The sequence below is a fragment of the Neptunicoccus sediminis genome, assembly GCF_001719615.1.
Lineage (GTDB): Bacteria > Pseudomonadota > Alphaproteobacteria > Rhodobacterales > Rhodobacteraceae > Amylibacter > Amylibacter sediminis.
Genome location: NZ_MDVX01000001.1, coordinates 457601 through 571197 on the forward strand (window position 1 = coordinate 457601; position 113597 = coordinate 571197).

Here is a 113597-nt window from a genome sequence, read left to right on the forward strand (position 1 = left end):
ACGCTGGAGGCGCGGATGAAGGCTGCGCTTGGCGCAACGCCGCGACAGGTTTACCGGCGTCAGCGTATGGTGGTTGCCCGCAATCTGGTGCAGGACACGGAACTGGGCATCGCAGAGATTGCCGTGCGCTGCGGTTATCGTGATGCAACCGCCATGACACGGGCGTTCCGCATCGAGTTTTCCACCTCCCCGCGGGCTTTGCGCGGGGGGGCGGGGCGGGGCGCACCGGACTAGCTTGCGTAGGAAGAGCCTTCTTCGTCGAGGATCAGTTTCAACTCTGCCAGATGGCGGTCTGCCTGTTCGGGATAGTCCTCCAGTTCCCGCGCGGTTTTTTCTGCGATTTCGTCGGAAAGCACCCGCAGTTCCCGTCCGGTTTGCAACGCGCGAATATAGGTTTCCGCAGAGCGTTCGAAATAATACAGCCGGTTGAACGTGTCCGCGACCGTGTCGCCGATAATCATTACGCCGTGATTGCCCATGATCATCACCTTGACCTTTGGATCGCTGAACAGTTGGGCACAGCGTTCGCCTTCCTCTTCAAAGGCCAACCCGCCGTAATTGTCGTCAATCACATAGCGGTTGAAGAATGTGGCGGTGTTCTGGTCGATGGGCAACAGGCGGCTGTCTTTCAGACTGGCGAGCACTGTTGCATGGACCGAATGGACGTGCATGGCGCAGCGGGCGTGGGGGCAGTGGCGGTGCAGCGCACCATGCAGGCCCCAAGCCGTCGGGTCCGGTGCGCCGGGGCGGGACAAGACATCGGGGTCGTTAGCATCGAGCAGCAGAAGGTCGCTCGCCTTGATCCGCGCGAAATGCATCTGGTTGGGGTTCATCAGGAACTGTGTCCCGTCGTCATTCACAGCATAGGAAAAATGGTTGGCCACGGCCTCGTGAAAGTTCAGCCGCTCGGTCCAGCGGAAAGCAGCGGCCAGATCTACGCGGGCGTCCCAGTGGTCCATATTTGCGGGGGCGATCTTCTGTTGGGCGGTCATTTCTGATCCTTTCGTCGGTTTTTCCAGCAGGGTGGCGGGAAAAGCCGCGTCTGACCAGCCCCGAAAACGAAAAAGCCGGACCCGAAGGCCCGGCGTTTCTATTTGCGTTGTGGCGCGGCGTCAGTTCTGTGTGAACTCAGGGTAGGCTTCCATGCCCAGCTCGCTCATGTCGAGTCCGGTCACTTCGGCTTCCTGCGAGACCCGGATGCCCATGACCGCCTTCAGGATGAACCAGACCACAGCGGAGGTGACGATCACGAAGATAGCAACTGTGATGATCCCGTAAAGCTGTGCGCCAAGTGAGGCCTCGTTGTTGGTGAACACCACCGCAATCGTGCCCCAGATACCAGCGACGAGGTGTACCGGAATGGCGCCAACCACATCGTCGATGCGGAATTTGTCGAGCAGGGGAACCACGATGACCACGATCACGCCCCCCATTGCACCGATCAGCGTTGCAGCACCGATAGAGGGGGTCAGCGGCTCGGCTGTGATGGATACCAGACCGGCCAGAGCACCGTTCAGGATCATGGTGAGGTCAGGTTTTTTATATAAAATCTGCGTCAGGATCAAAGCCGTAACCACACCACCGGCTGCGGCTGCGTTCGTGTTTACAAAGATACGGGACACATCGGCCACGTCTCCGACCGTACCCATCGCCAGCTGCGAACCGCCGTTGAAACCGAACCAGCCAAGCCAGAGGATAAATGTGCCAAGTGTGGCCAGCGTCAGGTTGGAGCCCAGCATCGGGGACACACGACCATTACGGTATTTGCCGATGCGCGGGCCAAGGATGATGGCGCCGGTCAAAGCCGCCCAGCCGCCGACCGAATGCACTACGGTTGAGCCGGCGAAATCAAGGAAACCCGCCTGATCCAGAAAGCCTGCGCCCCATTTCCACGATGCCTGAACCGGATAGATTACGGCGGTCAGGATGACAACGAAGATCAGGAACGGCCACAGCTTGACCCGCTCGGCCAATGCGCCCGAAACGATAGAGGCGGTTGCCGCACAGAACATCAATTGAAAGAAAAAGTCCGAACCGACAGAGGCATAGGATAGGTCGGCATCCGCGGCTGCCAGCCCGACGGCGTCTAAGGCTGTGGGGCTGATGGCCCCGATCACATTCGGCACAATCCAGGCGTCGCCCGGATACATCAGGTTAAAGCCGATCAGGTAGTAAAAGATACAGGCCAGACCGAAGAGGCCCATATTCTTGGTTAACTGCATGGTCACGTTCTTGGACCGCACAAGCCCGGCCTCCAGCATGGCAAAACCGGCGGCCATAAAGAACACCAGAAAGCCGCCGATCAGGAACAGAAGCGTAGTCAGGATGAAGCCGACCTCTGCGGGAACGGCGGCGGGGGTGCTGTCCTGCGCCAGAGCGGCCACCGGCAGGGTGGTCGCCGCCAGTGCCAGCAGCGGGGTTTTCAGGGGGTATGTCATGATTTTTCCTCGTTCTTCCTAATCATGCGGCGCTTAAACCGCGTCCTCACCAGTTTCGCCGGTGCGCACGCGAACCGCCTGTTCCACATCCAGTACGAAAATCTTGCCGTCACCGATCTTGCCGGTTCTGGCGCTGTCCTCGATGGCGCTGACCGCCTGTTCGGCCATATCCGCCGTGACGACAATTTCCAGTTTCATTTTAGGCACATAGTTAATGGCGTATTCCGCGCCGCGATAGATTTCTGTGTGGCCGGATTGAACGCCGTAGCCTTTGATCTCGGTGACCATCATCCCTTTCACGCCAATATCCGTCAGCGCGGTGCGGACTTCTTCCAGTTTGAAAGGTTTAATTGTCGCTATGATTAGCTTCATCTGTCCCTCTTAGGTTTTGCCAACCGGATTGCCCGGCCGTTGAAACAAAAAAGGCGGTTGCGGTGGATCGAGACAAGTTTGGCCGGTTTCTGCAGTGCAGAAAAAGCGAAACTTGCCTAAAATTTAACCGTGACACAGGGTCTGACCGAAATTTAGGCGAAAAAGAATCTGGATAAGGGGGGCTCTAAGCCCTCCACAAACCTGCCCATCCGCACTATCTTGCAGGGAACGACCTAAAAACAGGCACGAGCGGTTATGGCTGATAATGGAAAACGGCGGCCCCTTGCGGCGCCCAAACGGAATTACAATTCTGCAAAGGCAAAGCCGCGCAAGGCATCCGGGGCAAGCTCTGGGCTGCTCAAGGGTCTGATGCCGTCCTTCCGCAAGTCAAAACCCAAAGGCAAATCCCCGCGCAAGAAGCCGACCGGAAACATCTTCACACGGGCTGTGAAATGGGTTGTTGGGGGCATTTTGCGGATCATCTGGTGGATTACCTTCCGCGTGGCGGTGGTGCTTGGGATCATCGTTGGCACGACCACGATGTATTACTACGCAAAGCTGCCGGATGCGACGGCGCTGATGGACGACCGGCAAAAAGGGTCGGTGACGCTGGAAGATGACACCGGCACGGTCTTTGCATGGCGCGGTGATCAGTTCGGCGGGCTGGTGCATGCCAAATCCGTTGCGCCGCAACTGCGCAATGCGGTGATCGCCACCGAGGACAAGCGGTTCTACAGCCACTTTGGTCTGTCGCCGCGCGGGATTCTGGGGGCCATCCGCACAAATATGCGCGAAGGGCGTCACCCTTTGAAGGGGCACGGCGGCTCTACCATCACGCAACAGGTGGCCAAACGGGTGTTTTTCTCGGAACTCGGCTCGATCGAGCGCAAGTTGAAAGAAGTCCCCATGTCGCTGGCAATGGAGATCAAATACACCAAAGACGAGATCATGACGATTTATCTGAACCGCGCGTATCTCGGGGCGGGCAGCCACGGTTTCGAGGCCGCCAGCCAGCGCTATTTCAGCAAATCCGCCGCCGAGGTGAGCGTGCCGGAAGCCGCGATGCTGGCAGGGTTGCTTAAGGCGCCTTCGGCCAATGCGCCGACCCGCAATATCGGTCGGGCGCAGGACCGTGCGGATCTGATTATCGACCTGATGAAGGATCAGGGGTATCTGACCGATCAGGAAGCAGCACAGGCCCATGCAAATCCGGCACAACTGTCCGAAGTGGCCAAGGCACGGGCCGGCGGCTATTTCGCAGACTGGATCATGGAGAGCGGGCCGGAATTTATCCTTAAGGACAGCACCGAAGATCTGGTAATCCGCACCACCTTTGACAAAAGGGTGCAAAAGGCAGCAGAGGACGCGCTGACCAATGTGTTTGAAACCAAGGTCCGTGAAGGCTCCAAGGCGCAGGCGGCGATTGTTGTGCTGTCGCCGGACGGGGCGGTGCGGGCCATTGTCGGCGGCAAAAAATCCGGCAACGCAGGAGAATTCAACCGCGCAACACAGGCGATCCGGCAGACCGGCTCTTCGTTCAAGCCGTTTGTCTATGCCACAGCGCTACAGGATGGTTGGCGTTGGGATACCCGCGTTGTGGATGAACGCTTTACGATCAACGTGCCCGGTTCAGGGCCGTATACGCCAAAGAACTACACCAAGAACCACCTTGGAGAAATTTCACTGACAACGGCTCTGTCCAAGTCGATCAACACTGTGGCGGTGAAAGTCGCCGTTGCGGTCGGGCTGGAACGGGTGCGCGAAACCGCCCGCGGTTTTGGTATCCAGAACGAACTGTCCAACGGTCCGGCGATGGCGCTGGGCGCTTCGGAATCGACTTTGCTGGAAATGACGGGGGCCTATGCGGGTATTCTCAATCAGGGCGTCGCGGTGGAACCCTACGGGATTGAGGAACTGACCCTTCAGGGTGATACCAAACCGCTGTTCGTGAAAACAGACGAAGACCCCAAGCAGGTGATTTCGCCCAAGGCCGCGCGCCAGTTGATCTATATGATGAATCAGGTTGTCGAGAACGGAACCGGTGGACGGTCCCGCATAGAAGGGGTTGAGAACGCGGGCAAAACCGGTACCACCCAAGGGGCGCGGGATGCGTGGTATATCGGGTTCAACTCCGATTATGTGATCGGCGTCTGGATGGGCTACGATGACAACTCCAAGCTGACCGGCGTGACAGGGGGGGGGCTGCCCGCAGAGATCTGGCGCGAAACAATGATCCGCGTGCTTGACGGGCACGTGCCAGCGCCGTTGCCAATGGATGTGCCTGCGAAACAGCCAACAGCCCCGCAAGTGGCACAAGACAACAACCAGAACAAGCAGCGCAGAGGAAACGACACCCTGCGGGATCTGGCGGAACAGATCGAAAGAGACGTGAAGCGGCTCGATAAGGAGGCTGAGAACGTGCTTAAGAAAGTGATAACGGGTATCTTCGGCGGCAGGAATTAGGACCGGCGCCCGCGATAAACGGCGGCAGGGCTGCGGTTGTCAGAGTAGGCGGCGCGGCATCACCCCATAAAAAAACGGCACCGGATGTGGATCCGGTGCCGTTTGTCGTTTCAGGCCCGAAAGGGCCAGCGCCCGATTAGGACGCTGTTTTCAGATGGGCGATCAGTTTGTTGATGTCGCCACCGCGCCGGTCCAGCATAGACCCGATTTCTTCCCGCTCCAACCGCAGCATGGAAATGCCTTCGATGATGATGTCGAACATCTTGTCACGACCGGAAGCGTCGGACACCTGCCATTCAACGACGAACGGTTTCTTACCTTTGAAGGTTACATCGCTGCTGACAAGGTAGCCGCGTTTGGTTTGACGCGCGCCTCTGACCTCAATTTTGGCTCCGATAAATTCACGGAAACGCTTGCCGTACTTGCGAGACACATAGCCCTGAAACGCTTTGGTATAAGCGCGCATCTGGGCGGGGGTTGCGCTGCGCCGTGCAACGCCCAGCGAAGAACTGGCGATGGTTGGAACGTCCGCGTATTTTGAGAAAATTTTCTCAAAGTCGCGATACATTGCGCCCTCGGACTTGCCCGAGTTGATCGTGCGGAAAATGTCATTGGTCAGAGCGCCAATCAGCTTTTCGGCTTGCGCTTGGGACAGGGCCGCGGCAGGGCCGGCCAGAAACAGGCCGACGATCAAACCGAGAAGGCTGCGACGGGAGAGTAGGGATTTAATTCGCATAAGGATCCTCCAGATCGTCTAGATTTACGGTGCCGCCGATGTCAAATCTGCGGTTTTGCAGGTAGATGGAACGCGCCGTGGCGTAGCTGTCTTCGGATTCATACAGCACACCGCTGATTGCATCGTCATACTCGTTACGGTCGCCAAGCTTGTCCACAACATAGAGAGGGTAAGTCACTTTCTGCGCGCTTGCAGGCAGGAAGCTGCCGAGCGGATCAAGCAGGTAGTCCACGACAATCCCATAGGCTTCCCGTTCGGTACGCGGCCCGAAAACCGGCACTTCAAGGTAGCGCCCCTCAGGGATACCGTAGACCGCAAGTGTCTTGCCAAAGTCCGTGTCCACGTCTTCTTCCATACCCGCAACGGTTGCAAAATCGAACAGGCCACCGAGACCAAACACGGTGTTGGTGGCAAAACGGATCGTATTGATCACCACGTCCTCAAAGTTCAACTGCAAGGTGCTGTTCACAATTTCACCTGGAATCGCGAGATGGTTCGCAAGGTTGTTAATCGCCTTATCCGCACGCACGGGAACAGCCTTGCCATAACCGCGGGCAACAGGGGCGACCAGATTGCGGTCGAGCGCTTTGTTGAAGGCATGAACCTTGCGGTTTTCGGCTTCATCCGGATCAAAGATCTCCTGATCCGGCGGCCCTGCCGTACAGGCTGTCAGGGCAACAGCGCCAATCAGGGGAAGGAGGCTGTGGGGCATACGGATTTTCATATCTAATTTGTCAACAAGTTAAGGATCATTCAGTCGAGTGGGTCTTGTAAGGGCATCCCTCCGGACTGTCGACCAAAGGCGTGTAAAATCGGCGTGTTTGTGCTTTTTGAGCACTTAGTCTATAAACTTCATGTGTCAATTGGCACATATTTACATCAAACATTTGAGAGCGATCACTGCTTTGATGTTTTTTTTGATTTCAAGTCGTCTATAAGTCTTTCGATAATTGATTGGCTTATAAAGATTGGGAATTAACGATGGCCGGCGAAAAAATGCACTATCCTGTCGGGCTGGCGGAATTGCGCGATGTGCGCAGCCGCAGTCGTGGCCTGTTCCTGTCCGTTGGATTCTTCAGTATTTTCGTAAACCTGCTCATGCTGACGGGTCCGTTGTTCATGTTGCAGGTCTATGACCGTGTGCTTGGCAGCCGGTCCGAGGCAACGCTGGTCGCGCTGTCGGTGCTGGTGGCATTGCTTTATATCCTCTTTGGTGTGCTGGACTGGGCGCGGGGCCGTGTTCTGGCCCGTGCCGGTGCGCAATTCCAGTCCGATCTGGACGAACGTGTGTTCAAGGCGCTGCTCAAGGTGCCGTCCCAGCCGGGACGGGGCGACAAAATCCAAAGCGGCCTGCGTGATCTGGAATCGGTGCAGAAACTGATGACCTCTCCGGCACTGTTCGCCATTTGCGACATGCCTTGGACCCCGATTTTTGCCTGCGCCATTTTCATGTTCCACCCGATGCTCGGCTATCTTGCGCTGGCGGGCGGGGCGTTGCTGATCGTCACGACGATTATCAACCAGAAGGTGTCCAAGAAGGGCGTGATCGACGCCCAGATCCAAAGCACACGGGCCGACAGTTTTGCCGAAAACGTGCGCGATGACCGTGAAGTGGTGCAAGGGCTGGGGATGCGCGGCGCTGTGATGTCCCGCTGGCGCAAGACGCGGAACAAATCCCTGTCCTCGAACATGCAGTCCAGCGATGTGACTGGCGCGTTTTCCTCTTTTACTAAAGCCTTCCGCCTGTTTCTGCAATCTGCGATGCTGGCGCTGGGTGCCTATCTGGTGCTGCAAAACGAACTGACTCCGGGCGCGATGATTGCGGGTTCCATCCTGATGGGCCGTGCACTGGCGCCAATCGAAATGGCGATCGGTCAGTGGCCTTTGGTGCAGCGGGCCAGCAGCGGCTGGTTCAACTTGTCCAAGCTGCTGGAAATCGTGCCGGATGAAACCCCGCGCACCGCGCTGCCACGGCCCAAAGCGCACCTGACTGCGCAAAACCTGACAGCAGTTCCTCCGGGCGAATCCCAGGCGAGCCTGAAGATGGTCAGCTTTGAGGTGCAGCCGGGCACGGCCCTCGGTGTGATCGGGCCCAGCGCGGCGGGTAAATCCTCGCTCGCGCGGGTGATCTGCGGGATCTGGAAACCGGCCTCGGGGCGGATCCGGCTCGATGGTGCGTCTCTTGATAACTATGATCCGGATGTGCTGGGGCAATACGTCGGCTATCTGCCGCAAACAGTAACGCTGTTTGATGCGACCATCGCGGAAAACATCGCCCGTATGTCGGAAACCCCCGATGCGGCGGCTGTGGTGGCGGCGGCCAAGAAAGCCGGCGCCCATGAGATGATCCTTGAACAACCCGAAGGCTATGACACGCCGATTGGCAACTTTGGCGGGCGACTGTCCGGCGGCCAGCGGCAAAGGCTGGGTCTGGCGCGCGCGCTTTACGGTGATCCGCTTATTCTGGTGCTGGACGAACCGAACTCCAATCTTGATTCGGTCGGCTCCAACGCGCTGAACGATGCAATCCGCACGATGAAAGCCGAAGGCAAATCCGTCATCATCATGGCACACCGTCCTGCGGCGATTGCGGAATGTGAAAACCTGCTGGTTCTAGAAAACGGCATGCGCAAGGCCTTTGGTCCGCGCGACGAAGTGCTGAAAGAACAGGTGCGCAACGTGGCGCAGATTACCGATGCGTTACAAAAAGGACGGGCGTCATGAGCGTGCAGCAATTGTCTATGGCCGGAATGCCCGGTGGCGTAGCGCCCGCACCTGTGCAGTCCCGCTGGTCCGCAAAGAAACCCCTGTTTTTAGGGATGCTTGCGGTTGCGGTGCTGATCGGTGTCCTTGGTATCTGGGGCAGTTTCGCCACGATCTCGGGCGCTGTGATTTCCAGCGGCATGATTCAGGTCGAAAGTCTGCGTCAGGTGGTGCAGCATCCCCAAGGCGGCGTTGTCGGCGAAATTCTGGTGAAAGAGGGCGACCGCGTTGAAGCGGGCGATGTTCTAATCCGCTTTGATGACACGTTGTTGCGCTCTGAACTGGCGACCGTGAACGGCCAGTTGAATGAAATCCTGTCCCGTCGCGCCCGCCTGATTGCGGAACGGGACAATGCCGAGAAGCTGAGCTTTGATCCTGAACTGCTGGAGGTGGCAAAAACCTCTGCGGATGTGCGGGCATTGATCGAGGGACAATCCCGTCTGTTTGAAGCGCGGCGCGAGTCGCTGGATCAACAGGTAGAACAGCTGAACGAACGCAAGCAGCAGATCAAACTGCAAATCCGCGGTGTCGAGGCGCAACTGGCGTCCTCCAAAGAACAGGTTGCATTGATCACCAAAGAGCTGATCGACCAGCAGGGGCTGTTGGAGAAAGGACTGGCGCAGGCCAGCCGTGTGCTGTCACTGGAGCGGGAAGCCGCACGGTTGAAAGGCTCCATCGGAGAGCTTGAAAGCGCGGCAGCACGGGGCGGGGCGCAGATTGTCGAGACGGATATTCAGATCCTGCAACTGCGCAACCAGCGCCGTGAAGAGGCTATTTCCACCCTGCGCGACCTCAGCTATTCGGAAATTGAGATGCTCGAACGCAAGCTGAGCCTGCGCGAGACCCTCAGCCGGATGGACGTCCGTGCGCCGATGTCCGGTGTGATTCACGGTCTGACCGTCCACGCCATCCGCTCTGTGGTGCGTCCTGCGGATGCGATTCTTTACGTTGTGCCCACCGACAGCCCGCTGGTGATCACCACGCGGATTTCGGCAATTAACGTGGATCAGGTGCATGTAGGACAGGACGCGAGCCTGCGGTTCTCTACGTTTGACCAGCGCACAACGCCCGAGATTTTCGGCACCGTGGCCAAAGTCTCTGCCGATGTGTTCCAGGATGATACCACCGGCATGTCCTATTATTCGGCGGAGATCGTTCCGAATGAAGGAGAAATGGAGCGTTTGGGCGATGTGGAATTATTGCCGGGCATGCCTGTAGAAGCGTTTATCAAGACCGAGGAACGTTCTCCGATCAGCTATCTGACCAAACCCTTTACCGATTATTTCAACCGCGCCTTCCGTGAATAATCCGGCCGCGCGGCTGAGTATTTTTGGAACATTGAAGCGCAACGGGCATCTTTCCTGTTGCGGGGGCGTTTCTGTCAGGTAGCTTGGCAGCACCCCTTTATTGGAGATTGAGATGGTTGGAAAAATAGACGCGGTTCTGGCACAGCTTGGCGAAACACTGCCCGAGGCGCCGGCCCCTGCGGCCAATTATGTGCCTTATGTGGTTGTCGGTGACATGGTGTATGTGTCCGGCCAGATTGCCAAAGGCCCTGACGGGCTGATCTGCGGCAAACTGGGCGGCGATCTGGATGTCGCGGCCGGTCAGGAGGCGGCGAAAACCTGTGCCTTGAACCTGATTGCGCAGTTGAAGGCCGCCTGCAATGGCGATCTGGATCGTGTGACCCGCGTGGTAAAACTGGGCGGCTTTGTCAATTGCACGCCCGAGTTTGAAGACCATCCGGCGGTAATCAACGGCGCCTCCGATTTTATGGGCGCGGTTTTCGGAGAGGCCGGCGCCCATGCGCGGGCGGCTGTCGGGACATCTTCTCTGCCATTCAACGTGGCGGTTGAGATCGAAGGCATCTTCCAGATTTCCTGATGCTGGACGCCTTTCTGAAAGCTCCGCTGGCCCATCGCACTTTGCATGATGTACGTGCGGGCCGGCCTGAAAACTCGCTCGCCGGTGCCCATGCTGCGATCGCGGCGGGATACGGGATCGAGATTGATTTGCAACTGTCGTCGGACGGGGTGCCGATGGTGTTCCACGACGACCACCTGCAACGTCTGACCCGCCATTTCGGGGCGCTGCGCGAACACACCGCGCGCGAGTTGGGCGCCATGCGCCTGACCCACGGGGACGAACCGATTCCCACGCTGGAACAGTTTCTGGGCGTGGTCGCGGGGCAGGTGCCTTTGCTGGTGGAGATCAAGGATCAGGATGGCGCGCTCGGGCCAGAGACCGGCGATATGGAGCGGCTGGTCTGCGAGGGTCTGAAATCCTATCGGGGGCCTGTGGCGCTTATGTCCTTTAACCCTCATTCGGTTGCCAAATGCGCAGCGTTTGCGCCCGACATCCCCCGTGGACTGGTGACGGACCCGTTTGACCCAGCAGAGTGGCCTGAGGTGCCGGAAGAGCGTTGCGCAGAGCTTGCCAGTATTCCCGATTACGCAAGGGTTGGCGCCAGTTTCGTGTCCCATCAGGTGAAAGACCTTCACAGCGCGGTGGTGCAGGATCTGATCACACAGGGCGCAACCGTGTTCTGCTGGACCGTCAAATCGGCCGCGCAGGAGCATGAGGCGCGTAAAATTGCGCAGAATATTACCTTTGAGGGGTATCTGGCTTGACCTGTCAGCTTTGGCACCCATGTGGATGCTGATATGGAAAATCAGACACCCCCGAAGAACTCCACAGACCCGGCGCCGGTAGAAATAAGCGTCATTTCGGGTCTCGACCAGATCGCAGCGCAGGATTGGGACAGCTGTGCCAATCCTGACGGGTCCGGCCAACGCCCGTTTGATCCTTTCACCAGCCACAGGTTCCTATCGGCGCTAGAGCAAAGCGGATCGGTGGGCGCTGACAGCGGCTGGATGCCCCGCCATCTTGTCGCCCGCCAGAACGGGCGGCTTGTCGGGGTGATGCCAGCCTATGCCAAGACCCACAGTCAGGGTGAGTATATCTTTGATTACAACTGGGCCCATGCCTATGAAAATGCAGGCGGGGCTTATTATCCCAAACTTCAGTCGGCTGTGCCCTTCACGCCGGTAACGGGACGCCGGTTCCTGACGGCCGCCGGTGAGGATGATCTCGCGATGGGGGCTTTGGTTCAGGGGGCGGTGCAACTGGCCGCGCAGAACGAGCTGTCTTCGTGGCACGTGACCTTTTGCACCGAGTCAGAAGCCCTTGCAGGGGCGCAGATGGGCCTTTTGCGCCGCACCGGACAGCAGTTTCACTGGTATAACGACGGCTACGACGGTTTCGATGACTTTCTCGCCGCGCTCTCGTCGCGCAAGCGCAAGAACATCCGTAAGGAGCGTCGGACTGCGCAGGATTTCGGTGGGACGATCCACAGTTTTACCGGCGATCAGATACTGTCCGAGCACTGGGATGCTTTCTGGATGTTTTATCAAGACACCGGCATGCGCAAATGGGGCACGCCCTATCTGACCCGGGCGTTTTTCGATCTGGCCCATGAACAGTTGCGCGACGACATTCTGCTGGTGATGTGCGAGCGGGAGGGGCGCTGGGTGGCCGGTGCGCTGAACTTCATCGGGCGCGACACGCTTTATGGCCGTTATTGGGGCTGCCTTGAGGATCATCCCTGTCTGCATTTTGAGGTGTGCTATTACCGCGCCATCGACTATGCCATCCAACACGGGCTGGCGCGGGTCGAGGCAGGGGCGCAGGGGCCACACAAACTGGCGCGGGGCTATCTTCCGACGCAGGTCCATTCCCTGCACTGGATCGCTGATCCGGGCTTTAAGGACGCCGTGGCCCGCTATCTGGAGGCAGAGCGGGACGCCATTGACGAAGAGATCGAAGTGATGACGGCCTACGGTCCGTTTCGGAAAGAAAAAGGAGAGTATAATGGCTGAAAAACTACAGAACGACGAACCGCTGGCAGAACTGTTTGACACCGGCTGGACCAAGGATGACACCCGAGAGGCCATCCTCAAAACCTTCAAGTTCAAGAATTTCATCGAGGCGTTCGGCTTTATGACCCGCGCTGCGATCTGGGCCGAGAAATGGAACCACCACCCCGAATGGTTCAATGTGTACAACCGCGTAGACGTGACCCTGACCACACATGATGTGGACGGGCTGTCCGATCTGGATATAAAGCTGGCGCGAAAGATGAATGCCCTCGCTGGCGAATAGGATAGAGGTAGAATTATGGAATGGATTGTAGCTTTGCTGCTGAATGTGCTCTACGCGGCACTTATTCTGGCGGCAGCCATCTGGCTGGGCGGTGTGCTGCAGCGGTACATCGCCGGCTACGCCAAGAAACACGAGAAGATCGACGATATGTTGTTCTCGTTTCTGGGCAGCGTGGCCCGTTATGCGCTGCTCGCCTTTGCTGTCATCTTCGTATTGGCGCGGTTCGGTATCCAGACGGCCTCGCTTGTCGCGGTTATCGGTGCCGCCGGTCTGGCCATCGGTCTGGCGCTACAAGGCACGCTCGCCAATCTGGCGGCCGGTGTCATGCTGGTGGTGTTCCGGCCCTTCAAAATCGGTGATTTCGTAGAAATCGGCGGATTTTCGGGCACCGTTATCGACGTGAGCCTGTTTACAACCGAACTGGCCACAACCGACAATGTGCAGATTATCCTGCCCAACGGAGAGGTGTTTGGCACCGCTATCAAGAACTACTCGTTCCACAGCACGCGCCGCGTGGAACTGGTGCTGGGGGTGTCCTATGACACCGATCTGAAAAAGGCGGAAACCGTGCTCAAGGCACTGGTGGAAGAGGATGAACGCATCCACGACCTGCCGGAGCCTTTTGTCAAAGTAACCAATCTGGGTGACAGTTCGGTCGATTTCACAATCCGCGCCTGGACCGACGCGGCGGATTTCTGGAATGTGAAGTTCGATCTGACACGCAAGGCAAAAGACGCCTTTGACGAAGCGGGGATCGACATTCCTTTCCCCACAAGAACCATCGTTCAGGCCGAAGCCAGCGCGGATTAACCAACGGCTCTTTTTGGGGGAAATATCCCCGCCGGAGGCTGGAAGTGTTTGCATCAGACGCTGACACAAATGCTCTGAGGTGCCAATCGTGCTTTGGTTAAGCGCGGTTGCGTCTCAGGGCAGACCGAATTTTCAATCACGGCCAGGGCCGGTGAACCCGGGAATTTCTACCCTTCAAAGACGGGGAACAGCGACAATATCGCGAAAGTCAAAAGCCCAGTCATATGGTCTGCCATGCCTTGAAGCTTGACTCGAATCGAAGTGTTTAACAGTCTTACAGGTAAGTTTTCTTAATTTTCGCTAAGTCCAGCGAATTCGCTATGTCCGGCACGTTGGGATCCCAACGATCCGTATATGACATGTCAGTGAGTGGACTGAAAAGTACGTAAGATACTGCGCCTCCTTACCTGGTATGTGAGCGATCCGTCTGGGATTGTCCTTCAAACAGGGGGCCTTTTATATGAAATATCTTTTCAACAAATCAATTCGTAAAACCGGCTTGAACAGTCTTTTAATTGCAGCCGTGTCAATTGGCCTTGCGGCGACGCCAATGCAGGCAAACGGACTGCTTGAGAGCATCGTAAAACAGGGGATCGGTCAGATTGTGCAGCAGCAGCGCACGAAACCGGCACCGCAACCCACGCGAAAACCAACCCCTTCACCGACAGTTCAGACGACCGCGAAGTACAGTTCGGGCACAATCCGCGAGGTGCAGACGCTTCTGTCGCAACTGGGCTATGCCAGCGGCGGGGCCGATGGTGTGATGGGGCCGAACACCCGCAGAGCAATCAGGAATTTCCAACGGGATCGGGGAATGCCCCGTTCCGGGCAGGTAGACGACTGGCTGCTAACAGAGCTGAGGCATGCCGCAGGAAGAAACGCCGCTCCGACATTTGGGCAACCAAGCTTTAATTGCGCCCGTGCGGGCAACGCGGCGGAGCACGCGATCTGCAGATCGGCCGAGCTTGCCATGCTCGACCGGCAACTCGCCGCAGCTTTCAAACGGGCACGGTCCGGTGGGGGCGGGAGTATGCTTTTGCAGCGCCAGAACCATTGGATTGAAGCGCGCAACCGCTGTCAGAGCGACGAAAACTGCTTGGCCCAGTCCATGCGTAACCGGCTGGTGGCGCTTGGCGGCGGGGTGGCGGGGACAACCGCGACCGCGTTATCCGGCGCCTATGTGACACCGGTACAAACGGGCGACGCTGCACTTTCCGGGGCGGATGCTTATGACTATCTTCTGACGTCTTATATTCGCGCGAATCCCGAACTAGGCAACTCTGACGGGTTTCTGGGGTGGTTTGCCGGCTGGAACTGTAGTTCCAAGAGCTTTTATCGAAAACAACGGCTTAACCCTTTTGAGATAGAGGATGCGATGGCGGCGGCAAGACAGACTTTTGCCGCGGTTGCGGCCTTGCCTCCACCCGTCCCTCCCCCGATGGTCGAGTTAGAGGTGCAACTGTCGGTCGCAGACTACAATATGACAACGGGTACCTTCCCGATCGCACTTAATGCGCAGGGTACCACTGTCGCGGTCCGGTCATCCGATTACTGTAACACCTTGGGCCGCGCGCAGAGCCCCGCCGATACGGCCCGCTTTCCGCGCAGTTTCGACATTACCGCTGCGGACGGAAGACCTTTTGACGCGAAGATGGTACAACAGCTTATCGGTGATCTGAAATTCTCACGCGGGGAGGCCGAAGCATTTTATGAACAGGGGTTCCCGACAATCGTGGTTAAAATACGTGGCACCGTGACGGAAATCTCGCCGCCGGGACAGTACGACATCGGCATCGCCAAAATCCAACCCGAGAACATCATTGTCCGCACGCACGGCAGCGAAAAATATTCGCGGATTCTTGCGGTTTACGGGCCAAAGGACATCAGGATCCCACAGGCGGAAACAGAACAGGTCGAGCAGGTTCTCCTGCCGTTCCTTGATCCCGCAGCAGTCACCATTGCCTATTTTAAAGCGCACCCCGAGCAACTGAATAACCCCGAGATCGCCTCCGGACTGGCCTATTGGGATGGGAAACAGGGCTGCACAGAAGAAGCCCGCTCCGCGCGTAACCAGTTCGATCAAAGGCGCCTTCTTGACGCCGCGCCAGAACGGGCACGCGAAATGCTCGCTAGTCTGCATTCGCCCGAACGGTTCAGGGTCAGCTACGATGTCACATTGCCGAAATATGATATGGACACGCAGAGCTATGACATTAGCCCCAGACAACGTGATCCGAAAAGACCCGAGCAATTCGTCACCACGCTTAGTAATCCCTATGCCCGCCGGATCAACCACTGCGTAACCAATCGCGGTCAGGTGGCCGTCCAGTCAGGGGTTGCTGTTTTCGTCGATAATGGTGTCATGGATAGGCTTCCGCTTGACGCAGCACGGGCCGAGGCGCTGGTTTCCCGCCAGCAACGGCCCACCGTCACCGTCGAACTTGTGGTCACGCCGCGGGGTTTTAATGACCAAGATTCCCGTTGGTCCCAAATAGAAGTTCAAGTGAACCATGTCATCTTCCGCGATAAGGCTACCGGCGAGATCCTCTATGAACGCGAGGTCGAGGTGCTGGAACGCGGGCAGGCGTCGGTCTGGGACACTGCGCTCAGCCCTGATGTCGCGAATCTTCTGCTGCGCCAACTCCGTCTTGCGCCAGACGCGGCGGACAACGCCGGCTTCTCGGACATTTATGGCGCGGCGACACATTGCAGGGAGTTAAGAGCCGCCGCCGGCAACCCGATCCGCACCGCGCGGTTAAAAAAGCAGGTAGCGGAAAAACTGTCAGCTCTACTGACGGAGACCGCGCCGCAAGAACAGCTTTTTGTTATCGACTTTAGCCAGGAAAGTCTCGGGCAATACAATATCGAAACAGAGCGGTTTCCCTTTACCCCGCACGGCGAATATCTAAGTTTTTATAACAAGGTAGCTTTTATCTCACTGCCAAATTCCTGTTCGGCCTTTGATAGCGAGAAACTTCCGGGGGCCTATCGGCTGACCCTGACCGGTGCTGACGATCTGATCGCGGCGGGGCTGCCGATGGAGATCGAGCAGGCGGAAGAATTCATCGAACGCTACGACGGACGTAAGGATGGCCGCGAGAGAGGCGTTCAGATCAGGGTTCTCGCAACGGTGGACGAATTCCGGACAACACCGGTGCTGGTGCAAAGGAATAAGAAAGCGATGCCAGCCGTGGCCAAATTCGTGGCGATGCGGGTCATCGACCCCAAGGACAACAGCGTGATCTACGAAGCCGGCGTTACGAATGTTTCTCTCCCTGCCGGCGCGGCACAGTCTTCTGCACAAGCTGACCCTGCCGCTGAACAAACGGCACCTTCCACCAAAGGTACGTTTGCCCTACTGACAGTTTCGACCGGAATGGGGCGCGAAGAGATCGAACATGCGCTGGAAGAACAATTGCCCGATGCAACCGCGTCTTGGGACGACCCGAATGTGCTTTCGGTTGAGCAAGGTCCGTGTCTTTTTAAGCCTCTCGACGATCCTGAACTGACGCGGGAAGCCGGTTCAACCTGTTTTATCGCCCGCTTCGCACGGGACGGGGGGGCCGCGTCGGTGATGGTGCGCAACGTCGTGGCGGGGCAAATCTCAGAGCATGTCGAGACCGCGCTGATCAAACGCTTTGGTGCGCCCGCAGACCGAAGGGAATTGCCTGCGGGTGGAGTGTTGCTGGGCTGGGGCGCGCCGCTAACCGCCCCTGCAGCTGAATTGCACCGCGATGTGACCGCAGGGCAGCCGTTGCTGCAACTTGAAGGGCGAATTTACGAGCGGCAAGGCGTGACGGTTGCAATTCTCAGTTTGGACGCCGATCCGGCACCCGCAGTCGCAGATGCGAAACCCGCGCCGGCGCCCGCGCCAGCCATAAAATTCTGACCTGATGTCCTTAGCCGTCCTGCCGCGCATTTGCGGACGTGACAGGCAAGTAAAGCTCTGACTCGGCGCGCTGTTTCAAGATGCGACAGCCCCGAGATTGGTGAATTTTATCGGTTTCAACTGGCCAGTGATCCGCCGGTAAGGTTCGCCACTGACATAGCATGCGATGACTCTGTAAAACGAAAAAAGGCCCCCGCGCCTTGCTGGGGGCCTTTCGCTTGCCGGATCGGGCTGTATCAGAGCGTTTCGAGGATCGCCTCTCCGCCGGATACATCGCATACGCCGGGGTTTTCTTCTTCCTGCAAAGTCACGATCTTACCGTCTTCAACCACCATCGCGTAGCGTTTGGAACGGTTCATCAACCCCACGGGAGCTGCCGAGAAACTGCGGCCCATCGCTTCGGTAAATGATCCGTCGCCGTCAGCCAGGATCTTGATCCCCGCCTCGGTCGCGCCGGTTTGTTCACCCCAGGCTTGCAGAACAAACACGTCATTGACGGAAACGCAGACAACATCGTCCACGCCCTTGGCTTTCAGATCGTCGATCGTGCGAATAAAGCTTGGCAGGTGCGCGGTGGAGCAGGTGCCGGTAAAGGCGCCGGGCAGGGCGAAAACCACCATTTTCTTTCCCTTGCCAAGTTCGTTCAGGTCAACCACCTCGGGTCCGTCCGCGCCCATTTTGGCCAGTTTTGCTTCGGGAAGTGTATCTCCGGGTCCGATAGCCATTGCAGTTTCCTTTCCGTTTCGGTTTATCTTGCGCTTGACTATAGAGCGGTGGCGTCAAGGTGCCAGCACGATTTGGAGATTTGTTATGGGGCATGTGGTAGTAGTGGGTGCAGGGCAGGCAGGCAGTTCCTGTGTGGCCAAACTGCGTAATTCGGGGTTTGAGGGACGCATAACCCTTATCGGTTCCGAGACAGCGCCCCCCTATCAGCGTCCCCCCCTGTCCAAAGCCTATCTGCTGGGCGAAATGGAACTGGACCGGCTTTATCTGCGGCCTCTGTCTTTTTACGAAGACCAGAATATCGATGTGAAACTTGGCGCGACCGTGGACTCTGTCGATCCGGCGGCGAGGACGATTACACTGGATGGCAGTGCATTGGCGTACGACGATCTTGTGCTTGCAACCGGCTCCCATCCACGCCGTCTGCCAGCCAGTGTCGGCGGGGAACTGGACGGGGTTTACGTTGTGCGCACCTTGACGGACGTCGACAGCATGGCACCGGAGTTTGTCGCCGGAAAACGGGTTTTGATCATCGGGGGTGGTTATATCGGGCTAGAGGCTGCGGCGGTGGCGGCCAAGAAGGGTTTGCAGGTCACGCTGGTGGAAATGGCCGATCGCATCCTGCAACGGGTCGCTTGTCCTGAAACATCCGATTTCTTCCGAACCCTGCACCAGTCCCACGGCGTCGAGATTATCGAAGGTGTCGGGCTGGACCGTCTGAAAGGTGAAGGGCGTGTCAGTGGCGCGGTTCTGACGGACGGACGCGAGCTCGACGTGGATTTTGCCATTGTCGGGGTCGGAATTACGCCTGCAACGGAACTGGCGGAAATGGCCGGATGCAGCATTAACAACGGCATCAGCACGGATGCGCAGGGCCGCACCAGTGTTGACGGCATCTGGGCGGCAGGGGATTGCGCGTCTTTTCCCTATCGCGGCGAACGCATCCGGCTGGAAAGCGTCCCGAATGCCATTGATCAGGCGGAGCTGGTGGCCGAGAACATTATGGGGGCTGCAAAGGACTACGTGGCAAAGCCGTGGTTCTGGTCCGATCAGTTTGATGTGAAGCTGCAAATCGCGGGGCTAAATCTGGGCTACGACAGTGTGATCACCCGTGCCGGTGACAAGGCTGGCGATGCTTCCTACTGGTACTACAAAGGCGACGAACTGCTGGCCGTGGATGCCGCAAATGAACCCCGCGCTTTTATGGTGGGCAAGCGTTTGATTGAATCCGGCAAGTCTCCGGCCAAGGAACTGGTGGCAGATACCGGCGTAGAGCTGAAAACCCTGCTGCGATGAGGATTGTTTCGGGCCGGTTCAAAGGCACGGCGCTGACCTCGGTGGGAAAGGGGGATGCAGGGGCGCATCTGCGACCGACTACGGACCGCGTGCGCGAAAGCATCTTTAACCTGTTGGTCAATGGCGGGTATGGCGATCCGGTGCGCGGCGCTCGGGTGTTGGACCTGTTTGCAGGCACCGGTGCGCTGGGGCTGGAGGCGCTGTCCCGTGGTGCGGAGTTCGTGCAATTTGTCGATGACGGCACCAAGGCACAGCGGTTGATCCGCGACAATATCAACCTGTTGCGGGTGCAATCCGAAACGAAGCTCTACCGCCGCGATGCCCGCAAGCTGGGTCCGGTTGAAGCTGCACCGTTTGACCTGCTGTTCCTAGACCCGCCCTATGGCAAGGCGATGGGGCAGAAGGCCCTGTCCGCGGCGCGGGACGGGGGCTGGATCGCGCCCGAGGCGTTGATCGTCTGGGAGGAACACGCCCCGCAGCCGACGCCAGAGGGATTTACGCAGTATGACATGCGCAAATACGGCGACACCTGCGTGCATATTCTGGGGTTGGCAGAGGCGGGTTAATAGGCTGCGGCGGCGCGGGCGGCTTGGTCGTAGTGGCCCGACATCAGGCGTAATAATGCAGCCAGACGGCTGATCTGTTCCGGCTCGATCCCCAAATCCTGTAGCGCGGTCAGCAGCAGCTTTTCGCGGGTCTCGGCGTATTGGCGGCAGGCTTCCGCCCCCGTGTCCGTTGCCTCCACGGTTTTTTCCTTGCCCTGCCGACCGGAGCGCACCAGCCCTGCTTTTGCCAGCTTTTTGATAGCATAATTCACCGTATGGGTGTCTTCGATATTCAGCACCAGACAAATATCGGCCAGTGTTTTGGGCCGCTCGCGGTGGTGGACGGAGTGCAGTACCTGCACCTCTAGTGGTGACAGATCGGGTGTTCCCGCAGCTGCCATCCCCCGCACAGTCCAGCGTTGGAAGGCATTGCTGGCGATGGTCAGGCCGAACTCCAGCTCTGACAGTTCGGGAAAGCTGCCTTGGGCCAGATGGGCAGAGGATACGACGGGGCCGAGGTTGGACATGCGAACACTCTCAAATAACGTTGACAAATTATCAACAAAATGTTGATGTTTTGCAAGTTTGAATTTTGCAGAATCGAAAAGGGGTTTTGGGATGACACAAGGCAAATGGGATTTCTGGATTGATCGCGGCGGCACGTTTACCGATCTGGTGGCACGGGACCCCGAGGGTGTGATCTCTACGCATAAGTTGTTGTCGGAAAACCCCGAAGCCTACCGCGATGCGGCGATTCAGGGCATTCGCGATTTTCTGGGGGTGTCCAAAGGCGGGCGGATTCCCAATGAAAAGATCAACACGGTCAAGATGGGTACAACCGTTGCGACCAACGCCCTGCTGGAACGCAAAGGCGATGCTACGGGTCTGCTGACCACCAAGGGCTTTCGCGATGCGCTGGCCATCGGGGATCAGGGCCGCAAGGATATTTTCGCCCAGAACATCATCAAACCCGAACTGCTTTATACCCAAGTGGAAGAGGTGAACGAGCGTATTCGCGCAGACGGTACAGTTGAAACTGCTGCACAAGATGACGATATTCGCGCCGCCCTGCAAAAGATTTATGACAGCGGCATCCGCGCTGTGGCGATCGTGTTCATGCACGCCTATGCCTATCCCCAGCACGAAGAGCAGGCAGCGAAAATCGCGCGGGATGTCGGCTTTACACAGGTCTCGACCAGCCACGAAGTCTCTCCCTTGATGAAATTTGTCGGGCGCGGTGATACCACTGTGGTAGATGCCTATCTGTCACCAATTCTGCGCCGCTATGTGCAGCAGGTGGCGGATGAACTGGGGCTGGATGAAAACAGCGAAACACGCCTGATGTTCATGATGTCCTCGGGCGGGCTGACGGCGGCGGACCGTTTTCAGGGCAAGGATGCCATCCTGTCCGGCCCTGCGGGTGGCGTTGTCGGCGCGGTTGAAACCTCGCGCCTAGCCGGATTTAACGAAATCATCGGCTTTGATATGGGCGGCACTTCTACAGATGTGTCCCATTACGCGGGCGATCTGGAACGGGCCTTTGATACCGAAGTGGCCGGTGTGCGGATGCGCGCACCGATGATGCGGATTCATACGGTTGCAGCGGGCGGCGGGTCTATCCTGCATTACGAAAACAACCGCTATGTGGTTGGTCCGGACAGCGCAGGCGCGAACCCCGGACCGGCCTGTTACCGCCGTGGCGGGCCGCTGACGGTGACAGACGCCAACGTGATGGTGGGCAAACTGCAGGCGCAGAATTTCCCTGCGATCTTTGGCCCTGATCAGGACCAGCCGCTGGATGTCGAGGCGGTGAAGGCAAAGTTCGAAGCCCTGACCGAAGAAATTGGTGACGGGCGCAGCGCCGAAGAGGTCGCCGCGGGATTTCTTGCGATTGCCGTGGAAAACATGGCCAATGCGATCAAGAAGATTTCGGTGCAGCGCGGCTATGACGTGACCCCCTATGCGCTGACCTGTTTTGGCGGCGCGGGCGGGCAGCATGCCTGTTCGGTGGCGGATGCGCTCGGCATGACGACGGTACATGTGCACCCCCATTCCGGCATTCTCAGCGCCTATGGCATGGGGCTGGCGGATATTCGCAGCACGCGCACGGCATCCATCGTAAAGCCGATGCTGGCGGAAAATCTGGATGCAGTGCAGGCCGAAGCCGAGGCACTGGCCACAGCGACAGAGGCGGAATTGCGCGATCAGGGCGTGGATGCGCCCGAGACGGTGAAGCGGGTCCATCTGCGGTATGACGGGACGGACACGCCCTTGCAGGCGCTGCTCGGAGATGTGGAGTCCATGAAGGCGGAATTCGAGGCCGCCCATAAATCCCAGTTCGGGTTTGTCTATCCTGACAAGCAAATCGTCGTTGAGGCGATTGAGGTGGAAAGTGCTGGCGGCGGGGCCGCGATTGACGAGCCTGCACAGAAAGAAACAGAGACGCACGCCGAGGCGAGCGGCCAGACACGGCTGTTCTCTGGTACCAGCTGGCACGATGCAGGCGTCTATAAGGACCGCGCCGCGCTGACACCCGGACAGGTTATTCCCGGCCCGGCGCTGATTGTGGAGCCACACCAGACCATCGTTGTAGAGCCCGGTTGGGAAGGGCGGATCACCCGCCACGACCATATCGTTCTGAAGCGGGTAGAGGCATTGCCCTCTGCCCATGCCATCGGTACCACCGCCGATCCGGTGATGCTGGAGGTGTTCAACAATCTGTTCATGTCCATTGCCGAACAGATGGGGCTGACCCTGCAAAACACTGCCTATTCGGTGAATATCAAGGAACGGCTCGATTTTTCCTGCGCGGTGTTTGCAGCCGACGGGTCTTTGGTGGCCAATGCGCCTCATATGCCGGTGCATCTGGGGTCTATGGATCGCTCGGTTGAAAGCATCATCAAGCAGAACAAGGGTAAGATCCGCCCCGGCGATGTATTCTGTCTGAACGCGCCCTATAACGGCGGCACGCACCTGCCGGATATCACCACGGTGACACCGGTGTTTGATGACGCGGGCAAGGAGATCCTGTTCTACACAGCCTCGCGCGGGCATCACGCGGATGTGGGCGGCACGGCGCCCGGCTCCATGACGCCACTGGCGACCAATGTGGATGAAGAAGGCGTGCTGTTTGACAATTTCCTGATCGTGGATCAGGGGGAATTCCGCGAAGAAGCCCTGTTGCATCTGCTGACGGATCACAAATACCCTTGTCGCAATCCTTATCAGAACGTGGCCGACCTGAAGGCGCAAATCGCGTCCGAGCAGATGGGCGCGCGGGAATTACGCAAGATGGTGCAGCACTTCGGGCTGGACGTGGTGCAGGCCTATATGAAGCACGTGCAGGACAATGCCGAGGAAAGCGTGCGCCGCGTGATCGACGCGCTGCATGACAGCAGCTTTGAGACCCACACCGATCAGGGGGCGGTGATTAAGGTTGCCATTTCCGTGGACAAGGAAAAGCGCGAGGCCACGGTGGATTTCACCGGAACCTCTCCCCAGCAGGGCACCAACTTTAACGCGCCGGAACCTGTGACCCGTGCGGCAGTGCTTTATGCCTTCCGCGTGATGGTGCAGGGCAATATCCCGATGAACGCGGGCTGTCTGCGCCCTATCAACATCATAATCCCCGATGATTGCATGCTGCGCCCGAAATACCCTGCGGCTGTGGTGGCGGGGAATGTGGAAACCTCGCAAGGGGTGACAAACACGCTGATGGCCGCTTTGGGCGTTATGTCCAACAGTCAGGGCACGATGAACAATCTGACCTTTGGCAATGACACCCACCAGTATTACGAGACGATTTGTTCCGGTGCGCCAGCGGGGAACGGATTTAACGGCACGGATGCGGTGCAGGTGCATATGACCAACAGCCGTATGACCGACCCTGAAATTCTGGAGTTCCGCTTTCCGGTGCATCTGGAGGAATTTGTCATTCGCGAAGGCACCGGCGGCAAGGGAAAATGGCACGGCGGCAACGGCACACGGCGCACCGTGCGCTTCCTTGAAGAAATGGAAATGGCGATCCTGTCGGGCAACCGGCAGAACCGTCCCAAAGGGATCAAGGGCGGTGAAGACGGCTTAAGCGGCAAAACCGAAGTGCGGCGTCAAGACGGCAGCATCGAGATGCTGAACGGCTGTGACCAAACCGTTTTGAAACCGGGTGAGGCCGTCATCGTGACCACACCAACACCGGGTGGATACGGCGCGGCCTAGGCTGATTTCGACAGAAAACCAAAGGGAGAGGCGGCGGATGCTGCCTTTCCCTAAGATTAATTTCAGCAGGCGCGGTTTCCTTTTTATCGCCGTGAGACACGCTGTTTTTATGGCTAAGTAACTGGCACAAAGGGTTTTTGTGATCCTTGCAGCCATCGCTTGGGTTAATAATAACCGTCGCAATTGCGTTTGGTTCACAGGCTCACGGTTACGTGATGGAATAATTTGTGATCCAGAATGGCCCAGCCCCCGTAACCCTTCTACGCGGTTGACGTAAGGTTATCTCGTCACCCCGTCGCCTTTCCACTTCCGGAGAGGCGCTTATTGGGAGGGTACTTATGAAAATGAAACGATATTTCTTGGCCAGAGGGCTGGCCGCATCGGCACTGGCCTTGTCCGTGGGAATGGTTGCGCATGGCGCATCACACCGCGAAGCGCCAATGATCACAAAAATGCCCAAGGTGGACGCAACAGATTTTTATATGTTCCGCTCTTATGAAAGAGGCCGGAAGGATTATGTCACCTTCATTGCAAACTACCAACCGCTACAGGCCCCCTATGGTGGTCCCAACTATTTCACTATGGATGAAAATGCGGTTTATGAAATCCACATCGACAATGACGGCGATGCCAAGGAAGACCTGAGCTTTCAGTTCCGCTTTAGCAATACGTTGGTGAAGAATGGCCGTCACATCCGCGTGCCCGTCGGGGATAAAAAGCTGGCGGTGCCCCTGCGCGCTGTGGGTCCGGTCTCTGCGGCCAATACTGCAAATCTGGGCGAGCACGAAACCTATACCCTGACTATGAAGCGGGGGCACCGGTCCCGTGGCAAAAGCAAATCCCTGCGCTCTGCTTCGGGGATGACAGAGTTCACCAAGCCGCTCGACAATGTGGGGAACAAGACGATCCCCGATTACGATGCCTATGCGAACAGCTACATCTATGACTTCAAAATTCCGGGTTGCAAGAAAGACGGTCGCGTTTTTGCCGGACAACGGGCCGAAGCCTTTGCTGTCAATTTGGGTGAGATTTTCGATCTCGTGAACCTTGTGCCACTGGATGGAGAATCCTTCCCCGGTGGTATTATGCAATCGCGTGAAAACGATGATCTGGTTGGAAAGGCAAATGTGACCTCGTTGGCGATTGAAGTTCCGACGCAATGTATCACCAAAGACGACGAGCCGGTGATCGGCGCATGGACCACGGCCAGCGTTTACGGTCCGACAACCAAAGGCACCCCTGCGAAAATGCAGCAGGTGTCCCGTCTGTCCAACCCGCTGGTGAATGAAGTTGTCATCGGTCTGCCGGATAAGGATAAATTCAACGGCTCCAAGCCAAAACATGACAAACAGTTCGCGAAATATGTGACCAACCCGACACTGCCATTCCTGCTGGACGCCCTGTTCCGCGATGCGGTCGGTGCAGAAGGTGACATCGCGCCGTCGAACTTTCCCCGTCAGGATCTGGTGACAGCCTTCCTGACCGGCTTTCCGGGATTTAATCAGCCCGCTGGTGTGGTCGGATCCGAGATGATGCGCCTGAATACAGCCGTAGACCCGACATGGCGGAACCGCCAGCACCCTTACGGTGTGGTTGCCGAAGATCTGGCCGGCTTCCCGAATGGTCGTCGTCCCGGTGATGATGTGGTGGATATTGCGCTGCGTGTGATGATGGGTGCTTTGTGCCATCCGGTGCCGCTGGGTGCGGAATTGGGTGTTGAAGGTGCGGTCGAGGACGAAGAGAGCGATCTGATCAATCTGGGCCTGTGTGATCCCGAAGATGCGCCGGTTGGCAATGCGCCGTTCACCGATGGTGCGCCGATCAGTGCAGCCGAATTGCAGAATGTGTTCCCATACCTGAACACACCACTGGCCGGTTCTCCGAACTGATCCGGTGTTGAGGCGCCCTGTTTAGGGTCTGAAATAACAAAGCGCTCCGTTGTATTCGGGGCGCTTCTTTTGTATGTGGAATCGTTGAGTTTGAGGTTGGGATTACCAAGGTGTTTGATTTTATGGGTAAAAATGTATGACCCTGCAAATATGAAGCGTCATATATGAAGCGTGTAGTAAGACGCGTGTTGTATGAAGCTTCTTATATGAAGCTTCATGATTAAGGTTTTGGAAAGGTTTAAGGGTTTCTCCAGTTAACGGGACGCCGGAAGACTAATCACCCGCCTATCGCTGGTACTTTCGGAAATAGGCTTGGAGCCATTGCGCTAACCCGCCCATCCCTTCGGTGCAGGGGCCGATCCGCGCACGATCAGGGGGCCGGCGATCTTGATATTCGCGACCGGAGCTTCGCCAGTGGCAATCGCATTCATCAAAACTTTAACGGTTTCCTCCACCATCCGGCCGGTGCGCTGGCGTACGGTTGTCAGGCTGTAACCGGCCCAGACCGCTGGCGGCACATCGTCGTAACCGACAAGGATGACATCGCCCGGAACAGTCAGGTGCAGTTCGCTGCGCAGCACGTCCATTACAGTGAAAGCCATGTGATCATTGGCCACAAAAACAGCATCCGGATGGCGCGGCGTTGAAAACATGGCGAGCGCGGCGGCGCGGGTCTCTTGCGTGTTGAAATTCCCAACAGTGCGGCTGGAAACCTCCCGTCCGGCGGCGTTCAAACCGTCAAGGAAACCGGCCTCGCGATCCCGCTGTGTTGATGCGCCTTCAAACCCTGCAATATACCCGATCCGTTCGGGGTGGTGGGCTGCAAGAAACCGCGCGATCTCTTTGCCGCCTGCGTAATTGTCGGCCGTGACGCTGGTCAGGTTCTCGCCAGCCTGCGAGCGGTTGAAAAACACCAGCGGAATGCCCTCGTCCCGACAGCGCCCCGCCAGATCGGATGACAGCGGCACAGAGGCGGCCACAATGGCATCCACTTGATAATCCAGCATTTCGTCCACCACCCGTTCAATGTCTTTCGTGGTGTCCGACGCCATGAAAACCATAACGTGATAGCCTTCTTCCTTCAGCGCATTGGACAACTTTTGCAGGGCGACTGGGTAGAAATAATTGTCAAGATAGGCCACCACTAACCCGACAATACGCGAGCGCCCCGTGATCAGCGAGCGCGCCAGAACATTGGGCCGGTAGCCGAGTTCTTTTGCCGCCTTTCGGACTTTGTCGATGGTTTTCTGGCTTGCCGAAGCGCCTTTTGTAAACACGCGGCTGACGGCAGATTGGGACACGCCTGCGCGTTTTGCAACGTCGAGGGATGTAATCTTGTCGTTTGGCATGCGCTTGCCCTTTTTATGAGTATTTCGGGAACATTGAAGAGAGGGTCAGTCTGCGGTCCACCCCCCGTCGATCAGTAGGGAACTGCCGGTGATCAGGGCGGCGGCGTCCGAGGCGAGGAAGACTGTGGCGCCCATGATGTCCTCTACCTCTCCGATGCGCCCGAGTTTGATCTTGTCTTCGATCCAGGCCACCAGTTCGGGGCGTTTGAAGGTTTGTTCTGTCAGCGGGGTGCGGATGAAGGTGGGGCAGATGGTGTTGACGCGGATTCCATGTGGGCCCCATTCGATCGCTTGGGCCTTGGTGTAGCCTTCGACCGCATGTTTGGAGCCGCAATAAACCGCCCGTTCCTGTCCGCCCACGTGGGCCATTTGCGACGAAATCTGGATAATGGAGCCGGGTTTGCCGGCTGCGATCAATCCTTTTGCGACAGCTTGCGCCAGAAAATAGGCGCCCTTTGCGTTGAGGTCGGTCATCGCGTCGAAATCGGCTTCGGTTGTCTCGAGCGCCGGCGCGTGGCGCGCAAATCCGGCGGAATTAACCAGAATGTCAAAGGGGCCGCTTTGTGCCACATGCGCCTGTGTCGCCGCCACATCCGCCACGTCCAGCGCCAGAGTGTCCACCTGCCAGCCTTCGCTGCGCATCTTATGCGCTGCATCTTCCATCCGCGCGGTTTTTCGCGCCGCAAGGGTGACATGCGCCCCGTGTTCTGCCAAGGCCACCGCGCAGCCCAAGCCGATGCCGGATGTGCCTCCGGTCACAAGGGCGCGTTTTCCGTCCAATCTGAAACTCGGGGTGCGGGGCAGGGTCATGGTCTGGTCCTTATGGTTCGTCTGTGTCTCGCCGCCAGCGCTTGGGCAGCGGGGGGTAGGTGATGCCGCGGAAGGGCGGAAAGTCGGCGTATCTCTTTTGGCGCTGGGCCTTTGGTTCGGCAGGCTCCGCACCGCTGGCCAGCAGCCTGCCTTTCGGCGCGATGTAGCTGAGTATCCGTCCTTGAGGATTTTCCCGCCAGGTCAGGTTCAGCGCGGCGAGTTTCGGGAAGAAGTATTGTTCGTGATAATTCAGGTGATCGTGAATCCAATAGGCCAGATCATGCCAGTCGCGGCCTTGATCGTATTGGTCGGCAAACCACGGAATGACGATGGTTGCGCACGCACCCCTGTTGCCGTGGCGGTCCGTCCGCTCCCAGATCCGCGCGGCACCGTTGGCGTCATTGCGGGCGCAGTTCAGTTTGTGGTCGTTGCCAAATTTGTTCAGAACCGCAGAGCGGTAGCCCGAGCGGATCGCAATCGGCCCGAAGGTTTCGACCAGCGGATCCAGCAGGGTTTGCGCCAGCGCCTTGCCCGCTGCAACCACCGCGTCGGGATTTTCCGGTATGTTGGGGATGCCGTAAAAGGCGCTGATCTCGGAATGCATGAAATCGCGCAAGAAGAAATAGCGCGACAGGCGGGTGCGCCCCAGCGTTTCAAGAGACCACATGGATTTCGGGGTCTGTCGCACGGTTTCTCCTCTCTCGCGCACCAGAGACCCTCCACTGACTGCCGGCGGCGCGACTGTTGTGCCAAGCCTAAAGCGGGGCGGGGCGATAGCGCAAAAGAATAATGCAATCGAATGCAGAATAACGCAGCCGTGGACCGCGAAGCGGCGGCAGTTCCTTTTGCGGTGGACAGATTTGTTCAGTCTTTGCACAGTTGGCCGGAATATCAGGAGGGATAGACAATGGCTGAATTCACCGGACCGGAGCTTTGCGCGAAATCTGCACGCGAGGTGGTGAGACTGTTGAAGCGCAAGGAGGTGTCTTCAAAGGAGCTTCTGGATGCGGCTTATGCGCGGATTGATGCGGTGGGACCGGCAATTAACGCGACTGTCACCCAGTGCCGCGACCGGGCCTATGCGCAGGCAGAAACCGCCGGAAACGCCGATCAGAGCGATCCGGGTTGGCTGGGCGGCTTGCCTGTCGGGATCAAAGACCTGAACGAAGTGGGCGGCGTTGTCACCACGATGGGGTCTCTGGGGATGAAGGATTATGTGTCTCCGGTGAGCAGTCCTTTGGTCGAGATGATGGAAAACCGCGGCGCGGTGATCACCGGAAAGACCAACACACCGGAGTTTGGTGCAGGCGGGAATACCTTTAACGAGGTGTTCGGATACACGCGCAACCCTTGGGACACCCGCAAGAACGCAGGCGGGTCTTCTGGCGGTGCGGCGGCTTCGCTGGCGGCGGGGGAAACATGGCTGAGTTCCGGTTCCGATCTGGCCGGATCTTTGCGCACGCCCGCTGGCTATTGCGGAGTTTGCGGGTTCCGCGCGACACCGGGACGTGCGGGCGGTGGTCCGGGTCCGGCGGGTTTCTTGAACGAGGGGATCAACGGGCCTATGGCGCGGGACGTAGAGGATGTGGCGCTATTTCTTGATGCGATGACGGGGTTTGATCCGCGAATGCCGATCAGCCTGCACGCGCCGGAGGTTCCGTTTCAGCAAGCGGTCCGGCAGGAAAAGAAAAACATCCGCATTGCCTTTAGTCCCGATCAAGGGGGCTTTGCGCCGGTTGAGCGGGAAGTGCGCGATATTCTCTCCGGTGCGATGCAGACTGCCGAAGGCGCGGCGATGCGGGTGGAAGAAGCCTGCCCCGAGATGCCTGCCCTTTATGATACTTATGTTGCCTTGCGCGGCATGCATTACGGCGCGGTCAACAATTTTGTGCCTGATGAGGTGAAACAGCATTTCAAACGCACCCTGCGGGAGAATATCGACGTGGGGGTGAAACAGACCAGCCATGACATTTATCTCGCACAGCGCGGGCGCACCGAAGTCTATCACCAAATGCGCGAGTTTCTGGCGGATCACGATGTGCTGGCGATCCCTGTTGTGGGGCTGGAACCCACTTTGGTGGAGCAGGAATATCCGACAGTTGTAGACGGTCAGGAGCTGAGCGATTACGTAGACTGGCTGCGGTTTTCCTTCCTTGCCACGACGGCCGCGCTGCCTGCGCTGGCGCTGCCTGCGGGCTTTACCAAATCCGGTATGCCGATTGGCATTCAACTGGTTGGGCCGCCCAAAGGGGATGCTTTGGTCTTGCAAGTCGGGCTGGCGCTGGAGCGGGCTTTGAACCTGCCCAAAGGTCCGATTGATCCGAATGTCCGGCATGTCTGAGTATTTTTGGAACATTGAAACTGGGGCGTATCGTGAAGCGGTCTGAGGCGGTGGCGCGGCTTGCGGTTCTGGAGCGGGCGGAGGCGTTGAAGGATGTATTCCGCTCGGGCTTTACGGGGGAGGGGCGGCGCGAGAGCACGGCGGCCCATACCTGGCGCTTGTGTTTGTGGGTTGTGTTGTTTGAGGACCAGTGCGACGGGCTCGACATTGCCCGTCTGTTAAAGCTGGCGGTGCTGCATGATCTGGGAGAGGCCGTGTCGGGGGATATTCCCGCAACAGAGCAGGTAGCGGATAAAAGCGCCGAGGAGCGGGCCGATTTTGCCAGCCTGTTGGAAGGGTTGTTGCCAGCGCAGGCTGATGGCTTGCTTGCGCTTTGGGATGAGTATGAAAATGCGGCCAGTCCGGAGGCACGGTTGATCAAAGGGCTCGACAAATTGGAGACCATTCTGCAGCACACGCAGGGGCAAAATCCGGCGGATTTCGACTACGGGTTCAATCTGGATTACGGGCAGCGCTATATGGACGGCCACCCGTTGTTGCAGGTGTTGCGGCCCTTGCTTGATGAAAAGACCCGTGCACGGATGGAAGGGTAGGCCGGTGGCCTGCCCTATTTGTGATAGGGTCTGCCGATGGCAGCGGGCGGGCGCGGTTTGCCGATGAAACCAGCCAGCAGCAGCACGGTCAGCACATAGGGCATTGCCAGCATCAGTTGCGTTGGCACCTCTCCGATCAAGGGCAGGGCAACGCCTTCGAGACGGGTGGTGGCTGCCTCAAGGAAGCCGAACATCAGGCAGGCCATAAAGGCGCTGAGCGGTTTCCAGTTGCCAAAGATCACAGCCGCCAGCGCGATATAGCCTTTGCCGGCGGACATTTCGCGCACAAAATTGCCGCCCTGTGCGATGGACAGATAGGCACCAGCAATACCGCAGAGGGCGCCGCCCACGATCAATGCGCGGTAGCGCAGCCATGTGACCGAGATACCTGCGGAATCCACAGCCTCCGGGACTTCACCCACGGCCCGCAGCCGCAGGCCAAAGCGGGAGCGGTAGAGGATTAGGGCGGTCAGTGGCACGGCGAGCAGGGCCACATAGACGAGCATGTTATGACCCGAGATTAGCTGGCGATAGATGGTGCCAAGGACCGGCACGCTGTCCATCATATCCACGCCCCACCACTCTATCGGGGTGAACCGGTCTTCGCGCGGCAGCGAGGGTGTTTGACCGCCCCGTTTGAACAATGCAATGCCAAGCACGATTGTCAGCCCGCTGGCCAGAATGTTGATCGCAACGCCGGAAACAACCTGATCGCCTCTGTGGGTGATACAGGCGAAACCGTGGATCAGGGACATGAAAATCCCCGCCAGCATTGCACAGCCAAGGCCGAGCCACGCCGAGCCTGTCAGTGCCGCGATGGTGGCGGCGACAAAGGCACCGGACAGCAGTTTGCCTTCCAGCGATATGTCCACGATGCCGGAACGTTCCGAAAAGATACCCGCCATAGCGCAAAGCATCAGTGGCGTTGCGATCCGCAGGGTTGCATCAAGCGAGAGCAGCAGTTGGTAGAGGAAATCAGCCATTTGCAGGATCCTTCGGTGCAACGAATTTCGCAATCATCCGCGCCAGCGGCGGGTTGAACATATAGGCCAGCGCCCCCGAGAAGAGGATGATCATCCCCTGTATCAGCAACACCATCTCGCGGGTGATGGACTGAAATTCAAAGTCCAGCTCGCCGCCGCCCTGTGTCAGCGCCCCGAACAGCAGGGCTGCGAGGAAAATTCCGATGGGATGGTTGCGTCCCATCAGGGCCACCGCGATGCCGGTAAAGCCGTATCCGGCGGTGAAGTTCAGCACCACCTTGTGATTGAAGCCTAGAATTTCATTGGTGGCGAGCAATCCGGCAAAGCCGCCGGAAATCGCCATCGTGATGATAATGGTCCGCGCCACATTGATCCCGGCATAATGGGCAGCTTCCTGATTTTGCCCGACCGAGCGGATGTTGAAGCCAAGTCGCGTGTGCCAGACCAGCACGTAAAACACCGCCATCGCGCCAAGGGCGATCAGGAAGGATGCGTTCAGCGGCGAACTGGTGATGTCAAAGCCCAGAGGACGCAGCATGTCGGCCATTTTCGGGAGCAGTGTGCTCTCGGCCAGTTTCGCGGTTTGCGGGGATTGCTGACCGGCTTCAAGCATCGGTCCGGCCAGAAGATAGACCATCAGGGATGCTGCGAGGAAGTTGAACATAATCGTGGTGATCACGATATGACTGCCCCGTTTGGCCTGTAGATACCCGGGAATAACACCCCAGATGCCACCGGCAATAAAAGCACCCAGCACAGCCAGCGGAATCGCCAGTGGCGCGGGCAGGTAAACTCCGAGACTGAAAGAGGCGAGCGCGGCGCCAAGACCGCCGATCAGGGCCTGTCCCTCACCGCCGATATTGAACATCTTGCAGTGGAAGGCCAGCGCGACCGCCAGTCCGGTGAAAACATAATTTGTGGTATAAAACAGCGTATAGCCCAGCCCGCCGGAATAGACGAATGCGCCCTTGATCATCACGCCCAGTGCTTCGATCGGGTTTTCCCCGATGGCGAGTACGATCAGGCCGCAGATGAAAAATGCGGCGAAAAGGTTTATGATCGGGAGCAGGATCAGGTCTGCCCAGCGGGGAAGGGGGGGAGTTGGCGTGCTCATGCGGCGGCCTCTTGTCTTTGACCGGCCATCATCAGGCCAAGGGTTTGTCTGTCTGCATCGGCGCTGTCGATAATGCCAACGTTCTGCCCGCCACATAGCACCATGATGCGGTCTGACAGGGACATGATCTCGTCGAGTTCGACCGAGACCAGCAGGATCGCGCAGCCCGCGTCCCGCAGTTCCAGCAGTTGCTTGTGAATGAACTCAATCGCGCCCACATCAACGCCCCGTGTGGGCTGGCCCACCAGCAAAACGCCGGGGTTGGCGGAAAATTCCCGTGCGATGACGATTTTCTGCTGGTTGCCACCGGAAAAATTCTTGGCATTCAGACGCGGGTTGGGCGGGCGCACATCGTAATGGGCCATTTTGTCTTCGCAATTCTGCTGGATCGTCTTGTAATCGAACAGCTTCCCACTGCCAGCCAGTTCGGTATCCTGAAACCCGAGGATCATGTTTTCCCGCGCTTCAAAGTTCAGCACCAGCCCGTGGGTGTGACGGTCTTCGGGGATATGGCCGACGCCAAGGTCGCGGATGATGCGCGGGTCGGTCTGGTCGGCGGCGGTGACTTCGGTGCCCAGAATGTTCAGGCTGCCGCTGGTGAGGTGACGCATACCCGCAAGGGTTTCCATCAATTGCGTCTGGCCGTTGCCGGAAACGCCGGCCACCCCGAGGATTTCGCCGGAGCGCACTTCAAAGTTGATGTCTTCCAGTTCCACCACGCCCTGTGCATTGGTGTAGCCGAGGTTCTTGGCAGAAAACCGCACTTCGGCGGGTTTGGCGGGTTTGCGGTCCACCTCCAGCAGCACTTCGCGTCCGACCATCAGTTCGGCCAGTTCCTGCGGCGAGGTTTCGGATGTCTTGCGGTGGCCGACCATTTCCCCCTGCCGCATGATCGACACAGTGTCAGTGATGTCCATGATCTCGGACAGCTTATGGGTGATCAGCAGGACGGAGACCCCGTCATCGCGCAGAACCTTGAGAATCTCGAAAAGCTGGTCTGCTTCCTGTGGGGTAAGAACGCCGGTGGGTTCGTCAAGGATCAACACTTTTGCGCCGCCCTTCAGCGCCTTGATGATCTCTACCCGTTGGCGCTGGCCCACGTTCAGATCGGACACCAGCGCATGGGGATCCACCTGCAAATTGTAGGTTTCAGACAGATGCAGCAACCGTTCCAGCGCTGCGCCGCGACCGTCACGCAACATTAAACCGCCCTCGGTTCCCAGCATGACATTTTCCAGCACGGTAAAGGTTGGCACCAGCATAAAATGCTGGTGTACCATGCCAATCCCGTGTTCGATGGCATCCGCAGAGGAGCGCACATCCACCTTTTGACCGCCAAAGTGGATTTCACCACTGTCCGCACGGTGCATTCCGTAGATGATATTCATCAGGGTGGATTTGCCCGCACCGTTTTCACCGATGATACCGTGTATGGAACCGGCCTCGACAGCAAGATTGATGTTCTTGTTGGCTTTTACCAAGCCGAATGACTTGCTGACGTTTTTCAGTTCCAGCGCAGTATTCATGTGTGTCCCTCACCCTGAAGAAGGCCTGTTGTTGGTCCGGATCGTTGTCTTGCCCGACTTGCGTTTAGGCTCCGGCGTGAGAGCGTAAACGAAATACCGGGGCGCAGGTGCGCGCGGGGTGGGACGGCCCGAAGGCCGCCCCGTTGAATGTAATGGATTACATCTTGCAGCTGTTGTCGGAACGGTAGTCGTGGACTTCGATTTCACCCGAAGTGATCCGTGCTGCGGCCTGATCAATCGCGGATTTCATTTCCGGTGTGATCAGATCGGCGTTGTATTCGTCCAGTGCCCAGCCAACGCCACCTTCGGCAACGCCCAGCAGACGGACGCCGGTTTCAAATTCGCCGGACATGGCGTCTTTCATGGTTTCATAAGCGGCCACATCCACGCGTTTCAGCATGGAGGTCAGCACGTTGCCGGGGGCCATGTAGTTCTGGTTGGAATCCACGCCGATGGCCAGTTTGCCCGCATCCGCTGCGGCCTGAATTACACCAACGCCGGTGCCGCCAGCAGCCTGAAAGATCACGTCTGCGCCACGGTCGATCTGGGCTTGTGTCAGCTCGGACCCTTTGGTCGGGTCGTTCCATGCCGCCGGAGTGGTGCCGGTCATGTTTTGCAGGACTTTTGCATCCTCTTTGGTGGCCTTAACGCCTTGTTCATAGCCGCAGGCAAATGCGCGGATCAGGGGGATGTCCATGCCGCCGACAAAGCCGACAGTGCCGGTGTCAGAGGCCATCGCCGCGGCCACGCCAACCAGATAGGAGCCTTCCTGTTCCTTGAACGCATACTGGCGCAGGTTCGGGTGATCCAGCCATGACACGTCAATGATAGAGAAGTTCACGTCAGGGTTGGCCGCAGCCACCGCAGAAATCGCGTCAGCCTGTGCAAAACCTACGCCCAGAACGATCGTCGCACCGCGCTGAACCATTTTTTCCATCGCCTGCTGGCGCTGGGCTTCGTTGGTGACTTCGAATTCCATCACCTCAACGCCGGTTTCGTCCTGAAACTTTTTAATGCCGGCATAAACGCCTTCGTTGAAGGATTTGTCGAATTTACCGCCCATATCGTAGATAACGGCCGGTTTAAAATCGCCGTGGCTTTCGGCCACTGCAAAAGAGGATACGGCTGTGAATGCACCAGCCAGTACCGTTGTAAGTACTTTTTTCATTGAAGTCTCCTTGTTGGCGGCACCGCAGCGGCACCTTTGGGTTTGTAACAGCCTTGGGCGCAGGATTAGCTGCGCTGGCCGATCTCTTTAAGTCTCTCTTCCAGAAATTCACCGGCAGTCTGGTGGTCCAGTTGCACATCGGGGCGCGGGTGCATGAACAGCGGCAGGGAATAGCGGGATTTGTTTTCCTGTTTGGGCGGGTTTACCACACGGTGGATGGTGGAGGGATAATAATTGCGCGATGCACGCTCCAGCATGTCACCGGCATTCACATTGATATAGCCGGTGCCACAGGGAATGTCGTGCCAGTTGCCGTTCACATCCTGCGCCTGAAGGCCGGGCTCCGATCCTGTCACCAGCAGGGTAATCAGGTTAATGTCGCCATGGGCCGCCGCGCGCACTTCGCCCGGTTGCACATCATCGGGCAGGGGCGGATAGTGCAGAACCCGCAGCAGGTGGCTGTCGCTGTCCTTGATCATATCCTGAAACGGCATGGAAAGCTGGTCTTTGACGTCATCCGGTGTGACCTGATCCAGCCAGCCGAGCAGCATCTTGCCCATGCCAACCATCTTGTTGTGGAAATTCTTTGTCACCTCGGAGACGCCTTCGGGAAGGTCGTTCTTCTGGTAGACGTGGTAAAATTCCTTAAGGTCTTTTTGGGCGGCGCCTTTGGCGTTCTCGGATTTATAACCGAAATAGCCCGAAGGATCGCCCATATCGGTGGCGTCTTTCAGCTTGTCGTCGCTGGCGAAATAATCCGGCCACACATCATACATGGCTTCGATTTCGGACATGTCGATGTCGTGGTCCTTAATCACCGCAAAACCGGTTTCGCGCAGGGATTTGGCGAATTTTTCCGGTGCGTCCGGATCGGACGGGCTGACGGCGAGTACGGCGAATTCTGTCATGGGAGTTCTCCTGTTTTAAGAACCGGTTTCAAACATTGTCAAAAACCGGCGTTTCACACCATCAATATCCACGCCCATAGGCACTTTGTGTTTTGGTCGGGACGGATCGGTAGAACGGATTGTCTGGCCTATGCGATCACCGTCCACGATAACTTCTAGCGCGTGGTTTTCAATGGTAAAATACTGGGGGTCTGTGATGGCAATGACTGCCGTCGGGTCATGCATTTGCGAGCCTGAAATCCCGTGGTGGGTCTCGTAAAAGTTTACGTAATACTGGACCGCTTCGTTCAGGAAACCGCCGAGTTTCGGGCTGGCCTTGGCGATGGCGGCGAAATCCGGTTTGTCGCACACCACCTGTGTCGTGACATCAAGCCCGACCATCGTCAGCGGCCAATGGGCGGAAAAGACCTCATCTGCGGCGTGGGGGTCGTTCCAGATATTGGCTTCGGCATAGGCGGAAACATTGCCCCGCTCCAACCCGCCGCCCATGATCACGACGGATTTGACCTTCTCCGCGATTGTCGGGTCGTGGCGCAACGCAAGCGCGATGTTGGTCAGGGGTCCGATCGGGCAAAGCGTGATCTCGGACGGATTTTCATTGATCAGGCGGCAGATAAACTCATGGGCTGGCTCATCCACCGGACGGGCGGTGGTGTCTTGGGCAGGCATGTCGCCAAAGCCCTCGGCCCCGTGCACATAATCCGAAACCGGATTCGGCGTCTGCACCAGCGGTTTGCCAGCGCCTTTTGCTACCGGAATTTCCTGTCCGGCCCGTTCTGCCAGCACGATGGCATTGCGGGCGGCGATTTCCGTTGTGACATTGCCAAAAACACTGGTCATGCCGACAATCTCGATTTCGGGGTGCAGGGCGGCGTAAAAGATCGCCATTGCATCGTCGATGCCGGGGTCGGTGTCGATAAGGATCTTATGGGTCATGTGTTGGCTTTCAGGAAGGACAATGTGTCTTCGCGGGTCGGGATCGCAGGGGCGGCCCCGGCGCGTGTCACCTGTACCGCGGCGGCAGCGGCGGCGAATTGCAGCGCTTGGGCCGGATCGTCGCTAGCCGACAGTTCTGCAACGAAGGCCCCAAGGAAGGTATCGCCTGCCCCTGTGGTATCGGTCGCGGTCACGGCAAAGCTGCTCTGGTCGAACTGCTGGCCGTCCGCATAAAGGGTCGCGCCCTTAGCGCCTTTGGTGATCAGCAGGTAAGGCAGGCCGACAGACTGGAGGTCTTTGCCAAGGGCGGTTTGCAGCGCTGCGGCTTCGCCTTCGTTCACCGCCAGAAGGTGGATATGGTCGAGCATCGGGATCGCGTGATCCGCATCAAAAGGTGCTGCCGAATAAACAACCCTTAGACCCTTTGCCTTGGCCATGCGGGCCATTTCCGGCACCGCGTTTGTTTCATTTTGGCACAAGACCCAGTCTTTGGCGGGATCGGCCTGTGCCAGCGCCGCGTCGAACTGGTCTGTGGTAAAGGCTTGGTTGGAGCCGCCAAACAGGACGATCTGGTTCTCCGCATTGTCATCCACAAAGATCACCGCATGGCCTGTGGGGGTGGTGACACGGCGCAGCCCGTCAGTGGACAGGCCGAAACCGGCAATCTGTTCGCGCAGCCAGTCCCCGTCCGGTCCAAGGCACCCGAGGTGCAGGGTTTGCGCGCCAGAGCGGTGCGCCGCGATGGACTGGTTGATGCCTTTGCCGCCGAGATATTTCTCAAACGAACCGGAGGCGAGCGTTTCCCCCGCTGCCGGAAGATGGGGCACGCGGTAGACCAGATCGAGGTTTATAGAGCCGAAATTCAGGATCATTTATTTGGGCATTGTCCCTGTTGGATCGAGGATAAAGAGCAACGCTAGCGGGTTTGATGCAGCTTCTCTAGTATTTTTTTCGTTTTTCCTGACCAAACGGACAAGTTTTCGATGCGAGGCGCGGAAATGCGCTCCGCGCGGGGATATTTGTCGAAAATGGAGCCGGTGCGGATCAGGCTTTGGTAAGGATTTCGGAGACTTTCAAAGCGCGCATGTTAGAGCCGTCCACCTTTAGTTTGCCCGACATAAAGGCCATTGCGGGGTTCTGGCTGCCGTCCAGAATGTTGCGAAAGGTCTGTTCGGTCGCAGTCAGCGTGACGTCGGCGTCTGCGTCAGACAGGGTTGCGCCCTGATCGGTCAGGTGCACACTGCCGTGATCGCGGATCACCAGTTTGGCGCTGCCTTGCAGGGTGCCGGTGACACGGGGGGACAGGTGATCGAGGAACTCTTGCAGGACTGCGGACATGATTAAGCCTCCGGTTGGGTGGCCGGAGGCTTAGCCGCGCTAGGCGCGTTTGGGCAAGCTTGCCGTTGCGGAAGCTATTTGGTGATCATCTCGGGACCCATCACCAGATTTGGCAGGAAGGTTGAAATGATCGGAATGTAGGTGATCATGATCAGGAAGACAAAGAGGATGGCAAGGAAGGGTAGTGCCGCACGCACCACCGCCATCATCGGCATTCCGGCCACGCCGGAGGTCACAAACAGGTTGAGTCCTACAGGCGGTGTGATCATGCCGATTTCCATATTCACCACCATGATGATGCCCAAATGGATCGGGTCGATACCCAGTTCGATGGCGATGGGGAACACCAGCGGTGCCACGATCACCAGCAGGCCGGAGGGTTCCATGAACTGGCCACCGATCAGCAGGATCACGTTAACCACGATCAGGAAGGCCACAGGGCCAAGTCCGGCGGCCAGCATCGCTTTGGTGATCTGCTGGGGAATTTGTTCGTCTGTCAGAACATGCTTCAGGATCAGCGCACAGGCGATGACGAACAGCAGGGTCACAGTCAGCTTGCCCGCTTCAAACAGGGTGTCGATGGTGTCCTTGTGCCAGATCGCCGTAATCAGCGCCTGTGGCTTTTTCAGCAGCGAGGTGTTGTTTTGTCCCTCTGCTGTGGTCAGCGGACCCATGTCGCGGTAGACAAAACTGGCGATAAACCACGCGTAGATTGCTGCAACCGCTGCGGCCTCGGTGGGGGTGAAGATGCCGCCGTAGATGCCGCCGAGGATGATAACGATGAGGAACAGACCCCAACCGGCCTCTCGGGCGGCGGCGAAGCGTTCGGACCAAGCGGCGCGTTCGCCCTTGGGCAGACCTTTGACGCGGGCCATGACATAGATGCCGATCATCAGCATGATACCGGCCAGAAGGCCCGGAAACACACCGGCGAGGAACATGCGACCGACCGAGACCTCTACCGCCGCGGCATAGACCACCATCACGATGGACGGCGGGATCAGAATGCCAAGGGTGCCAGCGTTACAGATCACACCGGCGGCGAATTCTTTGGTGTAGCCCACCTGCCGCATACCTGCGATCACGATAGAGCCGATGGCGACCACTGTGGCGGGGGAGGAACCGGACAGGGCAGCGAACATCATACAGGCGAAAACACCCGCAATCGCCAGACCGCCGTGGAAATGCCCGACACAGGCGATGGAGAACCGGATGATCCGCCGCGCCACGCCACCTGTGGACATGAAAGAGGACGCAAGGATGAAGAAGGGAATGGCCAACAGCGTGTAATGCCCTTCAAAAGCGTTGAACAGGGTTTGTGCGACCGATGCGAGAGAGCTGTCCGAGAACCAGAGCAGAAACAGCACGGAGGAGAAGCCGAGAGACACAGCAATCGGCACGCCGATCAGCAACAGGCCAATCACCATGGCAAAGAGAAGAATGACTTCCATGATTAATTGTCCTTCACGTATTGGGCGGCTTCTTCGATGGAGTCTTCGGCCTCATGGCTGACGATCAGCATGGAGATTTCGCCGCGCCAGAGCTTCACGCCCGCCTGACAAAAGCGAAACAGCAGCAGTGCCATTGAAAGCGGCAGCACCATATAGGGGATCAATCGGGGCAGCTTTTCGTATTCATCGCCGTCGTTGAACAGGTTCTCCATAAACCCGAGGATTGCGGGCATTGGCACATCGTCGGTTTCATACCAGCCTTTGCCGCGGAAGTTTTCTTCAAATCCGGTGGGGAACCAGCGGCCTGTGGTTGCGGGAAGGTTGGCGAAATTGGCCCAGTAGTCCCATGCGCCTTTCAGCAGCAGAAAGGAAAAGATGATGCAGACGGTGACAGCGACCATGCCGAGCGCCTTGCGCGTCCTAGGCGGCACGATGTTCAGGATCGCATCCACCCCCAAATGGGCATTGATCTTTACCGCATAGGACGCGCCAAGCAGCACCATCCAGCCGAACAGAAACACGGTAAATTCCACCGCCCAGAGAATATTGGAATTGAACCCGTAGCGGGCGACAACATTTGCAAATGTCACCACTGTCATAAGGCCGAGGATCGACGCGATCAGCGTTTCCTCCAGACGGTCCGTCCAGCTTTGTGTGCGCTGTGACATGTGCAAATCCTCCCGAGATTTTGGATAAAAAAGGGGCGGGCCGATCCTGGCCCGCCCCGCAACAGGTCTTAGTTGGTCATGGACATGTTGATTTTCTGTGCGGCTTCGATGTTTTCCGCACCCACATCGCCTTCAAATTTCGCCCAAACCGGCTTCATCGCTTCAACCCAAGCTGCGCGTTGCTCGGCTGTCAGTTCGCGCACGGTGCCACCGGCATCAATCACGGACTGTTTGGCGGCCTGATTCACGGCATAAGCTTCGGAATTGCGGGCTTCGGTCACTTCATCAACGATGGTCAGGAACTGGTCGCGCACGTCTGCGTCCAGACCGTCGAGCCAGTCAACCGAGGCTACCAGCAGGTAGTCGATGATGCCGTGGTTGGTTTCGGTGATACCGTCCTGAACCTCGAAGAATTTCTTGCCGTAGATATTGGACCAGGTGTTTTCCTGACCGTCCACAACGCCGGTTTGCAGCGCACCGTAAACTTCGGCAAATTTCATCTTCTGCGGAGAACCACCGATGGCTTCCATCTGCGCCACCAGCACGTCAGAGGACTGTACACGGAACTTCAGACCGTTTGCATCCGTGGGCAGCAGCAGCGGTTTGCTGGCGGACATTTGTTTCATGCCGTTGTGCCAGTAAGCCAGACCTTGCAGGCCGCGCTTTTGCATGGAGTCGAGCATGGCTTGACCCGCTTCGGAGGCTTGGTAGGCGTTCACGGCTTTCATGTCGTTGAACATGAAGGGCAGATCGAAAATGCGGAACTGTTTGGTGAATTTCTCGAACTTGGACAGGGACGGCGCGGCAAGCTGCACATCGCCCTGAAGCATCGCCTCAAGCACCTTGTTGTCATCATAAAGCGTGGAGTTCGGGAAAACCTCCATACACATCTTGCCGTTCATTTCCTCGTTCACACGTTTTTCAAGGAGGGATGCGGCGATCCCTTTGGGGTGTTTGTCACTGTTGGTGACATGTGCGAATTTCACGACCACTTCGCCGTCTTCGCAGGCAGCGGCGGCGATGGATGGCACAAAAGCAACGGCTGCGATGCAGGCCGCTTTCAAGAAAGTCTTCATGGTTTCCTCCCATTGGATATCTGTCGGACCGTAATCCGGCCAACTGTAGGGAAACGATCAGCGGATGTTTGCGCAAAGGGTTTTTTGCTGCGCAGAAAAACAGTTTATTTTTGGGGGGTTAAGAATTTGCACTTTGCCTGCTGCGGGATTTGTGCGAAATTTCGGACAGCTTTGCGCCGCGCCGGTTTTCACGGGCGGCGCTTCGGGGCCGGCGATTCACCAGTCCGAAAACGGCAACCAAGGGGTCCGCGTTGAGACGATTAATTCCGGTTCTGGCGTTTTGCGGCGTCGCGGTCCTTGTGGCGGCTGGCGTGTTTACGCTAGCCTATCGTGCGAACCTGAACCAACTGTCGCGCACGGGGGCGGTGCAGCTTGATCAGGCATCAGACCGCGTGCTGGCGCAACTGGCGCGGTTCCAGCAACTGCCCAACCTTCTGGCGCGACATCCGGTGATTGTGGGCGTGCTGACTGGGGAAACCGATCCGGCGCGGGCCCATGACTTTCTGGAAACCACCGCGTTGACGGTGGGCGCCGAGGAAATCTTTGTGCTCGACCGCAAAGGCCGTGTTTTGGCTGCCTCCGATCTGGAGGAGAACGGCGCGAGGGTCGGGGATGATCTGGGGCAAACCGCCCATGTGCGCCGCGCGTTGACAGGCGGGCTTGGCGTGGATCATGCGTTTGAACCCAAAGACGGCGGGCGGGACTTTTTCTTTTCCCGCGGCATTATCAATGGTGCGGCACCGCCCAGCGGCGTGGTGGTTGTCCGTGCGGATGTAGAACAGCTGGAGTTCGAGTGGGAAGTGGATGAAACCGTTGTGTCGTTTCTGGACGCGTATAATGTGGTGTTTCTGTCCAACCGCGTGGAACTGGTTCTGCGCCGCGACGGGAAGGGCGCGTTTCCGGCATCGGCCACGCGGATTTACCCGCGCTCTGTGGTGCATCCCTTTTATGACTACAAGGAAAGCAACTGGTTCGGGCACAGGTTGCAGCGCTTTGGCAAGACCGGCGTGATGCCGGAACAGGCGATGGTCCTGTCAGAATTCCTGCCCCGACTGGACCTGACCACCCGTGTGTATTTGAATGTGAAGACCGCTGCGCAAAATGCACGCGTGCTCGGCTATCTGGCGCTGGCGATTATGGGGCTTGTCGGTGCGGGACTGGTGGCGCTTGGCCAGCGGCGGCGCCGTCTGGCAGAGCGGCTGGTGGTGGAAGCGGCCGCCAACGCCCGGCTGGAGGCGCGGGTGGAAGAACGCACCGCCCAGTTACGGCAGGCGCAGGATCAGCTGGTGCAGGCGGGCAAGCTGACGGCGCTGGGCCAGATGTCTGCGGGGATCAGCCACGAAGTGAACCAGCCGCTCGCCGCGATCCGCAATTTCGCCGCCAACGGGATCAAGCTGATTGAACGGGACCGCGTGGCAGAGGCGCAGGACAATCTGGACCAGATCACCGTGCAGGTGGACCGGATCAACCGGATCATCAAGAACCTGCGCGGCTTTGCCCGCAATGAATCCGAACGTGTGGAACCTGTAGAACTGGTCGCTGTGGTGCAAGACGCGCTGCGGCTGGCAGAGCGGCGCTTGCGCGAAGAGGGCATCACGGTAGAACTGGATCTGCCAAAACCGCCGGTCATGGTCGCGGGCGGTCCGGTGCGGTTGCAACAGGTCATTGTGAACCTGACGGGCAACGCGATGGATGCGATGCGCGACCAGCCCGAAAAGCGTCTGTCGCTGGCAATAGAGACGCCTTTGGGTGAGGGTCCGGTGCGGTTGCGGGTTCGCGACACCGGCAGCGGGCTTGTGGAACCGGACCGCGTGTTTGAGCCGTTTTACACCACCAAGGATGTGGGTGCGAGCAAGGGGCTCGGGCTGGGGCTGTCGATCTCCTACGGGATCGTCGGCACTTTCGGGGGAAAATTAAGCTGCCGGAACCTGCCCGAAGGCGGCGCAGAGTTTTGTGTGGAATTGAAAAAGGCAGGAGGGGCGAAATGAAACGTCAGGTTTTGCTTATCGAAGACGACGATGCGCTGCGGGCGTCTTTGGCACAGACGCTGGATCTGGAGGGGATCGACGTCATTTCGACCGCCCATTTCGTGCAGGCCCGCCGGACCATAAGGGCCAATTTCGCCGGCGTGGTCCTGACCGACATTCGCATGCCCGATAAAGACGGATTTGAAATACTGGCGCTGGCGCAAAGCATCGACGCGGAATTGCCGGTGGTGATGCTGACCGGCGAGGGCGATGTGCCGATGGCCATTCGCGCGATGAAGGAAGGGGCGTATGATTTTCTGGAAAAACCCTGTGAGACCTCCCATCTTGTCGGAGTGTTGAACCGGGCGCTCGCGCACCGCGAACTGGTGCTGCACACGCGGCGGATGGAACAGAAGATGCGGCGCAGCGATCCGGCCTCGGTGCACTTCCCCGGTGACAGCCCCGCCAGCCGCGATTTCCGCGAGGCCCTGCGCCGCGCCGCCGACAGTGGCCGTCACATCATTCTGGTGGGGCCGGAAGGGGCGGGCAAGAAACTGGCCGCCCACACGATTTTCGCCATGTCCGAGGGGCGCGATTCCTTTGTGCTGGTGCGCACCCCCGAAATTGATCCGGCAGGCTTCGTGATAGAGGATGGTGCTGTGGATCTCTCTGTGAAACGGGTGCATCTGGCGTCCCGCAGTCAGTTGGACTGTGTGATTTCGCAGGTAGAACACCGCCCCGAACTGCGTTTCATCGGGTCTGCGGAACAGGCGGTGCCTTGGGTGGCGGACCGGCTGAACTGTATTACGGTGGCGGTGCCCGATCTGGCGGCGCGGCGCAATGATCTCGGGGTGATCTTTGAGGTGCTCTTGCGCCATGCGGTGCGCTACGCCAATGCAGAAATGCCCGATGTTCCCGCAGCGACGCTGGCCGAGATCAAGGCACGGGACTGGCCCGGCAATCTGGCAGAACTGCGGGATTATGCGAACAGGTTTCTGGCGGACCCGCAGGGCGGTACAGGGGGCAGCCGCACGCTGGCCGAACAAATGGAGGCCCATGAGAGGCTGGTTCTAGAAACCACCCTGCGCAACGTTCAGGGCAAGGCTACGGTGGCGGCCGAACAGCTCGGACTGCCCCGAAAGACGCTTTATGACAGGCTGGCCCGCTACGGTTTGCGTCCGCGGGATTATCAGGGCTGAACTTTCGCAAAAAAGACTGACAACTCAGCAGTGTAGGGCGGCTTGAGGGCGGAAAGCAAAAAGGTCTGGCAAAACTGCCAGACCTTTTGGAATTTTGGTGAGCCCTGATGGGTTCGAACCATCGACCTACTGATTAAAAGTCAGTTGCTCTACCAGCTGAGCTAAGGGCCCTCACCGTGCTGTGGGGGCGTCTTAAGGCTGCTGGCGGGCATGGTCAAGAGAGAAATTTCGAAATAATGACACGGCTGGAATGATTGTGCGCGAAGGTCTATATGGCGGGGATGAAAAACTTGGACACTCTTGATAACGGGTTGCCGTTTCTGAAGATGCACGGGTTGGGGAATGATTTCGTCATTCTGGACGCGCGCAAGACGGAAGTACCCATGACAGCGGCGATGGCTCGCGCCATCGGGCACCGCTATTTCGGTGTGGGCTTTGACCAGCTTGTGGTGCTCAACGACAGCGATGCTGCGGATGTGGATATTACCTTCTGGAACACCGACGGGTCCACAGCGGGGGCTTGTGGCAACGCAACCCGTTGTGTTGCAAGGATCATTTTTGATGAAACCGGAAAGTCCGAACTGACCCTGCACACCGAACGGGGGCTTTTGTCAGCGGTCGAATCCGGCGACGGTCTGATCAGCGTGAACATGGGCCTGCCGCAACTGGACTGGCAGGATGTCCCGCTGGCGCGGGAGGTGGATCTTGTGGAACTGCCGATTGATGGCGCACCGGGTGCGGCGGGAATGGGCAATCCCCACTGTGTTTTTGTGGTTGATGATGTCGAATCGCTCGATCTGGCCAAACTTGGCCCGGTTTACGAACACCACGACCTGTTTCCCGAACGCACCAATGTAGAATTTCTGCAAATCATCGACCGCAACACCATACGGATGCGGGTTTGGGAGCGGGGCGGCATGATCACCTATGCCTGTGGCTCCGGTGCCTGTGCCAGTACGGTCGTGGCCCATCGCAAGGGCCTGACCGAGCGGAATGTGACAATCAAGCTGGACGGCGGCGACCTTCAAATCGACTGGCGCGAGGACGGTGTCTGGATGACAGGCCCGACCCAACTGGTGTTTTCCGGTGTGTTATCCACCGATTTTCTGGACAAGATAGAATGAGCAAACCACCCGTGTTCGCCACGTTCGGCTGCCGCCTGAACACCTATGAAACCGAAGCCATGAAAGAACTGACCGCTGCGGGCGGTCTGGAAAATGCTGTGGTGGTGAATACCTGCGCCGTCACCGCCGAAGCCGTGCGCCAGTCCAAACAGTCCATCCGCAAGCTGCGCCGCGAACATCCCGAAGCCCGCATTATCGTGACGGGCTGTGCGGCCCAGACCGAACCGGACACCTATTCTGCAATGGATGAGGTGGATCTGGTGATGGGCAACACCGAAAAGATGCAGGCGGACACCTGGATGAAGCTGGGCAAGGGCGCGGATTTCATCGGACAGACCGAAGGCGTTCTGGTGGATGACATCATGTCGGTGAAACAGACCGCGGGACATCTGATCGACGGGTTTGGTAGCCGCAGCCGCGCCTATGTGCAGGTGCAAAACGGGTGTGACCACCGCTGCACCTTCTGCATTATCCCTTATGGTCGCGGGAACTCCCGCTCGGTGCCTGCCGGAGTGGTGGTGGAGCAGATCAAACGCCTTGTGGCCAGTGGCTATAACGAGGTGGTGCTGACGGGCGTGGATATTACCAGTTGGGGGGATGACCTGCCGGGGAACCCGCCGCTGGGGGATCTGGTGCAGCGTATCCTGAAACTGGTGCCCGACCTGCCACGCCTGCGGATTTCCAGCATCGATTCGGTTGAGGCGGACAGTGCGTTGGTGGATGCCATTGCCGATGAACACCGTTTGATGCCCCATCTGCATCTGTCCTTGCAGGCCGGGGACAATATGATCCTGAAGCGGATGAAACGCCGCCATTTGCGCGACGACGCCATCGCCTTTTGCAGCGATATGCGCAAGGCGCGGCCTGATATAGTCTATGGCGCCGACATTATCGCTGGTTTTCCAACCGAGACCGAAGAGATGTTTGAGAACTCTTTGAAGCTGGTGGAAGATTGCGGACTGACCTGGCTGCACGTGTTTCCTTTCTCGCCCCGTCAGGGCACGCCAGCAGCGCGGATGCCCCAACTGGAGAAAAGCGTTATCAAGGCGCGGGCCAAACGGCTGCGCGAGGCCGGAACACAGCGGGTGCAGGACCATCTGGCGGCGCAGCTGGGCAAAACCCATTCTATCCTGATGGAAAACCCCCGCATGGGGCGGACCGAAGGCTTTACCGAGGTGACGTTTGCCAATGATCAACCCGAAGGTCAGATCGTGTCCGCCAAAATCACCGGCCATACAGAAAAATCCCTGCTTGTCGGCTAGGAGCGGGGCCGAACGGCCTTGACCCTGCCGCTGGCGGGCGCTTGATTACACCCATGACACGACCGATCCTATATTCCTTCCGCCGTTGCCCCTATGCCATGCGGGCACGGCTTTCGATTGCCGCCAGCGGCTTGCAGGTGGAACTGCGCGAAATCCTTCTGCGCGACAAGGCAGCCGCCTTTCTTGCGGCCTCGCCCAAAGGGACGGTGCCTGTGGTGGTGAACGGTGATCAGGTGATCGAGGAATCCCTAGATGTCATGGAATGGGCGCTGGGCCAAAGCGACCCTGAGAACCTGCTTTACGCAGGGTCGCAAGCGCGGGAGTTGATTCTACGTTGCGAGGCAGAGTTCAAAGGCCATCTCGATCGTTTCAAATACGCGGTGCGATATGAAGATGTGGACCCCGAAACGGAACGCAAACTGGCCTCCACCTATTTGTTGGAACTGAACCAACGGCTGGACGGGCAGGCCTATTTGTTTGGGGACCGGATCGGCATGGCAGACATCGGCATCGCCCCGTTTGTGCGCCAGTTCGCCAATACGGATCGCGCTTGGTTTGACGGGCAGGACTGGCCGGACCTGATCCGCTGGCTGGACGGGTTTATTGACAGTGATCGCTTCCAGTCCATCATGACGAAATACCCCAAATGGGAGGAAGGGGATCCTGTGACGCTATTCCCCGCCCCGCCTCCAGAATAGAAAGACCGCCGATGCACCCGAACCCGGTATTCCGTAAGGCAGACGAAACCGCGAACCTTGCCTTTGCGCGTCAACGGGCCTTTGGTGCTTTGGCCGTGAACGGGTCGGAAGGGCCGCTTCTTGCCCATATTCCGTTTCAACTCTGCGAGGAGGGTACACGGCTGGAGGCCCATCTGGTACGCTCCAACCCGTTGTGGCGGTTACTTCAAGAGGGGCCGCAGCAAGCGGTGATTTCTATCGGCGGGGCGGACAGCTATATCTCGCCCGACTGGTACCGGATCAATGATCAGGTGCCCACATGGAATTATGTGGCGGTCCATTTGCGGGGCAGATTACACGCTTTGGCGCAAGAGGATCTGCACGGTATCCTGCAACGGCTTTCCGCCGCGATGGAGGCACGGTTGGCACCAAAGCCGGAATGGACGATGGAGAAGATGACAGACGGCGTCGCGGAACGAATGATGCGGATGATCGCCCCTGTTGCAATGGATGTGACGCAGGTGGATGGAACGTGGAAACTGGGCCAGAACAAACCGGACGCGGTGCGCGGTGCTGCCGCTGTAAAGGTTTCAAAGCACGGGCTCGGACAAGAGATCGCTACGCTGGCCGATCTTATGAAAAAGCCGCCGTTCTAGAAACAGATCGCGCCCGAGGTTGACGGTAGCGCTAGGCTGCGCAAGGCTGATCCCAAGCAGGCAGCGCCCTGCGTGATCAACCCGTGTCGGGGCTGCGGCCCTGTGCACCTAAGGAAAGAACTCTGACATGAAACTGCATTGGGCTGCCGCCAGTCCTTTCGCCCGCAAATGCCTTGTTTGCGCGAAAGAGACGGGCGTTGAACTGGAACTGGTCACACGGGGTGGCACGCCTCTGATGACCGATAACATGCCGCTTGAACAAAATCCGCTGGGCAAAATTCCCACGCTGGAGCGAAAGGATGGTCCGGCGCTGTATGACAGTCGGGTCATCACCCAGTTTATCAACGCGCAGGGCGGCGGTGCGCTGTATCCGGCGGCGCGGAACTGGGAGGTGCTGACGCTGGAGGCGACCGCTGACGGGATCATGGAAGCCGCCGTCCTAATGGTTTATGAGGGCCGCGTGCGCCCCGAAGAACTGCGGTTCCCCGACTGGGTCGAGGCGCAATGGTCCAAGATCGAACGGTCTCTGGATGCGATTGAGTCCCGCTGGCTTAGCCATCTGTCCGGCCCGCTGGACGCCGCACAAATTGCTGTCGGCTGTGCGCTGGCCTATCTGGATTTCCGACACAGCGGGCGGGACTGGCGCAAGGGTCGCGAAGGGCTGGCCGCATGGGAAGCGAATTTCGCCCAGCGCGAGGCGATGGTCGAGACCATGCCGAAAGACGCCTAACAGTTACCGCATCGCAAACAAAAAAAGGGCGGGGAAATCCCCGCCCTTTTTCTATCTGTGGTCTGACGGATCAGACCGTTTTTTCTTTGCGCTTGATCGGAGCCCAGAGCTTTTTGTTGGTCAGGTACAGCAGTACTGCCAGCAGGCCGAGGAAGAACAGGGACACAAAGCCCAGCCATTTCCGTGCCATCATCTTGGGTTCCGCCGCCCACATCAGGAAGGCTGCAACGTCTTCGGACATGTGCTGGACATCGTTTTGATGGCCGTCTGCATATTCCAGTTGCTCGTCCTCCAGAGGCGGCCCCATGGAAATCCAGCCGCCCGGAAAGGCGGTGTTTTCATAGAGCGTCACGCCAGCTTGGGTTTTCTCTTCGCCGGTGTAGCCTGTCAGGATCGCTACGATGTATTCAGGACCGCCGATCCCGTAGAGCAGCTGGTTGATCCCCAGACCCGAAGGACCGTGGAAACCGGCACGCGCCTTGGCCATCAAAGACAGGTCCGGTGCGCCCACGGCTGTGTTCGCCGGGAATTTGTCGGACGGTTTGGCCGGACGGGTGTCGTCCAGTTCGGGATCGTACACGTCGTAGTTGGCTGCATAGGCTTTGACCTGATCTTCAGAGTAGTGAGGACCACCCTCATCCGCGAGTGTGCGGAAGGCCACCTGACGCAGACCGTGACAGGCTGCGCAGACCTCGGTGTAAACCTGAAGGCCCCGTTGCAGCTGGTTCTGGTCGAATTTGCCGAACGGACCGTCAAACGAGAACGGGATGTTCTCAACGTGGCCCGCACCGCCAGCGGCAATAGCTGCGCCGCTGGACAGACCAAATGCGACAGCGATGGAAAGAAGTATCTTTTTCATTTTGTCTCTCCTTAGCTCTCTTATTCGGCCGCAGACGCTTTGGCGTCTTTTGGCGGATAATGGGCATCGAAATCAGCTTCGATGGTTTCAGGTTGTGGCAGCGGTTTCTCCAGAACACCCAGCAGTGGCAGGATGACGAGGAAATAGGCAAACCAGTAGATCGCACCGATCAGCGAGATGGTCGGGATCAGGCCTTCGGCAGGCTGGGAGCCACACCACATCAGAACCATGAAATCCAGAGCCAGCACCCAGAACCACCACTTGAAGGATGGACGGTAGCGGCCGGAGCGGACCGAAGATGTATCGGTCCACGGGGCCAGCGCCATCACAGCGATAGAGCCGAACATGGCCAGAACGCCAAGGAACTTCGCATCAAGGAACAGCACGTCAAAGGTGATGGCGCGCAGGATCGCATAGAACGGCAGGTAATACCATTCGGGCACGATGTGGGCCGGTGTCACCAGCGGGTTTGCCTCGATGTAGTTGTCAGGATGGCCAAGGTAGTTTGGCATGAAGCCGACAACAGCCATGAAGATTGCAAGGATCACAACCAGTGCGAACAGGTCCTTGATTACAAAGTAAGGCCAGAACGGAACCGTGTCCTTTTGCGCATCCGCTTTGGAGGTGCGGCGTACTTCAACACCTGTCGGGTTGTTGTTGCCTGTGGTGTGGAACGCCCAGATGTGGACGATAACCAGACCGGCAATCACGAACGGCAGCAGGTAGTGCAGCGAGAAGAAACGGTTCAGCGTGGCGTTATCCACCGACGGCCCGCCCAGCAGCCATGTTTGCAGGATCTCACCGATGCCGGGGATCGCGCCAAACAGGCCGGTGATCACGGTTGCACCCCAGAAGGACATCTGACCCCAAGGCAGAACATAGCCCAGGAAGCCTGTTGCCATCATCAGCAGGTAGATCAGCATACCGATGATCCATGTGATTTCACGAGGCGCCTTGTAGGAACCATAGTAAAGACCACGGAAAATGTGGGCATACACCGCGATAAAGAACAGGGACGCGCCGTTAGAGTGCATATAACGCAGCGCCCAGCCTCCGTTCACATCGCGCATGATGTGTTCAACACTATCAAACGCCAGGTCAACGTGCGGGGTATAGTGCATTACCAGAACGATACCGGTAACGATTTGCAGGCCCAGACAGAATGTCAGGATAATGCCCCAGATCCACATCCAGTTCAGGTTTTTCGGGGTCGGGATCATCAGTGTATCATACAGCAGGCCAACTACCGGCAGCCGCTTGTGAACCCATTTTTCGATGCCGGTTTTCGGCTCGTAGTGATCGTGTGGAATTCCAGCCATGATCTTTTCTCCTTAACCGAGCTTCAGCGTGGTGCCGTCAAGAACGGCAGTGGGTACAGGAAGGTTCTCTGGTGCAGGACCTTTGCGGATACGGCCGGCCGTGTCGTAGTGGGAACCGTGGCAGGGGCAGAACCAGCCGCCAAAATCACCTGCATCCCCCAGAGGCACACAGCCAAGGTGCGTACAAACGCCCATCATCACCAGCCATTCGCCGGCTTCGTCCAAAGTGCGGTTTTCATCCGCAGCATCCAGACCGGGGCTATTGGCGTTCCGGTCCTGATTATCGGGAAGTTCCGACAGATCCACGGCACGGGCCGCTTCGATTTCTTCCGGTGTGCGGCGGCGGATAAACACCGGTTTTCCGCGCCATTTGACCGTCAGCTGGGTGCCGGGTTCAATATCGGCTACATCAACTTCGATCGACGCGAGTGCTTGTACATCCGCGCTGGGGTTCATTTGATTGATCAACGGCCAAACCGCGGCACCAACGGTGACCGCGCCTGTTGTTGCCGTCGCAACATACAGAAAATCGCGGCGAGTGCCTGCGGGTTCATCAGCATGAGACACGTGCTTTTCTCCTTGCCAGGCCCGACTGTCCGGCGGGCTTGTTAACTGGGTCTGTCCAAAAGGGATTCCAGACAGTCATGGCGGGTATTACACATAGCTTTAGCGCTCGTCTAGCGGACTTTAGGCCGCAGAGCGCGACTCTTGGGCTCTGTGTCGGATGAGGCAACATTTTTTCAGGATTTTTTCGCACTAAGCGGCTCTGGCCTGCGGAATCGGCTCTGCGCGGGCGGATAATCCACCGAGTCGCGGGTTTTTGTAACGAAATTTCTTGCAAATATGTTGCGCCAGCGCATCGGATTGACGGGCTGGCGCAACTTTATTACGCGGGATTACAGGCAGGTTTTGAAGAGCGCCGTAACGTTTTCTTTGGTCAGTTCGACAGGATTGCCGCCACAGCTCGGGTCGCTCAGCGCAGAGGCCACCAGCGCATCAATGTCCGGATCGGTGACGCCCAGGTCTGTCAGGTTTGCCGGAATGCCCAGCGATTTGTTCAGCGCACCGACAAATTCGTAGAATCCGTCAAACCCGCCTTCTATCCCCAGATATGCCGCAGCTTGGGTCAGGCGGTCTTCGATTTCAGGGCGGTTCAGGTTGAGAACCGCCTGCATTACAACGGCGTTGGTGGTGCCGTGGTGGGTGTGATGCACCGCTCCAATCGGATGGGACATGGCGTGGATCGCCCCCAGTCCTTTTTGAAACGCAGTCGCCCCCATTGCAGCGGCAGACATCATATGGGCGCGGGCCTCCAGATCGGTGCCGTCCTTATAGGCGCGGGGCAGGTATTCCTTGACCAGACGCATCCCTTCCAGCGCCATGCCTTGGGACATGGGGTGGTAATGGGGGGAGCAGAACGCCTCTAGGCAATGGGCAAAGGCATCCATGCCGGTGCCTGCGGTGATCATGGGCGGCATGCCAACGGTCAGTTCGGGATCGCAGATCACGACAGAGGGCAGGAACTTCGGGTGGAAGATGATCTTTTTTTCGTGGGTTTCGCTGTTGGTGATCACAGATGCGCGGCCCACTTCGGAACCGGTGCCTGCTGTGGTCGGAACCGCCACGATCGGAGCGATTCCATCCGGATCGGCGCGGGTCCACCAATCGCCAATATCCTCAAAATCCCAAAGCGGGCGGGTTTGGCCGGACATGAAGGCGACCAGCTTGCCCAGATCAAGACCGGAGCCACCACCAAAAGCGATCACGCCGTCATGGCCACCGTCACGGAACATCTTGATACCGGCTTCGGCGTTGATCTCGGTCGGGTTCGGGTCCACATCCGCAAACATCGCACGGCCCAGTCCGGCCGCTTCCATCAGGTCGAGCGTGTTCTGCGTGATCGGCAGATAGGACAGGCCTTTGTCTGTCACCAGAAGCGGTTTCTTGATGCCTGCCGCGGCGCAGGCATCGGCAAGTTCGGAGATTCGGCCAGCGCCGAAACGGATAGCGGTCGGATAGGACCAGTTTGCAGTCAGAGACATCGGGTCAGCCCTTTTTCAGGTGGTAGGATTTGGGTCGTGTGAGGTTGTGATAGCCGATCACGGACAGGCCACCGCCGCGCCCTGTATCCTTGCAACCGGTCCAGCACAAGCCGGGATCAAGATAGTCAGCGCGGTTCATGAAGACGGTTCCGGTTTCGATCCGGTCCGCAATCGCCTCGGCGCGGGCGGCGTCCTGTGTCCAGAGCGATGCCGTCAGGCCAAAATCGCTGTCGTTCATCAGGGCGATGGCTTCTTCATCGTCCTTGACGGACATGATTCCGACAACCGGACCGAAGCTTTCTTCGCGCATGACGCGCATATCATGGCTCACATCGGTAAGGATTTGCGGCATCAGATAGGCGCCGCCGTCCTCGGGGAAATCCGCAGGGTCGATATGGGCCTTGGCACCGGCGGCAATCGCTTCGGCGGTCTGGGCGCGGACCTCATCCGCGAAACGTACATGGGCCATCGGGCCGATGGTGGTCTCCTGCTCCAGCGGATTGCCGAGCTTGTAGCCCTTCACAATCGCCACTGCTTTTTCGACAAAGGCATCAAACAGGGATTCAAGGACGTAAATCCGCTCGATCCCGCAGCAGCACTGGCCCGAATTGAACATCGCACCGTCAATGAGCGTATCAACGGCAGCGTCCAGATTGGCGTCTTCCATCACATAGCCGGGGTCTTTGCCGCCCAGTTCCAGACCAATCCCCGTAAAGGTGCCAGCCGCAGCCTGTTCCATGGCCTTGCCGCCCCCGACAGAGCCGGTGAAGTTCACAAAGCCAAAAGCGCGGTCCGCAATCAGATCGGATGTAGTCTGATGGTCAAGGAACACATTCTGGAACACATCTTGGGGAATGCCGACAGAATGAAACGCCTTTGCCAAACGCTCGCCCACCAGTGGGGTTTGAGAGGCGTGTTTCAGCATCACCGCATTACCGGCAATCAGGGCAGGGGCCACGGTGTTAATTGCAGTCATGTAGGGATAGTTCCAAGGGGCAACCACCAGAACCAGACCGTGGGGCACCCGTTTGATCACGCGGCGGAAGGCGTCGGAATCCTCCACTTCGATCGGGGCAAGCGCCTCTTGCGCGATGCTGGCCATATAGCTGGCCCGTTCGTTAAAACCGCCGAATTCGCCGCCATAGCGCACGGGACGTCCCATTTGCCATGCGATTTCAGGAACGATTTCGTCGTTCATCGCGCCCACAGCAGCGACACCGGCCTCAACCAGTGCGATCCGGTCGGCAAGTGGCTTTGCGGCCCAATCGGCCTGTGCAGCCGTGGCCCGTTTCACCGCTGCATCCGCTTGCGTGCGGGTCAGGGTAGGACGTTCGGCATAAACCGAACCGTCTATGGGGGAGATACATTTGATCGTCATGGATTAAGCCCTTTCAAAGCCCCGTGCGATTTCCCAATCGGTTACAACACGGTCGAATTCTTCCTGTTCCCATTCCGCCGCGCGGGTGTAGTGGTCAATCACATCGTCGCCCATCACCTCGCGCAGGAATTTGGAGTTGCGCAGCAGTTCGGTTGCCGCCCGCAGGGTCTGGGGAATGTCGCCTGCCTTGGCGTCCTCATAGACATCGCCTTTGGTCGGGGCAGACAGTTCCATTTTCTCTTCGATGCCCTTGATGCCTGCGGCCAGCATCGCGGCCTGTGCAAGATAGGGGTTCAGATCAGACCCGCCGATGCGGCACTCCACGCGGATGCCTTTGGTGCCATCGCCGCAAAGACGGAAACCGGCGGTGCGGTTGTCTACGGACCAGACGGTTTTGGTTGGCGCAAAAGTGCCTTTGGCAAAACGTTTGTAGCTGTTCACATAGGGCGCGAGGAAATAGGTGTAATCCGGCGCATAGGCGATCAGACCGGCCATATAGTGGCCCATCATCTCGGACATGCCCAAGTCGCGGTCCTTGTCATAAAAGGCAGGCTCTCCGTCTTTCCACAGGGACTGATGCACGTGCGAAGACGATCCAACCCGATCCTTATGCCACTTTGGCAGGAAGGTTGCGGCATGGTCGTTTTGCCACGCGATTTCCTTGATCGCGTGTTTGGCGATGGAATGATAATCAGCGCAGTCCAGTGCTGCGGAATAGCGGATGTTCAGCTCTTCCTGACCGGATTCCGCTTCACCCTTGGAGTTCTCGATGGGCAGGCCCGCCGCGAACAGATGGTTGCGGATCGGGCGCATGATGCCCTCTTCCTTGGTGGTCTGGAAGATGTGGTAATCTTCGTTATAACCGCTGATCGGTTGCAGATCGCGGAACCCGTCGCGGCGCAACTCGTCCAGTGTCTTTTCAAACAGGAAAAACTCCAGCTCGGTCGCCATCATCGCATCAAAGCCCAGCTCTTTCAGGCGGGCGATCTGCTTTTTCAGCATGGCACGGGGGGAATGGGGGATTGGTTCGTGAGTGTGATGATCCAGAATATCACACAGCACCATCGCGGTGCCTTCCAGCCACGGCACGGGACGGATGGTGTCCAGATCGGGCTTCATGACATAATCGCCATAGCCGGTTTCCCAACTGGTAGAGGCATAGCCGTCAGGGGTGGCCATCTCCAGATCGGTGGCCAGCAGGTAATTACAACAGTGGGTTTCCTTGTAGGAGGTCTCTACAAAATTCACAGCGTGGAAGCGTTTGCCCATCAGGCGGCCTTGCATATCCACAAAACAGACAAGAACGGTGTCGATCGCCCCCTCGCTGACGCGGGACTTCAGATCATCAAAACTCAGATTCGCAGGCATGGTGCATCCATTTTCTAATCGGAACAGGGGCAGCAGAACGCCGCCCCTGAAAAGTCACTTTAACAATCGGCTTCAGGTGTAGCGGTACGGGCGACCCGCCTTCAGCATGTCGGCGTTGTATTTCTTGATGATGTCCACCACGCGCCGTTTGGTTTCGGATTCTGCGGCGATTTCTTCCCAGAAATCCTGCGCTGCGGCTTCCACTGTGGCCCATTCGTCGTCCGGAATAGAGGTCAGTTCCATTTTCGGGCCATTGACGCGCAGGTCGGCCTCGCCACCCCAGTACCACCACTGACGGTAGTAGTGGGATTGATCACAGCACACACGGAACAGGGTTTGCAGATCTTCGGGCAGTTCGTTCCAGCGCTCCATATTGGCAAAGAAGGAACCGGCCCACGCACCGGAGATGTTGTTGGTCAGGAAGTAGTTGGTCACATCGGCCCAGCCAACGGTATAGTCTTCGGTGATGCCGGACCATGCAATCCCGTCAAGTTCGCCGGTCTGTACCGCGACCTCGATGTCTTCCCAAGGCAGGTTCACGGGCACAACGCCGAACTGGGACAGGAACCGGCCCGCTGTCGGGAAGGTAAAGATGCGCTTGCCCTTGAGGTCTTCAAGGCTACGGATCGGGTCTTTGGTGGCAAAATGGCAGGGGTCCCATGCGCCGGCAGAAATGTGTTTCACGCCGACTTTGGAATATTCCTCCTCCCAGATTTCGTTCAGGCCGTATTTGTTGAACAGCACCGGCACGTCGAGAGAGTAGCGCGAGGCGAAGGGGAAATAGCCGCCAAACACGGTGACTTCGGTCGGAGAGGCCATAGAGTCATCATCTGATTGCACAGCGTCGATGGTGCCGCGCTGCATCGCCTGAAACAGTTCTCCCGTCGGGACAAGCTGATCGGCAAAGAACAGTTCGATCTGCATGCGGTCGCCTGCGATCTTGTTGAACATATCCACGGCAGGTACGATCACATGTTCCGCCAGTGCAGCCCCCGCATAGGTTTGCATGCGCCATTTGATGGTGTTTTGCGCCAGTGCAGGGGTCGCCAGTGCAGCAGCCGGAGCCACAGCAGCGCCCTGAATAAACTTACGTCTGGTAGTCATAATCTTTCTCCTTGTTTTGATTGGGGCCGGTTGGTCCGGCTTCTAGGGTTTGTTGTAAATGTAGTCAGGCAGCCATGTGGCGATGCCGGGGAATACCATGACCAGTATCAACGCCAGCAGCATGACCAGCACAAACGGTGTGATCGAGGCATAGATGTCCCGCAAACCGATCTCCGGCGGCGCCATTGCCCGCATCAGGAACAGGTTATATCCGAACGGCGGTGTCATATAGGCGATCTGGGTCGTGATCGTGTAAAGGATACCATACCAGATCAGATCAAAGCCAAGCGCCCCCACAAGCGGCACATACAAAGGCGCGACAATCACCAGCATGGCGGTATCGTCCAGAAACGTCCCCATCAGGATAAAGCTAAGCTGCATCAGGATCAGGATCATCCACGGGCTGAGGTTCAGTTTCTCGGTAAAGACGCTTTCGATTGCCTTTACTGCGCCCAGACCGTCAAACACCGCGCCAAAAGCAAGAGCGGCGAGAATGATCCACATGAACATGCAGGTAATGCCAAGGGTATTGCGCACGGAATTTTCAAACACTTCGCGGGTCATACGGCCCTTCAGCACCGCCGCGACAAAGGCCGCCAGCGCGCCGATGGCAGAGCTTTCCACCAGCGAAGTCCAGCCGTTCACGAAAGGCACCATCATCACGGCGAAGATCACGATGGGCAGGATACCCGCCCGCAGCAGGCGCATTTTCTCAGCGCGGGGCATATCCCGTTCGGAGGCATCCAGAACCGGACCCAGAACCGGATTTATCCGACAGCGGATCACGATATAGGCGATGAACATCCCCGCCATCATCAGACCCGGCACCACGCCCGCCAGCCATAACTGGCCCACAGGTTGCCGCGCGATCATGGCATAAAGCACCAGCACTACAGAAGGCGGCACAAGGATACCAAGCGAGGACCCCGCCTGTATCACCCCTGTGACCATCCTTTTGTCATACCCCCGCTTTAACAGCTCGGGCAGGGCAATGGTGGAACCGATGGCCATGCCTGCCACCGACAGACCGTTCATGGCAGAAATCAGCACCATCAACCCGATCGTCCCGATGGCCAACCCACCCCGCAGGCCGCCCATCCAGACGTGGAACATCTTATAGAGATCATCGGCAATTTTGGATTCCGACAGCACATAGCCCATGAAGATGAACATCGGCAGCGTCAGCAGCGGATACCATTTCATCAGCTTCATCGCAGCAGAAAACCCGATGTCAAATCCGCCCTTGTCCCCCCAGAGCAGCAGCGCCGCGACAACAGCGATAAACCCGATGGCCCCGAACACCCGCTGGCCGGTCAGCAGCATCAGCATCATGGAAGAGAACATCAGAATGGCGATCAATTCATAGGACATCAGATTTCTTCGCCTTTAAGCCGCAGCACGTCTTTCAACAGCTCCGAGATGCATTGCAGTAACATGAGGGTGAGACCGACAATCATGATGGATTTGATCGGCCACAGATACGGACGCCACGCCGAAGAGGAGCGTTCCGCACGGCCCACTTCCTCTGCTCCGGTGGCGAGTCCGGCAAGGAATGAAAACGGCTCGCTGCCCCAATAACCAAGGGAATAGGCGGTCGAGCTTACCGCGCCGTAGATCATCACGACGAGATAGAAGATCAGAAACAGCACGGTGATCAGATCGGTCCATGCCTTTCGCCGCAGGGACCATTCCCCGTAAAGCAGGTCCATGCGCACGTTTGATCCCAGTTGGATCGAATATGGCCCGCCCAGAATGTAATAGGCCACCATACAGAACTGGGCCAGTTCCAGTGTCCAGAGCGAGGGCAGGAAGAAGGTCTTGCTGATCGAGGACCAGAGCAGGATGCCCATAAGGACAAAGATGCCGTACATCACGATGCGACCGATGTGATAGTTCACAGCATCAATGGCGCGAATATATCCGTAAGCTAACCCGCGCATCATGGCTGACCTTCCTGCTCTATCCGCTTCAGGGCGGTCAGGAGCCAGTCGCAAAGCGTGTCACCCATCTTTCGTTGCTGGATTTCGGTGCCGATCAGATCATTTCTGATTTCCAACATCACATTGGCGTATCCGTTCGACAGGCCGTGTTGCTTTAACGTATGTGTCACCCCGTGTTCAGGGCCGTAGGGTTCGTTGCGCTGCACGTTGAGTTCGCTGGCTTGCGCGGCCTCCAGCATGGCATCCGCCAGTCGGGTATCGCTGTCGTGCAGGATGCCGATTTCCACCGCGCGGGGGCTGCCGTGATAGACCGGCGTAAAACTGTGCACTGTCACCAGCACCGGTGTTGCCCCTTGTGCGGCTGTGACGCTTAGCGTGCGGGCCAGAGTTTCGCGGAAAGGGTGGTAATAGGCCATGGTGCGCGACTGACGGGCTGTTTCGTCCAGTTCCGCATTGCCCGGCACCACCACCAGTTCGCTGCGGGCGGGCATGGCGTCCGGTGCATCGGGCGGGCGGTTGCAGTCATAAACGAGGCGGGAAATCCTGCTCGCCACCAGTTTTGCGTCCAGCCGCTTTGCCATCTGCTGTGCCACTGCCAGCGCGCCGGGGTCCCAAGCTGCATGGCTCAGACGGTCGTTCCGGTTCAGGCCAAGGTCCTGCAACTCGGGCGGAATGAAAGAAGAGGCGTGTTCGCAAACCAGCACAACCGGCGATGCGCCCGCGGGGTTCAGAACCTCTACAACGTCTTCTGTGTTACTGGCCGTCATTGAAACTTTTTTCCCTGTTCAAGTTAAACTTCTTGCGCATCTGCGAATATGTCAACAGAATTGTGTTACAAAAAGAACAGAAGTCGTAACGTTGTAATTTTAGTCGTCAAAACGAGAGCCAATGCCAGAGAACCAGCCCACTATTTCCGATCGTATACAGCGCGAGCTAGACCGGCTGACCCGTGCCGAACGCCAGTTGGCCCAATCGATTCTGGAAAATTATCCGGCCTCGGGACTTGGCCCGCTGGCGACACTGGCCAAAGATGCCAATGTCTCGGCGCCGACCGTGGCGCGGATGGTGCAGAAGCTGGGGTTCAAGGGCTATCCCGAATTCCAGACCGAACTGCGCGAAGAGTTGAAGGCCAAGGCAAAGAACCCGATTGCCAAACATGATACTTGGGCGGAGGGTGCGCCTTCGGGGCATGTGCTCAACCGGTTTACCGATGCGGTGATCGACAATATCCGCCACACGCTTGGCCAGATCGACCCTGATGATTTTGATGCGGCCTGCGGGTTGATCGGTGATCCGGATCGCGCGCTTTATATTGTCGGGGGGCGAATTACCCACACAATGGCGGAGTATCTGTTCCTGCACGCGCAGGTGATCCGCGCGTCAGTGACCCATATCCAGTCCACATCCAACGCATGGCCCCATTACCTGCTGGACGTGAAACAGGGTGATGTTTTTGTGATTTTCGATAACCGCCGTTATGAAAATAACACGCTGAAACTGGCGGAAATGGCCCACGGGATGGGGGCAAAGATCATTCTGTTCACCGACCAGTGGCGCTCTCCTGTGCATCATCTGGCGGACATCTGTTTCAGCAGCCGGATCGTCGTGCCCTCGGCGTGGGATTCCGCCGCGACCACGCTGTTGCTGGTGGAGTCGGTAATTGCGGCCATTCAGGACCAGAACTGGGCGCAAACCAAAGAGCGGACCGAGCGGCTGGAGGATATGTTCGACCAGACCAAACTGTTCCGCAAGTTTACCTGAACTGACGGGGGCGACGCCCCTAAAGAGTCCGCGCCGGTGATCCCGCTATTCCCTTCACGCCGGATTTGCCCTATCGCAGAGCCATGAGACTCGCCGCTTACCAACCCGATATCGCCCCCAATCTGGGCGCCATGATCCGCCTGTCGGCCTGTTTTGGCGTGCCTCTGGATATTATTGAGCCCTGCGGTTTTCCTCTGTCGATAAAGGCGCTGAAACGCTCTGCGATGGATTATGCGGATATAGCCAATCTGACCCGCCATGACAGTTGGAACAGCTTTGCACAGGCCCCGCGGGACGGGCGGATTGTGTTGATGACAACACGGGCGGAACAGTCGCTGTGGGAATTTACCTTTCAACCGAATGATACGATCTTAATGGGGCGGGAAAGTGCCGGCGTGCCACAAGAGGTGCATGATTATGCACAGGCGCGGGTGAAACTGCCGATGACAGGGCAGGCGCGTAGCCTGAATGTGGCGATGAGCGCGGGAATGGCTGTCAGTGAAGCTTTACGACAAATGAATAAAAGGAATATGCCATGACTTGGGTTTATCTGCTGCTGGCAATCGGGGCCGAGGTGATTGGCACCCTGTCGCTCAAAGCCTCGGACGGGCTGAGCAAACTGCCTTATGTGGGGCTGACTGCGGTGGGATATACGGTCTCTTTCTATTTTCTCGCCATCGTTCTGCGCAGTTTTCCCGTTGGGCTGGCCTATGCGGTCTGGTCCGGTGCGGGCGTGGCTGTTGTGACCATTGCTGGCGCTTTGTTGTTCGGGGATCGCATCGACACCGCCGGCTTTGTCGGGATTTCCATGATCGTTTGCGGCGTTCTGGTGATTAACCTGTTTTCCTCATCGGTTCCGCACTGAGGGTGGGCGCAGCGGGGGCATTCTGCCCCCGGACCCCCTGAGGATATTTCCCCCAAAAAGAGCCTTGGCCACGTTCAGGATTTTGTTGCGGCGCGGATCAAGGCGTCAAACAGGTTTTGTTGGCTCTTGTCGGTTTCTGCCGAGAGTTCGGGATGCCATTGCACTGCGAGGAAGAACGGGTGGTCGGGGTCTTCGACTGCCTCAACGATACCGTCGGGCGCATGGGCAACGGCACGCAATCCCGGCGCGATCCGGCTGAGCGCTTGGTGGTGGCCGGAAAACGTATCGACCTCGGTGGTTTCCATGACGCTTGCCAGTTTTGACTCCGCATCCACTGCCACAGGCTGACGGGTCCAGCCGCCTTGGGCATTGCGATGAATGTCGCCGGGATGCAGGTCGGGAATATGCTGGTGCAGATCGCCGCCAAGTCCCACGTTCAGTAACTGCATACCGCGGCAAATAAAGAGCGTCGGGACAGGTGCATTGTCTCGCAGATGGTGAAGAAGGGAGAGTTCGGTTTCGTCCCGTTCCTGCGAAGTCTGTTGTACCTTCGGATTGTCCCTGTCGCCGTTGTAACGGTCGGGATGCACGTCTACGCCACCGCTGAAGATGATCCCGTCCACAACGGGCAGCCAGCTTGCGACATGGGGTTCTCCCGGTGGGAGCAGCACCGCCACACCACCGGCGCGGCGCACGGCGTCGACGTAGAATGCAGGGCAGGTGTAGTGGTCGTCATAGTGGAACCTGTCCACTTTCAGATCGCCGCGCCCTTCGGTCAGGATGCCGATCACCGGCTTTTTATGTGTCATGTCGGAGGGACCTTGAAACAGTGTCAGTCGCGACCCTCAAAGCCTGCGTCTGCCGTGCTGTCAAGGGGGCTACGTGCCGAGATAGTTTCGCAGGACCAACGGCGGGTTGGCCAGCAATGTGCGGGTGTCTTGGGGGGCATGGGCCTTACCTTCTGCGATCAGCAACGTCTGGTCACTGATGTGCAGCGCATCTTCGGGTTGGTGTGTGACCATCAGCAAGGTGGCTTTGGCGGCATCTACGATTGCACCCACCAGATCAAGCATCTCGTGTTTGAGCGCGGGACCAAGGGCGGCGAAAGGTTCGTCCAGCATCAGGATCGGCTTTTCCCGCAGCAGGGCGCGGGCAATGGCCACCCTTTGCTGCTGGCCTCCGGACAGTTGGGCAGGCCGTTTTGCGCCTTGTCCCTTCAGGCCCACCTGTTCTAACGCCTGTTCCACAGTGTCATGCTCGGCCCGGGATAACTTCAGATCCGGGCGCAGCCCAAGGCCGATGTTCTGCGCGGCGCTGAGATGGGGGAACAGGTTGTGATCCTGAAACAGCAGGGTGACAGGGCGCTGGGCCGGATGGGTGCCGGTGATGTCTTCCCCGCGCCACAGAATGCGGCCCGATTGAGGTGTATTAAACCCCGCCAGCGCCGAGAGCAGTGTGGATTTCCCCCCGCCTGACGGTCCGAGCAGGGCGATTTTATGGCCCTCTTCAATCTGCAAGTCCGCCGTCAGGGAGAATTCCCCCTGTCGCAGTTCCAGTTTATCGAATGTTATGGTCAAGGCGTCCTCCGCGATCAAAGACCCAGAACAGGGCGAGAGAGGTGCCCACCAACAGCAGCGCGGCACCGGCGGCGGCCTGCATCTGATAGGCGGCCATCAGGCGGTACATGGTCAGGGGCAGGGTGGCAAAATCCGGTGGCGCAAACAATGCGATCACGCCGAGATCCCCCATAGACAGCGCTGCCGACAGTCCCGCGGCAAAGCCTGCGGCCCGTTTGATCCGTGGCCAGATGGCGATGCGGAACAGGGTGAGTCCGGTCATGCCAAGCGAGGCGCCAAGCCGCCCGTAGTGATCCTCTGCCCGTTGCAAGGCGGGCAACAGGATGCGCAGGGCAAAGGGCAGGGACATGGTGGCGTTGACGGCAATGGTGATCGGCAGGGCAAGTTTGAACGGGTCGATCACAGGATTGAGCAGGATGAACAGCCCCGTACCAATCACAAAGGGCGATGCGGCAAGCGCAAGAAAGCCGACGGCTTCCAGCAGGGCAGCGGCGCCTGTGCGCCGTGACAGTTCGGTGATCAGCGCCGCCAGCGCCAGAGCCAGCGCCGTGGCCAGCAGCGCAGCGGGAACCGCGATCAGCAGGGAATTCAGCAGTGACGGCCAGACTTGCGGGGGCAGTGCGAACAGCGGCGGCAGCCCGCGCAGGATGACCGAGACGAGGGGGGCGAACAGGAACAGCGCCACAGCCAGCAGCAGGATGGTATCCACCAGACGGGTCGAACGCTCTGTGCCGTCCCAGCGTGCGGGCGGGTGGTCCAGCCCGATCGAAAACGCCGTGGGTTTTGCCAGCGCCAGCGTTGCACCGGCGGTCGCCGTGCAAAGCGCGAATTGCAGCAGCGACAGCAGCGCCGCTTTGGAGAGGTCGAAATCGAACCGCAATGCCTGATAGATCGCCAGTTCGATGGTGGTGGCACGGGGGCCTCCGCCAAGGGACAGGGCCACGGCAAAGCTGGTGAGGCAGAGCAGAAACACCAGAAGAAACGCCCCCGGCACGGCAGCGCGGAGCATCGGGCGTTCCAACTGGCGGCTGACATCCTTGCTGGTGAAGCCAAGTTCTGCGGCAAGCCGGAAGTGTTCGGCCGGGATCGCCATCCAGCCTTGCAGGATCAGCCGTGTGGCCAGCGGCAGATTGAAGAACACATGGGCCAGCACCACGCCGCTGAACCCGTAGATGTTGAGCGGCGACAGGCCAACAGCGGTTAATCCCTCCGAGATAAGGCCGGATCGTCCCCAGACGGACACAATGCCGAGCACGGCAACAATGGCGGGCAGGATGAAGGGCGCGCCAAGCAGGGCGACCATCACCTGACGACCGGGAAACCGGCGTCGTGCAAGGGCGCGGGCGGTGGGAACGGCGATAGCAACGCTGAGCGTGGCGGACAGAAGGGCCTGTGTCACAGTGAACCGGATCGCTGCCCAATCCGCCGGTGTAAAACCGCGTCCGACCGTTGCGTGCGAGGCCACAGCCGCCACGGTTCCAAGCGTCAACAGCAGCACCACCAGCAAGGCGGCGCTCCCTGTGAGGGTTTTGAACAGGGACGGTCGGGACAGATGCCCGTTGCGGGCGAGGGTTATTTGCTGAGCGCGGTCAGCCATTCAGCCAATGCGTCCTCTTTGATGGCTTCCACATCCGTGTCGCTGATGATCAGACTGTCTTCGGGGGTGATCAACTGTTCAAACCCGTCAGGCAGACCGGCCTCGGGGAATTTGGCCGGATACATCCAGTTGGTCGTCGGGATGATCGACTGGAAGGCATCTGTTGTCATGAAGCTTAAGAACTGGTCGGCCAGCTCCGGTTGGTCGGTGGAGGCGAGCTTTCCGGCGACCTCGATCTGCATGTAATGACCTTCTGAAAAAGAGGCTGCGGATTTGGTGTGATCGTCTTCTGCAATGATGTGATAGGCGGGGGAGGTGGTGTAGCTCAGCACCATATCCGCCTCTCCCTCAAGAAACATGCCATAGGCTTCGGACCAGCCTTTGGTCACGGTCAGGATACGCGGCGCAAGGGAGTCCCAGATATGGGCAGATTTATTGGGATAGGCCGCTTTGACCCACATCAACAGCCCCAGTCCCGGCGTGGAGGAGCGCGGGTCCTGTATCACGATCTTCAGGTCTTTATCCGCTTCGATCAGCTCTTGAAAACTGCCCGGAACGTCTTTCAGCTTGGTGTTGTCATAGACAAACGCGAAATAGCCCCAGTCATAGGGGGCGAATGTGTCGTCGCTCCAGTCCACAGGTACATCAAGACCGGAGGGGGCGGGGGAGAGTTTGGCGAACAGGCCGGTGGCTTTGGCGCGGGCTGTGATATTGGTGTCGAGCCCCAGAACAATATCCGCATCCGTGCGTGCGCCTTCTAATTGCAGGCGGGACAAAAGGGCAGCGCCATCACCGGCATTGACCAGTTGCAGGTCGCAGTCACAAACCGCTTCAAAGGCTTTTTCCACCTGCGGGCCGGGACCCCAATCGGTGACAAAGCTGTCGTAGGTGTAAACCGTCAGGACCGGCTTGTCCTGTGCGTGCGCTGTGCCCGCAAGCGTGGCAGTCAAGCCGAGACCGGTCAGGCAGCCGACAAATGCTGTGCGGAAGAGGGAGGTCATTCTTAAATCCTTTCAAGCTACAGACGGATGGCAGGATTTGGAAAACGCACCGTACCTTCCCTCCGCCGGTATGATCCGGTTCAGGTTCAACGGGTCACGCTGTTGCGTATCTCAGGCTATAGAAGCAGCCCCCCCGAGGTTGTCTCAGGTGTAACAGCGCCGGGATAAAAAGCAAGCAGATCGGCTGCGCTGCCCTGTTCGGCCCGTGTATGGTCCCTACAAAATCCAATTTGAGACAAAGTTCTGACCAATTGTGAGGGTAGCTTTTACGCAAGTTAAGTAGCGTATTTGAGCATGAGGAACGCAGGCATGGCACTAAATTACGAATTTGATGTATTCACAGTCAGCGCTAAAAAAACGCCATCCGGCCCTGTTATGCTGGAGATGCTGACGGATCTTGATCGCAAGATGGAAAATAAGGTGGCGCGCTTTCGCAGCCCTACCGCTGTTGCCGCGCTACGCTCTGCCGATGCGCGGGTGCGCGGGATTTTCCGCGCCGCAGGATTCGAGTTTGAAGAGGATGAGCTGAAGGTAAAAGGAACCTTGTTCGACGACAAGGAAGCCCACGCCGTGTTTCTGGTGCGTGTGACCGACGGGATTGAGAAAACCTTTAGCAGTGCAGAGCTGGATAGCGATGATGTGCTGGCACGGCCCTCTGTTGATAAGGATTACGACGAAGGAATTGCGCCAGAGGGTGCGTTTGTCGTGCTGGACTGGATGAATGATACCATTGCTGTGCATGAAGGCGATGATGCGGAGGAAGGCTTTGATGCCGGTCTGGACGAGAGTGCGGAGGCGGAGCCGGAATTGGAAGCAGCAGAGGAGAGCGACGACACTTACGCCGAGGCGGTCGATGAGGGTATCCTCAAGCTGCAGCAGTTTGCCATCGAAGAAGAAACAAACCCCGCCCGTGATGCACAAGAAAGCGCCGCATCCGAAACAGAAGACGCGCCCTTTGATCTGGGGATTTTCCGCACGGTTCTGGATGACGAGATCCGTGCCGAAGCAGAAGAGCCAAAGGACGAAACGCCGGATCATTTCAAACTGGAGACGCCAGAAGCCGATGACACGCGCTTTAAGATTATCCCGGCGGCCTTTGATGCAAAAGCGGCGCGTCAAGCGGATGTGGATGTAGAGTCCAAAGAGGCAGATACAGCCATGCCAGAGGTCGAGACCGAATTTGATCTGGAAGAAGTTTCCGTGGCAGAAAACCTCGAAGTTGCGCCGGAGCAGATTGATCTTTCATTGGAAATGGATGCGGAAATGACTGCTCTGGCAGAAGTGGCGGCGAAAGCGGACGGTGATCTGAAAATGCCGGCCCGCCGCCCGCGCAAACCGGCCAAAGACCGGCGGGTTCGGGTGATCGAAGCCCCCAAACAAACCCGCGCCGATGTTGCGGCCCAAACACCTCCACCGCCGGCCACGCCGTCCCGTTTCGGTCTGCTCGGCCAGATGAATACTCCGGCAATGGGTATTCTGGCAGGGCTGCTGTTTTCGGGCGCTGGCATCTTGCTGATCTCGCAGATGCTTGCCTAGGGCGGGCACGACACAGACCACAGAATTGCAAACAGGCCCACGGACCGTGCGGCCTGTTTTGCTGGAACGGCACTGATTTAACCGGACGGCGGCACACAAAGGGGTTTTCTAGGGGGCAGGGTTCTACTATCAGGTTTTCACAAGGAGAAAGCCTATGTCGATCAATTCCTTCGGACGTCTGTTTACTGTAACCACTTGGGGCGAAAGCCATGGACCCGCGCTTGGGGCGACGGTGGACGGCTGCCCTCCGGGTGTACCGCTGGACGCAGAGATGTTGCAGCACTGGCTTGATATGCGCAAACCCGGACAGAATAAATACACCACTCAACGGCGGGAACCGGACGCGGTAGAGATCCTCTCGGGGGTGTTTGAAGGGCAGACAACAGGAACGCCGATCCAGTTAATGATCCGCAACACCGACCAGCGCAGCAAGGATTACTCTGATATTATGGAAAAATTCCGCCCCGGTCATGCGGATATTACCTATTGGCAGAAATACGGCATCCGCGACTATCGCGGTGGCGGGCGGTCCAGCGCACGGGAAACTGCAGCGCGGGTAGCTGCGGGTGGTGTGGCGCGGGAAGCGTTGAAAATGCTGGTGCCAGATTTGGAAATCACCGGCTGTATGGTGCAAATGGGGCCACATAAGATCAACCGGGAAAGCTGGGATTGGGGCCAGATCGCACAAAATCCGTTCTGGACACCGGATGCACAGGCGGCTGAGGACTGGGCTGCCTATCTTGATGAGTTGCGCAAGTCCGGCAATTCGGTTGGTGCGGTGATCGAAGTGATCGCCAAGGGCGCACCCGCTGGGCTGGGGGCGCCGGTTTATGGCAAGATAGACACAGACATCGCCACGGCGATGATGTCGATCAATGCGGTTAAGGGCGTTGAAATCGGCGCGGGCATGGGCGCAGCAGAGCTGACCGGCGAAGACAATGCGGATGAGATTTTCATGGGGAACGACGGTAAACCTGTCTATTCCTCCAACCATGCAGGCGGGGTGCTTGGTGGCATTTCGACCGGACAGGATCTGGTCTGCCGTTTTGCGGTGAAGCCTACGTCTTCGATTCTGAAGCCCCGTCAGACCATCACCAAATCGGGCCAGCCTGCAGAGATCATCACCAAGGGGCGACACGACCCTTGCGTGGGAATCAGGGCGGTTCCGGTGGGCGAAGCGATGATGGCTTGCGTGATTCTGGACCATGTTCTGCTGCATCGCGGGCAGATCGGCGAGAACCGCGGCACCATCGGTTAGTCGCCTTCCGGTTGTGTAGTTGAAAAAATGCAACAAAATACAACTTTAACGTGACGTAATGGTAAAAAACTGGTGAAAATTTACCATTTAGTCGAAATTTACCATTGCTTCGCGGAAAAATTTGCTTATTTACCCCGCAACACACGCCAGCCACTGTCAGCAATTCAGGCACGAGCTAACCCGTAGCCTCAGGGCTTCTTTAATTACATTTTAACCTAAACACCTTTCAAACTGGGGGTTGCTGCCTGCTATGGGGTACACTTCATTTTTTAAATACATGGCCGACCGTCATTTCGAAGGCCATGACATCCTGGTGTCGCGCAATTTCGTGTTTCCCTTGCCGATTTTTGTTCACGACAGGGTTTCTGTCGTCCGCACCGAAGCGGATTTTCGCAGCCTGCTGGCAGAGTATCGCGCTACGCTGGAACTGGCGGGTATTGTGCGCTCGGACTCCAAGCAACTTTGCGCACATCGCCAGCAGGCGGACGGGATCAGTATCAAGGTTGCGAAGCAGTATTTCGACATCCACGATAACGCCTGCGCGTCCTGTACGGTGACATATTTTGCCACGTCAGAAGATGACCGTCTGAAATTCCACATGGTGGAATATACCGACATTGATGCGCCGATGCCGCTGGAGCAGATCTCTATCTTTAAAGCGGCCTGATCAGCCGTTCCGACGGGCTCCAGCGCGGGAGGATTGAACCGCCAGAATACCGGCCATAACGATCACAACCCCGATCACATCCGTGCGGCTAAGCGTTTCGTTCAGGATGACAGCCGCGATCAGCACGCCGAAAAACGGATTTAGAAAATGAAAGGTGCTGGCCCGCGTTGCGCCGATCCGCTCTACCAGCAGGAACCAGATGATTGTAGCGACAATGCCCGGCATAATCACCGTATAGGCAAATGCCCCCGCCAGTGATCCAGTCCACGTGAAGCTCTGCACCTCCAGCAGCAGCGCGGGAACTGCAAGCGCGGCGCTGCCGATCATCATCTGCACCCCGACCACCATCAGGACATTGCCCTTGGAAGAGGTCGCCCGCACCGCCAGTGTTGCGATGGCAAGGGCGGTGACACCGATCAGGCACAGCAGGATACCCACCAGATCGACACCTCCTGACAATCTGGCCCCCATGATCAGCGCGACTCCGGCAAATCCGGTGCACAGCCCCGCCCAACCGAGCCAGCCAACCCGCTCCCCCTGCAAGGCCGAAACCAGACCGACGATCAAAGGCACAGCAGACGCGATGATAGAGGCCAGTGACGCCTCTATCCGTTGCATCGCCATAAAGAACAGTCCTAGATAAAGCGCGTTCTGGCAAATTCCGAAGATCGCCACAGCCCCCCAGTTACGGCGGTCCGGCCGGATACGCTGGCCCATCAGATAGGCGATTCCCATGCACAGCAGCCCCGCCAGCAGAAAGCGCAGCGCCGATATGGTCAGCGGCGGTGCCTGCAATACGATAATGCGCGCAGAGGTGAAGGCGCTCGACCAGATCAGGGCGAACACGAATCCCATAACGATAGCTTTGATGTCCAACCGGATCGTCCTTCATTCGTCTTGGCAAAGGCTTGCCTGAAGGGGGCTGGAAAGGGAAGGGGGAACAGAAATCCCGTAACGGCGTTTCTATTCCCAGTCGAAAAACGCGAAATCTTCCAACGTCAGTTCGGGCGCGTCTTCGATCACCGCGACTTTTTCCCAACCGGAGCCATTGTAAAACCGCAGTACGCCGGTTTTATGCAGATAGGAAAATTCGTCGGTTTCCCTCGTTTCATAGATCGACAAGTATTCCAGAGTGAACCGCAGCGCCTCGGCGTTGTCTTTTTCCACGACAATTTTAGTATCGGACAGGGATTTGACCCGTGCAGCAGGGTCGTCACTTTGCAGCACATAAGAGCCGGTGAAATCGAGCGCGATCGTGTCCTGCCCCTGTTTGAAATCGGTGATCCGCGTGAAATATTCGATGTTCTGCCCGTGGGACACCGCAAACAGATCCGCCCCGCGTCCGCCGGTTGCTTCGATAAGGCCCGCGCCGAGCACGCCAATCCCTGCGGCGAAGATCAAATCATCCCCCGCGCCGCCAAACAGATGGTCCGCCCATCCGCTCCCCTGACCGCCAGAGCCTGTGATCACATCGTCGCCCCTGCCGCCGAAAATGAAATCATCCTCGTTCTGATAGCTGCCCGCGATGAAATCGTCACCGTTATGGCCGTAAATGGTGAGATCCTGATCGCGCTGCTTGCTGCTGTCGAGCCAGATAAGCGTATCGTCCAGCCGCGCACCGTGCATTTTGGTGACAGAGCGTGCGCCGATATTCAGGCTGAAGGCTTCAAAATCGGTGAAGCTGGCATTGGCCATCGTCATGGTGCCGGCGTTGACTTCGCGAAAATCCAGAGTTTTCTCGGTGGTCAGTTGCAGGCGGACCTGACTGGTGTTCAAAAACAGCCGGTCCAGTCCCTTGCCGCCGTCCAGATGCAGGCTGCGGTCTTCCCAGTGGTGCCCGTCCGGACCGAAAGTGTCGCCAAAGGTGATATTCGCCTGATCTGCGCCGCGCCCCATGAAAGCGCGATCCACATCGCCTTCATTGCTGTTGGTCTGCAGTCGGGCGTTGGTGAAATAATCCCCCTGCGTGCCGCCGTAATAATCGGTAGAGCCGAAGGTGTCGTAGAAAATATCCGCACCGCCCTGACCTTTCAGGATATTTGCGCGGTCGTAGGTTTCATCAAATTCGGTGCCCGCACTTTGAAAGATGTCCTTGCCCCGTCCGCCCTTGATGTCAGCGGTATCGCCAGAGAAATGGTCCGCTTGATCACCGCCGATCACCTGCAAAATGGGACGGTCCATGTAGCTGTAGATGTAGCTGGTGATACCAAAGTCGTTTTCGCGGCTTTTAGGGAGAGCAATTTGCGTTTGGTCCGGATCGGCCGCGATTTCTTTACCGTTCAGATCGTGGTATCCATAATCACCGACAGCCATAAAAAGTCCTTCAAAAAGCAGGGTTAGGAGGCGTCAGCTTAAATCATCACATCAGTCGCGCAAGAAAAAAGGCCGACTGCGAACAGACGGCCCAATTTCAAACTGTCGTCGCAATCAGGCGTTGATTACGTCTTTCAGAGCTTTTGCGATGGTCACTTTTGCCACGCGGTCAGCGTCTTTTTTCATTTGCTCGCCAGTAGCAGGGTTGCGCACCATGCGCTCCGGACGGGCGCGACAAGCGAATTTGCCAAGACCTGGGATGGTTGCGGCGCCACCGGCTGCAACTTCTTTGGTGATGACGGAAGCCAGCGCCTCGAGAAATTCGTTTGCTGTTTTCTTGTCAGAATCTGTTGCTTCGGCCAGTGCGGCAACGAGCTGTGTTTTGGTCATAGGTTTTTGCGTCACGTGACTGCTCCTCATTGATCTTACGACATGCCCGGCGTCGGGCCCCTTAGTGGGTGTCCTGCGGCATTTAACAAGATATTGAGGTTCAACACAATGATAGAGACCAGCGAAAAACCCGAAAAATGCCTATTTTTATGGGTTTTTCGCGTTTTCGCCGCCGTTTCCGGCAGCACCCGGCGGAACCCTGCGAAACGGGGGCGGGCCTCGGCGCAAAAACGCCCGCCGGAATGTCCGCTCACAAGAAGGCGGTCTCGTCAAAGCTGCGCAATTTGCGCGAATGCAAGCGCTCCAGTGGCATGTCGCGTAAGGACTCCATCGCGCGAATACCGATTAGCAAATGGCGCGTGACCTGTGTGCGATAAAATTCCGACGCCATGCCCGGCAGTTTCAGTTCACCGTGCAGCGGTTTATCCGAAACGCACAACAAGGTGCCGTAGGGAACGCGAAAGCGGAACCCGTTTGCAGCAATTGTCGCGCTCTCCATATCGAGCGCGATGGCGCGGGATTGGGACAGTCTTTGCACCGGGCCGGATTGCTCTCTCAACTCCCAGTTGCGGTTGTCCACGCTGGCCACGGTGCCGGTTCGCATCACCCGTTTCAGGGCATAGCCCTCCAGTTCGGTCACATCCGCAACCGCCTGTTCCAGCGCGATCTGGATTTCTGCAAGGGCAGGTACGGGAACCCAGAGCGGCAGGTCATTGTCGAGCACACTGTCCTCGCGCACATAGGCGTGGGCGAGCACATAATCCCCAAGGCTCTGAGAGTTGCGCAGCCCTGCGCAATGACCCAGCATCACCCAGGCATGAGGGCGCAATACGGCAATGTGGTCGGTGGCGGTTTTCGCGTTGGACGGGCCGACCCCGATGTTCACCAGTGTGATGCCTGATCCGTCCTCCCGTTTGAGGTGATAAGTGGGCATTTGCGGTTGGCGGAAGGCGGAATCCACATGGGGGTTCTCTGCCGTTGCAATGGAATTGCCCGAGGCCACAAATTCCGTGTAACCGCTGTCCGGATCCTGAATGGCCTGCATGCCGTAGGTGACAAATTCATCCATATAAAACCCGTAGTTGGTAAACAGGATGTGGTTCTGGAAATGCTCTGGCTCGGTGGCGGTGTAATGGGCCAGACGCGCGAGGGAGTAGTCGATCCGCTGCGCTGTGAATGTAGCCAGCGGACGGATACCATCCGCATCCGGTTCTGCATCGCCGTTGGCAATATCGTCGTTGGTGGTCCTGAGGTCCGGCACGTCGAAAATATCCCGCAAGGGGCGCGCATCAGCGCGGATCTGGCCCTCCGCCAGACGCAGTTCCTCGGTCAGGGCGAAATGCAGCGGGATCGGCACTTCGGAGACGGACACCGTGACCGGAACACCGTGGTTTTCCAGCAAAAGTTCGATCTGCTGGCGCAGGTAGTTTCCAAAAAGCTTCGGGCGCGTCAGCGTGGTTGTATAGGTTCCCGGCTCTCCGACGTGGCCAAAAGACAGGCGGCTGTCTACCTGTGTGTAGGTCGAAGTGGTGATCGAAAGCTGCGGGTAATAGGCGCGGTAGTGGCCTTTGGGCGGGGTGCCTGCATGATATTCCGCAAACTGCGCACAGAGAAAATCCGTTGCGATTGTATAAAGCCGCTCAATCGCGGCAACGGCTTCGCGGGCCGAGGTGAAGGTCTCGGCCTTCGGGGTTTCGGGAATAATCAGATTTGTCAGTATCGGTGTTTTATGAGGCATGTCCGGCTCGTCTCGTTTCTTGTTTTCGTTGGAATTGCGGGGCCTTTTGCCCCGTCGTGCGGCCCTAGTCTATCAGCAGTGGCGTCATTTCAAACTTAACCACATCCACCAGCCCGAGGTCGGAAATCCGCAGTTCCGGTATCACCACCAGCGCCAGCAGGGAGTGCTGCATATAGGCGTTGTTCACCGTGCAACCGCAGTCCGCCATTGCCGCGACCATACAATCTGCGGCTTTGGCCACCTCCTGTGCGGGGCGGTCCGACATCAACCCTGCGATGGGCAGCTCCACCATAGCGATTTCGACGCCATCCTTAAAGACACAGATGCCACCGCCCACGTCGCCCAGACGGTTGGCCGCCAGTGCCATGTTCTCGCGGTCTGTGCCGACCACAATCATATGATGGCTGTCATGGGCCACGGTAGAGGCCATCGCCATCTGTCCGGTATAGTTAAAGCCGGAGACAAAGCCGTTTGTCACACCGCCCGTCGCACGGTGCCGTTCCACCAGCGCAATCTGGCAGACATCCTGCGCGGGATCGCCTGCAACCCTTCCGTTCTCAACCGACAGCTTTGCTGTCAGGGCTTTGGTCGGGGCCTGATTTTCCACCACGCCGATAACCCGCGCAGTGACGGTTTTCGCGCCCTCTGGTGCGGTGATGTCAAAGTCCTCCGCGCCGAGCGTTTTGCCCAGATGCACGGTCTGGCGGGTGTCCGCAGGCCAGGCGTAGGCGGTTGGATCGACAGTGTTTTTACCGTTCTCCGCTACGATTTCTCCGCGGGCCATGACCAGTTCGATCGGCAGGGTTTTCAGGTCCGAGGTCAGGATAATATCCGCCCGCCGCCCCGGCGTAACAGAGCCTATATCCCGCTCCAGTCCAAAATGCGTGGCGGTGTTGATCGTCGCCATTTGCAGCGCGACGACCGGATCACAGCCGCATTCAATGGCATGGCGCACCACGCGGTTCATATGGCCGTCGTTCACCAAAGTACCGGAGTGGCTGTCATCGGTGCACAGGATAAAGTTGCGCGGGTCGAGCCCTTTCTCCGTCACCGCCGTAATCTGCGTTTCTACGTCATACCACGCCGACCCTAGCCGCATCATGGAACGCATACCCTGCCGTACACGGGCAATGGCATCAGCCTCGCAGGTGCCTTCATGGTCATCCGCAGGGCCGCCCGCCACATAAGCCGCAAAATCCGGCCCGAGATCGGGAGAGGCATAATGCCCGCCCACGGTTTTTCCCGCTCTCTGTGTGGCCGCGATTTCGCCCAGCATTTTGGGATCACCGTGGATCACACCGGGAAAGTTCATCATCTCGCCAAGGCCGATGATATTGGGCCAGCCCATCGCCTCGGCTACATCTTCGGGGCCGAGTTCGGTCCCCGTGGTTTCAAGGCCCGGTGCGGATGGTGCGCAGGACGGCATTTGCACGAACACGTTGATCGGCTGGGCCAGTGCCTCGTCGTGCATGTGACGCACACCATCCATGCCAAGCACATTTGCAACCTCGTGCGGGTCAACAAACATGGTTGTGGTGCCGTGGGAGATCACCGCCTCGGTAAAGCGGGAAACTGTCAACATGCCGCTTTCGATGTGCATATGCCCGTCACACAGGCCCGGCATGATATAGCGGCCGTTGGCCTCGATAATCTTGGTTGTTTCCCCGATGCAATGGCTGGCATCCGGCCCACAAAACGCAATCCGTCCGTCGCGGATTGCGATGTCATGGTCGGGCAAAAGCTCCCGTGTATGGACGTTGACCCAGATGCCGCCCTTGATAACCGTGTCCGCCGGTTCACGTCCGGCAGCGGTAGCGATGAGTTGGGGGGCGACGTCGGGCCATGCAGGGAAGTGTGTTTTCATGTCCTAGTGTTTCACCGCTCGCGCTTTGGTTCAAGAGAAATTTGACCAGATGGTCATGCGGCCTGAAGCGCAAGGGGTGGTCGCGCCACATTTGCACTGAAAGAGCCGATATGCGGAGGGTTTAGTTAAAATTGATGACATTTTCATAAAGGGAGTGGCGGTTGGAAAGGTTTTGGTAGGGATTTTGTGGAACCATAGACCTGGATGACGCTGCCAAGACGCTTGGAACAGGTTGCGGGAAGGCGGGGTGCTGGAAAGCGGGTGTTTACGAAGCATGGCGTTAAAACAGAATGTCGGATTGGAAAACCAGAATGGAAGTAGAAGTTAGCAAAATTGGGGGAATTACAGTGGTGCGGCTTTGCGGGCCGCGACTGGATGCGGCGCAATCTGTCCGCTTCAAAGAGGCGCTGCGCGATATTTCCGACTGTGGCGCGGATCATATCCTGCTTGATATGTCCGGTATCCAGTTTATGGACAGCTCCGGTCTTGGCGCGATTGTCACTGTGCTGAAACAGATGGGGCAGGCCAAGACGCTGGAACTGGCCGCTTTAACGCCAATTGTCGCCAAAGTGTTTGCATTGACGCGGATGGACCGGATTTTCCGTCTGCACGATACGGTTGATGCCGCGCTTTCGTCCAGTGTGAAAGCCGCAGGATGACCAGCGCCGCAGACACAGGACAGCGGGTTGCCAAAGTTTACGAACTGCGTTTGCAAATTGCCATTCGCAGCGTCCAGACAGAGGTGTCCCGCGTATTGGGCCGCATCACCGACTGGCTCGCTAAACACGGTATAAACCGCAGCTTTGTAGAGGAGTTGGAGCTTGTCACCGCAGAGGCGCTGAACAACGTTGTCGAACACGCCTATCTATACGCGGAAGACGGAGAAATCAGGATTGTTGTCTCCTTACGTCCGGGAAAATTGCAGGTGCAAATTACCGATGGTGGGCGAAAATTCGACGGCCCGCCGCCGGAAAAAAAGATGGATGTTGAGAAATTCTCGTTTGAGGAACTGCCGGAAGGCGGTTTCGGCTGGAACCTGATCCGGTCCCTGACCGATGAAGTCGCCTTTGAACGTGCGGGCGAAAAAAACCGGCTCACCCTGACGCGGAACCTGCCAGAGACTGCCGGCGTGGAGTGACCCATTCCTGCGGGCGGTTGCAGGATTGATCGCTCCCCGAGCACCGCACCCGGTGTTGAGCATGCAGTTAGGGTGACAGAAAACCTGCGACCAATCCGCAGTGTGATTTGCGAAAGACCGCCAGCTCTGGCATGATTTGAAAAGATTTTAAGGGTTTGGAGCGGTGAAATGGCATTTCTAAAGGTTAAAAAGCTTTGGTTCGGCGTGGTTCTTTCGGGGCTCATCTCGCCCCACGCTGTTACAGCACAAACCATAGATCACGCGATCCCCGAACGGCGGATCGAACTCTCCGATAAGACCGATTTCTACGGTTCGGACATCGGCAAAATCTTTGATGTCACCTTCAAGGATTGCGCTGCAGCCTGTCTTGCCAATCCCGCCTGCCGCGCCTTCACCTACAACCAAACCTCTGCGGCCTGTTTCCCTAAATCCGCAGTCGGAGAGCGGAGCGCGTTTGACGGTGCAACCTCAGCCGAAGTGCATGAGGTTGCGGCTGAGGATCTGGAATTTGCCAACCATCAGGCCCAGCGGCTCGGGTTTTTACCGGACTCCTACCTTACAAACGCAAAAATGGTCGCAGCGCGTAACGGGACGTGGTACCCGACCAACGGCAGGACCTACGATGCGTTGCTTGCCGAGTCGCGCAAGGTCGCATCAGAGGGTCGGCTGATCCGTGCATTGGAACTCTCCATTGCCGCAGCAAATGATAAAGACCGCGCCGAATCCTGGATCGAAGCAGCGCAGCTTGCAAATCAGGCCAAGCCAAACTCCGCAAAACAACGCCAACTGGTGCGCGCATTGCGTACTGCGGGTGCGATTAACGGATTTCTGCGCGCGCGCGTTCCTGCACAGCAGGTAAACGCGCTCCACGCGCTTGCCTCTGGTCTGGAGTCTGACGGGCAGGGACGACAGATGATTCCGGCCTTGCGTCTCGCCCGCGCCATTGCGCCCCGCGTTGAAACACAAGAGGCGCTCGACCGTGCAATCAGTCTGTATGGTTTCCGCATTCAGGACCACACCGTCGATCACAACGCTGCCGCCCCGCGTATCTGCGCGGAATTTTCTGAAGAACTGGTTAAGGGCACAATAGAATACGGTGATTTCATCCGGTCCGACACCCAAGGTCTGGTGGCCGAGGCGGACGGACACCAGCTTTGCATTGAAGGGGTCAGCCACGGTCAAACCCATCGCATTGCCTTTCGGCAAGGGTTGCCCGCCGCAAATGGTGAGGTTTTGACTAAAACTGTAGAGATGAACATCTACGTTCAAGACCGCGATCCGGTCGCGCGGTTCTCGGGGCGCAGTTATCTGCTGCCCAAACGGGACGGGGCCTCGGTACCGTTGACGACAGTTAATCTGGAAAAGGTTGATGTTAAGATCTACCGTGTCGGGGATCGGAACCTGCTGCGCAGTTTGCAGGAGGGTATGTTTACCAAACCGATTTCCCGCTGGGATCTGGATTTCGTTGCCAACGATCTGGGGCAAGAGGTCTGGAGTGGAACGGCCGAAATTACGCCGGAACTGAACCGCGAGGTGACAACGGCCCTGCCAATCGGGGATGCGCTGCGCGATTTCAAACCCGGCGTCTACACGATGACGGCGCGGGTGCCGGGGATTGCGCAGGATAAAGAAAATACTTTTGCAGCGCAGTGGTTTATCGTATCCGACATCGGTATCTCCACCCTGAAAGGCAACGACGGTATACACGTGTTCGCCCGTGCGCTTGGCAGTGCAGAACCGATGGGTGGCGCAACAGTCCGGCTGGTGAGCAAAGCAAATGTGGTTCTGGCAGAAACGCAAACCGATCAAACCGGGCATGCAAAATTTGACAGCGGGTTTGCACTTGGCACCGGCGGCGCCGCCCCTGCGCTGGTGACGGTGGAAACGTCGGACGGGGATTATGCCTTTCTCGATCAGGCCGCAGCGGAATATGATCTGTCGGATCGCGGTGTCGAAGGCCGTTCCGCCCCCCCGCCGATTGATGTGTTTCTTGCTACAGATCGCGGCGCATATCGCCCCGGCGCGGTGGTTCACACCACGCTTCTGGCCCGGAATCACAAGGGAGAGGCGCTGGAAGGCGTGCCGGTCACGCTGGACCTGATCCGTCCTGACGGGGTCCGACACAGCCGCAAACTTGCCGGTGCCGTGGGCGCTGGAGGGGCGGTCACTGCGTTTGAACTCCCCCCCAACGCGGCGCGGGGCAGTTGGAAATTGCGCGCTTTTACGGACCGCGATGCACCGGCCCTGCTGGAACAGCGGCTGCTGGTTGAGGATTTCATCCCCGAAAAGATTGATTTCGATCTGGCGCTGGGCGCAGGGCCTTTCGTCGTAACAGACCGCCCGAAACTGGACATAGAGGCGCGTTATCTGTTTGGCGCGGTCGGCGCGGGACTGGACATCGAAGGGGAGGTGAAACTCTCTGCTGCAAGCAGTCTCGATGCTTTTCCGGGATATGAGTTCGGCGCTGCGGATGCGGTGTTCAGCACCCGCTATGAAACCATCAGCGGCGCAGGGCAAACGGATGCGCACGGCAAACGCAGCCTGCAACTTACATTGCCCTCCGTGGACGAAGTGGCCAAACCACTGGAGATGACCGCCCATGTCCGACTGCGCGATGGGTCCGGCCGTCCGGTGGAACGGCGGATCACGGCTCCGGTTTTGCCGGGACGGGCGATGATCGGGATCAAGCCGCTGTTTGACGGCACGCTTTCAGAAGGGTCAGAGGCAGCGTTTCACGTGGTCGCGTTGGCCGCCGATGGCAAGGCGCGCGATATGGAAGCCGTGAACTGGGAGCTGAACCGCCTGCACACACGGTATCAATGGTACCAACAATACGGTCGCTGGAACTACGAACCGGTCACGCGGCGGGAACGGGTTGCGGCGGGCGTTGTCGATGTCACCGCCGGCAACGGGGCGCAGATTGCTGCAGGGGTGGAATGGGGCGCTTATGAGTTGAAATTAACCCATAAGAACGCGCCCTATGCGGCTGGCTCGTTGCGGTTTAACGCGGGTTGGTACGCCAGCGGAGACGGGGATGATACACCCGATCTGCTTGACGTGGCGATGGATCGGGCGACATACGCCGTGGGAGAACAGGCCACACTGCGGGTGGATTCCCGCTTTGACGGGGTGGCGCAAGTGTCTGTTCTGTCGGGTCGTCTGATCGAAACCCGCGCGGTTGCGGTCAAAAAAGGGGCGAATGCATTTACTTTTGACGTGACAGAGGATTGGGGCGCGGGGGCTTATGTCACCGCGTCTGTCCTGCGGCCGATGGACGGGGGCCAATCCCCGTCACGGGCGCTCGGACTGGCCTATGCGCCTGTTGATCCGGCGGAGCGGCTGATAAGCGCCCGGTTCGTGAACCCGCCACAGGCCGACCCGCGCGGGGCGTTGGATGTTGCCTTGCAACTGGACAACCTGAAGGGCGGAGAGACCGCATATGTGACCCTCGCGGCGGTGGATTTGGGTGTACTGAACCTGACGGGATTCACGACTCCGTCGCCGGATGATCATTATTTCGGCCAGCGCAAACTGGGGGTGGAACTGCGGGACGTTTACGGTCGGCTGATTTCCGGGACCGGTGCCGCGGGGCGATTACGGTCTGGCGGGGACAATCAGGCGCAGGCGGGATTACAAGGTCCGCCACCTGCCGAAGCAATTCTGGCGCAGTTTTCCGGCGTTTTGACTGCGGATCCAGAAGGGATGGTCCGACACAGGTTTGATTTACCGGATTTTAACGGAACGGTGCGATTAATGGCTGTGGCATGGTCCAAGACCGGAGTCGGGCATGCGGAACAGGATGTGCTGGTGCGCGATCCGGTGGTGATCTCGCTCCATGCGCCGCGCTTCCTGACGCCCGGCGATCTTAGCCGCGCTCGTTTGGAGCTGACCCATGCTTTCGGTCCGGCAGGCCGATTTGAGGTGGCGTTGAACAGCGGTACGGCATTGGCTTTGGGCGGCACCCCGCGCCAGAGCGTCACTTTGGAGGAAGGAGAAAAATTAAGCCTGAACATTCCTCTTTCAGCACAGGAGGAAGGCACATCAGAGATTGAAGTCACGGTAAAAACACCGGATGGAAAGACCTTGCGCAAGACCATTACGATGGGCGTGCAATGGAATGACCCCGCAATCGCCCGCCAGACCCGCGTAAGCCTGCAATCCGGCCGCGCGTTGACGCTGGATAGCAACACGCTGGCAGGTCTGCACGGGGATACAGTTCACGCGACCCTTGCAGTCGGGCCGCTGGCGCGGTTCGATGCGCCGGGTTTGTTGACGGCGCTGGATCGGTATCCTTACGGCTGCACCGAACAGATCACCTCCAAGGCGATGCCGCTGCTGTATTTTGATCACCTGTCCGAGGCGCTTGGTCTGGGGGACAAACAACAGGTCACACAGCGGGTTGAACAGGCTATCACCCGCGTGCTCGGCAATCAGGGCAGTAACGGGGCCTTCGGGATGTGGCGTCCGGCGTCAGGGGATCTCTGGCTTGACAGTTATGTGACCGATTTCCTCAGCCGTGCCCGCGCTCAAGGCTATAGGGTGCCGGATCTGGCGTTTGAACAGGCGCTTGAAAACCTGCGGAACCGTGTGAATTACGCCGCTGATTTCGAACAGGGCGGAGAGGACATCGCCTATGCACTAATGGTTCTCGCCCGCGAAGGCTATGCTGCGATCGGGGATTTGCGCTATTACGCTGACACGCGCGCCGCTGCATTTGCGACCCCGCTGGCACAGGCGCAACTCGGTTCGGCGCTTGCGTCTTATGGCGATCAGAGCCGGGCCGACGCCATGTTCCGCCGTGCCGGTGCGCGCCTGATACAACAGGAAACGGACACTGGCTATCGCTCTGACTACGGCTCGGGCCTTCGGGATGCGGCGGCGGTTTTGTCCCTTGCGATAGACGCAAAGTCAGAGGTTTTGGACCGCGCGTCACTGGCTGAAACGATCAGCCGCGCACCTGTCGCGCTGCAATCCACACAGGAAAGCATGTGGTCACTGATGGCGGTCCGCGCATTGGCACAGCAAGACGATGCGGGGGACGTTCTGCTTGACGATGCGCCAATGGCCGCCCCGCTGGTGCGCAACCTGTCAGCGGAGGATTTACAGGCGGGGATCACGCTGAGGAACAACGGTTCGGAGGATGCTTTGGCGGTTGTAACCGTTTTCGGGGTGCCGTCCGAACCGGAACCTGCGGGGGGCAACGGATATAAAATCGAGCGGATGTATTACACACCCGAAGGGGAGCCGGTTTCGCTGGATCAACTCCGCCAGAACGACAGGTTTGTGGCCGTGCTGCGTGTCACGCCGCTTCGCGATCAAGAGGCACGCCTGATCGTCGATGATCCTCTTCCGGCGGGGCTGGAAATCGACAATCCAAACCTGATTTCAGGCGGGGATATCAAAGCGCTGGACTGGTTGGACCTGAACGCAACCGCGCGTTTTGCTGAATTTCGGACCGACCGCTTCATCGCTGCGGTGGATTGGTCTGGACGCAAGCCCTTCCAGCTCGCCTATCTTGTGCGGGCGGTTTCGCCGGGTAATTTCCATCACCCTGCCGCCTTGGTAGAGGATATGTACCGACCCGACTTCCGCGCCCGCACGGCATCGGGCCGCGTGACCGTGGCGGGCCGGTAGATGGGCTTGCGCCGTCTGCTTCTTGGCCTTTGCCTGCTGACGATTTTTTCGGTTGGCGCACAGCGGGGGCTGGCGGTTTGGGTGGCGCAAACGGAGTTGCCTGTGCTAACGCCGGAGGTTTCCGTCGTGGTTGAGGATCGGGACGGCCGCCTGTTGCGGGCCTTTACCGTCGCGGAGGGGCGATGGCGGTTGCCCGTGGACCTGTCGGATGTTTCGCGAAATTATCTCGAGCAGCTAATCGCTTTTGAAGACAAACGGTTTTATCAACACAGTGGCGTGGACGGATGGGCCGCCCTGCGCGCAATTGGGCAGGCGGTGGCCAATGGCGGCATTGTGTCGGGGGGGTCAACACTCACCATGCAGGTGGCCCGCCTTCTGGAGGACAGCGGGACCGGATCGTGGCGCGGGAAGCTGCGCCAGATGCGACTGGCTTGGGCGCTGGAACAGCAGCTTGGCAAAGATGAAATCCTGCTGCTCTACCTGCATCTCGCCCCGTTCGGCGGCAATCTGGAAGGGGTGCGGGCTGCCGCGCTAAGCTATTTTCGCAAAGAACCGATCCGCCTGACCGACGCCGAGGCCGCGCTTCTGGTGGCCTTGCCCCAATCGCCGGAGCGACGCAGGCCGGACCGGCATCACGCCAAAGCCCGGACAGCGCGGGACCGCGTTCTGGAACGGGGCCGGTCTGCCGGGGTGCTCGACCCTGAAACGGTTGCGGCGGCACAGCGGGAAACGGTGCCAGCGCAAAAGTACCCGTTCGACTTTCTCGCGCCGCATCTGGCGGAACGTATCATTGCGCAAAGTCCAACTGCGCAGCGGCACCGGCTGACACTGGATGGCAACGTCCAGAAACAGGCAGAACGGCTCTTGCGCGCACGTGTGCGGGGGCAACACCGGGCCTTGTCCGGCGCGGTTCTGGTAATGGATCATCACACCGGCGCCGTGATCGCGTCGGTCGGTTCTCCTGATTATCTTGATACCATGCGGCAGGGGTATGTGGATATGACCCGCGCTCTGCGCTCGCCCGGTTCCACGTTAAAGCCGCTGATCTACGGGCTGGCGTTTGAGCAGGGCGCCGCCCATCCCGAAACGGTGATTGAGGACCGGCCCGTGCGGTTCGGAAGCTATGCACCGCAGAATTTTGACAAACAGTTTCACGGTCAGTTGCGGGTGCGCAAAGCCTTGCAGATGTCTCTGAACATTCCGGCGGTCAGCCTGCTGGATGCGGTTGGTCCCGGCGTTTTAATGGCGCGGATGCGGCGGGCAGGTGCGGCTCCGGTGCTGCCAAATGCACGGCCGCCGGGGCTCGCGGTCGGGCTCGGGGGGGTCGGGCTGCGCCTGCTGGATCTGGTCGCGGTTTACGGGGCGATTGCACGGGGCGGTGCGCCTGTAGCGTTAAAGTGGCAGGCGGCAGATACCTCCGGACCGGCGGAGCGTCCTCCGGTTCTGGGGCCTGTGGCGGCGTGGTATGTGGGCGATATTCTGCGCGGCGTGCCGGCACCGCCAAGCGCACCACAGGGTGAGATCGCTTATAAAACCGGCACTTCTTACGGGCATCGGGATGTTTGGGCGATCGGTTTTGACGGGCGTCACACGATCGGGGTCTGGCTGGGTCGGGCGGATGGTGCGGCCATGCCGGGCGAGCTGGGGGTCGGGCTGGCTGCGCCCCTTTTGTTTGACGTGTTTGCCGCTCTGAAGCCGGCTGCGGAACCGCTGTCGCCGCCACCACCCGCCGCCCTGACCGGGACGACGGAGACCTTGCCACAATCCTTGCAATATTTCCGTCCGCGCGGCCAGATTGGACTGCAGACGGGGCCGGAAATCACCTTTCCACCGGACGGAGCGCGGCTGGCGCTCGGTGGAGAGCAGGTGTTCGTGGCCAAGGTGGATCGTGGGGTGCCGCCCTTCACATGGCTCGCGAACGGGGTGCCCGTCGCCGTGGCGCATTTTGAAAGACAGGTGGTTCTGGACGCGCCGGGGGCGGGGTTTCTGGCGCTGTCGGTGATTGATGCAACTGGCGTGTCCCAAGCGGTGCGAGTCACGCTGGACTAGGCCGTGCTATCCGATCCGGCAGCCCGAAGCTCCGTCCACGCGCAGGCTGATCCCCGAGATGAAAGCCGCTTCGTCAGAGGCCAGAAACAGCGCCGCATTCGCCACATCCTGCGCCGTTCCCTGTCGCTGCATCGGCACCCGCGCGGCCCGTTCTGCGGCAACATCGGCGCGGCTGCGGTTCCACGCTTTGGCGCGGGCGTCCACGGCCATAACTGTGTCGATCATACCGGGCTGGATTGCCACGGCGCGGATGCCGTATTCCGCGTTCTGGATCGCCTGTTGTTCTGTTAGTGCAAGGATCGCAGCTTTAGAGGCTTTATAACCGACCCAAGGGTAGGTTTCTGTCGCCGCAATAGACGAAATGTTAACGATTACGCCGCTATTCTGGGCACGCATCACCGGCAGGGCATGTTTCGCGGCCAGCACCATCGCCCGCAGGTTTAGTCGCATGATGTGGTCAAAGGCATCAGCGTCGATTTCGGTAATCGGCGCGTCGCCTGCCTCAATCGAAAGGCCAACGTTATTGTGGAGGATGTCGAGCCTACCCCAGCGCGTCACGGTCTGCGTGATCGCATCCTTTATCTGCGCTTCTTCCAGCACATCGCAGGCAATCGCCTGTGCGGTGCCACCGGCGGCTGTAATTTCACCGGCAACGGCACGGGCCGCGTCTATAGATCGGTCGGCCACCATCACTTTTGCACCTTCCTGTGCAAAGGTCAGCGCGGTGGCGCGTCCATTCCCCATTGGGGCATCCGGGCTGTGTGACGGGGCCTGCCCGCCGCCGATGATCAGGGCGGTTTTACTGTCCAGACGCATTATCGGTCCCCTTGGGTGTGAAAGCGATCCGGATGGAAGGGATCGAGCAGGGCATGCCGCTGCCCCGTTGTGATTTCATCGGTGGCCAGCGCCCCGACCGCCGGTGCCAGTGTCGCGCCGGAATGCATGACTGTCAGATAAAGCCCTTTGGCGGGGCTTCCGATAACAGGAAAGCCGTCTTTCGGGGTCGGCCGCAGACCAAGGGTGTGATCTGCGTATTCTAGCGGTTTGTCGGCTTTCAGGGTGTTTTGCAGTCGCTCGAACAGGATGCGCGCGCCAGAGTCCGGATCGTCGTTCACCGCACCGCCGCCAAAATCGCCGCCTGCGGTGATTGTCCCGTCCGGCCATTGCGCCATATGCAGATTCTCGGTCAGAATTGTCCGGCTGATCAGAGGCGGCGCCGGTTTTGTGTGGATCAACAACCCCGGTGGCGCCGTCAAGGGCAGGTCAATACCTGCGCTTTTGGCCAGTGTGCCCGTATGAACCCCCGCCGCCAGTATGGTTGTATCGGCGGTCAGGTCGCCGTCATCTGTGCGCATCCCTGTGATCACGTTCCCTTTGCACAGGACGGAACGGGCGTTGCTCCGGAGGAATTTTGCGCCGGCGCTGATGGCCATTTGCCGAAAGAATATTGCTGCTTTGTGGGGGGCGACGTGGCCTTCGACGGGGCAGATTAGTGCCTCGTCCACGTTGACTGCAAGGTTGGGCTCCAGCTTTTGCATCTGCTCGGCGCCGACCCATGACAGCGGATAGCCCCAAGGCGTGTGTTCGTCATAAACAGTCTTTAACGGGATGCCGTAAAAGCTCGTATAAAGGGTGCCATTGCGGCGGTAGGGCAGCTCGGGGTAGGTGGCTTTCAGCGCATCCCAGCGTTCCATAGAGAACCGGCGCAGGGCATAATAAAACCGCGGATTTTCGTAGGTTGCATTGGTCCAACCAAGGGATCTACCGCTTGCCTCGCCGCCTGCGTCTGACGGATCGACCAGCGTGACCTTGCACCCGGCCTCTGCCAGATGCCACGCCATTGCGCTGCCGATAATACCCGCGCCAATAACCAATGTCGATTGTGCCATGTGCCACCCTCTTTACGGGTGCATGGGTGGCATGTTTCGGGGTTAAGGTGCAAATAATTTGTCGTGCGACCCAAAGGAAATCGCTTACGAGCAGGCTTCGCGGGTCAGAGTGTCGCAAAATTCCCGCATGAACCGCACCCGTTCCGCCGCCATAGCGCGGGCAGTGCGGGTGCAAAGCGTTTCTGCGATGCCAAAGAGTTTTGTCTGGAAATGGTCAAGCGCATAGCTGCTTTCGTCCAACTCTCGAGTCTGCGCCATCGGGTCGGTCGGGTGGAACAGCGTGCGTCCCAACTGGCCCGATACGGCAAAGCACCGCGCGATTCCAATGGCACCAAGCGCATCCAGTCGGTCCGCATCCTGAAGTACCTGCGCTTCCAATGTTTCGGGACGGATGTTGGCGGAATAACTGTGGGCGTGGATCGAATGATGCACGTTTTCCAGCAGCGCCGCGGGGTAGCGGGTGGTTTTCAGGTATTCAGCGGCGTAATTGGCAGAGAGAAAAGAGGCTTCTGACCGCTTGGGGGAGGATTTCGGCGGGTTAATAATATCGTGGAACAAGGCCGCAGGATGCAGCACGCGCAGTTGTGCGCCCTCGGCCTCTGCGATGGTCTGACAGTTGTGCCAGACCCGTTTTACATGAGCCAGATCATGGGCGGAGTCCTTCTGGCTGGCCCAGACGCGGCGCAGTTCGGACATGTAGAGCGTATGCGTGGCGGTTGCCACAATCAAACAATCCCGGCGACAATCGCGCGCAGAGTTTCCACACCTTCCCCTTTGGCAGAGCTGGTTTTCACCAGTTCGGGATAGGCGGCGGGGTATTTGCGGATCGCCTCGATCGTGCGCTCGATAACCTTGTCCAGATCCTCGGCGCGCAGCTTGTCGCATTTGGTCATGACAACCTGAAAGGTGACAGCGGATTTGGACAGCAGGTCCATGATTTCGAGATCAACCTTCTTGGGGCCGTGGCGCGAATCGATCAGCAGGAATACGCGGCGCAGGGACGGGCGTCCTGACAGATAGGATTTCAGCAGCCGTTGCCATTTTTCCACCACCGCCACAGGGGCGTTGGCAAAACCATAGCCGGGCACGTCCACCAGATAGTGTTCCGGCCCCATCGTGAAAAAGTTGATTTCCTGCGTGCGCCCCGGTGTGTTTGACGTGCGGGCCAGCGCCTTGCGTCCGGTCAGCGCATTGATCAGCGAGGATTTTCCCACGTTTGAGCGGCCTGCAAAGCAGACCTCGATCCGGTCGGGATCGGGCAGGCCGGACATGGCGACCACGCCTTTCAGGAAATCGGTATTGCCCGCAAACAGCAGGCGGCCCTTTTCCAGAGCCTCTGCATCGGGTCTTTCGGCCAGTGTGAATTGCATATCCATCAGAGCAGTTCCAGCTTGTCGCCGAGTTTTACGTCGCCGGTTTCGATTACTTCGCCATATACGCCAAAGTCTTTGTGACCCCATCCATCGGACAGGATCGTCAGCGTGTCCAGATCACGCTCTCCGGTTTGCGGATTGGCGGATGTGGCAGGGCAGCGGGTGATACGTTCGCGGATGGCCAGACGGGTGGTGCCGATCTGCACCTCGCGCCCGATCCAGTCGAACTCGGCCCAAGGCTCCAGTCCGTCAATCCAGATATTCCCGCGCCAGCGCAATTGGGAAACATCCCGTCCGGCCTTTTCGGAAACAGCCCGCAGGGAGGCCCGCGAATTGATCGAGATCGACGGGAAATCGGTGTCGGTCATTCCCCGATCCGGTGCCCGCACAATCCGGTCGGACGCGGCACGGTCTGCCGGCATGATCGGTTTGGTCCACTCCACCAGTCGGGCGGCCTGCGCCGGAATGTCGGGGTTGATCGACAAATCGGGCAGGTCGGGGTGGCTGAACGTCAGGGTGTTGGTGGCCTCGTCGGTTTTCACCGAGATGGCCATCAGTTCGGGGGCCTTGGCCCCGCGGGAGAAGTTAACACAATGGGCCCACTCCGGGGCCGCATCGTTGAATTTGCTCATCTCGTGGGCCACGGCCCAGACACGATCCATTGGCATGGTTTTGCCAGCGTGCAGGGTCACAGCACACAGAGCTTCCCGTCCGTGCGCTTTCACGGGGTGGCGGTAAAGCTCTGTGACCGTGATCATTTTTCCTGCGCTTTCTTGCGTTTGAAACCGCCGATGATGTTACCAAAGATGTCCGGCTTCACCCCTTGCAGGCGCATGATGGAGTATTGCTGGATAAAGGTAATCGTGTTGTTGGCCACCCAGTAAACCACCAGACCGCTGGCAAACTGGCCGAGCATGAACATGAACACCCAAGGCATCCAGGCAAAGATCTGCGCCTGTGTTTTGTCGGTGGGGGCCGGATTCAGCTTTTGTTGCAGCCACATGGTCACGCCCATCAGAATCGGGAAGACACCGATGGAGAAGATCGCAAAGAAGGACGCGGGATCAGGTGCCGACCACGGCAGCAGGCCGAACAGGTTCAGGATAGAGGTCGGGTCCGGTGCGGACAGGTCTTCGATCCAGCCGATGAACGGCGCGTGGCGCAGTTCGATGGTCACAAAGATCACCTTATAGAGCGAGAAGAAGATCGGGATCTGCAAGAGGATCGGCAGACAGCCCGCGGCGGGGTTTACCTTCTTCTCTTTGTAGAGCTTCATCATCTCTTGCTGCATCTTCTGACGGTCGTCGCCAGCGCGTTCTTTCAGCTTTTCCATTTCCGGCTGAAGCTCTTTCATCCGCGCCATAGAGGCATAGGATTTATACGCCAGCGGGAACAGGATCGCCTTGATCACAAGCGTCAGACCGATAATGGCCCAGCCCATATTGCCGATCTGGGCGTTCAGCCAGTGCAGCACCTGGAAAATCGGCTTGGTCAGGAAGAAGAACATCCCCCAGTCGATGGAATCCACGAACTGTTTGACGCCTTGCTCGTCCTGATATTTCTTGATCGTCGCCCATTCCTTTGCACCCGCAAACATAGAGGATGTCGTTTCTGCAGTTGCGCCGGCGGCAATGGTCATGGTGGGTTGGCGCATATCGGTTTGATAGACGTCATTGGACGGCGTGTATTTCGCCACAGAGGTAAAGGGCGAACCCGGTGCAGGCACCAGCGTTGTCATCCAGTATTTGTCGGTGAAACCGATCCAGCCGTCGCTGGCCACTTTGATCTTGTCAACATTTCCGCCCTCAGAGCCGTCTGCATCCAGATCGGGCATGTCATCGTAGTCGATTTCCTGAATCTCGCCGTCAGAGGCGCGTACCACGCCTTCGTGCAGGATGTAGAACCCGATGGTTTCCGGTTCACCTTCGCGGGCAACAATGCCGTAGGGCTGTACCCGAACATCTGCATCGGTGGTGTTTTCAACGCCCTGTTTGATCGAGAACATGTAATCCTCGTCAATAGCGATGGTGCGGCGAAAGATCAGGCCCTTGCCGTTGTCCCATTTCAGGGTCACAGGGGAATCCGTGGTCAGAACATCGCCGGATTCGACTTCCCAAGGGGTATTTGCCCCCGGAACATCGGCAAAATCCAAACCACCCGCAGGTGCCCAACCGTAAAGCGCGTAATAGGCATTCGGCCCGCCAGCGGGGGAGAGCAGGGTCACTTTTTCGGACGGATCGTTCAGTTCAACGTTGTAATCGAGCAGACGCAGATCGTCAAAACGGCCACCGATCAGGGACAAAGATCCCTCTACGCGACTGGTTTTGATCTGGATACGATCGGTTTTCCCAAGGGCGGCCGTGCGGCTGTCCGCCGGTTCACCGTCCACAGTCGGAACGCCGGTCGCAACCTCTGCTTTCGGTGCGGTGGCAATGCCCTGCGCCGTGGTTTCGGTGCTTGTCGGCTCTACCGGAACCGGCTCTTGCGGTGGAAACAGGGCGAACCACCCGAGGATCACGAGCATGCTCAGACCGGTTGCAAGGAGAAGATTCTTGTTTTGATCGTCCATGATCTGCCTTGAAAACGTTTGGAAATGTTTGAGGCGGTTCAATAGATTTGACAGGCAAAGGTCAAGGGATAAGGGCTGGAATGCTGCGTTTGGGCGCAGACTGTCTGATAGGCTTTGCGCCCACTGCGCCCGAATGTGTTGACGAAAGAGCAGCTTAGGGCGGGGAAACGGTCGGGTATTTCAGCAACCGGGTTCTGGTTAAACAACGCCGCTGACGCGCTGTAAAAGCTGCGCCAAAGACGGGCAGGCAGGGATTCGCCCCGTATCAGCGGCTATCGACCGGCCAGAAACGCGCGGGTTTCATCTGTTTTCTGCCGTCCTGCTTCTGCGAAAATCTGTTCCAGCGCGCTGCTGTCCATCGTCTTTTCCATATGGCTCTTGCTGACGAAAGAAATTGTCCGCTCCGGTTCGGGGGCGGCAAGGCGCAGCACCGCTAGCGGACCTTTGGCACGCGTGTCCTCAAAGGCGATTTCAGGGATCAGCGTCGCGCCATAGCCCGCAGCCGCCAGTCCGGCGAGCGTTTGCAGGCTGCTGGCGCCGATCTGGTTCAGGGTTTCCTGCGTGGCATACTGGCAGAAACTCTTGGCTTGATCCCGCAGGCAATGGCCCTCCGAGAGCAGCAACAGCTTTAGCGGTGCGATGTCGGACAGGACAATCTGTCCGTCCTGTAGCCCCAGTTCAGCCGCCTGTTCTGCCTGTATCGCCAGCAGGAAATGGTCGGCAAAAAGGTCGCGCTGCTGCAACTGGGGTGACTGGACGTCTGTTGCAATAATGCAAGCGTCGAGTGTGCCCTGATCAAGCTCTGCCAGTATCTCATCCGTGGTGCCTTCCCGGATTTGCAGGTCCAGCGCGGGCAGGCGGGTCTGGATCAGCGGGATCGCTGCGGGCAGCAGATAGGGGGCAACAGTGGGAATTACCCCAAGCGTGAAAGGCCCCTCCACACCGCGACGCTGACGGGCGCTGTCCTCAAGTGCCTGAACATCGGTAAGGATGCGACTGGCCCGCTCCAAGATGCGGTGGCCATAAGGGGTGGGACGGTAGGGGCGGATGGTGCGATCAATCAGTGGCGCCTGAAGAATATCCTCCAGCTCCTGAATTTTAACCGAAAGCGCCGGTTGTGAAACATGAACGGCATCCGCGGCGTGACCGAAATGGCCGTGGGCGCACAAAGCACGGAAATAGGCGAGGTGTCTTAACGAAATCTTCATAGGCGCAGGTTATCAATTGGCACTCGCGCTGCAAGTTCCGTTTATGGAAAGGATAGTCTATGTAGAACAGATTATAATGTGATTGGGTCAGGTCAGGATCGGGGGCGCTTCGCCTGCCGTGTCTGGATCGCTGCTGCTTTCAGCGGTCTGTGGTGCAGCGTTCGGTTTATCCGCATCCCGTGTCAGCCCTGCAAAATCGAACAGTTTCGGGTCTAGCAGATGGCTCGGGCGGGCATTCATCAGGCTGCGGAACATCACCTGACGGCGGCCGGGGCTGTTTCTCTCCCAACCGTCGAGGATCTGTTTCACCTGCTGGCGTTGCAACCCGTCTTGGGAACCGCACAGATCACATGGGATGATCGGATAGTTCATGGCGCAGGAAAATTTCTCGCAGTCTTCTTCCGCAACATAGGCCAGCGGACGATAAACGAAGAGATCGCCTTCCTCGTTCAGCAGTTTGGGCGGCATTGTTGCCAACCGGCCCCCGTGGAACAGGTTCATCATAAAGGTTTCCAGAATGTCGTCGCGATGATGACCCAGCACAACAGCGGAACAGCCTTCCTCCCGCGCAATCCGGTAGAGGTTTCCACGCCGCAGTCGCGAACACATGGCGCAATAGGTCCGGCCCGCAGGAACCTTGTCCTTCACGATAGAATAGGTGTCCTGATATTCGATACGATGGGGCACGCCCATCTTTTCCAGAAATTCCGGCAGGACGGTAGCCGGGAAGTTCGGCTGCCCCTGATCCAGATTGCAGGCGAGGATTTCCACAGGCAACATGCCGCGCCATTTCAATTCGGTCAGCGCCGCCAGCAGGGTGTAACTGTCCTTGCCGCCGGACAGACAGACCAGCCATCTGGCACCCCGTTCGACCATCCCGAAGTCCTCAACCGCTTCGCGGGTTTGGCGAATGATCCGCTTGCGCAGCTTCTTATACTCCGTAGAGGACGGAGCGCCGTAAAACAAAGGATGGATGTCTGTGGGTGTATCTAGCATGGCGCGGGAATACCCTTAGAAAAAAATAAAAACAAGCAGTGAACCATTCGGGCCTCCCCTGCGTATTTGTTGCAGGTGCCCCTGTGGGTGGGGTGTCTGGAAGTGAAAGGCGGACGGAGTGCGGCGCCGGTTTTACAGCCGGACCGCCCGAGGAACCGCGACGGTCGGGATGTCATCGTAGTAGGGGGCATCCCGACGCGGGGACATTCGTTCGCTCGGGTTCGGGCTTTGGCCTGAACCCGCTTTTCTCCTTTTCCAAAACCGTGCCGAAAATCACCGCGCTGGGATCGGGCACCGCTATACTGGTTTCAAACTAGGAGACCGGATTATGGGCGACGTTTCAGCGATAGACATGAAAGTGCGCAAAGCGGTGATGGAGGCGGAGAAAGCCCTGCGAAACCTCGCAAAAGAGGTGTCTCCGGCGGCATTTGACGTCAAACTTGAGAAGCTCGACAAGGCCAAAATTCTGTCAGCCCGCAAGAAGGTTGCAGCGTTCATGGGGAAATATTCCGCCCTCACCCAACTGCAAGGCTCCGCGGTCTATGGCAAGCTGAACCCGCAAAGTCAGGCCTATGTGGATTGGATGGACGGTGTCATGGGCCAGCTTTTGAAGTTGGTGGTCAATCTGGAAAAGGCTGCGAAACTGGCGGGGAAAGATCCTGAAAAGAACCTGAAAATCCTCTTGGATGCCTCGGTCCGCCGGTTCAAGGAATTGCGAAAGGCGCCCCAAGGGCTCGGCACACTGGTTAAGGAAATTCAAAAGGACTTCGGGCCGGATGCCAAAGGATTTTCCGGCGTGTCGGTTCTGCCAGCACTCATAATGCTGTTCATGATCTTTGAAATGATCGCAGCAAAAATAAAACAGCGGCCCAAGCTGAAAGACTAGGCCGCTGTCAAAATCAAAGCGCAGGATCAGGCGCTGATAATGTTATGTTCCGGACCGTAAGGGAATTTTGTAATGTTTTCAGAACCTTCAGTTCCCACTACAAGGATGTCGTGCTCGCGGTAGCCGCCCGCACCCGGTGTACCTTCTGGAATGGTCAGCATCGGTTCCATCGACACAACCATGCCTTCGGTCAGCACGGTGTCGATATCTTCGCGCAGCTCCAGTCCGGCCTCGCGTCCGTAGTAATGGGACAGCACACCAAAGGAGTGGCCATACCCGAAGGAGCGATATTGCAACAAATCGCGGGAGGCAAAGAGGTCATTGATCTCGGCGCAGATGCCCGAACAGGTCGCGCCGGGTTTGATCAGCGACAGGCCCAGTTCATGGGCGTTCACATTGGCCTGCCACAGCTTCAGCGATGCGTCGTCCGGCTCTCCGATGAACAGGGTCCGTTCCAGCGCGGTGTAATAGGCGCTGATCATCGGAAAGGTGTTCAGGGACAGGATGTCGCCTTTTTGCAACTGACGCGTGGTCACAGGGTTATGGGCCCCATCGGTGTTCAGACCGGATTGGAACCAGACCCAGCTGTCGCGGATTTCGGAATCCGGAAAGGACCTCGCGATTTCCAGTTCCATAGCGTCCCGGCCTGCCATCGCGATTTCAATTTCGGAGGCGCCAAGTTTGATCGCATCGCGGATCGCAAAGCCGCCGTGGTCCGCAACCCGTGCGCCCTCACGAATCAGCGCGATTTCAGCGGGCGATTTGATCATCCGCTGCTCCATGGAGGCCGGCGCAATATCCGCCATGTGGTCTACTTCAAAGAAAGACCGCAGCTTGTCGGTCTGTGCCAGCGTCAGGTGATCGCCTTCAATCCCGATGCGTTTTGCGCCACCGGCGCAGGACTTTACCGCACGCCAGTAGTTGTCCCGTTTCCAGTCCGTGTACACCAGATTGTCACAGGCCGATCGGCGGGCAGGCTGGCCGCCGTCGATATTGGCAGAAACGGTTGTGGCGGTATCTTGCGTTACAACGCAGGCGTAGGGCCGGCCGAATGCGCAATACAGAAAGCCGGAATAATAGGCGATTCCGTGCATTGACGTCAGGATAACCGCGTCGAGCTTCATTTCCGCCATGATCTGGCGCAACCCTGCGAGGCGTGCGTCATATTCCGACTGGGCAAATGGCAGGGGGGCTTTTTCGCCATTGGCGAATGTGAAAAATTCCGGACGGGTGGGGGTTGTGTGTTTGTTCATCAGAGTCTCCTTTGACAGGAGCCGCTGTCATGCCCCTGCAACTTGTTCCGGCGTTCAGAACAGGTTTGAGAAGCACGCATGTCGCGTGTGGAGCGACGCCATCGCCCTTGCAGCGGTCATAGCAAAACGGGGCGTCTTTGCAAAAGAATTTTTCAACGGGGCGCTGTAAAACAGCAGGCGCGGATCAATCCGGTACGTTGTCAATGCCAGAACCGCCAAAGGGATGACAGCGCCCGATTCGGCGAATGGCGAGCCAGCTCCCCTTGATTCCGCCATGTTTTTCCAGCGCTTCCAGCGCGTAGGCCGAACAGGTCGGTTGGAACCGGCAGCCGTGGCCTACGTAGGACGAAAACGTTTTCCGATAGACGTGGACGGGTAAGGACAGGATGCGGGCGAGGGGTGTCATGGGCGCGGAGTAGCACAGAGCGTGGCGCCTCGCCAGAGCCTGCACGGGTTGGGACAAGCGCAGGATTGGATATTTGAACCAAAAAGAGGAGGGGTCAGGGCGTAACTTTGGACAGAGCGTATTTGAGATCTGCGAGAAGCTTGTCGAACGCCCGTGTGGCGGTCACATCCTTGCGTCCGATCAGCACATAATCCCAGCCGGGTTGTCCGTGATCTGGCAGAATCAGCCGCGCAACTTCGCGCAGACGCCGTTTGGCGCGGTTGCGCGCGACAGCGTTGCCGACCTTTTTCGAGCAGGTAAAGCCAACGTTTATCGCAGGGTCGCCGTCATTGCGGTTGCGTGCTTGCAAAAGAAAGGCCGGCGTTCCCTGACGCCGCTTGTTGTTGCAGGCCAGATACTGTTTGCGCGTCTTCATCACCGATACGGAACGGGGATCCGCGCAAGCAGAAACCGCCGGTTGCGGTTCACCGGCATCCAAACGGTTGCCCTGTGGCGCCTCCGGCGGTGTCAAAACTTAAGAACCGGCTGTCTTATGCGGACAGATCTTTGCGGCCCTGTGCCCGACGACGGTTCAGGATCTTGCGGCCTGCTTTTGTGGCCATGCGCGAGCGGAAGCCGTGGCGCCGTTTGCGAACGAGATTGCTCGGCTGGTATGTGCGTTTCATTTCGGTTCTCCTGATCGGGTAGCCCAAATCGGTAGGGATTCGAGGGCCAGTCTATTCGAGAGTTGGCTTCTAGGGCGTGGGGATTGGTAAGTCAATTCGCAAGAGCAGAAAAAATCTGCATTATTTTCGACATACCAGTGGCAGTCCGAAACCTTTCATATCCGGAAACCCGCGGCAGGTCCAGAAAACTGAAACATTTGTTAACGCCCGATCAACCACCTGTGAGCGGGGTATCTTTGGGCGGCGCAGTGCAGCACATAGAGTGGAGAGGGCGCTTTTGCCCCTGTGTCTTTATTCGGGATGTCTACGACAAATGAGTGAAAAAACCGTTACCGCAGGGCGGATCTGGCCGCTTATCGGAATTGCGCTTGTGGCGCTGGTGGGGTTTTTCACCCTGCGCGACGTGCTCAGCTTTGATACGCTGCGGGAACACCGTGAGACTTTACTGGCATGGCGGGACGGGCACTATCTGCTCGCTGCGCTCGGTTTTATCGGGGCTTACGTGGCGGTTGTGGCCTTTTCCCTGCCCGGTGCGGCGGTGATGACGCTGGCGGGGGGCTTTCTGTTTGGAATCTTTCCGGGGGCTCTGTTCTGTGTCATCGGCGCAACACTTGGCGCGGTTGCGATTTTTCTGGCAGCCAAGACGGGGTTGGGAGATGCGCTGCATGCGCGTTTGCAGGATCGGCCCGGGCTGGTCAACCGGATGGAGGCAGGGCTGCGCGAAAACGAGATCAGTTACCTGTTGCTGATGCGATTTGTGCCGGTGATTCCGTTTTTTCTGGCAAATCTGGCGCCGGCCTTTCTCGGGGTCGGGCTGCGAAACTTTGCGATAACGACGTTTTTCGGGATTATGCCGGGGTCCGTGGTCTATACTTCGGTGGGTTCCGGACTAGGTGCAGTGTTTGAGAGAGGGGAAACGCCTGATTTGGGGATCATTTTTGCGCCGCATATCCTCGGGCCTATTTTGGGGCTTTGCGCACTGGCCGCCCTGCCAATCGTGCTTAAACGATTTGTTAAGAAGAAGGATATAGCGTGATGGCACAGGATGCAGGAACGGAGACCCGGATAAAAACAGATATATGCGTCATTGGCGGCGGTTCCGGCGGTTTGTCGGTGGCGGCAGGCGCTGTGCAGATGGGCGCGGATGTTGTGCTGGTGGAAGGGCACAAGATGGGCGGCGATTGCCTGAATTACGGCTGTGTTCCGTCCAAGGCGCTGATCGCGGCGGGCAAGCATGCGCATGCATTTGGAACGGGCGGTCCGTTTGGTGTGACTGTTGCTGCGCCGAAGGTGGATTTTGCCGCCGCCAAGGATCATGTGGATCGTGTGATCGCGGGAATTGAGCCTCATGATAGTGTGGAGCGGTTTGAGCGTTTGGGCGTTACCGTAATAAAAGAGTACGGGCGTTTCGTATCCGAGACAGAGTTGCGAGCAGGAGACACGATCATAAAAGCGCGGCGCTTTGTTATCGCCACCGGCTCTGCGCCGCTGGTCCCACCGATCCCCGGCCTAAAGGATGTGCCTTATTTCACCAATGAGACGATCTTCGATCTGCGCGACCGGCCGGAGCATCTGATCATAATCGGCGGTGGTCCGATTGGAATGGAACTGGCGCAGGCGCACCGAAGACTCGGCTGCGCGGTGACGGTGATCGAAGGAGATAAGGCGCTTGGCAAGGATGATCCCGAACTTGCCGCAATTGTGCTGGAAAATATTCGCGCTGAAGGTGTTGAGGTGATCGAAGGAGCCCAAGCCGAAAAGATTAGCGGTGCGGTCGGGACGATAACGGTAGAAACCGGAGATGGAAGGCAGTTCAAAGGCTCTCATCTTTTGATCGCTGTGGGACGCCAACCGAATTTGGACCGGCTAGATCTGAAAACCGCCGGAGTGGAGCCGGCCAAGGGTGGACTCAAGGTGGATGCCAGCCTGAAGACGACGAACAAACGCATCTATGCAATAGGTGATGTGGCGGGCGGTCTGCAATTTACCCATGTGGCCAATTACCATGCGGGGGTGGTCATACGCTCGGCCCTGTTCGGCCTTCCGTCCAAGGCTAAAACCGATCACATCCCTTGGGCTACGTATACCGACCCTGAGCTGGCGCAGGTGGGGTTGACCGAGGCGCAGGCCAGCAAAGCGCATGGTGACAAGCTGCAAGTGGTCCGGTTCGACTACGGTGAAAATGACCGCGCACGGGCAGAGCTGAAAACCCGCGGACTTGTGAAAGTCATGGTTGTGAAAGGCCGCCCCGTAGGGGCGTCAATTGCAGGGGCGCAGGCGGGGGAATTGATCCAGACCTGGGCGCTTGCCATCGCCAACAAGCTTAAGATGGGCGCTGTGGCCGCGATGGTTTCGCCGTATCCGACGTTGGGGGAGGTGAACAAACGGGCGGCCGGGGCCTATTTCACGCCGAGGCTTTTTGACAATATCTGGGTGAAACGCTTTGTCCGCTTTGTGCAGCGTTTTTGATCTGGTAAAAGGCGGCGTGCGTAACGTATACGGCGGGTCTGTGTTCCAGACGTATGTTCAGGGGTCAGGATGTTTCTAAGGTCACTCTCCGGGCGTTTTTTGTTGCTGACGATTATTTTCGTCATGCTGGCCGAAGTGCTGATTTTTGTACCCTCTGTTGCGCGGTTTCGCGTCGATTATCTGCAAGAGCGGCTGGAGCGTTCGCAGATTGCATCTCTGTCCTTGCTGGCCACCGCCAATGATATGGTTGAACCGGATCTGGAGGCGGAATTGCTGGAAAACGCAGGCGTTCTGAACATCGTTCTGCGCCGGAACCAGATGCGCGAACTGATCCTGAGTTCTCCGATGAACGCGATGGTGGATCAGACATACGATCTGCGGGAGTCCACGCCGCTGACCCTGATCCGCGATGCTTTTGCGACGATGTTGCGGCCGCAGGACAGGGTGATCCGCGTTATGGGGGCGCCGGTGAAGGGCGCCGGCCTGCTGATCGAAGCCGCCATGCACGAGGCCCCGTTGCGGGCCGCGCTTTGGGATTACGGGCGGCGGATTCTGCTGCTTTCCGCGGTGATTTCCATTGTGACGGCCTGCCTCTTGTTCCTTGCGGTGCGCCGTTTCATGGTGCGTCCGATGGAGCGGTTGGTGCGACAGATCAAACATTATGGCGATGCGCCGGAGGACAGCCGCCGCATCATCCAGCCCAACGCCACCGTGACCGAGCTGTTTGAGGCGGAAACTGCGCTGCAGGGAATGGAAATCCAGCTAAGCCAGTCGTTGCGTCAGAAAGAAAGGCTCGCAGCACTTGGCGGTGCTGTCTCTAAAATCAGCCATGACCTGCGGAATATTCTGACCACAACACAGCTTTTGGCTGACCGGATGGAGAGCAGTCACGATCCCGGGGTCCAGAAAATCGCGCCGAAACTTTTGAACAGCCTGTCCCGTGCGGTTAACCTATGTGAGAGCACGTTAACCTATGGCAAGGCGCAGGAGGTGGCACCGAACCGCCGTCCCTTTGCGATGGATCATCTGCTGGAAGATGTGGTGGAGGCAGAGACGCTGGCGTTGGGGAATGGCAAGGTTGAGATCGTGGCTTTACCCGCAAACGGCCTTCAGGTCATCGCGGATGAGGAGCAAATCTACCGTGTGGTGAGCAATTTGGTGCGCAATGCCCGTCAGGCGATGGAAAGCGGTGCCGGTGGCCGGATCGAAATTGAGGGTCGGGAGCAACCGGATGGTTGGGAAATCCATGTGCGCGATACGGGGCCGGGCCTGCCGGTGAAAGCGCTCGACAATATTTTTAAACCGTTTGAAGGCAATGTGCGAAAGGGCGGTACAGGGCTTGGTCTGGCCATTTCCGAAGAATTGGTCGCAGGGCATGGCGGCAAGCTGGAACTGATTGAAAACAGTGACAAAGGTGCTTCCTTTCGCATTTGGCTCCCCCGCGGGGAATCGTAAACCTTTACCGCTTTGAATTGTGCTGTTTCATCCGCAAGACCACTTGGTTTGCGCGTGGGTTCGTTGTGTGTGCGAATTATCTTCGCTGTTTTCCTTGATCGTTCGAATAATCTCCCGCAAGACGTCACGTCTGTGCCGGAATGGTCAAAGTAATTCCTTTTGGCCCGCATTAAGGTGCCGTTAAACACTGCCTGATAGATTCGAAGGGAACCGCTATGATTGAGACACCGTATTTGCTGTTTTTGGGCGACGCGCCCGATGGTCTGGCTGCGAAAGTCGCACAAGGTATTAAGGATTGGCGTCCGGACGCGTCCTTGGGCCAGTACCGCATGGAAGGCTGCAAGGCCGATATGGGCATGCCTGATATGACCATCGACGAGGCTGTTGCCGCTGGCTGCAAAACACTGGTGATCGGTGTGGCGAACCGTGGCGGGGTGATCTCTGCCGCATGGAAAGAAGTGCTAGTAGAGGCGCTGAACAAAGGCATGGATATTGCCAGCGGTCTGCACAATCTGCTGCGGGACGAACCGGAACTTGTGGCGGCGGCGAAGGCTAATGGCCGGACCCTGCACGATGTGCGGATTCCTTCGGTGCAATACCCGATTGCAAACGGCAAGAAACGCAGCGGCAAGCGGATTCTGGCTGTCGGGACCGACTGTTCGGTTGGCAAAATGTACACCGGCATCGCGATGGAGCGGGAAATGCTGGAGCGGGGCATGAAGGCCACCTTCCGTGCCACCGGTCAGACTGGTATCCTGATCACTGGCGACGGCGTGCCGCTGGATGCTGTGATTGCAGATTTCATGGCCGGTTCGGTGGAATATCTGACCCCTGACAATGATGATGATCACTGGGATCTGATCGAGGGGCAGGGTTCCTTGTTCCACGTTTCCTATTCGGGCGTGACCCTTGCACTGGTTCACGGGGGCCAGCCCGATGCGCTGATCCTGTGTCACGAACCGACCCGCACCCATATGCGCGGTCTGCCGGAATACCAGCAGCCGAGCCTGTCCGAACTGCGCGACACAGCATTACCGCTGGCACAGGTGGCCAACCCCGCCTGTAAGGTTGTCGGCATTTCCGTTAACACACAGCATATGTCCGAGGACGAAGCCAACGCCTATCTGAAACAGGTTGAGGCCGAGATGGGCTTGCCAACGGTTGATCCTTTCCGCCATGGTGCCGGTCGTCTGGTGGATGCGCTGGACGCTGTATAATACCCCGACTTTGGTGGTCCGGAGTTGATCTTCTGACCATCCCAATGACTATCCCAAACAGTCCCGAATCCGGTTCGGGACTGTGAAGAAAGGACGACTCCGTGCAAATTACCGTGACCCCCGATGTCTTCAAGCTCGCGCAGGTTTTTACCATCGCGCGGGGTTCCCGTACCGAGGCCAAAGTGCTGACAGTGCGGGTGACGCAGAACGGGGTAACGGGCTGGGGGGAGTGCGTGCCCTATGCCCGCTACGATGAAACGCTGGAGTCTGTGACCGACCAGATCAACAGCCTCTCCGGTACGATTGACCGCGAGGGTCTGATTGACCTGCTGCCCGCAGGCGCGGCGCGAAACGCTGTGGATTGTGCGCTTTGGGATCTGGAGGCAAAAACCGCCGGTAAACGGGTCTGGGAACTGGCCGGACTGCCCGCACCGAAACCGGAAATCACCGCCTATACCCTGTCGCTGGCCACCCCGGACGAAATGGAAAAACAGGCGGCAGAGAATGCGTTTCGCCCCTTGCTGAAAACCAAATTGGGCGGCGGCGAAGAAGACGTGGCCCGAATCGAGGCAGTGCGTCGCGGTGCCAAGGATGCCCGCATTATTGTGGATGCAAACGAGGGCTGGACGCCAGAACTTTACAAAACGCTCGCCCCTGTTCTGGTGCGCCTTGGTGTAGAAATGGTGGAACAACCGCTGCCCGCCGGTGAAGACGATGCCTTGCTGGATCTGCAACGGGTGCTGCCTGTTTGCGCTGATGAAAGCTGCCATGACAGCAGCTCTTTGCCCCATCTGGCGGGGAAATATGACATGGCGAATATCAAGCTGGACAAGACCGGTGGCCTGACCGAAGCACTGCGCCTGCGCGAGGCGTCTCTGGCTGCGGGCTACAAGGTGATGGTGGGCTGTATGGTCGGATCCTCCCTTGCGATGGCGCCGGCGACAATCGTGGCGCAGGGCGCTGCTGTAACTGATCTTGACGGTCCCTTGCTTCTGGCGCAAGACCGCGACGAACCTTTGAAATTTGACGAGGCTGGGGTCTATCCACCTTCAGCCGCACTATGGGGATAGAAAGACCATGAGCCGTATTGTTTACCTGAACGGGGAATATCTGCCGGAAGAAGAGGCCAAAGTCTCGGTGTTTGATCGCGGCTTTCTGATGGCTGACGGTGTTTATGAAGTGACGTCCGTTCTGGACGGCAAACTGCTGGAATTTGAAGGCCACTTGAAGCGGCTGGAGCGGTCCTTGTCCGAGTTGGACATGGACAAGCCGGACGGGTTTGACGACCTGCTGGAGATTCACCGCGAGTTAGTCAAGCGCAACAATGTGGAGCAGGGCGGGGTCTATCTGCAAATCACCCGCGGTGCTGCGGATCGGGATTTCGTTTTCCCGAAAGATGCCAAGCCGACGCTGGTTCTGTTTACCCAATCCAGACCGCTGCTGGATACGCCTGCAGCGGAAAACGGGATTTCTGTGATCTTTGCCGATGACATCCGCTGGGGCCGTCGCGATATCAAGACCGTGCAATTGCTGTACCCGTCCATGTGTAAAATGATGGCGAAGGCGGCTGGTGCTGATGATGCGTGGCTGGTGGAAGACGGATTTGTGACCGAAGGGTCTTCGAACAACGCCTATATCGTCAAAGGCAACAAGATCATCACACGGGGGCTGTCCAATGACATCCTGCACGGGATCACCCGCGCGTCGCTGCTGAAATATGCATCCGAAGCACAGATGGAAATCGAAGAGCGCAACTTTACACCGGATGAGGCCCGCGATGCGGATGAGGCGTTTATTTCCTCGGCCTCTACCTTTGTGATGCCGGTTGTCAAAGTGGATGGTGCCGTGATTGGCGACGGCAAGCCCGGATCCGTGTCCAAGCGGCTGCGGGAGATCTATGTGGACGAGAGCCGCAAGCGGGCGATCTGATCGCCACCGCCGGATTGTGAGTATTTGGGGAACATTGAAGCCCCGATTGGACGAGCGCCTGACTGTCAGGCGCTCGTTCTTTTTTGGTTCAGCCGTGGCTGTCTTTGAAGGCGGCTTTTTGTGCATCCGTGGCTTCGGTTTGGTATTTGTCTTTCCAGTCCTCGAACGGCATGCCGTAAAAGGTCTCGCGGGCCTCTGCCTTGTCCATTTCGATACCCTTTTCATTGGCGGCTTCCTGATACCAGCGGGACAGGCAGTTGCGGCAAAAACCGGTGAGGTTCATCATGTCGATGTTCTGCACATCGGTGCGGTCCTGCATCAGATGCTGTTGCAGGCGGCGGAATGCGGCGGCTTCCAGTTCGATTTTGGTTTGGTCGTCCATAGCTTTCGTCCTTTGCGTGTTATGATCGGGATATGGCGGCTTGCAGGTGGGGAACAAGGTAGCGTGCCCATTTTTCCTGCCCATCCGGCGTGGCGATAAGATCCTGCCGCAGTTCCAGAAGCGTGTGGAGCAGGCCGTTTTGCAAAGCGTGCTGGTCCATCGTATCCCCTGTCAGATAGCCAGTATAGGGGACATTGTCACCGGTGGTGACACCGGTGTCCCGGGCGAGTTCTGCCAGCAGATGCTCGGACAGGCGGCGGTCGTCATTGGACAGGACGCCGATCTGCCACGGGCGGGGCGGGCGGCCGCGCAATTGCGGGGTAAAGCTGTGGACCGAGATAAGCACGGGGCGGTCTTTCGTTTTGATCAACCGCGCGATTTCTGCGTGATAGGGGCGGTGGCACAGGGTCATGCGCCGTTCCAGTTCGGCGGCATCCGCGTGGCGGTTGGCCGGAATCAACGTGCCATCGTAAAGCCGCATCAGCAAGGTGGGATCGTCCTCGCCCCGGTTCGGATCAATCACCAGACGTGAAAAATTGGAGCAGATTACGGGGGCGTCCAACAACAGACCCAGATGTTCGGACAGGCCGGCCGCGCCGATGTCATAGGCGATGTGGCGGTTCATATCCTCGGGGGGCAGTCCCAGATCGCCACCGTTGATGTCTGCGGGAACCGTATTGGCGGCGTGATCGCACAGGATAAGGATATTGGCGGGGCGGTTTGCACCAATTGTTACAAAAGGGGAATATTTCATCTACAGAAAGCCGGTTACAATGATGTGGTCAGAAATACGCGCAAGCCGGACAAAGGGCCAGAGCAGAGCGATGATTTTGTCATGAGGTTTTGGGCAGACATCCCCAAACAACCTGCTATAGAAGATGCGCAAAGAAAAAGGATAAAACAATGCGACGGATGAGAAGCGTAAAAATCGTGGCCACTCTGGGCCCTGCGTCTGAAACCTATGACATGATCCGGGCTTTGTTCGAAGCGGGGGCCGATGTGTTCCGCCTGAACATGAGCCACGGCTCCCATGAGGAAATCCGCGAGAAACACCAGACCATCCGCGATATTGAGCGGGATCTGGGCCGCCCCATCGGCATTCTTGCCGATTTGCAGGGCCCCAAGCTGCGCTGTGGTGTCTTTGCCAATGATGATGGCGAGATGCTGGAAGAGGGCGCTTCCTTCCGGTTTGATCTGGATGAAACACCCGGCGATGCCAACCGTGTCTGTCTGCCCCATAAAGAGATTTTCGAGGCGCTTGAGGTGGGGTCCACCCTGTTGGTCAATGATGGCAAGATCCGTCTGGAAGTCAGCGAATGCGGCGCGGATTATGCTACCTGCACCGTTATTGTGGGCGGGCAGATTTCCAACCGCAAGGGCGTGAACGTGCCGGATGTGGTGTTGCCGCTGGCGGCTTTGTCCGAAAAAGACCGGGCCGATCTGGATTTTGTGTGCGAGCTGGGCGTTGACTGGCTGGCGCTGTCCTTTGTGCAGCGGCCCGAGGATGTGCTGGAAGCACGGGAACTGGCAGCGGGGCGGGCCTCGTTGATTTCCAAGATTGAGAAACCGGCGGCGGTGAAGTCGTTTGAAGCCATTCTGGAAGTGAGCGACGGGATCATGGTCGCACGGGGGGATCTGGGTGTGGAACTGCCCGTCAGTCAGGTGCCACCGATCCAGAAACGACTTGTGCGGCGCTGTCGCTCTGCCGGCAAGCCGGTGATTGTAGCGACCCAGATGATGGAGAGCATGATCGAAGCGCCTCTGCCGACCCGTGCCGAAGTCTCGGATGTGGCAGCGGCGATTTATGAAGGGGCCGATGCGGTTATGTTATCGGCTGAATCTGCGGCCGGTGCCTATCCGGTGGAAGCCGTGCGCACCATGAGCAATGTGGCCGAGGAGGTGGAGGTCGATCCGACGTTCCGTCAGATACTGGAAGCCTCTCGCACGGCGTCGCGTACTTCTGTGGCCGAAGCGATCACCGTGGCGGCCCGCGAGGTGGCGGAAACCACGGACATTAAGGCGATTTGCTGTTTTACCCATTCCGGCACCACAGCTATTCTGGCCGCGCGGGAACGTCCGCAGGTGCCAATTCTCGCGCTGACCCCACTGGTGAATACTGCACGCAAACTGACCCTTGTCTGGGGGTTGCATTGCGTCCAGACCAGCGAAGTCGGCCGTTTTAAGATGGCGGTGGTCAGCGCGGCGCGGGCGGCGCGGAACTATAATTTTGCCAAGGATACAGACAAGATCGTGGTGACTGCGGGTGTGCCGTTCAACCAGCCCGGCTCTACCAATATTTTGCGGGTTGCGCCGGTGCAGGAGAAGCTTATCTTCGGCAGTGAAGACGACTAGGAGCGACCCTCTATGCCTTATGATTACCAGCTTGTTGGTGGCACAGTTCTGGTTCTTTTAAGTTTGGTCGGCATAACCAATGCAATGGTAGAGCGGCGGTCGCCCCTGTTTGGCATTATTGCCTTTTTGATGGGGGTGGGGCTGCTGGTCTGGGGCTGGCTGCTGTCGGGGTGGCAGATGAACCCTTCGGACCTGCCTGCGGCGGTGTACCGGCTGATTGCAGAGTGGAAATAGGCAAAACCTGCGTATTCAGACGATCTTTGCCCTTGCAATGGGGCGAAGCCGCGCCTAAAAGCCAGCTTCTACTGCGCGTCCGGCCGGAGGGCTGCCGAGTCGCGTGTCCGACCAACTTCTAGACTGGAGACGGAAATGCCCAAGATGAAGACCAAATCAAGCGCCAAGAAGCGCTTTAAAGTGACGGCCACAGGTCGCGTTCTGGCTGCACAGGCTGGCAAACGCCATGGTATGATCAAGCGTTCAAATAAATTCATCCGCAACGCACGTGGGACAACCACATTGTGCAAGGCGGACGAGAATATCGTGAAATCATACATGCCATACGCGCGCTAAGGAGATCTGAACCATGTCACGTGTAAAAGGGGGCGCAGCGTCCCACGCCCGTCATCGTAAAGTTATCAAAGCGGCAAAAGGCTATTACGGCCGTCGTTCCACAGCGTTCCGCACAGCAACACAGGCTGTTGATAAGGCGAACCAATACGCGACCCGCGACCGGAAAAACCGGAAACGGAACTTCCGCGCATTGTGGATCCAGCGCATCAACGCAGCTGTTCGTGCCCATGACGAAGCTTTGACATACTCCAAATTTATCAACGGTCTGTCCCTGGCAGGCATCGAGGTTGACCGTAAGGTTCTGGCTGATCTGGCCGTTCACGAACCCGAAGCGTTCAACGCGATTGTTGATCAAGCCAAAGGTGCAATGGCCTAAGCTGCCATTCGGTTTTGAGAGTTCAAAAGCCCTGCACCGTTGGTGTGGGGCTTTTTCTTTTGGGGCAGGTTTTGCCGGACGGTTCGGGGCCTCCGGCGGGGATATTTGAAGAAAATGGATGGTGCCTGTCGGGTTGCAAAAAACCGGCGATATGGTAGCCATGCGGCGAATGTTTGAAGGATACGGTCGATGGACGGTTTGGACGCTGTTAAGGCGAAATATCTTGGCGGGATAGCAGAGGCGGCGGATGATTCCGCGCTGGAAGAGCTGCGACTGGCTGCAGTGGGCAAGAAGGGTGAAGTCTCCCTTAAGATGCGCGAACTGGGCAAGATGACTCCGGAAGAGCGGCAGGTGGCGGGACCGGCGCTAAATGCGCTGAAGAACGAGATCAACTCTGCGCTGGCGGCCAAGAAAGAGGCGTTGGAGGATGCGGCCCTGAACGAGCGGCTGCAGGCGGAGTGGATTGATGTGTCCCTTTCAGGGCGTCCGCGCCGCGAAGGTACGATCCATCCGGTGTCCCAAGTGACCGAAGAAATCACCGCGATTTTTGCCGATCTTGGGTTCTCCGTGGCCGAGGGGCCGCAGATCGAAAGCGACTGGTATAACTTTGATGCGCTGAACATCGCGCCGGAGCATCCTGCCCGTCAGGAGCATGATACATTCTATATGCACCGCGATGAAAGCGACGGGCGTCCGCCTCATGTGTTGCGCACCCACACCAGCCCCGTGCAGATCCGCCACATGGAAAAGCACGGCGTGCCCTGTCGCATTATCGCGCCCGGCCGTGTGTACCGTGCGGATTACGACCAGACCCATACGCCGATGTTCCACCAGATCGAAGGTCTGGCGATCGACAAGGACATTTCCATGGCGAACCTCAAATGGGTGCTGGAAGAATTCTTCGCGGCTTTCTTTGATCTCGACGGGATCAAGACCCGCTTTCGGGCCTCTCATTTCCCGTTCACAGAGCCTTCTGCCGAGGTGGACATCCAGTGTTCATGGGTGGACGGTCAGCTGCGCATTGGCGAAGGGGACGGCTGGATGGAAGTGCTTGGTTCCGGCATGGTGCACCCTCATGTGCTGCGCTCTGCGGGGGTGGACCCCGACCAGTGGCAGGGCTTTGCCTTTGGGATGGGGATCGACCGTCTGGCGATGCTGAAATACGGCATTCCCGATCTGCGTGCCTTCTTTGACAGCGATCTGCGCTGGCTGCGCCACTACGGGTTTTCCTGCCTTGACCAGCCGAGCATTCATGCTGGCGTGAACCGCTAAGCCCGGTTGGTAAAATATATTTCGAACCGCATCGGGCAATTCGGGCGGGGCGCTGAAAAACGGACAATAGAGCTATGAAATTCACACTGTCTTGGCTAAAGCATCACTTGGACACAGATGCATCCTTGGATGACATCCTTTACGCGCTGACCGATCTGGGGTTGGAAGTTGAAGATGTCGTAAACCCGCTGGACAAGCTGAAGGATTTTACCGTCGCTTATGTAAAAGAGGCGGAAAAGCATCCGGATGCGGACAAACTGCGGGTGTGTCAGGTGGAAACCGACGACGGGATACAGCAGATCATCTGTGGTGCGCCGAATGCGCGGGCGGGTATCCGTGTGGTTCTGTGTAAACCGGGCATGTATGTGCCGGGGATTGATACCACCATCGGTGTTGGCAAGATTCGCGGCGTGGAAAGTTTCGGCATGATGGCCTCCGAGCGGGAGCTGGAGCTGTCCGAGGAACATGACGGGATTATCGAACTGTCGGGTGAACCGGCGGTTGGATCGAAGTTTGTGGACTGGCTGGCGGCGAACCAGCCTGAAAAGATTGATCCGGTGATCGAAATTGCAATTACCCCGAACCGCCCCGATGCACTGGGCGTGCGGGGCATTGCGCGGGATCTCGCGGCGCGGGGTCTTGGAACGCTCAAACCGGTTCCGACACCGCAGATTGAGGGCAGTTTTGCCAGCCCAATGACCGTATCCATTGACGAGGACACACTGTCGGGCTGTCCGGTGTTTTATGGCCGTCTGATCAAAGGCGTCAAGAACGGCCCGTCTCCGGCTTGGCTGCAATCCCTGCTGAAAGCAGTGGGACTGCGTCCGATTTCCATGCTGGTGGATGTGACCAATTTCTTCACGATGGACCAGAACCGTCCGCTGCATGTGTTTGATGCAGATAAGGTTGCGGGGAACCTTCGGGTGCACCGTGCCAAGGGCGGCGAAACGATCATGGCGCTCGACGATAAGGAATATACCTTTGACGCTGGCATGATGGTGATCTCTGACGATAACGGGCCTGAAAGCATTGCCGGTATCATGGGCGGGGCGGAAACCGGCTGCACCGAGGATACGGTCAATGTGTTCATTGAAAGCGCCTATTGGACGCCGAAAGAAATCGCCGTTTCCGGTCGGAAACTGCGGATCAATTCCGATGCCCGCTACAGGTTTGAGCGGGGGGTCGATCCTGCCTTCACACCGGACGGGCTGGATCATGCGGTTAAAATGATCCTTGATCACTGCGGCGGGGACGCCTCTGAAGTGGTTGTGGCTGGCGCTGTGCCGGATGTGTCCCGTCAGTACAAGCTCGACACGGATCGGGTGCAGTCCTTGGTCGGGATGGAAATTCCGGCAGAAACCCAAGTTGCCACGCTCAAAGCGCTCGGCTTTAAGGTGGAGGGCGATCAGGTGACACCACCGACATGGCGTCCCGATGTGCTTGGCCCTGCCGATCTGGTGGAAGAAGTGGCGCGGATTGCCTCGCTGACCAAGCTGGAGCCGAAACCTCTGTCGCGACCAAGCGGTGTGCAAAAGCCGATCCTGACACCGATGCAGAAGCGCGAAACGCTTGCGCGGCGCACGGTGGCGGCGCTTGGCTATAATGAATGCGTGACCTATTCCTTCATCGACAGGAAGAGCGCTGAACTCTTTGGTGGCGGGTCGGATGCGGTGATGCTGAGCAACCCGATCAGCGCGGATCTCAGCCATATGCGGCCCTCACTGTTGCCCGGCCTGCTGGCGGCGGCGGCCCGTAATCAGGCCCGCGGCATCGCGGATATGGCTTTGTTCGAGGTGGGTCCGGTGTTTCACGGCGGTGAGCCGGAAGAACAGGAAGTGCTGGCAACAGGGCTGTTGGTCGGTCACACCGGGCCGCGTGATCCTTTCGGGGCCCGCCGCCCCGTAGACACCTATGATGCGAAGGCCGATGCCGAAGCGGTGCTGTCTGCTATCGGTGCGCCCGACAAGCTGATGGTGCTGCGCGGCGCGAACAACTGGTGGCATCCGGGACGTTCGGGAAAACTGTCCCTTGGACCGAAAAACGTGCTGGCAGGGTTCGGGGAAATCCACCCCAAAGTGCTAAGCGCGATGGGCGTAAAAGGGCCGGCGGTGGCCTTTGCGGTGCATATCGCCAAGCCACCGTTCCCCAAGAAGAAATCCACCACCCGCACGGCGTTGAACTTTTCGGATCTGCAAGCGGTTGATCGGGATTTCGCCTTTGTGGTGGACGATAAGGTTGAGGTTCTGACCCTGCTCAATGCGGCGAAAGGGGCGGATAAGACGCTGATTTCCGACGCTTCCGTGTTCGATCTGTTCAGTGGGGCCAAAGCCGAGGCGCAGATGGGCGAGGGCAAGAAATCCGTCGCGATCACCGTGCGCCTGCAACCCAAGGACGCGACCCTGACCGACAAGGATATTGAGGCGGTTTCCGCCAAGATTATCGAGAAAGTCGGCAAGGCCACAGGCGGCGTGCTGCGCGGTTAACCTGCCTTCACCTGCAACAGCTCCAAAAGGCCCGACCCTGTGTTCGGGCCTTTTCTTGTAGAAAACCTTGTTTTTCGTCGTAAATCTGGCGGATAGTGGGCTGACTTTGAAGTATCAGCTTAGAAAAAAGCAAATCGGGGACAGTATGTTAAAAGAATTCAGGAATTTTATTGCCCGCGGCAATGTCATGGATATGGCTGTCGGGATCATTATCGGGGCGGCGTTTACTGCCATCGTCAAGTCGATGGTCGATGACCTGATCAATCCCTTTGTCGGGCTGTTTACCGGCGGTGTGGATTTTACGAACCAGTTCATCATCCTGAGCGGCGACGGCACCTATGAGAGCCTTGCCGAAGCACGGGAGGCCGGAGCAGCCGTTTTTGCCTACGGGTCATTCATGATGGCGGTGATCAACTTTCTGATTATTGCATTTGTGGTCTTCCAGCTTGTCCGCACCGTGAACAAGGTTAAGGAAGCAGCCATGAAAAAAGATGAAATGCCTGCGGAAGAGGCGGCCCCTGCGGGACCATCGGAACTGGAAGTACTGCTGCAAATCCGAGATTCGCTGGAACGCAGGTAGGCCGGATCAGGCCGTGACGACGAAAAAACCCGCCGGAATGGCGGGTTTTTTATGGAGCAATATTACGATTTCATTGCCACCTTCGGGGAAATCACATCAATCCCCAGCGCCTTGCCCACTGCGTAATAGGTCAGCTTGCCCGCATGGGTGTTAAGCCCGTTCATCAGGTTCTCGTCGTCCTCGCACGCTTGACGCCAGCCCTTATCTGCCAGTGCAAGCATATGGGGAACCGTTGCATTCCCAAGGGCAATGGTTGAGGTTCGCGCCACAGCACCGGGCATATTGGCCACGCAATAATGTACGATCCCGTCCACTTCATAAATCGGGTCGTCATGGGTGGTGGCTTTGGAGGTTTCAAAACAGCCCCCCTGATCAATGGCGACATCCACCAGCACCGAACCGGGCTGCATCAGGCCAAGCTGCTCGCGGCTGATTAGTTTGGGGGCCGCAGCGCCGGGGATCAGAACCGCGCCGATAACCATATCCATACGCGGCAGCAGTTCTGCCATAGCGCCCTTATCGGAATATTGCGTGGTCAGGCGGCCCATGAACACATCGTCCAGATAGGACAGGCGCGGAACCGAACGATCAAGCACAGTCACATTCGCGCCCATGCCCACCGCCACACGTGCCGCAGCAGTGCCAACAACGCCGCCGCCGATGATCGCCACATTCGCAGGACGTACACCGGGCACGCCGCCCAACAGAACGCCACTGCCGCCATTGGCTTTTTGCAAGGCCCATGACCCTGTTTGGGGGGCCAGACGGCCAGCCACTTCGGACATCGGCGCCAGCAGGGGCAGGCCGCCGCGATTGTCGGTCACGGTTTCATAGGCAATCGCTGTTACACCGCTGTCCAGAAGGTCTTTGGTCTGTTCGGGGTCGGGCGCAAGGTGCAGGTAGGTATAGAGGATCTGCCCTTCGCGCAGTTGCTTGCGCTCTGCGGGTTGGGGTTCTTTGACTTTCACGACCATCTCGGCGCGGGCGAAGATTTCTTCGGCGGTGCTGACGATCTCTGCGCCGACGTCCCTGTAGGCCTCATCGGGAAAACCGGCGCCGGACCCTGCATTGGTTTCAATGATAACCGAATGACCGTGGGAAATGGCCTCCAGCGCGGCGGAGGGTGTGACCCCGACGCGGTATTCCTGATTTTTGATCTCTTTGGGGCAGCCGATTAGCATTGTGATCCTCCTCTGTGCGGTGCTGTTTTGCCCAATTGTTAAGCATTTATTGCAACGCATGCGATTCAATCTGTTGTGTTCAAATGGCAATTTTTCGAATAATCTGTCGCGAGATTACTGCTACGCACAGAAAGTTTCGAAACCCGTGAAATTAGACGATATAGACCGTCGAATCCTGACTGCCCTGCAAAAAAGCGGGCGGATGTCCAATTCCGAACTGGCCGAGAAGATCAATCTCTCCGCCTCTGCCTGTCACAGACGGGTGCAGCGGCTGGAAACCGAAGGGGTCATAAAGAACTATGTGGCGATGCTCGATCCCCGTGCGGTGGGGCGGCGGACCACGGTATTTGTCGAGATTTCACTACAAGGGCAAGCGGATGAGACGCTCGCCGCGTTTGAGCGGGAGGTCGCGCGGGTGCCGGATGTGCTGGAATGTCATCTTATGGCGGGCACGGCGGATTACCTGCTGAAAGTGGTTGCGGCGGATACGGATGATTACGCCCGTATTCATC

103 protein-coding genes, 1 tRNA gene and 1 riboswitch (2 of these 105 running past the window's edge) are annotated in these 113597 nt (G+C 58.1%); of the genes, 48 read left to right on the forward strand and 56 right to left on the reverse strand.

Annotated elements, in window-relative coordinates:
- A protein-coding gene (locus tag BFV97_RS02135) for a GlxA family transcriptional regulator (protein ID WP_069298659.1) crosses the window boundary here: on the forward strand, window positions 1-234 show its 3' portion. The gene continues 723 nt to the left of window position 1, outside the view; only the last 234 of its 957 coding nucleotides appear in the window; its start codon lies off the left edge, out of view; its stop codon occupies window positions 232-234.
- Here BFV97_RS02135 and BFV97_RS02140 read toward each other — a convergent pair.
- The 3 genes from BFV97_RS02140 to BFV97_RS02150 form a co-directional block, all read right to left on the reverse strand.
- Window positions 231-992 carry a class II aldolase and adducin N-terminal domain-containing protein gene (locus BFV97_RS02140; RefSeq protein WP_069298660.1) on the reverse strand — a complete coding sequence of 254 codons (762 nt, stop codon included), beginning with the start codon at window positions 990-992 and terminating at the stop codon, window positions 231-233. The two genes, BFV97_RS02135 and BFV97_RS02140, sit on opposite strands and share 4 nt — an antisense overlap.
- A gap of 120 nt (window positions 993-1112) precedes the next feature.
- A complete protein-coding gene (locus BFV97_RS02145) occupies window positions 1113-2438 on the reverse strand; it encodes an ammonium transporter (protein WP_083225460.1) in 1326 nt (441 codons plus the stop codon).
- 33 nt (window positions 2439-2471) lie between these two features.
- Window positions 2472-2810 carry a P-II family nitrogen regulator gene (locus BFV97_RS02150; RefSeq protein WP_069298661.1) on the reverse strand — a complete coding sequence of 113 codons (339 nt, stop codon included), beginning with the start codon at window positions 2808-2810 and terminating at the stop codon, window positions 2472-2474.
- A gap of 255 nt (window positions 2811-3065) precedes the next feature.
- Between BFV97_RS02150 and BFV97_RS02155 the strand changes: the two genes are divergently transcribed.
- Window positions 3066-5273: a transglycosylase domain-containing protein gene (locus BFV97_RS02155; protein ID WP_069298662.1), complete on the forward strand. Its 2208-nt coding sequence runs from the start codon at window positions 3066-3068 to the stop codon at window positions 5271-5273.
- A gap of 136 nt (window positions 5274-5409) precedes the next feature.
- Here BFV97_RS02155 and BFV97_RS02160 read toward each other — a convergent pair whose 3' ends face one another.
- Together BFV97_RS02160 and BFV97_RS02165 are read right to left on the reverse strand one after the other, a co-directional pair.
- A complete protein-coding gene (locus BFV97_RS02160; RefSeq protein WP_069298663.1) occupies window positions 5410-6009 on the reverse strand; it encodes an MlaC/ttg2D family ABC transporter substrate-binding protein in 600 nt (199 codons plus the stop codon).
- Window positions 5999-6721, reverse strand: a complete 723-nt coding sequence (locus BFV97_RS02165) for an MlaA family lipoprotein (RefSeq protein WP_157888254.1) — start codon at window positions 6719-6721, stop codon at window positions 5999-6001. Before BFV97_RS02165 ends, BFV97_RS02160 begins: the two co-directional genes overlap by 11 nt.
- Before the next feature lie 269 nt (window positions 6722-6990).
- Here BFV97_RS02165 and BFV97_RS02170 point away from each other — a divergent pair, with 269 nt between their 5' ends.
- The 8 genes from BFV97_RS02170 (at window position 6991) to BFV97_RS18690 (ending at window position 17632) form a co-directional block, all read left to right on the forward strand.
- Window positions 6991-8733, forward strand: a complete 1743-nt coding sequence (locus tag BFV97_RS02170; RefSeq protein ID WP_083225461.1) for a type I secretion system permease/ATPase — start codon at window positions 6991-6993, stop codon at window positions 8731-8733.
- Entirely contained in the window at window positions 8730-10079 is a 1350-nt protein-coding gene (locus BFV97_RS02175) for an HlyD family type I secretion periplasmic adaptor subunit (protein WP_083225462.1), read from the forward strand. The genes BFV97_RS02170 and BFV97_RS02175 overlap by 4 nt, the downstream gene beginning before the upstream one ends.
- A 112-nt stretch (window positions 10080-10191) precedes the next feature.
- Window positions 10192-10656 carry a RidA family protein gene (locus tag BFV97_RS02180; protein WP_069298665.1) on the forward strand — a complete coding sequence of 155 codons (465 nt, stop codon included), beginning with the start codon at window positions 10192-10194 and terminating at the stop codon, window positions 10654-10656.
- Window positions 10656-11402: a glycerophosphodiester phosphodiesterase family protein gene (locus BFV97_RS02185; protein ID WP_069298666.1), complete on the forward strand. Its 747-nt coding sequence runs from the start codon at window positions 10656-10658 to the stop codon at window positions 11400-11402. Before BFV97_RS02180 ends, BFV97_RS02185 begins: the two co-directional genes overlap by 1 nt.
- A 33-nt stretch (window positions 11403-11435) precedes the next feature.
- The gene (locus BFV97_RS02190; RefSeq protein ID WP_069298667.1) at window positions 11436-12650 is read left to right on the forward strand and encodes a GNAT family N-acetyltransferase; all 1215 of its coding nucleotides are present in this window, start codon (window positions 11436-11438) and stop codon (window positions 12648-12650) included.
- Window positions 12643-12933 (forward strand): 4a-hydroxytetrahydrobiopterin dehydratase, encoded by a 291-nt coding sequence (locus BFV97_RS02195; RefSeq protein WP_069298668.1) that lies wholly within the window; start codon window positions 12643-12645, stop codon window positions 12931-12933. Before BFV97_RS02190 ends, BFV97_RS02195 begins: the two co-directional genes overlap by 8 nt.
- A gap of 15 nt (window positions 12934-12948) precedes the next feature.
- On the forward strand, window positions 12949-13743 hold the full coding sequence (locus BFV97_RS02200; RefSeq protein ID WP_069298669.1) for a mechanosensitive ion channel family protein: 795 nt from the start codon (window positions 12949-12951) through the stop codon (window positions 13741-13743).
- A 550-nt stretch (window positions 13744-14293) separates the two neighbouring features.
- Window positions 14294-17632 (forward strand): peptidoglycan-binding protein, encoded by a 3339-nt coding sequence (locus BFV97_RS18690; RefSeq protein ID WP_245667530.1) that lies wholly within the window; start codon window positions 14294-14296, stop codon window positions 17630-17632.
- 236 nt (window positions 17633-17868) lie between these two features.
- On the opposite strand, the gene BFV97_RS02210 is transcribed toward BFV97_RS18690, so the two are convergent.
- A complete protein-coding gene (locus tag BFV97_RS02210; protein ID WP_069298671.1) occupies window positions 17869-18357 on the reverse strand; it encodes a peroxiredoxin in 489 nt (162 codons plus the stop codon).
- An 85-nt stretch (window positions 18358-18442) separates the two neighbouring features.
- Here BFV97_RS02210 and BFV97_RS02215 point away from each other — a divergent pair, with 85 nt between their 5' ends.
- Both BFV97_RS02215 and rsmD read left to right on the forward strand, forming a co-directional pair.
- Window positions 18443-19651: an NAD(P)/FAD-dependent oxidoreductase gene (locus BFV97_RS02215; RefSeq protein WP_069298672.1), complete on the forward strand. Its 1209-nt coding sequence runs from the start codon at window positions 18443-18445 to the stop codon at window positions 19649-19651.
- Window positions 19648-20217, forward strand: coding sequence for a 16S rRNA (guanine(966)-N(2))-methyltransferase RsmD (rsmD, locus tag BFV97_RS02220; protein ID WP_069298673.1), 570 nt, complete (start codon window positions 19648-19650; stop codon window positions 20215-20217). Before BFV97_RS02215 ends, rsmD begins: the two co-directional genes overlap by 4 nt.
- Here the strand turns inward: rsmD and BFV97_RS02225 are convergent.
- On the reverse strand, window positions 20214-20723 hold the full coding sequence (locus BFV97_RS02225; RefSeq protein WP_069298674.1) for a winged helix DNA-binding protein: 510 nt from the start codon (window positions 20721-20723) through the stop codon (window positions 20214-20216). The two genes, rsmD and BFV97_RS02225, sit on opposite strands and share 4 nt — an antisense overlap.
- A 91-nt stretch (window positions 20724-20814) precedes the next feature.
- Between BFV97_RS02225 and BFV97_RS02230 the strand changes: the two genes are divergently transcribed.
- Together BFV97_RS02230 and BFV97_RS02235 are read left to right on the forward strand one after the other, a co-directional pair.
- A complete protein-coding gene (locus BFV97_RS02230) occupies window positions 20815-24411 on the forward strand; it encodes a hydantoinase B/oxoprolinase family protein (protein WP_069298675.1) in 3597 nt (1198 codons plus the stop codon).
- 338 nt (window positions 24412-24749) lie between these two features.
- Complete coding sequence (locus tag BFV97_RS02235; RefSeq protein WP_069298676.1) at window positions 24750-26300, forward strand: DUF4331 domain-containing protein; 1551 nt, start codon at window positions 24750-24752, stop codon at window positions 26298-26300.
- Between the two features lie 326 nt (window positions 26301-26626).
- On the opposite strand, the gene BFV97_RS02240 is transcribed toward BFV97_RS02235, so the two are convergent.
- Genes BFV97_RS02240 through BFV97_RS02250 form a run of 3 tightly spaced genes read right to left on the reverse strand, consistent with a single transcriptional unit; the run spans window position 26627 to window position 29126 of the window.
- A complete protein-coding gene (locus BFV97_RS02240) occupies window positions 26627-27649 on the reverse strand; it encodes a LacI family DNA-binding transcriptional regulator (RefSeq protein ID WP_069298677.1) in 1023 nt (340 codons plus the stop codon).
- Window positions 27650-27694: 45 nt separating this feature from the next.
- On the reverse strand, window positions 27695-28459 hold the full coding sequence (locus BFV97_RS02245; RefSeq protein WP_069298678.1) for an SDR family NAD(P)-dependent oxidoreductase: 765 nt from the start codon (window positions 28457-28459) through the stop codon (window positions 27695-27697).
- A 10-nt stretch (window positions 28460-28469) separates the two neighbouring features.
- Window positions 28470-29126, reverse strand: coding sequence for a hypothetical protein (locus tag BFV97_RS02250; RefSeq protein ID WP_069298679.1), 657 nt, complete (start codon window positions 29124-29126; stop codon window positions 28470-28472).
- 240 nt (window positions 29127-29366) lie between these two features.
- Here BFV97_RS02250 and BFV97_RS02255 point away from each other — a divergent pair, with 240 nt between their 5' ends.
- Both BFV97_RS02255 and BFV97_RS02260 read left to right on the forward strand, forming a co-directional pair.
- Window positions 29367-30800, forward strand: coding sequence for an amidase (locus tag BFV97_RS02255; RefSeq protein ID WP_069298680.1), 1434 nt, complete (start codon window positions 29367-29369; stop codon window positions 30798-30800).
- Window positions 30801-30832: 32 nt separating this feature from the next.
- Window positions 30833-31393 (forward strand): HD domain-containing protein, encoded by a 561-nt coding sequence (locus BFV97_RS02260; RefSeq protein WP_069299040.1) that lies wholly within the window; start codon window positions 30833-30835, stop codon window positions 31391-31393.
- 14 nt (window positions 31394-31407) lie between these two features.
- Here BFV97_RS02260 and BFV97_RS02265 read toward each other — a convergent pair whose 3' ends face one another.
- The 11 genes from BFV97_RS02265 to BFV97_RS02315 all read right to left on the reverse strand — a co-directional run bounded on the left by BFV97_RS02265 (window position 31408) and on the right by BFV97_RS02315 (window position 42561).
- Window positions 31408-32376: an ABC transporter permease gene (locus tag BFV97_RS02265; protein ID WP_069298681.1), complete on the reverse strand. Its 969-nt coding sequence runs from the start codon at window positions 32374-32376 to the stop codon at window positions 31408-31410.
- Window positions 32369-33490, reverse strand: a complete 1122-nt coding sequence (locus tag BFV97_RS02270) for an ABC transporter permease (RefSeq protein ID WP_069298682.1) — start codon at window positions 33488-33490, stop codon at window positions 32369-32371. Before BFV97_RS02270 ends, BFV97_RS02265 begins: the two co-directional genes overlap by 8 nt.
- Complete coding sequence (locus tag BFV97_RS02275; RefSeq protein WP_069298683.1) at window positions 33487-35016, reverse strand: ABC transporter ATP-binding protein; 1530 nt, start codon at window positions 35014-35016, stop codon at window positions 33487-33489. The genes BFV97_RS02270 and BFV97_RS02275 overlap by 4 nt, the downstream gene beginning before the upstream one ends.
- A 157-nt stretch (window positions 35017-35173) precedes the next feature.
- Complete coding sequence (locus BFV97_RS02280) at window positions 35174-36184, reverse strand: BMP family lipoprotein (RefSeq protein ID WP_069298684.1); 1011 nt, start codon at window positions 36182-36184, stop codon at window positions 35174-35176.
- 65 nt (window positions 36185-36249) lie between these two features.
- Window positions 36250-37092, reverse strand: a complete 843-nt coding sequence (locus tag BFV97_RS02285) for an isopenicillin N synthase family dioxygenase (protein WP_069298685.1) — start codon at window positions 37090-37092, stop codon at window positions 36250-36252.
- Window positions 37093-37107: 15 nt separating this feature from the next.
- Window positions 37108-38028 carry a nucleoside hydrolase gene (locus tag BFV97_RS02290; protein ID WP_069298686.1) on the reverse strand — a complete coding sequence of 307 codons (921 nt, stop codon included), beginning with the start codon at window positions 38026-38028 and terminating at the stop codon, window positions 37108-37110.
- Entirely contained in the window at window positions 38025-38900 is an 876-nt protein-coding gene (locus BFV97_RS02295) for a ribokinase (RefSeq protein WP_069298687.1), read from the reverse strand. The genes BFV97_RS02290 and BFV97_RS02295 overlap by 4 nt, the downstream gene beginning before the upstream one ends.
- Window positions 38901-39072: 172 nt before the next feature.
- Window positions 39073-39366, reverse strand: a complete 294-nt coding sequence (locus tag BFV97_RS02300; protein WP_069298688.1) for an SCP2 sterol-binding domain-containing protein — start codon at window positions 39364-39366, stop codon at window positions 39073-39075.
- Between the two features lie 74 nt (window positions 39367-39440).
- Window positions 39441-40817 (reverse strand): TRAP transporter large permease, encoded by a 1377-nt coding sequence (locus BFV97_RS02305; protein WP_069298689.1) that lies wholly within the window; start codon window positions 40815-40817, stop codon window positions 39441-39443.
- 2 nt (window positions 40818-40819) lie between these two features.
- On the reverse strand, window positions 40820-41485 hold the full coding sequence (locus BFV97_RS02310; protein WP_069298690.1) for a TRAP transporter small permease: 666 nt from the start codon (window positions 41483-41485) through the stop codon (window positions 40820-40822).
- 68 nt (window positions 41486-41553) lie between these two features.
- On the reverse strand, window positions 41554-42561 hold the full coding sequence (locus BFV97_RS02315; RefSeq protein ID WP_069298691.1) for a DctP family TRAP transporter solute-binding subunit: 1008 nt from the start codon (window positions 42559-42561) through the stop codon (window positions 41554-41556).
- A gap of 251 nt (window positions 42562-42812) precedes the next feature.
- On the opposite strand from BFV97_RS02315, the gene BFV97_RS19130 reads away from it, so the two are divergent.
- Entirely contained in the window at window positions 42813-44549 is a 1737-nt protein-coding gene (locus tag BFV97_RS19130) for a sensor histidine kinase (RefSeq protein ID WP_069299041.1), read from the forward strand.
- On the forward strand, window positions 44546-45727 hold the full coding sequence (locus BFV97_RS02325) for a sigma-54-dependent transcriptional regulator (RefSeq protein WP_069298692.1): 1182 nt from the start codon (window positions 44546-44548) through the stop codon (window positions 45725-45727). Before BFV97_RS19130 ends, BFV97_RS02325 begins: the two co-directional genes overlap by 4 nt.
- A 95-nt stretch (window positions 45728-45822) precedes the next feature.
- Here BFV97_RS02325 and BFV97_RS02330 read toward each other — a convergent pair.
- Window positions 45823-45898 (reverse strand) — tRNA-Lys (locus BFV97_RS02330).
- A 110-nt stretch (window positions 45899-46008) separates the two neighbouring features.
- On the opposite strand from BFV97_RS02330, the gene dapF reads away from it, so the two are divergent.
- From dapF to BFV97_RS02355, 5 genes are all read left to right on the forward strand, one after another.
- Window positions 46009-46851: a diaminopimelate epimerase gene (gene dapF, locus BFV97_RS02335; protein ID WP_083225494.1), complete on the forward strand. Its 843-nt coding sequence runs from the start codon at window positions 46009-46011 to the stop codon at window positions 46849-46851.
- A complete protein-coding gene (mtaB, locus tag BFV97_RS02340) occupies window positions 46848-48113 on the forward strand; it encodes a tRNA (N(6)-L-threonylcarbamoyladenosine(37)-C(2))-methylthiotransferase MtaB (protein ID WP_069298694.1) in 1266 nt (421 codons plus the stop codon). The genes dapF and mtaB overlap by 4 nt, the downstream gene beginning before the upstream one ends.
- Before the next feature lie 53 nt (window positions 48114-48166).
- Complete coding sequence (locus BFV97_RS02345; RefSeq protein WP_083225464.1) at window positions 48167-48811, forward strand: glutathione S-transferase; 645 nt, start codon at window positions 48167-48169, stop codon at window positions 48809-48811.
- Window positions 48812-48822: 11 nt separating this feature from the next.
- Window positions 48823-49446, forward strand: a complete 624-nt coding sequence (locus BFV97_RS02350; RefSeq protein ID WP_069298696.1) for an FMN-binding negative transcriptional regulator — start codon at window positions 48823-48825, stop codon at window positions 49444-49446.
- A gap of 127 nt (window positions 49447-49573) precedes the next feature.
- The gene (locus BFV97_RS02355) at window positions 49574-50176 is read left to right on the forward strand and encodes a glutathione S-transferase family protein (protein ID WP_069298697.1); all 603 of its coding nucleotides are present in this window, start codon (window positions 49574-49576) and stop codon (window positions 50174-50176) included.
- Between the two features lie 70 nt (window positions 50177-50246).
- On the opposite strand, the gene BFV97_RS02360 is transcribed toward BFV97_RS02355, so the two are convergent.
- The 10 genes from BFV97_RS02360 to BFV97_RS02405 all read right to left on the reverse strand — a co-directional run bounded on the left by BFV97_RS02360 (window position 50247) and on the right by BFV97_RS02405 (window position 60953).
- Window positions 50247-51035: a cytochrome c1 gene (locus BFV97_RS02360; protein ID WP_069298698.1), complete on the reverse strand. Its 789-nt coding sequence runs from the start codon at window positions 51033-51035 to the stop codon at window positions 50247-50249.
- Window positions 51036-51055: 20 nt separating this feature from the next.
- The gene (locus tag BFV97_RS02365) at window positions 51056-52354 is read right to left on the reverse strand and encodes a cytochrome b (RefSeq protein WP_069298699.1); all 1299 of its coding nucleotides are present in this window, start codon (window positions 52352-52354) and stop codon (window positions 51056-51058) included.
- 12 nt (window positions 52355-52366) lie between these two features.
- Window positions 52367-52921, reverse strand: coding sequence for a ubiquinol-cytochrome c reductase iron-sulfur subunit (petA, locus tag BFV97_RS02370; RefSeq protein ID WP_069298700.1), 555 nt, complete (start codon window positions 52919-52921; stop codon window positions 52367-52369).
- Window positions 52922-53250: 329 nt separating this feature from the next.
- On the reverse strand, window positions 53251-54396 hold the full coding sequence (locus BFV97_RS02375; protein ID WP_069298701.1) for an iron-containing alcohol dehydrogenase: 1146 nt from the start codon (window positions 54394-54396) through the stop codon (window positions 53251-53253).
- Between the two features lie 4 nt (window positions 54397-54400).
- Window positions 54401-55774, reverse strand: a complete 1374-nt coding sequence (locus BFV97_RS02380) for an aldehyde dehydrogenase family protein (protein WP_069298702.1) — start codon at window positions 55772-55774, stop codon at window positions 54401-54403.
- Window positions 55775-55777: 3 nt separating this feature from the next.
- Window positions 55778-57142, reverse strand: a complete 1365-nt coding sequence (locus BFV97_RS02385) for a glutamine synthetase family protein (RefSeq protein WP_069298703.1) — start codon at window positions 57140-57142, stop codon at window positions 55778-55780.
- A 72-nt stretch (window positions 57143-57214) separates the two neighbouring features.
- Window positions 57215-58246 (reverse strand): TRAP transporter substrate-binding protein, encoded by a 1032-nt coding sequence (locus tag BFV97_RS02390; protein ID WP_069298704.1) that lies wholly within the window; start codon window positions 58244-58246, stop codon window positions 57215-57217.
- Window positions 58247-58288: 42 nt separating this feature from the next.
- Window positions 58289-59617 (reverse strand): TRAP transporter large permease, encoded by a 1329-nt coding sequence (locus BFV97_RS02395; RefSeq protein ID WP_069298705.1) that lies wholly within the window; start codon window positions 59615-59617, stop codon window positions 58289-58291.
- Window positions 59617-60186 carry a TRAP transporter small permease subunit gene (locus tag BFV97_RS02400; protein ID WP_069299042.1) on the reverse strand — a complete coding sequence of 190 codons (570 nt, stop codon included), beginning with the start codon at window positions 60184-60186 and terminating at the stop codon, window positions 59617-59619. Before BFV97_RS02400 ends, BFV97_RS02395 begins: the two co-directional genes overlap by 1 nt.
- A complete protein-coding gene (locus BFV97_RS02405) occupies window positions 60186-60953 on the reverse strand; it encodes an N-formylglutamate amidohydrolase (protein WP_069298706.1) in 768 nt (255 codons plus the stop codon). Before BFV97_RS02405 ends, BFV97_RS02400 begins: the two co-directional genes overlap by 1 nt.
- 121 nt (window positions 60954-61074) lie before the next feature.
- Between BFV97_RS02405 and BFV97_RS02410 the strand changes: the two genes are divergently transcribed.
- From BFV97_RS02410 to BFV97_RS02420, 3 genes are all read left to right on the forward strand, one after another.
- A complete protein-coding gene (locus BFV97_RS02410) occupies window positions 61075-61947 on the forward strand; it encodes a MurR/RpiR family transcriptional regulator (protein WP_069298707.1) in 873 nt (290 codons plus the stop codon).
- A gap of 83 nt (window positions 61948-62030) precedes the next feature.
- A complete protein-coding gene (locus BFV97_RS02415; RefSeq protein ID WP_069298708.1) occupies window positions 62031-62486 on the forward strand; it encodes a tRNA (cytidine(34)-2'-O)-methyltransferase in 456 nt (151 codons plus the stop codon).
- The gene (locus BFV97_RS02420; protein ID WP_069298709.1) at window positions 62483-62812 is read left to right on the forward strand and encodes a DMT family transporter; all 330 of its coding nucleotides are present in this window, start codon (window positions 62483-62485) and stop codon (window positions 62810-62812) included. The genes BFV97_RS02415 and BFV97_RS02420 overlap by 4 nt, the downstream gene beginning before the upstream one ends.
- Before the next feature lie 74 nt (window positions 62813-62886).
- Here BFV97_RS02420 and BFV97_RS02425 read toward each other — a convergent pair whose 3' ends face one another.
- The 4 genes from BFV97_RS02425 to thiB all read right to left on the reverse strand — a co-directional run bounded on the left by BFV97_RS02425 (window position 62887) and on the right by thiB (window position 66987).
- Window positions 62887-63621, reverse strand: coding sequence for a gamma-glutamyl-gamma-aminobutyrate hydrolase family protein (locus BFV97_RS02425; RefSeq protein ID WP_069298710.1), 735 nt, complete (start codon window positions 63619-63621; stop codon window positions 62887-62889).
- 69 nt (window positions 63622-63690) lie between these two features.
- Complete coding sequence (locus BFV97_RS02430) at window positions 63691-64389, reverse strand: thiamine ABC transporter ATP-binding protein (protein WP_108721611.1); 699 nt, start codon at window positions 64387-64389, stop codon at window positions 63691-63693.
- Window positions 64370-65986, reverse strand: coding sequence for a thiamine/thiamine pyrophosphate ABC transporter permease ThiP (locus BFV97_RS02435; RefSeq protein WP_069298711.1), 1617 nt, complete (start codon window positions 65984-65986; stop codon window positions 64370-64372). Before BFV97_RS02435 ends, BFV97_RS02430 begins: the two co-directional genes overlap by 20 nt.
- Window positions 65962-66987: a thiamine ABC transporter substrate binding subunit gene (thiB, locus tag BFV97_RS02440; RefSeq protein ID WP_069298712.1), complete on the reverse strand. Its 1026-nt coding sequence runs from the start codon at window positions 66985-66987 to the stop codon at window positions 65962-65964. The genes BFV97_RS02435 and thiB overlap by 25 nt, the downstream gene beginning before the upstream one ends.
- Before the next feature lie 40 nt (window positions 66988-67027).
- Window positions 67028-67132, reverse strand: a riboswitch (TPP riboswitch).
- 164 nt (window positions 67133-67296) lie between these two features.
- Between thiB and BFV97_RS02445 the strand changes: the two genes are divergently transcribed.
- The 3 genes from BFV97_RS02445 to BFV97_RS02455 all read left to right on the forward strand — a co-directional run bounded on the left by BFV97_RS02445 (window position 67297) and on the right by BFV97_RS02455 (window position 70448).
- On the forward strand, window positions 67297-68523 hold the full coding sequence (locus tag BFV97_RS02445; protein WP_069298713.1) for a hypothetical protein: 1227 nt from the start codon (window positions 67297-67299) through the stop codon (window positions 68521-68523).
- 154 nt (window positions 68524-68677) lie between these two features.
- Window positions 68678-69781 (forward strand): chorismate synthase, encoded by a 1104-nt coding sequence (aroC, locus tag BFV97_RS02450; protein ID WP_069298714.1) that lies wholly within the window; start codon window positions 68678-68680, stop codon window positions 69779-69781.
- 250 nt (window positions 69782-70031) lie between these two features.
- On the forward strand, window positions 70032-70448 hold the full coding sequence (locus BFV97_RS02455; RefSeq protein WP_157888255.1) for a hypothetical protein: 417 nt from the start codon (window positions 70032-70034) through the stop codon (window positions 70446-70448).
- On the opposite strand, the gene BFV97_RS02460 is transcribed toward BFV97_RS02455, so the two are convergent.
- The 5 genes from BFV97_RS02460 to ade form a co-directional block, all read right to left on the reverse strand.
- A complete protein-coding gene (locus BFV97_RS02460) occupies window positions 70449-71324 on the reverse strand; it encodes a DMT family transporter (RefSeq protein WP_069298716.1) in 876 nt (291 codons plus the stop codon). It abuts the gene before it with no gap.
- Window positions 71325-71411: 87 nt separating this feature from the next.
- Entirely contained in the window at window positions 71412-72761 is a 1350-nt protein-coding gene (locus tag BFV97_RS02465; RefSeq protein ID WP_069298717.1) for a calcium-binding protein, read from the reverse strand.
- 114 nt (window positions 72762-72875) lie between these two features.
- Window positions 72876-73181: an HU family DNA-binding protein gene (locus BFV97_RS02470; protein ID WP_083225465.1), complete on the reverse strand. Its 306-nt coding sequence runs from the start codon at window positions 73179-73181 to the stop codon at window positions 72876-72878.
- Window positions 73182-73401: 220 nt separating this feature from the next.
- Window positions 73402-74889 (reverse strand): AMP nucleosidase, encoded by a 1488-nt coding sequence (locus tag BFV97_RS02475; RefSeq protein WP_108721612.1) that lies wholly within the window; start codon window positions 74887-74889, stop codon window positions 73402-73404.
- Between the two features lie 64 nt (window positions 74890-74953).
- Window positions 74954-76753 (reverse strand): adenine deaminase, encoded by a 1800-nt coding sequence (ade, locus tag BFV97_RS02480; RefSeq protein WP_069298719.1) that lies wholly within the window; start codon window positions 76751-76753, stop codon window positions 74954-74956.
- Window positions 76754-77064: 311 nt separating this feature from the next.
- Between ade and BFV97_RS02485 the strand changes: the two genes are divergently transcribed.
- From BFV97_RS02485 to pbpC, 4 genes are all read left to right on the forward strand, one after another.
- Window positions 77065-77412 carry an STAS domain-containing protein gene (locus BFV97_RS02485; protein WP_069298720.1) on the forward strand — a complete coding sequence of 116 codons (348 nt, stop codon included), beginning with the start codon at window positions 77065-77067 and terminating at the stop codon, window positions 77410-77412.
- Window positions 77409-77891, forward strand: coding sequence for an ATP-binding protein (locus BFV97_RS02490; protein WP_083225466.1), 483 nt, complete (start codon window positions 77409-77411; stop codon window positions 77889-77891). Before BFV97_RS02485 ends, BFV97_RS02490 begins: the two co-directional genes overlap by 4 nt.
- Before the next feature lie 168 nt (window positions 77892-78059).
- Window positions 78060-83525 carry an alpha-2-macroglobulin family protein gene (locus BFV97_RS02495; protein ID WP_069298721.1) on the forward strand — a complete coding sequence of 1822 codons (5466 nt, stop codon included), beginning with the start codon at window positions 78060-78062 and terminating at the stop codon, window positions 83523-83525.
- Window positions 83526-85574: a penicillin-binding protein 1C gene (pbpC, locus tag BFV97_RS02500; protein ID WP_069298722.1), complete on the forward strand. Its 2049-nt coding sequence runs from the start codon at window positions 83526-83528 to the stop codon at window positions 85572-85574.
- Window positions 85575-85580: 6 nt separating this feature from the next.
- Here pbpC and BFV97_RS02505 read toward each other — a convergent pair whose 3' ends face one another.
- From BFV97_RS02505 to ttcA, 8 genes are all read right to left on the reverse strand, one after another.
- Window positions 85581-86390, reverse strand: a complete 810-nt coding sequence (locus BFV97_RS02505) for an SDR family NAD(P)-dependent oxidoreductase (RefSeq protein ID WP_069298723.1) — start codon at window positions 86388-86390, stop codon at window positions 85581-85583.
- Window positions 86390-87463, reverse strand: a complete 1074-nt coding sequence (locus BFV97_RS02510; RefSeq protein WP_069298724.1) for an NAD(P)/FAD-dependent oxidoreductase — start codon at window positions 87461-87463, stop codon at window positions 86390-86392. Before BFV97_RS02510 ends, BFV97_RS02505 begins: the two co-directional genes overlap by 1 nt.
- 84 nt (window positions 87464-87547) lie before the next feature.
- The gene (locus BFV97_RS02515; protein ID WP_216635939.1) at window positions 87548-88186 is read right to left on the reverse strand and encodes an HD domain-containing protein; all 639 of its coding nucleotides are present in this window, start codon (window positions 88184-88186) and stop codon (window positions 87548-87550) included.
- 2 nt (window positions 88187-88188) lie between these two features.
- Window positions 88189-88839, reverse strand: coding sequence for a ribosome biogenesis GTP-binding protein YihA/YsxC (yihA, locus tag BFV97_RS02520; RefSeq protein WP_069298725.1), 651 nt, complete (start codon window positions 88837-88839; stop codon window positions 88189-88191).
- The gene (locus tag BFV97_RS02525; RefSeq protein ID WP_069298726.1) at window positions 88839-89594 is read right to left on the reverse strand and encodes an MOSC domain-containing protein; all 756 of its coding nucleotides are present in this window, start codon (window positions 89592-89594) and stop codon (window positions 88839-88841) included. Before BFV97_RS02525 ends, yihA begins: the two co-directional genes overlap by 1 nt.
- Entirely contained in the window at window positions 89591-91405 is a 1815-nt protein-coding gene (gene yidC / locus BFV97_RS02530) for a membrane protein insertase YidC (RefSeq protein ID WP_069298727.1), read from the reverse strand. The genes BFV97_RS02525 and yidC overlap by 4 nt, the downstream gene beginning before the upstream one ends.
- Before the next feature lie 272 nt (window positions 91406-91677).
- Window positions 91678-92613: a LysR substrate-binding domain-containing protein gene (locus tag BFV97_RS02535; protein ID WP_069298728.1), complete on the reverse strand. Its 936-nt coding sequence runs from the start codon at window positions 92611-92613 to the stop codon at window positions 91678-91680.
- An 87-nt stretch (window positions 92614-92700) separates the two neighbouring features.
- Window positions 92701-93609: a tRNA 2-thiocytidine(32) synthetase TtcA gene (gene ttcA / locus BFV97_RS02540; protein ID WP_069298729.1), complete on the reverse strand. Its 909-nt coding sequence runs from the start codon at window positions 93607-93609 to the stop codon at window positions 92701-92703.
- 328 nt (window positions 93610-93937) lie between these two features.
- On the opposite strand from ttcA, the gene BFV97_RS02545 reads away from it, so the two are divergent.
- On the forward strand, window positions 93938-94495 hold the full coding sequence (locus BFV97_RS02545; RefSeq protein ID WP_157888256.1) for a hypothetical protein: 558 nt from the start codon (window positions 93938-93940) through the stop codon (window positions 94493-94495).
- Between the two features lie 26 nt (window positions 94496-94521).
- Here BFV97_RS02545 and BFV97_RS02550 read toward each other — a convergent pair whose 3' ends face one another.
- The 4 genes from BFV97_RS02550 to rpmH all read right to left on the reverse strand — a co-directional run bounded on the left by BFV97_RS02550 (window position 94522) and on the right by rpmH (window position 96819).
- Entirely contained in the window at window positions 94522-95748 is a 1227-nt protein-coding gene (locus BFV97_RS02550; RefSeq protein WP_069298731.1) for an aminopeptidase P family protein, read from the reverse strand.
- Window positions 95749-95932: 184 nt separating this feature from the next.
- Window positions 95933-96154, reverse strand: coding sequence for a membrane protein insertion efficiency factor YidD (yidD, locus tag BFV97_RS18360; protein ID WP_083225468.1), 222 nt, complete (start codon window positions 96152-96154; stop codon window positions 95933-95935).
- A 94-nt stretch (window positions 96155-96248) separates the two neighbouring features.
- Entirely contained in the window at window positions 96249-96569 is a 321-nt protein-coding gene (gene rnpA / locus BFV97_RS02555; RefSeq protein WP_342672137.1) for a ribonuclease P protein component, read from the reverse strand.
- Window positions 96570-96684: 115 nt separating this feature from the next.
- On the reverse strand, window positions 96685-96819 hold the full coding sequence (gene rpmH / locus BFV97_RS02560) for a 50S ribosomal protein L34 (protein ID WP_069298733.1): 135 nt from the start codon (window positions 96817-96819) through the stop codon (window positions 96685-96687).
- Between the two features lie 313 nt (window positions 96820-97132).
- Here rpmH and BFV97_RS02565 point away from each other — a divergent pair, with 313 nt between their 5' ends.
- From BFV97_RS02565 to BFV97_RS02590, 6 genes are all read left to right on the forward strand, one after another.
- A complete protein-coding gene (locus BFV97_RS02565; RefSeq protein ID WP_069298734.1) occupies window positions 97133-97855 on the forward strand; it encodes a TVP38/TMEM64 family protein in 723 nt (240 codons plus the stop codon).
- Entirely contained in the window at window positions 97855-99288 is a 1434-nt protein-coding gene (locus tag BFV97_RS02570; protein WP_069298735.1) for a dihydrolipoyl dehydrogenase family protein, read from the forward strand. Before BFV97_RS02565 ends, BFV97_RS02570 begins: the two co-directional genes overlap by 1 nt.
- Window positions 99289-99390: 102 nt before the next feature.
- Window positions 99391-100743 carry a sensor histidine kinase gene (locus tag BFV97_RS02575; protein WP_342672138.1) on the forward strand — a complete coding sequence of 451 codons (1353 nt, stop codon included), beginning with the start codon at window positions 99391-99393 and terminating at the stop codon, window positions 100741-100743.
- Window positions 100744-100958: 215 nt separating this feature from the next.
- Complete coding sequence (dgcN, locus tag BFV97_RS02580; protein WP_069298737.1) at window positions 100959-101960, forward strand: N-acetyltransferase DgcN; 1002 nt, start codon at window positions 100959-100961, stop codon at window positions 101958-101960.
- Between the two features lie 101 nt (window positions 101961-102061).
- Complete coding sequence (gene dgcA / locus BFV97_RS02585; protein WP_069298738.1) at window positions 102062-103030, forward strand: N-acetyl-D-Glu racemase DgcA; 969 nt, start codon at window positions 102062-102064, stop codon at window positions 103028-103030.
- Window positions 103031-103037: 7 nt separating this feature from the next.
- Window positions 103038-103889: a D-amino-acid transaminase gene (locus BFV97_RS02590; protein WP_069298739.1), complete on the forward strand. Its 852-nt coding sequence runs from the start codon at window positions 103038-103040 to the stop codon at window positions 103887-103889.
- A gap of 88 nt (window positions 103890-103977) precedes the next feature.
- Here BFV97_RS02590 and BFV97_RS02595 read toward each other — a convergent pair whose 3' ends face one another.
- Window positions 103978-104271, reverse strand: a complete 294-nt coding sequence (locus BFV97_RS02595; RefSeq protein ID WP_069298740.1) for a DUF1244 domain-containing protein — start codon at window positions 104269-104271, stop codon at window positions 103978-103980.
- A gap of 19 nt (window positions 104272-104290) precedes the next feature.
- The gene (locus tag BFV97_RS02600; RefSeq protein ID WP_069298741.1) at window positions 104291-105025 is read right to left on the reverse strand and encodes an N-formylglutamate amidohydrolase; all 735 of its coding nucleotides are present in this window, start codon (window positions 105023-105025) and stop codon (window positions 104291-104293) included.
- A gap of 149 nt (window positions 105026-105174) precedes the next feature.
- Between BFV97_RS02600 and pyk the strand changes: the two genes are divergently transcribed.
- The 7 genes from pyk to mscL all read left to right on the forward strand — a co-directional run bounded on the left by pyk (window position 105175) and on the right by mscL (window position 111904).
- The gene (pyk, locus tag BFV97_RS02605) at window positions 105175-106623 is read left to right on the forward strand and encodes a pyruvate kinase (protein WP_069298742.1); all 1449 of its coding nucleotides are present in this window, start codon (window positions 105175-105177) and stop codon (window positions 106621-106623) included.
- A 12-nt stretch (window positions 106624-106635) separates the two neighbouring features.
- A complete protein-coding gene (locus BFV97_RS02610; protein WP_069298743.1) occupies window positions 106636-106857 on the forward strand; it encodes a hypothetical protein in 222 nt (73 codons plus the stop codon).
- Window positions 106858-106992: 135 nt separating this feature from the next.
- Window positions 106993-107193 (forward strand): 50S ribosomal protein L35, encoded by a 201-nt coding sequence (rpmI, locus tag BFV97_RS02615; protein WP_069298744.1) that lies wholly within the window; start codon window positions 106993-106995, stop codon window positions 107191-107193.
- Between the two features lie 13 nt (window positions 107194-107206).
- Window positions 107207-107569, forward strand: coding sequence for a 50S ribosomal protein L20 (gene rplT / locus BFV97_RS02620; RefSeq protein ID WP_069298745.1), 363 nt, complete (start codon window positions 107207-107209; stop codon window positions 107567-107569).
- A gap of 198 nt (window positions 107570-107767) precedes the next feature.
- Window positions 107768-108841 carry a phenylalanine--tRNA ligase subunit alpha gene (pheS, locus tag BFV97_RS02625; RefSeq protein WP_069299047.1) on the forward strand — a complete coding sequence of 358 codons (1074 nt, stop codon included), beginning with the start codon at window positions 107768-107770 and terminating at the stop codon, window positions 108839-108841.
- Window positions 108842-108915: 74 nt separating this feature from the next.
- Window positions 108916-111324, forward strand: coding sequence for a phenylalanine--tRNA ligase subunit beta (gene pheT, locus BFV97_RS02630; protein ID WP_069298746.1), 2409 nt, complete (start codon window positions 108916-108918; stop codon window positions 111322-111324).
- Between the two features lie 145 nt (window positions 111325-111469).
- Window positions 111470-111904, forward strand: a complete 435-nt coding sequence (mscL, locus tag BFV97_RS02635) for a large conductance mechanosensitive channel protein MscL (protein WP_069298747.1) — start codon at window positions 111470-111472, stop codon at window positions 111902-111904.
- Window positions 111905-111966: 62 nt separating this feature from the next.
- Here the strand turns inward: mscL and ald are convergent, their stop codons facing one another.
- Complete coding sequence (gene ald, locus BFV97_RS02640) at window positions 111967-113085, reverse strand: alanine dehydrogenase (protein ID WP_069298748.1); 1119 nt, start codon at window positions 113083-113085, stop codon at window positions 111967-111969.
- A 145-nt stretch (window positions 113086-113230) separates the two neighbouring features.
- Here ald and BFV97_RS02645 point away from each other — a divergent pair, with 145 nt between their 5' ends.
- On the forward strand, window positions 113231-113597 hold the 5' portion of the coding sequence (locus tag BFV97_RS02645; protein ID WP_069299048.1) for an Lrp/AsnC family transcriptional regulator. The gene runs 92 nt beyond the window's last position; the window shows 367 of its 459 coding nt (coding positions 1-367); the start codon lies at window positions 113231-113233; its stop codon lies off the right edge, out of view.

Excerpts from the sequence above, each read along its gene's own strand:
- BFV97_RS02140 (WP_069298660.1), bottom strand. The coding sequence starts at position 992 with ATGACCGCCCAACAGAAGATCGCCCCCGCAAATATGGACCACTGGGAC.
- BFV97_RS02145 (WP_083225460.1), bottom strand. The coding sequence starts at position 2,438 with ATGACATACCCCCTGAAAACCCCGCTGCTGGCACTGGCGGCGACCACC.
- BFV97_RS02150 (WP_069298661.1), bottom strand. The coding sequence starts at position 2,810 with ATGAAGCTAATCATAGCGACAATTAAACCTTTCAAACTGGAAGAAGTC.
- BFV97_RS02155 (WP_069298662.1), top strand. The coding sequence starts at position 3,066 with ATGGCTGATAATGGAAAACGGCGGCCCCTTGCGGCGCCCAAACGGAAT.
- BFV97_RS02160 (WP_069298663.1), bottom strand. The coding sequence starts at position 6,009 with ATGCGAATTAAATCCCTACTCTCCCGTCGCAGCCTTCTCGGTTTGATC.
- BFV97_RS02165 (WP_157888254.1), bottom strand. The coding sequence starts at position 6,721 with ATGCCCCACAGCCTCCTTCCCCTGATTGGCGCTGTTGCCCTGACAGCC.
- BFV97_RS02170 (WP_083225461.1), top strand. The coding sequence starts at position 6,991 with ATGGCCGGCGAAAAAATGCACTATCCTGTCGGGCTGGCGGAATTGCGC.
- BFV97_RS02175 (WP_083225462.1), top strand. The coding sequence starts at position 8,730 with ATGAGCGTGCAGCAATTGTCTATGGCCGGAATGCCCGGTGGCGTAGCG.
- BFV97_RS02180 (WP_069298665.1), top strand. The coding sequence starts at position 10,192 with ATGGTTGGAAAAATAGACGCGGTTCTGGCACAGCTTGGCGAAACACTG.
- BFV97_RS02185 (WP_069298666.1), top strand. The coding sequence starts at position 10,656 with ATGCTGGACGCCTTTCTGAAAGCTCCGCTGGCCCATCGCACTTTGCAT.
- BFV97_RS02190 (WP_069298667.1), top strand. The coding sequence starts at position 11,436 with ATGGAAAATCAGACACCCCCGAAGAACTCCACAGACCCGGCGCCGGTA.
- BFV97_RS02195 (WP_069298668.1), top strand. The coding sequence starts at position 12,643 with ATGGCTGAAAAACTACAGAACGACGAACCGCTGGCAGAACTGTTTGAC.
- BFV97_RS02200 (WP_069298669.1), top strand. The coding sequence starts at position 12,949 with ATGGAATGGATTGTAGCTTTGCTGCTGAATGTGCTCTACGCGGCACTT.
- BFV97_RS18690 (WP_245667530.1), top strand. The coding sequence starts at position 14,294 with ATGCAGGCAAACGGACTGCTTGAGAGCATCGTAAAACAGGGGATCGGT.
- BFV97_RS02210 (WP_069298671.1), bottom strand. The coding sequence starts at position 18,357 with ATGGCTATCGGACCCGGAGATACACTTCCCGAAGCAAAACTGGCCAAA.
- BFV97_RS02215 (WP_069298672.1), top strand. The coding sequence starts at position 18,443 with ATGGGGCATGTGGTAGTAGTGGGTGCAGGGCAGGCAGGCAGTTCCTGT.
- rsmD (WP_069298673.1), top strand. The coding sequence starts at position 19,648 with ATGAGGATTGTTTCGGGCCGGTTCAAAGGCACGGCGCTGACCTCGGTG.
- BFV97_RS02225 (WP_069298674.1), bottom strand. The coding sequence starts at position 20,723 with ATGTCCAACCTCGGCCCCGTCGTATCCTCTGCCCATCTGGCCCAAGGC.
- BFV97_RS02230 (WP_069298675.1), top strand. The coding sequence starts at position 20,815 with ATGACACAAGGCAAATGGGATTTCTGGATTGATCGCGGCGGCACGTTT.
- BFV97_RS02235 (WP_069298676.1), top strand. The coding sequence starts at position 24,750 with ATGAAAATGAAACGATATTTCTTGGCCAGAGGGCTGGCCGCATCGGCA.
- BFV97_RS02240 (WP_069298677.1), bottom strand. The coding sequence starts at position 27,649 with ATGCCAAACGACAAGATTACATCCCTCGACGTTGCAAAACGCGCAGGC.
- BFV97_RS02245 (WP_069298678.1), bottom strand. The coding sequence starts at position 28,459 with ATGACCCTGCCCCGCACCCCGAGTTTCAGATTGGACGGAAAACGCGCC.
- BFV97_RS02250 (WP_069298679.1), bottom strand. The coding sequence starts at position 29,126 with ATGTGGTCTCTTGAAACGCTGGGGCGCACCCGCCTGTCGCGCTATTTC.
- BFV97_RS02255 (WP_069298680.1), top strand. The coding sequence starts at position 29,367 with ATGGCTGAATTCACCGGACCGGAGCTTTGCGCGAAATCTGCACGCGAG.
- BFV97_RS02265 (WP_069298681.1), bottom strand. The coding sequence starts at position 32,376 with ATGGCTGATTTCCTCTACCAACTGCTGCTCTCGCTTGATGCAACCCTG.
- BFV97_RS02270 (WP_069298682.1), bottom strand. The coding sequence starts at position 33,490 with ATGAGCACGCCAACTCCCCCCCTTCCCCGCTGGGCAGACCTGATCCTG.
- BFV97_RS02275 (WP_069298683.1), bottom strand. The coding sequence starts at position 35,016 with ATGAATACTGCGCTGGAACTGAAAAACGTCAGCAAGTCATTCGGCTTG.
- BFV97_RS02280 (WP_069298684.1), bottom strand. The coding sequence starts at position 36,184 with ATGAAAAAAGTACTTACAACGGTACTGGCTGGTGCATTCACAGCCGTA.
- BFV97_RS02285 (WP_069298685.1), bottom strand. The coding sequence starts at position 37,092 with ATGACAGAATTCGCCGTACTCGCCGTCAGCCCGTCCGATCCGGACGCA.
- BFV97_RS02290 (WP_069298686.1), bottom strand. The coding sequence starts at position 38,028 with ATGACCCATAAGATCCTTATCGACACCGACCCCGGCATCGACGATGCA.
- BFV97_RS02295 (WP_069298687.1), bottom strand. The coding sequence starts at position 38,900 with ATGATCCTGAATTTCGGCTCTATAAACCTCGATCTGGTCTACCGCGTG.
- BFV97_RS02300 (WP_069298688.1), bottom strand. The coding sequence starts at position 39,366 with ATGTCCGCAGTCCTGCAAGAGTTCCTCGATCACCTGTCCCCCCGTGTC.
- BFV97_RS02305 (WP_069298689.1), bottom strand. The coding sequence starts at position 40,817 with ATGGAAGTCATTCTTCTCTTTGCCATGGTGATTGGCCTGTTGCTGATC.
- BFV97_RS02310 (WP_069298690.1), bottom strand. The coding sequence starts at position 41,485 with ATGTCACAGCGCACACAAAGCTGGACGGACCGTCTGGAGGAAACGCTG.
- BFV97_RS02315 (WP_069298691.1), bottom strand. The coding sequence starts at position 42,561 with ATGAAGACTTTCTTGAAAGCGGCCTGCATCGCAGCCGTTGCTTTTGTG.
- BFV97_RS02325 (WP_069298692.1), top strand. The coding sequence starts at position 44,546 with ATGAAACGTCAGGTTTTGCTTATCGAAGACGACGATGCGCTGCGGGCG.
- dapF (WP_083225494.1), top strand. The coding sequence starts at position 46,009 with ATGAAAAACTTGGACACTCTTGATAACGGGTTGCCGTTTCTGAAGATG.
- mtaB (WP_069298694.1), top strand. The coding sequence starts at position 46,848 with ATGAGCAAACCACCCGTGTTCGCCACGTTCGGCTGCCGCCTGAACACC.
- BFV97_RS02345 (WP_083225464.1), top strand. The coding sequence starts at position 48,167 with ATGACACGACCGATCCTATATTCCTTCCGCCGTTGCCCCTATGCCATG.
- BFV97_RS02350 (WP_069298696.1), top strand. The coding sequence starts at position 48,823 with ATGCACCCGAACCCGGTATTCCGTAAGGCAGACGAAACCGCGAACCTT.
- BFV97_RS02355 (WP_069298697.1), top strand. The coding sequence starts at position 49,574 with ATGAAACTGCATTGGGCTGCCGCCAGTCCTTTCGCCCGCAAATGCCTT.
- BFV97_RS02360 (WP_069298698.1), bottom strand. The coding sequence starts at position 51,035 with ATGAAAAAGATACTTCTTTCCATCGCTGTCGCATTTGGTCTGTCCAGC.
- BFV97_RS02365 (WP_069298699.1), bottom strand. The coding sequence starts at position 52,354 with ATGGCTGGAATTCCACACGATCACTACGAGCCGAAAACCGGCATCGAA.
- BFV97_RS02375 (WP_069298701.1), bottom strand. The coding sequence starts at position 54,396 with ATGTCTCTGACTGCAAACTGGTCCTATCCGACCGCTATCCGTTTCGGC.
- BFV97_RS02380 (WP_069298702.1), bottom strand. The coding sequence starts at position 55,774 with ATGACGATCAAATGTATCTCCCCCATAGACGGTTCGGTTTATGCCGAA.
- BFV97_RS02385 (WP_069298703.1), bottom strand. The coding sequence starts at position 57,142 with ATGCCTGCGAATCTGAGTTTTGATGATCTGAAGTCCCGCGTCAGCGAG.
- BFV97_RS02390 (WP_069298704.1), bottom strand. The coding sequence starts at position 58,246 with ATGACTACCAGACGTAAGTTTATTCAGGGCGCTGCTGTGGCTCCGGCT.
- BFV97_RS02395 (WP_069298705.1), bottom strand. The coding sequence starts at position 59,617 with ATGTCCTATGAATTGATCGCCATTCTGATGTTCTCTTCCATGATGCTG.
- BFV97_RS02400 (WP_069299042.1), bottom strand. The coding sequence starts at position 60,186 with ATGCGCGGGTTAGCTTACGGATATATTCGCGCCATTGATGCTGTGAAC.
- BFV97_RS02405 (WP_069298706.1), bottom strand. The coding sequence starts at position 60,953 with ATGACGGCCAGTAACACAGAAGACGTTGTAGAGGTTCTGAACCCCGCG.
- BFV97_RS02410 (WP_069298707.1), top strand. The coding sequence starts at position 61,075 with ATGCCAGAGAACCAGCCCACTATTTCCGATCGTATACAGCGCGAGCTA.
- BFV97_RS02415 (WP_069298708.1), top strand. The coding sequence starts at position 62,031 with ATGAGACTCGCCGCTTACCAACCCGATATCGCCCCCAATCTGGGCGCC.
- BFV97_RS02420 (WP_069298709.1), top strand. The coding sequence starts at position 62,483 with ATGACTTGGGTTTATCTGCTGCTGGCAATCGGGGCCGAGGTGATTGGC.
- BFV97_RS02425 (WP_069298710.1), bottom strand. The coding sequence starts at position 63,621 with ATGACACATAAAAAGCCGGTGATCGGCATCCTGACCGAAGGGCGCGGC.
- BFV97_RS02435 (WP_069298711.1), bottom strand. The coding sequence starts at position 65,986 with ATGGCTGACCGCGCTCAGCAAATAACCCTCGCCCGCAACGGGCATCTG.
- thiB (WP_069298712.1), bottom strand. The coding sequence starts at position 66,987 with ATGACCTCCCTCTTCCGCACAGCATTTGTCGGCTGCCTGACCGGTCTC.
- BFV97_RS02445 (WP_069298713.1), top strand. The coding sequence starts at position 67,297 with ATGGCACTAAATTACGAATTTGATGTATTCACAGTCAGCGCTAAAAAA.
- aroC (WP_069298714.1), top strand. The coding sequence starts at position 68,678 with ATGTCGATCAATTCCTTCGGACGTCTGTTTACTGTAACCACTTGGGGC.
- BFV97_RS02455 (WP_157888255.1), top strand. The coding sequence starts at position 70,032 with ATGGGGTACACTTCATTTTTTAAATACATGGCCGACCGTCATTTCGAA.
- BFV97_RS02465 (WP_069298717.1), bottom strand. The coding sequence starts at position 72,761 with ATGGCTGTCGGTGATTATGGATACCACGATCTGAACGGTAAAGAAATC.
- BFV97_RS02470 (WP_083225465.1), bottom strand. The coding sequence starts at position 73,181 with ATGAGGAGCAGTCACGTGACGCAAAAACCTATGACCAAAACACAGCTC.
- BFV97_RS02475 (WP_108721612.1), bottom strand. The coding sequence starts at position 74,889 with ATGCCTCATAAAACACCGATACTGACAAATCTGATTATTCCCGAAACC.
- ade (WP_069298719.1), bottom strand. The coding sequence starts at position 76,753 with ATGAAAACACACTTCCCTGCATGGCCCGACGTCGCCCCCCAACTCATC.
- BFV97_RS02485 (WP_069298720.1), top strand. The coding sequence starts at position 77,065 with ATGGAAGTAGAAGTTAGCAAAATTGGGGGAATTACAGTGGTGCGGCTT.
- BFV97_RS02490 (WP_083225466.1), top strand. The coding sequence starts at position 77,409 with ATGACCAGCGCCGCAGACACAGGACAGCGGGTTGCCAAAGTTTACGAA.
- BFV97_RS02495 (WP_069298721.1), top strand. The coding sequence starts at position 78,060 with ATGGCATTTCTAAAGGTTAAAAAGCTTTGGTTCGGCGTGGTTCTTTCG.
- pbpC (WP_069298722.1), top strand. The coding sequence starts at position 83,526 with ATGGGCTTGCGCCGTCTGCTTCTTGGCCTTTGCCTGCTGACGATTTTT.
- BFV97_RS02505 (WP_069298723.1), bottom strand. The coding sequence starts at position 86,390 with ATGCGTCTGGACAGTAAAACCGCCCTGATCATCGGCGGCGGGCAGGCC.
- BFV97_RS02510 (WP_069298724.1), bottom strand. The coding sequence starts at position 87,463 with ATGGCACAATCGACATTGGTTATTGGCGCGGGTATTATCGGCAGCGCA.
- yihA (WP_069298725.1), bottom strand. The coding sequence starts at position 88,839 with ATGGATATGCAATTCACACTGGCCGAAAGACCCGATGCAGAGGCTCTG.
- BFV97_RS02525 (WP_069298726.1), bottom strand. The coding sequence starts at position 89,594 with ATGATCACGGTCACAGAGCTTTACCGCCACCCCGTGAAAGCGCACGGA.
- yidC (WP_069298727.1), bottom strand. The coding sequence starts at position 91,405 with ATGGACGATCAAAACAAGAATCTTCTCCTTGCAACCGGTCTGAGCATG.
- BFV97_RS02535 (WP_069298728.1), bottom strand. The coding sequence starts at position 92,613 with ATGAAGATTTCGTTAAGACACCTCGCCTATTTCCGTGCTTTGTGCGCC.
- ttcA (WP_069298729.1), bottom strand. The coding sequence starts at position 93,609 with ATGCTAGATACACCCACAGACATCCATCCTTTGTTTTACGGCGCTCCG.
- BFV97_RS02545 (WP_157888256.1), top strand. The coding sequence starts at position 93,938 with ATGGGCGACGTTTCAGCGATAGACATGAAAGTGCGCAAAGCGGTGATG.
- BFV97_RS02550 (WP_069298731.1), bottom strand. The coding sequence starts at position 95,748 with ATGAACAAACACACAACCCCCACCCGTCCGGAATTTTTCACATTCGCC.
- yidD (WP_083225468.1), bottom strand. The coding sequence starts at position 96,154 with ATGACACCCCTCGCCCGCATCCTGTCCTTACCCGTCCACGTCTATCGG.
- rnpA (WP_342672137.1), bottom strand. The coding sequence starts at position 96,569 with ATGAAGACGCGCAAACAGTATCTGGCCTGCAACAACAAGCGGCGTCAG.
- rpmH (WP_069298733.1), bottom strand. The coding sequence starts at position 96,819 with ATGAAACGCACATACCAGCCGAGCAATCTCGTTCGCAAACGGCGCCAC.
- BFV97_RS02565 (WP_069298734.1), top strand. The coding sequence starts at position 97,133 with ATGAGTGAAAAAACCGTTACCGCAGGGCGGATCTGGCCGCTTATCGGA.
- BFV97_RS02570 (WP_069298735.1), top strand. The coding sequence starts at position 97,855 with ATGGCACAGGATGCAGGAACGGAGACCCGGATAAAAACAGATATATGC.
- dgcN (WP_069298737.1), top strand. The coding sequence starts at position 100,959 with ATGATTGAGACACCGTATTTGCTGTTTTTGGGCGACGCGCCCGATGGT.
- BFV97_RS02590 (WP_069298739.1), top strand. The coding sequence starts at position 103,038 with ATGAGCCGTATTGTTTACCTGAACGGGGAATATCTGCCGGAAGAAGAG.
- BFV97_RS02595 (WP_069298740.1), bottom strand. The coding sequence starts at position 104,271 with ATGGACGACCAAACCAAAATCGAACTGGAAGCCGCCGCATTCCGCCGC.
- BFV97_RS02600 (WP_069298741.1), bottom strand. The coding sequence starts at position 105,025 with ATGAAATATTCCCCTTTTGTAACAATTGGTGCAAACCGCCCCGCCAAT.
- pyk (WP_069298742.1), top strand. The coding sequence starts at position 105,175 with ATGCGACGGATGAGAAGCGTAAAAATCGTGGCCACTCTGGGCCCTGCG.
- BFV97_RS02610 (WP_069298743.1), top strand. The coding sequence starts at position 106,636 with ATGCCTTATGATTACCAGCTTGTTGGTGGCACAGTTCTGGTTCTTTTA.
- rpmI (WP_069298744.1), top strand. The coding sequence starts at position 106,993 with ATGCCCAAGATGAAGACCAAATCAAGCGCCAAGAAGCGCTTTAAAGTG.
- rplT (WP_069298745.1), top strand. The coding sequence starts at position 107,207 with ATGTCACGTGTAAAAGGGGGCGCAGCGTCCCACGCCCGTCATCGTAAA.
- pheT (WP_069298746.1), top strand. The coding sequence starts at position 108,916 with ATGAAATTCACACTGTCTTGGCTAAAGCATCACTTGGACACAGATGCA.
- mscL (WP_069298747.1), top strand. The coding sequence starts at position 111,470 with ATGTTAAAAGAATTCAGGAATTTTATTGCCCGCGGCAATGTCATGGAT.
- ald (WP_069298748.1), bottom strand. The coding sequence starts at position 113,085 with ATGCTAATCGGCTGCCCCAAAGAGATCAAAAATCAGGAATACCGCGTC.